The organism is Caballeronia pedi, assembly GCF_001544915.2.
GTDB lineage: Bacteria > Pseudomonadota > Gammaproteobacteria > Burkholderiales > Burkholderiaceae > Caballeronia > Caballeronia pedi.
In genome coordinates this window covers 56,666-155,636 of sequence record NZ_FCOE02000018.1, presented here as the reverse complement: position 1 = coordinate 155,636, position 98,971 = coordinate 56,666, and the positions used below count along the sequence as shown (strand labels likewise).

Below are 98,971 nucleotides of genomic sequence, written 5' to 3'. Positions count from 1 at the left end.
ACACGTCGAACACGTCGAACACGTCGAACACGTCGAACACGTCGAACACGTCGAACACGTCGAACACGTCGAACACGTCGAACACGCCGAACACGCCGAACACGCCGAACACGACCTCCGCCCGCGGCGCGCCGGTCGCGCCTAGTGTCCCCAGCGCCCGCAACGCGTCGAATCCCCTCAGCACGACTCAGACGGCTGCGGGAGCACAAGCGAGCACGCACATGCTATCCGGCGCGACAATAGAGGAGTTCAAGGAACTAAATAAAGAATTTGATACGCGTGACGGCTTTGTTAGCCAGAATGCCGACAGCAATCAGCGCATCGCAAAAAAGATGGAAGGTCAGTTGCCTCAAGCGATGACCGGCTATCCGCCGGAGGTGATTCGGTACGAGCAGAGGCAGGTCGAAGTGCAGGGAATGCTTGCCGATCTCCCCATGAGCGAACGCGAATTTTATAGCGGCGCGCTCGCGGTATTGAACACATCTTACCGACTTGAAAAGGACAGCGAAAATCGCATCGAAATAGAAAAGCAGTTCTCCGGGATGGAACGCGCCATCCGAAATCAACATGCTCGGGTGATCAATGATCCCGTTGACCGAACGCTCGGAATTTTCAATGCTCCGATGGGCGAAGGTTATATGAACAAATTTGATCGGCAGCGCGTCGACACGCTCGAGCGGTATCGCGAAGATTTTCTCGATGCACCCAACGCAACCGAGCGCAAGGCGATACTGTCGAAAGCCGTGGAATTAAAGAGCTCAATACAAGGAAAGATCAATTTCTCATTGAGCATTGTTGGCATGTTGGACGGAGGGCGATGGGAGGAGGCCAATAAAGAAGTCGACCGCATTTTGCAGGAGGCTCGAGCTCAGACCGACCCGGCAAAACGGTATGAACTGGTCGGCCGCCAGCTCTTTCAGATCAACCCGGGGCACGACGATCTTAAAGACAGAACCGTTCTGGCTTTCACGCAGCGCATGCGCGATTCGGAGCCTTTGCGCAACGAACTCTATGCCTGGCATGCTCAGGTGAGCAAGCCGTTGAACGCAGAGGCAGTCAGCGGACCCAAAAAATACACAGACATTCTAAAGGACCCCCCGCTCGTCGGTCCCGATTACGTCCGCGATCTCAGCGATCAGTACACCAATGTACTGCGGGACGCCGGTGAAAAGAATTACTCCATCACACCCGAAGCAAAAGCGAGAAGGCAGGCGACGCAGGTATTGGAGGGCGTCATGCGTGTCCTGTTTGAACTATCGCCTATTGGGCCGCTGGCTGACCTCATACCTTCGACATTGCCCGATAATGTTCGCACGGGAATCGAATTCGGCGGAATGATACTTGGGGCGCTCACTGGCGCTGGCATTGGCAAACTGACGAGCCGTGCGGCAGAAGCGGTGGCGGCATCGGCGAAAGCCGCGGAATTGGATGACGTGGCTGGCGCGGGAGTGCGCGTTGCAGGGAAAGGCCTTGTCGACGATTCGGTTGAACGAATGGTCAAGGAAGCGGCTGACAGTTCGGTCATGAGCACGCAAGCCCAGGCGGCCGCGGAAGCGTTGAAGAAAAAGGCGTTAGCAGAAGCGGGGCCGCTGGCGGATCCCACCAGCGTGCTTGCGCACCAAGCGATAGGCCTCGACTCTCCTCATGGGTCACTTGTCACTTACGCTGATAAAGACGTGAATCTCGCCAGCCTGCATCAGGGTAGCCGTCCCGGCGTCCTGGAGGACGCCAAAGGCGACAGGTTTATCGAGTTGGGAGGCAAGGCGTACCACGTTCGCTTCGACAACGACAACTCCACCTGGCGAGTGTTCGATAAAGAGAATCGTTACAGACCGCAATTTCCGGTTCGGTTAGATGAAGCGACCAACACCTGGGGACTGCACAGCGACGTCGGGCTACGGGGCGGCGTCAGGAAAATTAGTCAAGAAGTGCGACAGAAAGTCATTAATTTGTTAAACGAAGGAAACATGTCGAGGCTAGCTATCGCCGAAGAACTGGGAATATCGCGACCCTCAGTTGTGAAAATCGCAGAAGAAGAAAATATTGGTTTGTCGGCGCCGGGTTCGCTCCGCAGTCTCCCCCTCACCCCTGCATTGAAGGAGGAGGCCGTGGGACTTCTGAGAGAAGGAAACCTGACACGCGCCGAAATAGCGGAAAGACTGGAAATTTCTCGTGCTGCTGTCAGTAAAATCGCGAAAGACAACGATATTACTCCCGCGAGAAAGGCGGTGAGTCGAGCCAAGATCACCCCCGAAATTCGCGCGCAAGTGCAACAACTTTTCGAAGAACGAAAATATTCAGACGTTCAGATTGCAACCCGGGTGGGAATATCGCGCGCCTCGGTGATTAATCTAAGGAGGGAATTGCATTTGTCCCCCGCTGCTACTCTGCGTAGTCGTAAAGTAACGCCCGCGATGGAGACGGACATCATCGCGCAAATACAGGGCGGTGTGCCCGCCCGCGAAGTCGCTCAAGCCAATGGTGTTTCAGCGTCCACCGTATGGCGAATTTCACGGAAAATTGAAGTGCCGGTGTCCAGGCGCCCTGTGACAGAGGAGCAAATGGACCGCATATTCGAATTGAGAAATCAGGGGCTGTCGGCACAGAATGTCGCTGAGACAGTTGGTCTTTCTCAGAAAAAAATCGAGGATATCTACGCCAATGTCAATTTGGATACGTATAAAAGGTCGTGGTGGGACACGACCCCAGTCAAGCGGACGGCCACGCTTTCGCTACTGGATCAGGGGCGGAACGCTCGGGATGTCGCCAGGGAAATGGGTCTGCCTGTAGACACTGTACGTGGACTCGCGAACCAGCAACGGTTCGCAAGAGATTCGTTGGCTGTCGAGCTCTTGAGTCAAGGCGAGGCCCCGGAGACCGTTGCGGATACGCTAGGCATCGGCCGGCCCTATCTCGATCGCCTGAATGAGGGCGTGCCGCGGGGCACGCATGACATTCATACTGGCAGTGAAAATGTGGCCCTTGCCATGGACATGTTCGGAAAGGGCTATACGAGAGAGGAAGTTGCCGAGAAGCTGGGTATCTCGCGCTGGAGGGCGCGTAGCCTTGCGAACGAATTTTCCGCGAAAACCATGGACTCGGTTATGCCGCAACAGTTGCGGGATCTCGTGCGGGCGCTCAGCGATCAGGACCACACTTTCACGACCGGAGAACTGGCGAGAGGCACCGGCTTGCCAGAATCGACGGTGGCGGTCGTTGAGCACGAGTACGAGATGGGCTCTATTGTTACGCGCCAAGGTTCTCCCGTGGCCGGTCCCTCTTCATCAACGGCGAGCCACGGCACGGACTTCGAATGGGTTCGACCGCTCACGTTGGAGCAGGAGAAGCAAGCGATACGCGCAATGGGGGAAGGGCAACCTCTGGAAACTATCGCGCAAAAACTCAATGTCGATCGCGCAGCAATCGAGAGGTTGTCTGAAGACGATCTTCCATATACCTCGCCGACGGATGATACGCCCGTCCCGTCGACTTCAGCGGCACCTGCGCCCGCTGGCAGGCCGTCCACTATTCCGGCGCTCACGCCTCTGACCGATCAGGACAGGGACGAGATCCGAGGGCTTTCGCGACGAGATCAGCTGAGTTCGGGTTTCATCGCCGATCTGTTCGAGATACCAGTGGAAGTCGTGGAATCCGTGCTGCGAAGCCGTTGAACTATGATTGGCTGCCTGAGCGAGGAGGTCGCGAATACCGGCCAACTCGCCGCGTTTGCGGCCGGCCTGCTGACGACTTTCGGCGGATTCATCGTGGCGTCGCGCCATCTGAAAGGGATCTCGCGCGGCGTTTGGCGTCGCGTAATGCCTTCTGCCGGCGGAGCCTATAATGCGAAACGATCCGTAGCCTCTCCAGAAAATGCCTGATTTGCTCGCCAACCTGAATCCCGAACAACTCGCCGCCGTGACGCTGCCGAACGAGCCCGCGCTCATTCTCGCGGGCGCCGGCAGCGGCAAGACCCGCGTGCTCATCACGCGCATCGCGTGGCTGATCCAGCAGGGTTACGCGTCACCGCCGACCGTGCTGGCCGTCACCTTCACGAACAAGGCCGCGCGCGAGATGATGGCGCGTCTCTCCGCGCTCCTGCCTATCGACACGCGCGGCATGTGGATCGGCACCTTTCACGGTCTGTGCAACCGCATGCTGCGCGCGCATTACCGCGACGCGGGCCTGCCGCAGACCTTCCAGATCCTCGATACGGCCGATCAGCTTTCGGCCATCAAGCGTCTGATGAAGGGCCTGAATGTCGACGACGAAAAGTATCCCGCGAAGAACCTGCAGTACTTCATCAACAACGCGAAGGAGCAGGGCCTGCGTCCGAAGGACGTCGACGCCACCGACGCGTTCAACCGCAAGTTCGTCGAGCTGTACGACGCGTACGACCAGCAATGCCAGCGCGAAGGCGTCGTCGATTTTCCGGAACTGCTGCTGCGCTGTCATGAATTGCTCGCGCACAATCCGCCGCTGCGCGCGCATTATCAGGCGCGCTTTCGCAATATTCTCGTCGACGAGTTTCAGGACACCAACAAGCTGCAATACGCGTGGCTCAAGCTGCTCGCGGGCGAGCACAACGCGATCTTCGCGGTCGGCGACGACGACCAGTCGATCTACGCGTTTCGCGGCGCGAACGTCGGCAACATGCACGATTTCGAGCGCGAATTCCGCGTGCGCAATCTCATCAAGCTGGAGCAGAACTACCGCTCGCACGGCCATATTCTCGACACGGCGAACTACCTGATCGCGAACAACTCGCGGCGGCTCGGCAAGAATCTGCGCACCGACGCGGGCCACGGCGAGCCGGTGCGCGTCTACGAGGCCGCGACGGATTCGCAGGAAGCGGGCTGGATCGTCGAGGAAATCAAGGCGCTCATCAATACCGGTCTGTCGCGCGGCGAGGTCGCGGTGCTTTATCGCAGCAACGCGCAGTCGCGGACCATCGAACATACGCTCGTGAACGCGGGCATTCCGTATCGCGTGTATGGCGGGCTGCGCTTCTTCGAGCGGCAGGAAGTGAAGCACGCGCTCGCATATCTGCGCCTGATCGACAACCCGAACGACGACACCGCGTTCGCGCGCGTCGTCAATTTTCCGACGCGCGGCATCGGTGCGCGGTCCATCGAGCAAGTCGCCGACTCGGCGCGTCTCTATAACTGTTCGATGGCAGCGGCCGTGCCGTACGTCACCGGCAAGGCGGGCACGAGCCTCGGCGCGTTCGCGACGCTCATCGCGAAGATGCGCGCTGAAACGCAGCAGATGAGCCTGCCGGAGACGGTCGAATATGTGGTGCGCGCGAGCGGTCTCGCCGCGTTCTACGAGACCGAACGCGAAGGTCAGGATCGTCTGGAGAACTTGCAGGAACTCGTGAACGCGGCGGCGGCGTTCGTGAGCGAGGAAGGCTACGGCCTCGATACGCCCGCGCGCTCGATCCCGCTGCGTCCGGGCGCGACCGCCGCGCCGGAAATCGCGGCGGTGAGCGAGGACGGCGAGATCGAAGTCCTCGACGCGCCCGGTATCGCCGATCCCGCGCAGAATCCCGACACCATGACGCCGCTCGCCGGTTTCCTGTCGCATGCATCGCTTGAAGCGGGCGACAACCAGGCGCAGGCCGGGCAGGACGCCGTGCAGCTGATGACCGTGCACGCGGCGAAGGGGCTCGAATTCACGGCGGTGTTCATCACCGGGCTGGAAGAGGGCCTGTTTCCGCACGAGAACAGCGCGCAGGAAACCGACGGGCTGGAAGAAGAGCGGCGGCTCGCCTATGTGGCGATCACGCGCGCGAAGGAGCGGCTCTATCTGTCGTTCGCGCAAAGCCGCATGCTGCACGGCCAGACGCGCTACAACATCCGCTCGCGCTTCTTCGATGAATTGCCCGAAGGCTCGCTCAAGTGGCTCACGCCGAAGGTCGAGCCGGGCGCGCGCTGGGGCGGACGCGCGGACAACGCCGGCTGGGGCCGCGACTGGTTCGCGCGGCCCGGACAGGAGCGCGGCGGTTCGTCCTTCGCGCGTGATCAGCCGAGCGCGACGCTGCCCGCGTTCGCGAACGAGCAGCGCGCGGCGGAATCCGGCTTCAAGGTCGGCCAGGCCGTGTTCCACACCAAGTTCGGCGAAGGCACCGTGACCGCGCTCGAAGGCTCCGGCGGCGATGCGCGCGCGCAGGTGCGCTTCAAGCGCCACGGCGAGAAGTGGCTCGCGCTGGCGGTCGCGAAGCTGCAGGCCGTCGAATGACGCGGCTCGGCATCATGGCGGCGCTGCCGCAGGAACTGGGCGATCTCATCGCGCAGATGCGGGCGGCGGGCGAGGTTCGCACGGTCACGCTCGGGCGGCGCGAATACTACGTCGGCGACGCGTACGGCCGGCCGGCGGTCGTCACGCTGGCGCGCATCGGCAAGGTGGCGGCGGCCGCGACTGCGAGCGCGCTGATCCACGTGTTCGATGCCGATGCGATCGTCTTCACCGGCGTCGCGGGCGGCGTGCGCGCGGACGTGCAAGTCGGCGATGTCGTCATCGCCGATACCTTGATGCAGCACGATCTCGATGCGTCGCCGCTCTTTCCGCGCTACGAGGTGCCGCTGCTCGACCGCGCGCGTTTCGACGCCGACCGCGCGCTGTCCGACGCACTCGCCGCCGCCGCCGATGCGTTCATCGCGCAGGAAGGCGCCGCGTTGTCGGAGCGTTTCGCCGTGGCCGCGCCGCGCGTGCATCGCGGGATGATCGTGAGCGGCGATCGCTTCATCGCGAGTCACGAAGGACTGTTCGCGTTGCGCGACGCGCTGCCGGACGCGCTCGCGGTCGAAATGGAAGGCGCGGCCATCGCGCAGGTCTGCTACGAACACGACGTGCCGTGCGCGGTCGTTCGCACCATCTCCGATACGGCCGACGCCGCCGCGCCTGCGTCCTTCGCCGAATTCCTCACGTCCATCGCCGCGACTTACTCGTCGGGCATTTTGTCGCGCTTTCTGCGCGCCGCCGGCTGATTCATCCCTGAATCCCGCGCGGGCAGGGCTTTCCCGCAGTGTCTCCGTGTGTCGAAAATCCCGCTTGTAGTTGAGAATGATTCTCAATACAATGACTCGCACAACGTTAAGCACGAATTTTGGGCACAACGGGAGGCCCGACGACATGACCGACGAATTCACCGCCATCGGTACGGCGAGCGCGGAGCGCCCGGTGAGCGGGAAAGCCACGCGGGGTGAGCGTTGCGCTATATCGGCGAACGCCGCGAAGGTGATCGAAACGACACGCCACGCTTGGAGCGAGGCGACCGCGCAGGCGCCGAAGGAGGCGACACGCCGTCCGCCGCGCGCGTTGCAACCGAAAAAACGCGTCGTGCCGCGGCGTTCCCGCTGGCCGTCGCTCGTCGCCGCGCTGAATTACTGGAGCCCGAAACCGCTGTGAATGCCGCCGATTCCACTTCGAAAGCCGTGATGTCTTCCTCGCTCGCGCTCGACGAGCGTTTCTTCGACGTGAGCCGCTTTCCGCTCGTGCGGTTGCGTCCGCGCGCCGTGAAGCCGGGCTACGCGTTTGCGTGGAGTGCGCAGATGCGCCGCCTCGTGTCGCTCGCGACGCCGTTCGTGCTGGTGGCCGAACACGACGAAAACGAAACCGCCGACGACGCGCGTCTGCGCGCCGCGTGGTTGCGCACGCATCGCGCGATGCTCGCTGCGTACTGTCGCGGGCTCATCGTGATCGAGCCGCGCATCGAGGCGCGTGCGACGACGCGCGAAACGCTGCGCGCGCTGACCGAGGGCAGCGGCGTACGCACGGTCGTCGTGTCGAGCATGCGGGTGGCGGGCGAACTCGCGCCGGTGCTGCTGAAGCACACTGGGTCGGATACGCGGCCCGCCGCGCGCACGCAAGCTGTCTGAGTAGGACCGATCAGGGCGCGCCCTGTCTAGCAGGGGCTTCGTGGCTGCTCTATCCTGTGGAGCCAAGCCACGCTGCTTTGCAGAGGACGACGCGCATGCCGACTTACCGAGAAGCGTACCGCCGGTCGATCGAAGAGCCTGAAGCGTTCTGGGCCGAGCAGGCCCGCCGCATCCACTGGCAGACGCCGTTCGATCAGGTGCTCGACCGCAGCAGGCCGCCGTTCGCGCGCTGGTTCACCGGCGGCAGGACCAACCTGTGCCATAACGCGGTGGACCGGCATCTCGCCTCGCGCGCGCAACAGGACGCGCTCGTTTATATATCGACGGAAACGGGCATCGAGCGCCGCTACACCTACGCCGAGCTGCATGCGGAAGTGAACCGCATGGCCGCCGTCATGCGTTCGCTGCATGTGAAGAAGGGCGACCGCGTGCTCATCTATCTGCCGATGATCCCCGAGGCGCTTTTCGCGATGCTCGCGTGCGCGCGCATCGGCGCGATTCATTCGGTCGTGTTCGGCGGCTTCGCGGCGCCGAATCTGGCGGCGCGCATCGATGACGCCGCGCCCGCGCTCATCGTCACCGCCGATGCGGGCGCGCGCGCGGGCAAGGTGATCGACTACACGCCGCTCGTCGACGAAGCGCTGTCGCGCGCCGAATACAAGGTGCCGCAGGTGCTGCTGATCGACCGGCAACTCGCGCCCGAACGTTTGCAGGCGAATTATCTCGTCGCGTACGAGCCGCTGCGCGAGCAGTTTTTCGATGCTCACGTGCCCTGCGAATGGCTCGAATCGAACGAGCCTTCGTACATTCTCTATACCTCTGGCACCACAGGCAGGCCGAAGGGCGTGCAGCGCGACGTCGGCGGTTATGCGGTGGCGCTGGCCGCATCGATGGAGCATATCTTTCAAGGCGCGCCGGGCGATACGATGTTCACCGCGTCGGATGTGGGCTGGGTCGTGGGGCACAGCTACATCATCTACGCGCCGTTGATCGCGGGCCTGACGACCGTGATGTACGAAGGCACGCCGATTCGTCCCGATGGCGGTATCTGGTGGCGGCTCGTCGAGCAATACAAGATCAATCTGATGTTCACCGCGCCGACGGCGATCCGCGTGCTCAAGAAGCAGGACCCGGCGCTGATGGAGAAATACGATCTGTCGAGCCTGCGCACGCTGTTTCTCGCGGGTGAGCCGCTCGACGAGCCGACCGCGCAGTGGATCCAGAGCGCGTTGAGGAAACCCGTCATCGACAATTACTGGCAGACGGAAACCGGCTGGCCGATGATCGCGATTCCGCGCGGCATCGAGGAATTGCCATCGAAGCTCGGTTCGCCTGGCGTGCCGTCGATGGGCTTCGATCTCAGGCTGCGCAACGAGGCGACCGGCGACGAGTGCGCGCCGGGCGAGAAGGGCGTCGTCACGCTCGACTATCCGTTGCCGCCGGGCTGCATGCAGACCGTCTGGGGCGATGACAGCCGCTTCGCCGATACGTACTGGAAGAGCGTGCCGAATCGCACCGTCTATTCGACGTTCGACTGGGGCGTGCAGGATGAAGACGGCTATGTGTCGATTCTCGGCCGCACGGACGATGTGATCAATGTGGCGGGGCATCGGCTCGGGACGCGTGAGATCGAGGAGGCGTTGTCGGCGCATCCGGCGGTGGCGGAGGTGGCGGTAGTCGGTATCGCGGATTCGGTGAAGGGACAGGCCGCAGCGGCGTTCGTGGTGCTAAGGGATGCGGACCGCATCAACGCGCCGGGCGCGCGCGAGGGGATGGTGGCGGAGTTGTGTCACGCGGTGGATTCGCAGCTCGGAGCGATCGCGCGGCCGGCCAGCGTGCATTTCGTGACGATGTTGCCGAAGACCCGTTCGGGGAAGCTGCTGCGACGGGCGATCGCCGCGCTGGCGGAAGGACGCGATCCGGGGGAACTGCCGACGATCGAGGATCCGAGCGCGTTGATGCAGGTGAGGGAGGCGTTGGGAGCGAAGTAGGGTTTCACGGGCTGATGTCGGAGAGACGGCGGTATCGCGGGTGCGATGCCGCCGTTTTTGCGTCTGGGCTTTGAATCATTGACGAATGAGTTTTGTCGGTGACATTGAGCAGAATGTGCGCGTGGATTGGCATTGATTGTTCGCAAGGAGTGGAGGAATTGATTTGCAGGCAAACATTTTGGCAGTAGCGGCCGGAATATGATCTGGATTCCAGATTAATATGAGGATCAATTCATGTCATATCGCTACGCCGATGTCGCCGAGCTCGAAAACGAGACGATGGTCGGATCCCATCAGTGCGTCGATCTCGTCAAACATTATGCCGGCGCTCCGGCAACGTCGAAATGGCGAGAAGGAGAACGTGTTCTGGACGCCGTTCACATTCCGGTCGGTACCGCAATCGCAACGTTCGTCAATGGGAAATACCAAAGTCACGCACACGGCAATCATGCGGCTTTGTTCCTGCGTCGCGATGCGTGTTGCATCTGGGTAATGGATCAATGGGCCAACGATAAGGACAAGCCAAAAATATCGTCGCGACCCATTCCTATGAGAGGAAAGCATAAGAATGGCGAATACGTGAATCCCAGCAACAATGCCGACGCCTTTTCGATCATTGAATGAGACGAGGGAGATGACTCAGTTGACCATCAGTCTGCAACGTATCGCGGCATGTCTTGCGTGCCTGTTGGCCCCTGCGGTGTGCTTGGCAATCGATATTCGCTGTCCCGCGCGCATTAATATGCAGCCGGCTATCGTGACCGATGAGCCCGGAGGCTGGCGCGTCGCAGCGATTGACGCAACTGTCGAACGAAGGCGTGTCGATGTCCTTCGGGCCTCGCGAAGAACTTGGCGATCTAAAGCCGGACATCAGAATCACCAAGAAGCGCAAGACGTTTTCGTGGGACTATGTCCCGGCCGATCACGTGAAGGGTATCTGGCTGTCGTGCGGATACGGAAACTCCATCGCACTCTCTCAGCGTTTGCCCGAGGGAATAACCCGATGCAGTGCCGTTGAAGCGAGTTCTCAGGACGGGCGTTTCAGTTGGGTGACTTCATGTCGATGAATAGACGCATATGATCGATTTTTTGCCACGCACCATACGCATGGCGGTTTGCCTTTGCGCCCTGACTGCTCCATGTCTCGCAATGGCAGTCGAAATTCAATGTCCCGCTCGGATAGACATGGAACCGGTCGTCGTCAAGAACATGCCAGAAGGCTGGCGACCGTCGCAAACGAATACGTCAGTCCCTGTCTGGGGCGTTGGAATAAATGTCGGACCGCCAGAAGAAGGCATGGTCCTTAAGCCGCAAATCTATCGGGTGAAGGGCCGCCAAACCTTCAATTGGCCGTTCATTCCGGCAGACAGCGAAAAGGGAATATGGCTTTCCTGCGTGAACGGAACCGTGCCGGTCGCGCTGGCGCAGGAACTGCCCAAGGGAATATCCAAGTGCATCGCGAAGGAGCCGATTCCCGAAGAAGGCTGGAAGGTCGTCACGGTTTGTCACTGAACCGCCCGCCTGAAAACGAAAACGCCCGCCATGCTTCAGCTTTCATGGCGGGCGGACGAGACGAGTAGGGGGCGATTACCCCTTCACCCCCGCCTCATGCGTCTTCGGCAACAAAACCGCCAGCACGCCCAGCAACGGCAGGAACGCACAAACCTTGTACACATAATCGATGCTGGTCGCATCGGCAACATGACCGAGCACCGCCGCCCCGACGCCGCCCATCCCGAACGCGAAGCCGAAGAACAGTCCCGCGACCATCCCGACCTTGCCCGGAATCAATTCCTGCGCATAAACCAGAATCGCCGAGAACGCCGACGCCAGCACGAGCCCGATGATCACCGACAACACGCCCGTCCAGAACAGATTCGCGTAAGGCATCAGGAGCGTGAATGGCGCGACGCCGAGAATCGACACCCAGATCACCGCCTTGCGCCCAACCTTGTCGCCGACCGGCCCGCCGATGATCGTGCCCGCCGCCACCGCCGCAAGGAACACGAACAGATGAATCTGCGCGGCCTGCACCGACAACCCGAACTTGCTGATCAGATAAAACGTGAAGTAACTCGTGATGCTCGCAAGATAGAAATACTTCGAGAACACGAGCAGCACCAGCACGCTCATCGCCATCATCACCTTGTTGCGCGGCAGCGTCGCGTGCGCGACCTGCGCGCGGCCCTTCTTCGTTGCCGGATGACGCTTGTACCAGCGGCCGATGTTCGCCAGCACGAACATCGCCACGAGCGCCGCCGCCGAAAACCACGCGATGCTCTTCTGCCCGTGCGGAATCACGATCAGCGCGGCGAGCAGCGGCCCGAGCGACGATCCCGCGTTGCCGCCCACCTGAAACAGCGACTGCGCGAGACCATGCTTGCCGCCCGAAGCCATGCGCGCGACCCGCGACGATTCCGGATGAAACACCGACGATCCGCAGCCGACCAGCGCCGCCGCGATGAGCAGCGTGCCGAAGTTGCCCGCGATCGACATCAGCAGGAGACCCGACAACGTGAAGCCCATGCCGACCGGAAGCGAATAAGGCTTCGGATGCTTGTCCGTGTACAACCCGACCAGCGGCTGCAATAGCGACGCCGTGATCTGATACGTCAGCGTAATCAGGCCGATCTGCCCGAACGAGAGCGCGAACTCGCTCTTGAACATCGGATAGATCGCGAGAATCAGCGACTGGATCATGTCGTTCAAAAGGTGCGAGAAACTGATCGCGCCCAGAACGGAATAAACGGTGCGTTGCGTGCCCGTGCTCGCGGGATTCGCGGGATTCGCGGCGGAAGCGCCGGCCGATGCGCCGGAAGGCGACAAAGCGCCCTTGTCGATGCTCGTTTGCATAGTGATGTGCTGTTGAACGCGGAATTTGTCTCGGATTTCTGCTTTTTCAATCCGGCGATTTATGCGTGGACTGAATTTCTGACAAGTTTAGGCTGTCCTCGTTGCGTTGTCATGCCAAGGATCGTCGCGAATCGGACAGGATGCACCGCGCGTGGGCCATCATTTCGTCTGACACGACGATTTTTGGCCGGTTATAAAAAACGCGGTGAGCGAACGTCTGTTCGCTTCCCATTAAAAAGGCTCAAGAAAGCCGCAAATCCTGCCGTACTCCCGGTGGGAACCAGACCAGGGGCGCGCCGCACGACGGCAAAGTCCACAGATCAAATCGGGGATCGATCGATGAAACTGTTTTCGCTACGCGGCGCCAAGGACGCGGGTTTTGTGGCGCATGCCGAAGCCGCGTCGACTGAAGAACACGCGCGCGGGGGCGTAGCCACGAAGCGCACGCTGTCCGTGAAGTCATCGTTGAGACTGGCGTTCGGGCTCGTGCTCGCGGGGACGCTCGTCATCGGCGCGATATCGCTCACGCAGATCAGCCGCCTGAACGGCGCGACCGAATCCATCTACACGCAGGGCTACGTCGCGAGCCGCGCGGCGGAGGAAACGCGCGGCTATCTGCTGCGCGCGAGCCGCTCGCAAAAAATGCTGCTCACCGCGACGACCGCGAAAGAGCGCGACGATCTCGGCGCGCAGGTCGAGCAGGCGCTCGCGGATATCGGCCGCGAACAGGCGCAGCTCGCGCAATACATCGATCACGCGGATCAGGACGCGCTCGCGCAGCAAAAGCGCTTCTCGACCGCGCTCGCGACCTGGAGCGGCAACCTGCGCACCTTCGTGAAGCTCGTGAAGGAGCAGCCGCTCGATCTCTCGCAGATGAACTGGCAAGTCGGCACGCAGGACGTGTCGCTGCTGGTCGAAACCGGCAAGCTGGAAAAGATGGTCGACGAACTCGTCGCGCGACGCGGCGCGGCCGCGAAGGCCACTATCGATTCCGCCGCGTTCATCTTCCAGTCGTCGTTCGTGATGGTGTCGGCGCTGACGCTCGCGTTGTTCGCGCTCGCGATCGTCGTGTCCGAGTGGGTCGTGCGGCGTCTCGCCGGACAGCTCGGCGGCGAGCCGGGCTATGCGAAGGACATCGCGCGCCGCATCGCGTCGGGCGATCTCGCGAACCGCATCAGTCTCAAGCGCCGCGACGACGCCAGCATGCTGCACGCGCTCGCCGAAATGCAGGCGGGCCTGTCGTCGACCGTCGGCGATATCGCGGCGAGCGCGGAGGCGATCGCGTCCGCATCGAGCGAGATTTCGACGGGCAACGTCGACCTGTCGCGCCGTACCGAAGAGCAGGCGGTCGCGCTCGAGAAAACCGCGGCCAGCATGGAGCAGCTCACGTCCACCGTGCGCCAGAATGCCGACAACGCCCAGCAGGCGAGCACGCTCGCCGCGAATGCGTCGGAGATCGCGGAGAAGGGCGGCGCGGTCGTGGGCCGTGTCGTCGAGACGATGCAGCGCATCGATGCGAGCGCGAAAAGCATCGGCGACATCATCGGCGTGATCGAAGGCATCGCGTTCCAGACCAACATTCTCGCGCTCAACGCGGCGGTCGAGGCGGCGCGCGCGGGCGAGCAGGGCCGCGGCTTCGCGGTCGTCGCGGGCGAGGTGCGCAGTCTCGCGCAGCGCTCGTCGGCGGCGGCGAAGGAGATCAAAGGCCTGATCGATACGTCGGTGTCGCGTGTGTCCGACGGCTCGACCTACGCGCAGGAAGCCGGCGCGACGATGGAGGAAGTCGTCAAGGCCGTGCGCCGCGTCACCGACATCATGGGCGAAATCTCGGCGGCGTCGGCGGAGCAGAAGACGGGCATCGAATCGATCGGCGAGGCCGTCACGAAGATGGACGCGAACACGCAGCAGAACGCCGCGCTCGTCGAGGAGGCGGCGGCCGCCGCGCAATCGCTCGACGATCAGGCGCGCGCGCTGAAATCGCTGGTGGGGAAATTCCAGTTGGCCTGACGCGGGACATCGGGATAGAATCGCGGTCGGGCGCGGCAGGGCGCCCGGTCTCGCGAAAGTCTTACGCACCTGCCGCGCATTGCATCATCTCTGGATCGAACCGCAACGTCGAACCTTTATAGCCGCAGCGAGAACGGCACGACAAAGGAACAACGTCATGTGGTCTACATCCTGTCCGATTTCTTCTTCCGTTTCCAATAGCGACTATCTGCGCGAACACGCGCGGCGCCTGCTTCGTCACGCCCGCGACGGCGACACGAGCGCGTCGATGCCCGTCCTGCGCCGTCTGCTCGCGGCGAAAATCACGCGCGCGCAACGTCTCGCCGATCTGCACGCGATCCGCGACGACCTCCAACTGAAGCATCTGCTTGCGATGCTCGCCGCCGAACTCGGCTACGCGAACTGGGACGCCTGCAAGTCCGATATCGATGGAAAGGCGAGCGCGATCATCGACCGTTACCGGCTCGACGCGGGCGCATTCAACGATTTCGAAAAGAACTGGTTTGCGAGCGAGGCGCAAGCGCTCGACTGGCAGCGCGCTCACGGCGGCTATATCGTGCGATACGGCGAGCAGGCCGTGGCGATTCTGAAGCGGGAATAGATAAGGATTGCGCGCAAGAAGGAAGCCGGTCAGATCAGCTCGACTTCCTTCCAGTTCGCGCTAAGAAAAAAACGGCTCAGCTCCTTCGTGAGCTCGTTCAGCGCGCTCATCTCGGCCGCCGAGATCTTGCGCACGTGTTGCGGCGAGGTCCAGTCGCCGTAGATCAGCGCGACGGTCGAATCGTTCGATTTCACCGGCAGCAGCACGAACGCCTGCGCCTCGCCGAGCGTGTCCTTGTACCAGCGCGGCAGGCGTGCGTCGATGCGCGCGTCGCGCGCGTTCTCGATGAAGATGCCGACCGGATTGGTGATCGCGAGATGAAATACGTCCGGGCGGAATTCGGCGGAGAAGCGCAGTTGCTCCAGCATCGGTTCGACGCCCGCGCCGAGGCCGAGACGCGCGTGAAACTCGTTGTTGGCCTGGCGCATGAACACCACGGTGCGCGACAGATGCAGACTGCCGAGAATCGATTCCGAGGCGAGCGCAAGCGCCGGCGCGAGCGCATTCTTCGACGGCAACGCCCGCAGGTCTTCCACGCTCGCGCCGATGCGCGCCTGCGCCGATACATTCGCGCGCGCCATGGCGTCGGCGTTCGCCTGGAGTTCGGAAATCTCGCGGATCACGCCCTCGCTCGATTCCTCGCTGGCGAGCGCGAGGCTCATCGACGCGAGCGTGTCCGCGTCGGTGTTGAGCGCACCGCTGTAGCGATGGGCGATATCGAACAGCATCGACTCGCGGCCGTCCGCTGCCATGTTCTGCGCGGTGAGCGCATCGGCGACTTCGGTCGAATAGTTGGAGATGGCGCGCAGCCAGCGCACGTGCTTCGGCACGGTTTCGTCGACGGGCGCGTTCGGGTCGGTCGCGCGCATGCCTTCGCGAATCGTCTCGGGCAGGCGCCAGCGATCCGCCGCCTCCAGGCCGATTTCATCGAAGGTGACGCCGAGCAGCGCCGCGCACGCGACGCTGTCCGGAATGTTCTCCGACGCCGCCTTGCGCCGCAACTGATCCCATTCGTGCTCCAGATAGAACGCGACCAGCAGCTTGCCGATCTGCCGCATCAGCGTGCAGACGACGGCTTCCTCGGCGGAGCGCAGATCCTTGTGCTCGGTGAGCTGACGCGCGACCGCGCCCGAAAGCAGGGTGCGGTTCAGTTCGAGCTTTGCGTCGATGCGGCGCGGCGCGCTCTGATGGAAGTGATCGACCAGCTTCAGCCCGACCACGAGATGGCCGACTGCATCCATGCCGAGCACCATCAACGCGCGCGTGACGGTGGTGATGTTGCCGCCGAACGCGATGTACATCGCCGAATTGGCGAGACGCAGCACCTTGTGCGTGAGGCCGACATCCGACAGCACGACTTGCACGAGGGACGTGAAGTCGAGGTCGTCATCGCTCATCGCGGACACGGTCGTGCGCAGCGCCTGGGAGAGCATGGGGAAATCCCCGCGCTCGCTCATGCGCGACCACAACTTGTCCAGTAGTTCGGCCTTGGTGCGTGCCATTGCTAAAAGTAGAAACCCTGCTCGTTACGCGACGGCTAACCCGAGGCGGTCCAGCAAATTCAATCCACCCCGCCAACGAAATGTACACGTTATTAGGGAGTTACGGCGCGTTCCTCGATCAGAACACGAACATAATACGAACACAAACCACGGTCCGCGCATCATGTCTCGTGCAGCACGAGCGAGTTCGACTGGAACGAGCGCGCCAGCTCGTCCGAAGGCAATGCATGACTGATGAGCCAGCCCTGAATGTGATCGCAGCCGAGATCGGCGAGCAAGTCGCGCTGCGCCTCGGTTTCGACGCCTTCAGCGACCAGCTCCAGCCCGAGCGACTGCGCGAGCCCGACGACCGCGCTCACGATCGCACGGTTGTTGCGGGACGTAATCAGGTTCTCGACAAAGCTGCGGTCGATCTTGAGCTTCGACAGCGGAAAACGTTGTAAATAAGCGAGGCTCGAATAGCCGGTGCCGAAATCGTCGACGGCGAAGCGGATGCCGATCGACGTCAGCGCTTCGAGCAGGCGCGTGGCTTCTTCCGGATCGTGCATCAGCAGGCTTTCGGTGATCTCGAACACGAGCCGCCGCGCGTCGATGCCAGTCAGCGCGAGCGCTTCCTTGACCGCCGCGGTGAAGCGCTTGTCGCGGAATTGCTGCGGTGAGACGTTGACCGAGATGTAATCGAGCCGGATGCCGATCGCGTCCCACTGCGTGATCTGCATGCACGCCGCCTTCAGCACCCAGTTGCCCAGATAGTTGATGAGACCGATCGACTCCGCGAGCGGAATGAAGGTCGACGGCGGCACCAGGCCGTGCACCGGATGGTTCCAGCGCATCAGCGCTTCCACGCCGACCACCGCGCCCGTGCGGATCTTCGTGATCGGCTGGAAGAAGAGCGAGAACTCGCCGTTGCGCACGGCTTCGTACAGGTCCGCTTCGAGCTTCAGACGCTCGGCGTCGGCGGGATTGTCGTCGATCGTGTGGAAGACGAGCGCGTTGCCGCCCGCTTCCTTCGCCTGCGCGAGCGCGTGATCGGCCATGCGCAGGAGACTCGTGTGCGCGCCGCTCTTGGCGTTCTTGCCGGACTGATCCGGATAGAGCGCGACGCCCACGCTCGCGGACAGATGCGTATGCTGCCCGCGATGCCGGTACGGCTGGGCGATCGCGGTCAAAAGACGCCGCCCGAGACTCTCGGCGAGTTCCGGCGTGCTGCCGGCGGGCAGCAGCACCGCGAACTCGTCGCCGGCCACGCGCGCAACGCGCTCGCCGTGCCCCGCCGTGTGCTGGATGCGGCGCGCGGTTTCGCGCAGCAGTTCGTCGCCGGCGTCGTAGCCGAGCGCGCGGTTGATGCGCTGATAATCGTCGATGTCGAGCAGCACCAGCCCCGCGTGCGTGCGCGTGAGCTCGGCTTCGGCCTGCGCGGCGCTGATCGCGTCCTTGAGCGAGACGAGATTGTCGAGGCCGGTGAGCGCGTCGTGATTGAGCGTGTGCGTGAGCGATGCTTCGCGCTCGCGCCAGTGCATCACGTCGAAGGCCGCGAGCGCGAAGCCGGGCGTGCCGCGCGCGGCGGTCGACACGAGCCTTAGCTCGACGCAGATCGGATAGGTCAGCGACTTCACGACGGTCAGCGTCGCCGATTCGAGCTTGCCGCTCGCGCGCGCCCGGGCGACGAGCGCGTGCAGTTCGTCGGCCTCTTCCGACGCCACGAGATCGTGCAGCGTCAGCATGCTCAGATAGTCGCGGTGATAGCCGATGAACTCGATGCTCGCATCCGACACATACTGAAAGCGCAGCGCGTCGTCGAGCTGCGCGAGAAAGTCGACCGCGCCGAGCATGGCTTCGGGCACGCCGGCGCGAACGGGCGCATCCGGCGCGGGAGCGTCGGGCGGCGCAGAAGGCGCGTCGGCGGCGTCGGGACGCGCGTCGAGCGCGCGCTCGTGCGGCTCGCGCGCGGCGCTTCCGCACGCGCGCGCAAGCGCATCGAGCGCGATGCGCCACGGTGCGCGGCGGGAGACGTTGATCCGATTCGCTTGCATGGTCTCGTAGGGTTCTAGCGGCAGCGCTCGCCGGGTCGGGCAAACGGCGGCGCGCGGAACTCGCAGCTCGCGGGTTCCGGCCGGGACGTGCCGAAACGGTCGCGGCACGCTCTATCAGGCGAGTTATCGGCGTATGGGGCGAATTCTTTAACCAGGCATCCGGGTTACAACGGATCCATCACAGGAATAACGGTGTCCAGGAATTGTCGATAGGAGATGCGTATGATGTCGACTGGCAAATTCGGTTACAGTGGCGCGTTTTCAGCGGAACGGTCCACGCTTTTGCCGAACGATGCATTCGCCGCCCCTCGACCTTCCGATTCCGTCCGACTCGTTCGCCCCATGATCGAATCCATTACGTTGCCGGCCTGCGCCACAGCCAGGGCCCTCGAGCCGGCATACTTGCATCGCCAGGACGCGCCGCGGCGCGCCTCCGACAGGTTCCCGTCATGCCCCACTCCATGAAGCGCGCGGCGCAAGCGAAGCGCGGACCGAGCGTCTACGTCGGGCGCCAGCCGATTCTCGACGGCGACGGCGCGCTCGTCGCCTACGAACTGCTGTTTCGCGACAGCCCCGACAATCGCGCGCGCATCCACGACGACGTGCAGGCGACCGCGCATGTCGTCGCGCGCACGGTGGGAGAGATCGGCGTGCCGGCGGTGCTCGGACCGCACCCGGGCTACGTGAACATGAGCCGCGAGCTGCTGTTCGACGACATCGTCCACATCATGCAGCCCGAGCGTTTCGTGCTGGAGCTGCTGGAAAACATCACCTTCGACGAAGCGCTTTTCAAACGCTGCGCGCAACTGCGCAACGCGGGCTTTCGCTTCGCGCTCGACGACGTCGTGCGCCTCGACGATGCACTGCTCGCCGCGTTGCCCTCGGTGGATATCGTCAAGGTCGATTTTCTCGCGGCGGATCACGACCATCTGCCGGCGCTCGCGGCGGCGGTGAAGCGGCGCGGCAAGTTGCTCGTGGCCGAAAAAGTCGAAACCACCGACGATTTCGCGAAGGCGAAGGATCTCGGCTTCGATCTTTTTCAGGGCTATTTCTTCGCGCGGCCGCAGGTGCTGTCGGCGCGGCGCGCGAGTCCGGCGCGCGGCTCGCTCTTGCGCCTGATGGCCGTGCTCGCGGGCGAGCCGGGCATGCGCGAGCTGGAAGCGGAGCTCAAGCGCAATCCGGATATCGTCGTGCAATTGATGCGCCTCGCCAATTCGAGCGCGCAGACGCGCGGGCGGCGCGTATCGTCGCTGCGCGAGGCGATCGCGGCGACCGGCACGCGCCAGTTGATGCGCTGGGCGCAACTGCTGCTCTACGCGGACGGCAGCGGCCTGCCGTGGCGCTCCGACCCGCTGCTGCAGCTCGTCGGCACGCGCGCGCGCTTTCTGGAGCTTGCGGCCGAAACGCTGCGTCCTGCCGACGAAGCCTTTTCCGATGCAGCGTTCATGACCGGCATCTTCTCGCTCGTGCATGTCGTGCTCGACATGCAGCCGGCGGAAATTCTCGATAAGCTGCATCTGGCGGCGGAAATCCGCACGGCGATCCTCACGGGCGAGGGGCCGCTCGGCGCGCTGCTCGGCATCGCGCGGGCGGCGGAGCGGGGCGATGCGCCGGCCATCGACGCGAGCCGTCACGCGCAGCCGTCGCTCGACGTGCTCACGCCCGCCGTGCTGGCGAAACTGCAGTTCGATGCGGCGGCGTGGTTCGCCCAGCATCGCATGGATCAGAGTGCGGACGACGCGTAACGCGACGGCTGCGCAACGAACGAAGTCATCGAAGAGGAGCGCGCATGAAGAACAGGATTTCGAGCTTGACGGCGGGTGGCGTGCTGGCGATCGCGGCAGCGATACTTCCGCTCACGGCGGGCGCGACGCTCAAGCCCGGCGATGCCGCGCCCGAGTTCACCGCGCAGGCGTCGCTCGGCGGCAACGTGTACGACTACTCGCTCGCGGATGCGTTGAAGAAAGGGCCCGTCGTCCTGTACTTCTATCCGGCGGCGTTCACGAAGGGCTGCACGATCGAGGCGCACGAATTCGCCGAAGCGGTCGATCAGTACAAGGCCGAGGGCGCGACGGTCATCGGCGTGTCGCACGACAACATCGATACGCTGAAGAAGTTCTCCGTGAGCGAGTGCCGCAGCAAGTTCCCGGTCGCGGCCGATCAGGACTCGAAGATCATCCGTTCCTACGACGCCTCCATGCCGATGAAAAGCACGATGGCCAATCGCGTGTCCTACGTGATCGCGCCGGACGGCAAGGTCATCTACGAGTACACGAGCCTGTCGCCGGACCAGCATGTCGCGAACACGCTGCAGGCGCTGCGCGACTGGAACGCGAAGCACAAGGCGCAGTGATGCGCGTCATTTCGATCGGGTGAGGCGGCCATGCCCATCGTCATCGCATTTGTCCTTCTGGCGTTGCTGATCTATGGCGCCGTGTGGTCGTTCAACACGCTTCATGCGCATTTCGGTCTGGGCGTGGCGGTGGGCGCGGCGATCGTGGCGCTGCTCGCGATCGCCGCGGCCGTGATGCGCTGGCTCGCGAGCCGGCGTGAGATCGCGCCGAACCTGCGGCGTGGCGAGAACGGCGACTGGACCCACGAGCTCAGGACCGACTGGGGCGGCGTGCGGGTCGCGGCGGGCAAGCGTCTGTGCGATGTGCGCATCGGCGATGAGCGCGGCAGCTATATTTTTGCGGACCTGCGCGGGGCGCGCGTGCAGGAGCCGGCTGCGGCGGATGGCGCGTGGCAGGTCGTGCTCGATGTGCAGGACGCCAAGCACGGCGAGTGGAAGCTGCCGATGCGCGATCGTGGGGAGGCGCACAAGTGGGCGCGGATTTTGTCGCTGGCGACGCAGCAGAAGCTTTGACGTGCTTCAGGCGTGATAGCCGATATCCCCCCGCACCTTGCCGCGAAACACCCAATACGACCAGATCACATAGATCACGAGCACGGGCAAGAGAAACATCGTGCCGATCAACAGAAACTGATGCGATAGCGGCGCGGCCGACGCATCCCACAGCGTCACCGAGGGCGGCGCGATGAACGGCCAAAGGCTGATCACCAGCCCCGTGAACGCAAGAAAAAACAGCCCGATCGAGCACAGGAACGGCAACACCTCGCGGCCCTTCGCGAGACTCGACCATAGCGTCCACGCGAGCAGCACGGTCAGAACGGGCACCGGCGCAAACAGAAAGCTCTGCGGAAAGCCGAACCAGCGCGCCGCGATGCGCGCATCCTTGAGCGGCGTCCACAGGCTGATGAGCAGAATGAACGCGATCACGCCGAGCAGCGCCAGGCGCGCCATGGTGCGGCTCCATTGCTGCAGTTCGCCTTCGGTCTTGAGCACGAGCCACGTCGTGCCCTGCAGCGCGTAGCCGAAAATCAGGCCCACGCCGACCAGCAGCGGAAACGGCGCGACCCAGTTCCAGCTCGTGCCCACGTAGACACGGCCTTCGATTGGGAAGCCCTGGATGAACATGCCGAGCACGATGCCCTGCGAGAACGTCGCGACGAGCGAGCCGCAGCCGAACGCGGCGTCCCACAGCCACTTGCGCGCACCGATCACCTCGCGAAACTCGAACGCGACGCCGCGAAAAATGAGCCCGAGCAGCATGAAGAGAATCGGGAAGTAAACCGCCGGCACGATGATCGCGAACGCGAGCGGAAACACCGCGAACAGGCCGCCGCCGCCGAGAATGAGCCAGGTCTCGTTGAAGTCCCAGACCGGCGCGACGGAGTTGATCATCAAATTGCGTGAGTCGGCGTCGCGGCGCAGCAGGAACATCATGCCGACGCCGAGATCGAAGCCGTCGAGCAGCACATACATGAACACCGCCAGCGCGAGAATGGCGGCCCACAGCGGCACGAGATCGAGCATCGCGTTCTCCGTTGTCGACGTTGATCGACGTTAAGGGCGCCCGCGCCCCGGGGGCACGATATCGTCCCCGTTCACGGATCGCGTAGCGCTCGCGCCCGCCGATACCGCCGAGAGCGGGCGCGCCGCGCGGGACTTCGTGTCGAGTTCTTCCTGCTCGTGCGCGTGCGCGACTTCGGCCGGCCCGACGCGCACCAGCCGCCGCAGCAGAAAGAAACCCGCGCCGAAGATCACGAGATACGCGAGCACGTAGAGCAGCCACGACAGGCCGACATCGGCGGCGGTGAGCGAGGGCGTCACCGAATCCTTGGTGCGCAGGATGCCGTAGACAGTCCACGGCTGGCGGCCGGCTTCGGTGGTCGTCCAGCCGGCGATCACGGCGATGAAGCCGAGCGGCATCGCCCAGGTGGCCGCGCGCAGCCAGCGCGTGCTCGTCTCGATTCTGCCGCGCGCGAACTGCACGATGCCCCACAGCACGAGCGCGAACATCAGCAGCGCGACGCCGACCATGATGTGGAACGCGAAGAACACGACGGCCACCGGCGGCCGGTCTTCGCGCGGAAAGTCCTTCAGTCCGCGCACGAAGCCGTTCGGATCGTGCGTCAGATACAGGCTGCCGAGCACCGGAATCGAAATCTCGAAGTGGTTGCGCTCTTCGTCCTGATCGGGAATCGAAAAGAGATTGGCCGGGATGCGCGTGCCGGATTCCCACAGGCCTTCCATCGCGGCGAGCTTGGCGGGCTGATGCTTGAGCGTGTTGAGGCCGTGCGCGTCGCCGATCACCATCTGCACCGGCACCATGATGATGAGAAAGATCAGCGACATCTTCACCATCACGCGGCTTTCCTCGAGCGCGCGCCGCTCGCGCAGATACATCGCGCCGATGCCGAGAATGACGAAGCCCGCCGTCACGAGAAACGCACTCACCGTGTGTCCGAGCCGGTAGGGAAACGACGGCGTGAAGATCACGTCGAAGAAGCTCACCACTTCGAAACGGCCGTCGGGCAGCATGCGATGCCCCTGCGGCGTCTGCATCCAGCTATTGACGGCGAGAATCCAGAACGATGAAATCACCGTGCCCGCCGCGACGAAAATCGCGGACATCACGTGCGCCCACTGCGGCACGAGCTTGCGCCCGAACAGCAGCACGCCGAGAAACGCCGATTCGAGGAAGAACGCGGTCAGCACTTCGTAGCCCATCAGCGGGCCGACGACGTTCGCGGTGGCATCGGAGAAGCGGCTCCAGTTGGTGCCGAACTGAAAGGGCATGACGATGCCCGACACCACGCCCATGCCGAACGAAACCGCGAAAATCTTCAGCCAGAACGCGGACAGGCGGCGGTAGACGTCGCGTTTGGTGATCCACCAGTTGAACTCGAGCGTCGCGATGTAGCACGACAGGCCGACCGTGAAAGCCGGCAGCAGAATGTGAAACGCAACGACCCACGCGAACTGGAAGCGGGAGAGCAGGACCGAATCGACATCCATGAACGCTCCTTTGTTCAGGCTTCTTGCAGCGGATATGTCGAAGGGATGCGCCGCGTGCGGGCGCTTTTCTCTTTAATACACGGTTTTCAAAAACGCGGCCACGCGCCACGTGACGCGACGCCGCACTCGCCGGACGTCGATGCACCAATTTGATACAATTTCTCCTCAAGTCATAGGCCATGCGGACGACCGCATGCGCCTCGTTTCATCGGGGACGGCCCCATTTTCATAGGGAGTCGCACGATGTCCTGGATTCTTCTCTTCATCGCCGGTGTGCTGGAAGTGGCATGGGCCGCCGGTCTCAAATCCTCCGAAGGCTTTACCCGGCTCGGTCCGTCGATCTTCACGCTGATCACCGCGATCGGCAGTTTCGTGCTGCTCGCGATGGCCATGCGCCAGTTGCCGCTCGGCACGGCCTACGCCGTGTGGACGGGCATCGGCGCGGTCGGCGCGTTCGTGTTCGGTATCGTGTTCATCGGCGAGGCGCTGTCGGCGGCGCGGATTTTCAGCGCGGTGCTGATCGTCGCGGGCCTCGTCGGACTGAAGATCTCGTCGGGCCACTGAAAGCGTCCGTTGCACCGGCACGCCGGAATCGGCATTCGCTGAATCCGTTGCTGCGCCGCGCGTATTGGCGTGGATATAATGGTCTGAAGTCATCCGGTCTTTGGTCCGATTCCTATATTCAGCGGTTTTCGATGTATCTTCATGGATGTGGGCGGCTTTTCTCGGCATTTTCTGGAAAGACCGCTCTTTTCATCCGGTGAATCGTCCGCAAGCGGCGAAATCCGGCGGCTGGCGCAATAAGGGAGGCGGCAATGCTTGAGTCACTTTCGCTCGCTGCGGGCCTGTCATGGGCGAGCGGGCTGCGCCTGTACCTCACCGTGTTCCTCGCCGGCATGTTCCAGCGCATGGGCGTCGTCCATCTGCCGGATTCGCTCGCGGTGCTCGGCTCGCCGTGGGTGATCGGCGTCGCGGCGGTGCTTGCGGTCGTCGAATTTCTCGCCGACAAGATTCCCGCCGTCGATTCGTTGTGGGACGCGGTCCACACCTTCATCCGCATTCCGGCGGGCGCCGTGCTCGCGGCCGGCTCGCTCGGCCACGCCGATCCCGCCATGCTCACCATCGCCGCGCTCGCGGGCGGCACGCTCGCCGGCGCATCGCACTTCGCGAAGGCGGGCACGCGCGCGCTCATCAATCTGTCGCCGGAACCGGTATCGAACTGGGCGGCGTCGGCGACCGAGGATGTCGGCGTGCTCGCGGGCATCACGCTCGCGCTGTTCGTGCCGCTGCTGTTTCTCGTGCTCGTGCTGGTGTTTCTCGTGCTCGCGGGCTGGGCGTTGCCGCGGCTCGCGCGCGGTGTGCACGGCGGCGTGTCGCGCATGGCCAAGCACATGCTGCCGGGCACTTACGCGCGCATGAACCGGTTGCGGAGCAAGCACGATTGAGCACGGCATTCAGGAACGATCAGGCTGCAATCAAGGCAGGGCATTCGCACCCGACCATCAAACTCGGATTCACGCAGACGGTGCGCCAGGCATGGCGCATGACCGCGCGCGACTGGCGCGCGGGCGAACTCACGATGCTGCTGCTCGCGCTGGTGCTGGCGGTGGCGGCGCTGTCGAGCGTCGGCTTTCTCTCCGATCGCATGCGTCAGGGGCTCGCGCGCGACGGGCGTCAGATGATTGCCGCCGATTTCATCGTGCGCGCCGATCATCCCGTCGATCCGATGTTCGCGAGCGAGGCCAAGTCGCTCGGGCTCGACACGGCGAACACGACGATCTTCCCCAGCATGATCAGCTCGACGTCCGCGCAGCCGGCCTCGCGGCTCGCGGCGATCAAGGGCGTGACGCCGGGCTATCCGTTGCGCGGCGCGCTGCGCATCGCGCCGGGCATCGACGCCGCCGATGCCCCCGCGCACGGCATTCCCGCGCCCGGCACCGTCTGGGTCGATCCCGCCTTGCTCGACGCGCTCAAGACGCAGGTCGGCGGCGCCGTGAAGGTCGGCACGCGCACGTTCACGGTTGCGGGCGTCATCACGCGCGAACTGGATCGCGGCTTCTCGTTCGTCAACTTTTCGCCGCGCCTGATGATGCGCGCCGACGAAATCGCGGGCACGGGCCTCATCGGCTATGGCAGCCGGGTGACGTATCGATTGCTCGTCGCCGGTCCCGCCCGCCAAGTCGAGCAGTTCGCGAAGTTCGCGCGCGAGAAAGCCGATGGCGGCAAGCTGCGCGGCGTCGCGCTGGAGTCGCTGTCCGACGGCCAGCCGCAGGTGCGCCAGACGATCGACCGCGCGGGCCATTTCCTCACGCTCGTGTCGCTCCTGACCGCGCTGCTCGCGGCGGTCGCGGTCGCGATGGCCGCGCATCGCTTCGCGCGGCGGCATCTCGACGGCTGCGCCGCGATGCGTTGTCTCGGCGTCAGCCAGCGCACGCTGCGCGCGCTCTTTCTGCATGAATTCCTGGCGATTGGTCTGATCGGCAGCGCGGTGGGCGTCGTGCTCGGTTTCGGCGGTCATCTGGTGCTGCTGAACTGGCTCGGCTCGCTCGTCGATGTCGAGTTGCCGCAGCCGAGCGTATGGCCGGCGCTGCAAGGCATCGCAATGGGTCTCGTGCTGCTGCTCGGCTTCGCGCTGCCGCCGCTGTTGCCGATCACGCGCGTGCCGCCAGTGCACGTGATTCGCCGCGAACTGGGCGATGCGCAGCGCGTCGCGCATGCGGCGTATGGCGTCGGCGTGCTGCTGTTCGCGGCGCTGCTGATTCTCGCGGCGGGCGAACTGAAGCTCGGCGGCATCGTCGCGGGCGGTTTCGCGGCGGGTCTGCTCGTGTTCGGCGCGATCGCGCGCGCGGCGCTGTGGGCGGCGGCGCGCTTCGTGCGCCGCGAAAAGAGCCGCGCGGGCGTCGGCTGGCGTTATGCGCTCGCGTCGCTGGAGCGGCGCAGCGGATCGAGCGCGCTGCAGATCACCGCGCTCGGCATCGGGCTGATGTGCCTGCTGCTCATCGGCATGACGCGCAACGATCTCATCAAAGGCTGGCGCGACGCGACGCCGCCGGACGCGCCGAATCAGTTTCTCATCGACATTCAGCCGGATCAGCGTCAGGGCGTGCTCGACTATCTGCACACGCACGGCCAGCCCGACGCCGCGCTCTCGCCGATGGTGCGCGCGCGTCTCGTCGCCATCAACAACCATCCGGTGAATCCGGACGACTACGACAAAGCCGACGCGAAGCGCCTCGTCGATCGCGAATTCAACCTGTCCTACACGACCGAACTGCCCGGCGACAATCGCGTGACGCAAGGTGCGTGGTTCGGCCGGGACGCGAAGCCGCAGGTGTCGATCGAAGAGGGCATCGCGAAGACGATCCGCGTGAAGATGGGCGATACGCTGCGTTTCGACGTCGCCGGTCTGCCGGTCGAAGCGCCCGTGACGAGTATCCGCAAGGTCGACTGGAATTCGTTCAAGGTCAACTTCTTCGTGCTGCTGCCGCCCGAAGCGCTCGCCGATCTTCCCTCGACCTTCATCACGAGCTTTCATCTGCCGACGCAGGAGCAGCGCGTGATCGACGGCCTCGTCGCGCGTTATCCGAACGTGACGGCCATCGATATCGCGCCGATTCTCGCGCAGATCCATCGCACGCTCGCGCAGGTGATCGGCGCGGTGCAGTTCCTGTTCCTTTTCACGCTCGCGGCGGGCGTGCTCGTGCTGTACGCGGCGCTCGCCGGCACGCGCGACGAACGCGTGCGCGAGTCCGCGCTGCTGCGCGCGCTCGGCGCGTCGCACAAGCAGGTGCGCGCGGTGCAGGTGGCGGAGTTCGTCGCCGTGGGCGCGCTCTCGGGCCTGATGGCGGCGCTCGGCGCGCAGGGCATCGGCTACGTGCTCGCGGCGCGCGTGTTCGAGTTTCATATCGATTTCAACCCGTGGCTCTTGCCCACGGGCATCGTGGCGGGCATCGCGTGCGCGGCCTTGAGCGGCTGGCTGAGCCTGCGGCGCGTGCTGGCGCGCCCGGCGCTGCAATCCCTGCGCGATGCGTAATTTCTTGTTCGAGCCATGACCGAAGCAACTCAATCGCCTTCCGGCGACGAAGCCCAACAGCCGACCGCTTTCGAACTGATCGGCGGCGAGGAACGCCTGCGCGCGATGGTCGACCGTTTCTACGACCTGATGGATCTCGAGCCCGAGTTCGCGGGTATCCGCGCGCTGCATCCGCCGACGCTCGACAATTCGCGCGACAAGACGTTCTGGTTTCTGTGCGGCTGGATGGGCGGCCCGGATCATTACATCAGCCGCTTCGGGCATCCGCGCTTGCGGGCGCGGCATCTGCCGTTCGCGATCGCGTCGACCGAGCGCGATCAATGGCTGCGCTGCATGGCCTGGGCGATGGAAGATGTCGGCATCGAAGAATCCGTGCGCGAGCGTCTTCTGACATCTTTCTTCGATACGGCCGACTGGATGCGCAACCGTCCCGGTTGAAACGCTGCGTTTTGTATCGGGCGAGCGGGCGGGAAACTGCTGCATCATGTCTGGCTGACGGCGCGTGATCGACGTGATCGAGCGCGCCGCATCCCCGAATACAGCCAGGATTACCGACATGAGTACACGCGCACTCTTTCGCGAGGACGCCTATCTGACGCGTTGCGCCGCGACCGTCACCGCCATCGACGAGCAGGGCATTCACCTCGATCAGACCGTGTTCTATCCGCTCGGCGGCGGGCAGGCCGGCGACGCGGGCACGCTGACGCTGGCGGACGGCACGGTCATCGCGATCGCCGATACGCGCAAGGCGAAGTTCGAAGGCGCGACGCCGGACGACGCGGTGCATGTGCCGGCGCCGGGACAGGACGACGCGCTCGCGAAGCTCGCCCTCGGCGACACGGTGAGCGCGGAGATCGACTGGGCGCGGCGTTATCGGCATATGCGGCTGCATACGGCGAGCCATCTGATCTGCGCGGTGCTGCCGTTTCCAGTCGACGGCTGCAGTATCACCACCGATTACGCGCGCCTCGATCTGGCGACGGTCGAGCCGATCGAACGCGAGGCCGTCGAAGCGAAGCTGAACGCGCTGATCGGCGGCGCGCACGACGTGCAGACCGAATGGATCACCGACGACGAAATGGCCGCGCGCCCCGAACTCGTGCGCACGATGAGCGTGAAACCGCCGATGGGCCTCGGCCGCGTGCGCCTGTTGCGCATCGAGAACGTGGATTTGCAGCCGTGCGGCGGCACGCATGTGCGCAATACGGGGGAGATCGGCACGCTGCGCATCGCGAAGCTGGAGAAGAAGAGCGCGCGCACGCGGCGGCTCGTGCTGGAACTGGTCTGAGCATGGACCCGCGCGCGCAGGCGGTGCTCGATCTCTGGTTCGGCGAGCCGGGTTCTGCGGAGTTCGGGACGGATCGCAAACTGTGGTGGCGGAAGAAGCGCGCTTTCGATTCGCTGCTTGCCGAGCGGTTCGGCGCGCTGCTCGAAGCGGCGCACGCAGGCGGATTGCACGATTGGGAACGCACGCCGCTCGGCACGCTCGCGTTGATCGTGCTGCTCGATCAACTGTCGCGCAACTGCTACCGGAATACGCCGCGCGCATTTGCGGGCGATGCTCGCGCGCTTGCGCTGGCGAAGATGCTGGTCGAGCGGGGCGACGACATGCGTTTGCCGAGCGCGTATCATCGCGCGTTCGCCTACATGCCGTTCGAGCACGATGAGACGCCCGAAAGCCAGCGGGAGTCGTTGCGGCTCTTCGGAAAACTAAAAGACGAGACGGGCGTTACGAGTTTCTACGAATCGGCGCTGGAGCACGCGGAGGTGATCGAACGCTTCGGGCGCTTTCCGCATCGCAACCGGATTCTCGGGCGGGAATTGTTGGCCGATGAGGAAGCGTGGCTGGCGAAGCACGGCGGGTTTTGAGCCCGCCGTCGCGAACGCTATCGCCCGCCCGCCACGTCCAGAACCGCCCCCGACACATACGACGACGCATCCGACAGCAGCCACACGATCGACTCGCCGACTTCATCGGCCGTGCCCGCGCGCCCGATCGGCGTCTGCACGCCGAGCACGTGCGCGCGATCCGGCTTGCCGCCGCTCGCGTGGATGTCGGTATCGATGAGCCCGGGGCGGATCGCGTTCACGCGCACGCCTTCGGGCCCGAGTTCCTTCGACAACCCGATGGTCAGCGTATCGATCGCGCCTTTGGAGCCCGCGTAGTCCACATATTCGCCGGGACCGCCCAGCCGCGCCGCCGCCGACGAAACGTTCACCAGCGACCCACCCTTGCCGCCGCGCGAAGTCGACATGCGCCGTGCCGCCTCGCGCGCGCACAGATACGCGCCGAGCACGTTGATGTCGAAGATGCGCTTCATGCGCGCGATGTCCATATCCGCGAGCTTCGAGCCGGGCGCGACGATGCCCGCGTTGTTCACGACGCCATCGAGCTTGCCGAAGGCTTGTTCGGTCGCGTCGAACATCGCGATGATCGCGGCTTCGTCGCTCACGTCGCCGTGAATGGTGATGGCCTTGCCGCCAGCGGCCTCGACCGCCGCGACGGTTTCATCGGCGGCGGCTGCATTCGACGCATAGTTCACGCCGACGGACCAGCCGCGCCCGCCCGCGAGCACCGCAGCCGAGCGGCCGATGCCGCGGCTCGCACCGGTAATCAGGATGACTTTGGACATGCGCTGTTCCTCAGACGGCGTTGCGTTTTTCGGACCATTTGTCGTGCGTGGGCGGCTCGTAAGCCACGAGCTTCGCGATCATCTCGGCGGGCTCGGCGGCGACCTGAATGAGATCCAGATACGGCTCGCGCATGAATCCTTCCTCGACGGTATGCCGCAGCATCGCCAGGAGCGGATCGAAGTAGCCGTTCACGTCGAGCAGGCCGACCGGCTTCTGGTGATAGCCGAGCTGCGCCCACGTGTAGACCTCGAAAAACTCCTCGAACGTGCCGACGCCGCCAGGCATCGCGACGAACGCATCGGAGAGATCGGCCATCTTCTTCTTGCGCTCGTGCATGTCGGGCACGACGTGCAGTTCGGTGAGATCGGTATGGCCGACTTCCTTCGCGAGCAGCAATTCGGGAATCACGCCGACCGCGCGTCCGCCCGCGGCGAGCACTTCATCGGCGATCAGACCCATCAGGCCGACACGGCCGCCGCCATAGACCAGCGAGAGGTTGTTCTCAACCAGCGCGCGGCCGAACGCCTTGGCCGCTTCCGCATAGACGGGGCGGGCTCCGTTCGAGGAGCCGCAATACACACACACTGCCTTCATTTATCTGGAATCCTTTGTTTCGGTCTTTGCATCGTCGCGCGGAGGCAAAAAGTCCGCATATTCGCGCTTCGGAAGCTTACCCGATACGAGGTCGTCGAACAGTTGACGCGAACGCCCGCGCAGATACGGCGCCATGATCGAGATGATGTGCAGGCTCGCCTGATGCAGCTCCGCCCGGATCGCTTCCTGATCGTTGTACTTGCGCGGATTCATCACGTACTGGTACGAAAGCCAGTACGTGGCGATCACGCCGATGTTGGTCGCGATCACCTTGATCTCGTCGGGCGTCGCGATCATTTCCTGATCGGCGACGAGCGCCTCGCACAACTGGCTCGCAAAATGCACCTTGTGCGTGATGATCTGCTTGAAGTGCGTTTCGAGCGTGCGGTTGCGCGCGAGCAGGTCGTTCAGGTCGCGATACAGGAAGCGGTAAGTCCAGAGGAAATCCGCCATGTATTGCAGATACGACCACATCTCGTCGATCGTCGGGCGATGATCGTCCGGAAAGCGCAGACGCTTCTGAATCTGCTGCTCGAACTGCGCGAAGATGCTGTTGATGATGTCGTCTTTGTTGCGGAAATGGTAGTACAGGTTGCCTGGACTGATTTCCATCTCCTCGGCGATCGTCGTCGTGGTGACGTTCGGCTCGCCGATATCGTTGAACAACTTCAGCGACAGCTCGAGTATCCGTTCGCGGGTGCGGCGGGGTGGTTTGGCTTCCATGTCGTCCGACCTTGGCAGCGGGCTGCGGGGACTCGGGATGAGCGCTCGCGCGGCCGCTTCAGTTGCTATTTTTGAGAATGTCGGACGATTATAAACCGGTCGTTCGGCGGCACGGCTGCGGGCTTTGCGCGCGGCCGTTCTCGTTTATAAGATACGCGCGAGCCAGACGGATGCAAGCGGGGATGCAAGCGGCCACAAAATCAGGCCCCATGTGATCACACAGACGCCGAGCGCGACCATGACCGCGGCGCTGCCGAAATCCTTCGCCCGCTTCGACAGTTCATGACGTTCGAGCGAAATGCGGTCGATGGCCGCCTCGACGCTCGAATTGAGCAGTTCGACGATCAGCACCAGCAGCACCGACCCGATCAGCGCCGCGCGCTCGACCGGCGCGACCGGCACGAACAGGCTGCACGGCAACAGGATCGCAGCGAGCGTCAGCTCCTGGCGAAACGCGCTTTCCTCGCGGATCGCGACGCGAAAGCCGTACAGCGAATTCTTCATCGCGTGCCAGGCGCGCGTGAAGCCCCGGTTGCCCTTGTACGGATTGAAGGGCAGGTCGTCTGGGCCGAGCGGCTCGGCCGGTTGCGCAGGGGTTCCGTCGATATCTTCGGGGTCGTCGTCGAAGGGATCGCGCGCGCGGCCCGCCGCGGACGCTCCGGCGCGCGCATTCGCTTCGGCCCGCTCCTGCGCGACGGCGCGTCGCGTCATGCGGCCGCCCGGTCGGAACTCGCGGCGCGCGGACCGAACTGCCGCAGATGCGACGCGAACTGCTCCGATGCGGCGCGCCACGAGAAACGTTCGGCCCACGCGCGGGCGTCCGCGCGCTCGATCTTTAGCGCGTGCAGGCAGGCTTCGCGCAGATCGTCGTGAAGCGCGCCCGGACCGTTCGCGCCGAGCACGTCGATCGGGCCCGTCACCGGATACGCCGCGACCGGCGTGCCGCAGGCCATCGCTTCGAGCAGCACCAAGCCGAAGGTATCGGTGCGGCTGGGGAACACGAAGACGTCCGCCGCTGCATAGACCTTCGCCAGTTCCGGCTGCGACAGCACGCCGAGATAGTTGACGTTCGTGTAGCGCGACTTCAGCTCCGCCAGCGCCGGACCTTCGCCCGCGACCCACTTCGAGCCGGGCAGATCGAGCTTCAGAAATGCCTCGACGTTCTTCTCGACCGCCACGCGCCCGACATACAGAAAAATCGGCCGCGCGGTGTTGAGCACCTTCGATTCCATCGGATGGAAGATGTCGAGATCGACGCCGCGTGTCCACAGCACGACGTTGGTGAAGCCGTAGCGTTCGAGATCGCTTTTCACGACGGGCGTCGGCGCCATCACCGCTTGCGAGTTCTTGTGGAACCAGTGCAGGAAGCGATACGTCATCGCGAGCGGAATGCCGAAGCGCGCGTTCACGTATTCGGGAAAGCGCGTGTGATACGCGGTCGTGAACGGCAGCTTGTGACGCAGCGCATACGAGCGCGCGGCGAGCCCGAGCGGCCCTTCGGTGGCGATGTGTAGCGCATCCGGCGCGAATGCGTCGATACGCTCGGCGACACGCCGGCCCGGCAGCAGCGACAGCCGAATCTCCGGATAGGTCGGGCAGGGGATGGTTCTGAATTCGAGCGGCGTGAGCAACTCCACGCGATGACCGAGCGCGATGAGTTCCTTGGTGGTTTGCGTGAGCGTACGCACGACGCCGTTGACCTGCGGCTCCCATGCGTCGGTAACGATCATGATTTTCATAGGCTTGCGTCCCGTTCGTGGTGGGGTGGGGCTTGCAGAGCTCAGACAGTCGCGCGCGCTTTGCCGACGCGCGCGTCCTGCGAGCGCATCACGGTCCAGTAGACGATCTTCAGTTCGCCGTCATGGGTCTCGACGAGCGCGGAGAGACTCTCGACCCAGTCGCCGTCGTTGCAGTAGAGAATGCCGTCGATATCGCGGATCTCGGCCTTGTGGATGTGACCGCACACGACGCCGTCGCAGCCGCGGCGGCGCGCTTCGTCGGTCATCACGCGTTCGAACTGCGAGATGAAGTTCACCGCGTTCTTCACCTGATGCTTCAGGTATTGCGACAGCGACCAGTAGTTGAAGCCGAACTTCGTGCGCACGCGATTGAACCAGCGGTTGAGCAGCAGGATCGCGGTGTAGGCGGTGTCGCCGAGATAGGCGAGCCATTTCGCGTGCTGGATGACGCCATCGAAGAGGTCGCCGTGCACGATCCACAGACGCTTGCCCGCGAGCGTCGTGTGGAAGGCTTCGCCGCGCACGTGGATGTCGCCGAACGCGAGATCGCAGAACTGGCGCGCGGCTTCGTCGTGATTGCCGGGGATAAAGACGACCTGCGTGCCCTTGCGCGCCTTGCGCAGGATTTTCTGCACGACGTCGTTGTGCGCCTGCGGCCAGAACCAGCCCTTGCGCAACTGCCATCCGTCGATGATGTCGCCGACGAGATACAGATACTCCGACTCGTGATGACGCAGGAAATCGAGGAGATAGTTCGCCTGGCAGCCGCCCGAGCCGAGATGGATATCCGAGAGCCAGATCGTGCGATAGCGCTGCGGCGCATCGCCGGAATCGGCGAGCTCGTCGCGATGGACGGGCGCGCCGGTGGACGCTGACTCGGAGAACTCCGTGGACTCGGATCGCAGTGCGAAGGGACCGGTGCGTGGTTCGTCGTGGCTAAGGCTGAAAGGAGAGGGCGGGGCTGACGGGTTGAAGGCCATTGGCTCGCGCATCGGGTTTCGGTATGCGCATTGCGCCATGCGGCCGTGACCGAGCCGTGACAGTCACGAGAAGTTCTTATTACTTGACAACAGGTTGCGCGGCGACGATGCGCGTCCCGGCGAGGCGGTCATGAAGAAATTGACGCGCCGGATCGAGCCGCGCGGCGGCGGCCCACAGCGCGACCCATGCCGCGAAGACGGCGAGCGTCTGCGGCACGGCGAGGGAGAAGAGCGGATGCAGCGCGAGCGGTGGCAGGAACCACAGCCACGCGAGGGCGTAACGCGCGAGCGCGCGTCCGGGCCTGAGCGGTTGCCCGTGCGTGTCGACGACCTTGAGGCGCCAGGTTTTCATCGGCAGGGTCTGGCCGCCGTGTGTCCAGAAGTACACGAAGTAGGCCGCGAGCACGATGCCGATCCACGACATCAGCCAGTTGTGATTTGTGAGGCCGTTGCGTTGCTGTGTGAGCGTGCTGAAGAGATAGCCGGCGAGGAACACCACGCCGAACAGGATGACGCCTTCGTAGAGCATCGTTGCGAGGCGGCGGCGCAGCGTGGGCGCGCGCATCGGGTCGACGCTGGGCACTGCCGGCTGCGCGCTCACGAGCCGTTGTACATCGAGGGCGCCTGCTGCGGCGACACCGGAATCGGCGTGGCCGGCACGATGCTCGCGGCGTTGGGAATGGCGGGCTGCATCGGCACGCCGGAAACCGGCGCGGCGGGTGCGGCGGCCGATCCGCCTTCCGCGTGTCCGGAGGCGTGCCCCTGCTCGCGCGCCGCGACGAGGCGGTTGATGTCCTTCACTTCGGTCTTGCCCGTGGGCGGCGCGGAAACGACGGTCGGCCGGCGCACGTGTTCGCTCGCGGCAAGCTTCTTCTTCTGTTCTTCGGAGAGCTTTTGATACGCGTCCCACGCCTTTTCACGCTTTTCCAGCGGAACCGATTTGGAAACCTGATAATTCTCGCGCGCGACCTTGCGCTGGTCGGGCGTGAGGCGCACCCATTCCTCCATGCGCTGATGCAGATGCTTCTGCGCCTCAGGCGACATCCGATGAAAGCGTGACGCGATCTTTAGCCACTTCTGCTTGCGCTCGTCGGAGAAAGAATCCCATTGTGTGGCGAAAGGCGCGAGCGCGGCGTGCTGCGCTTCCGTGAGACGGCTCCAGGCGAGCGGGCTTGCGGAAGACAGCGCGGACAGCGGCGAGGCGTTCGAATCGGCGGCAGCGCCCGAAACGCCGCTGGGCGCAGCGGCGGCCGAAGGCGCTGCGGCGGTTGAATAAAAGCGCGGATAAGTCGCGGCGAACGCAACCAGACCCGCAATCGCGCAACCAAAACCAATCGCGAGACCGCGCTTGTAACTCACCCGAAAATTCCCCCGCTGTATTCAGTGCTTAATGATTGCGCGTCAGGTACGCGTTGAAACCGTGATCGAGATAGGCGTCGATCGGCAGGCTGTCGCTCATCATGGCCGCGTCTATTTCGGCGAGTTCGGCCTTGCGCTGCTGATCTTCCCAGTACGCGATGCCCGCCAGCCCGATGATGAGCGCCGCGAGCGGCCAGGCGAGGCCCAGCCCGCCGAGACGCGCGAGCAGCCCCTTCGGACGATGATCGTCTCCGGGCTCGCCCGCCGTGAGCGTGCCGCCGGCGCCGGCGAACGCCGGCGTGAAGGCGGGCGCGGCCATCGTGACGGCCACTTTCTCCGGCTTCTTGCGCGCGATCGCGACGCGGCGCGCATCGCGCAACCGGTCGACGGCGGCAGCCGGAATATTCGATGTGTTTTCGTCGAGCGCGCGCACGACCTTCAGCGCGAACTCGTTTTCCTTCGTTTCAAGAACGGAACTCATAGCGTGATCCCTTTTGCTTTCAGGGCTTGTGCGAGAGTGTGCGTGGCGCGTGAACAGTGCGTCTTCACGCTGCCCTCGGAGCACCCCATCGCGGCGGCCGTCTCGGCGACATCCATGTCTTCCCAGTAACGCATGAGAAACGCTTCCCGTTGACGCGCAGGCAGTTTCTGGATTTCGGCGTCGATCAGATTCAATACCTGTTCGCGCTCCAGTTTGTTCTCGCTGCTTTCGCTGCCGGCCGCGCCGTCCTCGGATTCGAAGGTTTCGAGCGGGTCGAATTCGTCGTCGTCGGCGTTGCCGAAGGACGAGAAGAGGCTGACCCAGGTGTTGCGCACCTTCTGGCGACGGAAATAATCGTGCGTCGCGTTCTGCAGGATACGCTGGAACAGGAGCGGAAGCTCGGATGACGGGCGGTCGCCGTATTTTTCCGCCAGCTTGATCATCGCGTCTTGCACGATGTCGAGCGCCGCGTCGTCGTCGCGAACGGTGTACACGGTTTGCTTGAACGCGCGTCTTTCGACGCCCGCCAGGAAATCGGCGAGTTCCTTGTCTGATGCCATCCGTTGGGGACCCGGCGCAACGAATTTGCGTCGAAAGGGATCGTGAGGTTCGAGGAAAACCTGCGAATCCTAGCAAAGTTTCGCGGCATCCGGACAAATTGAGAGGTTTTGTTGCCGTTGACGACGTGCGTTCGGTCAAATAGCCATGCCTTCGACAGCTTGCGCTTGCAAGTGGCTTTCAAGCGCGGCGGCACGGAATACCGCGCCATCGGCGCATTCGGAAACTTTTTGCTTGACCCGCCGCGCACGCCACTGTTACATTTTCTGACTCGCATCATCAGTGAAATGTCTGCTTTGAGGCGAGCCCAAGAAGTTTGCCTGCCAAACCTAGACGCGCCGCTTGAACCCGAGCCACAAGCCCGGTAGAGAGCACCCAATCAATTTTTTGCCGAAAATTCGAAAGGTGATGAATGAACATGCCTAGCGCGGAATTCTCCACGTCGGATACCACTCCTCCTCACGAAGCTGACTCCATCGGCGGCACCGTGCTCATGCGCGCGCTCGCTGACGAAAAGGTCGAATTCATCTGGGGTTATCCCGGCGGCTCGGTACTCTACATCTACGACGAGCTGTACAAGCAGGACCAGATCCAGCACATTCTCGTGCGCCACGAACAGGCCGCCGTGCATGCCGCCGACGCCTACGCGCGCTCGACCGGCAACGTGGGCGTGTGCCTCGTGACTTCGGGCCCGGGCGTCACCAATGCCGTCACCGGCATCGCCACGGCCTACATGGATTCGATTCCGCTCGTCGTCATCAGCGGCCAGGTGCCCACCGCGGCCATCGGCCTCGACGCCTTCCAGGAGTGCGACACCGTCGGCATCACGCGTCCGTGCGTGAAGCACAACTTCCTCGTGAAGGACGTGCGCGATCTGGCCGAAACCGTCAAGAAGGCGTTCTATATCGCGCGTACCGGCCGTCCCGGCCCCGTGCTGATCGACATTCCGAAGGACGTGTCGAAGGCGCCGTGCAAGTACGAGCCGGTCAAGAGCGTGTCGCTGCGTTCGTACAACCCCGTCACGAAGGGCCATTCGGGCCAGATCCGCAAGGCGGTGCAACTGCTGCTGTCGGCGAAGCGCCCGTACATCTATACCGGCGGCGGCATCATTCTCGCGGACGCATCGCGCGAGCTGAACCAGTTCGCCGATCTGCTCGGCTATCCCGTCACCAACACGCTGATGGGCCTCGGCGGCTACCGCGCGTCCGACAAGAAGTTCCTCGGCATGCTCGGCATGCACGGCACGTACGAAGCCAACATGGCGATGCAGAACTGCGACGTGCTGATCGCGATCGGCGCGCGCTTCGACGACCGCGTGATCGGCGATCCGAAGCACTTCGCGTCGTCGCCGCGCAAGATCATTCATATCGACGTCGATCCGTCCTCCATTTCCAAGCGCGTGAAGGTCGATATCCCGATCGTCGGCGACGTGAAGGAAGTGCTGAAGGAACTGATCGAGCAGCTTCAGCACGCGGAGCACGGCCCGGACACGCAGGCGCTCAAGACGTGGTGGGACGAGATCGAAGGCTGGCGCTCGAAGGACTGCCTCGCTTACGACCGCAAGAGCGAGATCATCAAGCCGCAGTACGTCGTCGAGAAGCTCTGGGAGCTGACCGACGGCGAGGCGTTCGTGTGTTCCGACGTCGGCCAGCACCAGATGTGGGCGGCGCAGTTCTATCCGTTCAACAAGCCGCGCCGCTGGATCAACTCGGGCGGCCTCGGCACGATGGGCTTCGGCCTGCCGGCGGCGATGGGCGTGAAGATGGCCTTCCCGGACGACGAAGTGGTGTGCATCACGGGCGAAGGCTCCATCCAGATGTGCATTCAGGAACTCTCGACGTGCAAGCAGTACAACACGCCCGTCAAGATCATTTCGCTGAACAACCGCTATCTCGGCATGGTGCGCCAGTGGCAGCAGATCGAATACAAGAAGCGCTATTCCAGCTCGTACATGGACGCGCTGCCCGACTTCGTGAAGCTCGCTGAAGCGTATGGCCATGTCGGCATTCGTGTCGAAAAGACCGCGGACGTCGAGCCGGCGCTGAAGGAAGCGCTGCGTTTGAAGGATCGCACCGTATTTCTCGACTTCCAGACCGATCCCACCGAAAACGTATTCCCGATGGTGCAGGCAGGCAAAGGCATCACGGAAATGCTGCTCGGGTCTGAGGATCTATAACGCGGCTTTGTCTCGCGAGGCTCGCGCGCGCCTGTCTTCACAAAGGACGAGCGTCGCGCGCGGGTTTTTCGAACGAAGGCCACTTCTGGACACATTCGGGAAAAACACATGAAACACATCATCTCCGTTTTGCTGGAAAACGAACCGGGCGCGTTATCGCGCGTCGTCGGGCTCTTTTCGGCACGCGGCTATAACATCGAAACGCTGACGGTGGCGCCGACCGAAGACAGTTCGCTGTCGCGGCTGACCATCGTCTCGATTGGCTCGGACGACGTGATCGAACAGATCACGAAGCACCTGAACCGCCTGATCGAGGTGGTGAAAGTGGTCGACCTGACAGAGGGCGCCCACATCGAGCGCGAGCTGATGCTCATCAAGGTACGGGCGGTCGGCAAGGAACGTGAAGAAATGAAGCGCATGGCGGATATCTTCCGCGGCCGCATCATCGACGTCACCGAGAAGACCTATACGATGGAACTGACCGGCGCGAGCGACAAGCTCGACGCGTTCATTCAGGCGCTCGACGCCACGGCGATCCTCGAAACCGTTCGCACGGGCAGCTCCGGCATTGGCCGGGGCGAGCGGATTCTCAAGGTCTGACGCCTTCCTCATCAAATAGCAGCAAAGTAGCGCAACCATTCAACGCATCAGGACTCAAGGAACCACCATGAAAGTTTTCTACGACAAGGACGCCGACCTCTCCCTCATCAAGGGCAAGCAAGTCACCATCATCGGTTATGGCTCGCAAGGCCATGCACACGCGCTCAACCTGAAGGACAGCGGCGTGAACGTGACGGTGGGTCTGCGCAAGGGCGGCGCATCGTGGAGCAAGGCCGAGAACGCGGGCCTCAAGGTGAAGGAAGTGGCCGAAGCCGTGAAGGGCGCCGACGTCGTCATGATGCTCCTGCCCGACGAGCAGATCGCCGAGGTCTACAAGAACGAAGTGCACGACAACGCCAAGCAAGGCGCTGCGCTCGCATTCGCGCACGGCTTCAACATCCATTACGGCCAGGTGATCCCGCGTGCGGATCTGGACGTCATCATGATCGCGCCGAAAGCGCCGGGCCACACTGTGCGCAACACGTACAGCCAGGGCGGCGGCGTGCCGCACCTGGTCGCCGTTGCACAAGACAAGTCGGGTTCGGCACGCGATGTCGCGTTGTCGTACGCAGTGGCGAACGGCGGCGGCCGCGCGGGCATCATCGAGACGAACTTCCGTGAAGAAACCGAAACCGACCTGTTCGGCGAGCAAGCGGTTCTGTGCGGCGGCACCGTCGACCTGATCAAGGCCGGCTTCGAAACGCTGGTGGAAGCGGGCTACGCGCCGGAAATGGCGTACTTCGAGTGCCTGCACGAACTGAAGCTGATCGTCGACCTGATCTACGAAGGCGGCATCGCCAACATGAACTATTCGATCTCCAACAACGCCGAATACGGCGAGTACGTGACGGGCCCGCGCATCGTCACGGAAGAGACGAAGAAGGCGATGAAGGCCGTGCTGAAGGACATCCAGACCGGCGAATACGCGAAGAGCTTCATCATCGAGAACCGCGCCGGTGCGCCGACGCTGCAATCGCGCCGCCGTCTGACGTCCGAGCATCAGATCGAGCAAGTTGGCGAAAAGCTGCGCGCGATGATGCCGTGGATCGCGAAGAACAAGCTGGTTGACCAGTCGAAGAACTAAGCGTCACGTTTTTTGCTATATCGAAAGCCGTCCGGCAGCCCTGTGCGCCGGGCGGCTTTTGTTATCCTACGGTTTTCAAAAACACAGAACCCGTTCATGAACTATCCTCATCCGATCATTGCCCGCGAAGGCTGGCCGTTCATCGCCATCGCGGCTGTCGTTGCCATCCTCGTGCAAGCGATGGGCGGCTTCGGCTTCGCCTGGATCTTCTGGCTGATCGTGATTTTCGTCGTCCAGTTCTTCCGCGATCCGGCCCGCCCGATTCCGACCCAGTCCAACGCGGTGCTGTGTCCGGCCGATGGGCGCATCGTCGCGGTCGAAACCGCCCACGATCCGTACGTGGGCCGCGAAGCGCTCAAGATCAGCGTGTTCATGAACGTGTTCAACGTGCATTCGCAACGCTCGCCGGTGGACGGCGCCATCACGAAGGTGCAGTACTTTCCGGGCGCATTTCTGAATGCGGCCGTCGATAAAGCCTCGACCGAAAACGAGCGCAACGCGGTCGTGCTGCAGACGGCGGGCGGGCACACCGTGACGTCGGTGCAGATCGCGGGGCTGATTGCGCGACGCATTCTGTGCTACGTGCATGTCGGCGAGCCGCTCACGCGCGGCCAGCGCTACGGCTTCATCCGCTTCGGCTCGCGCGTCGATGTGTATCTGCCTGTCGGCAGCCGCCCGCGCGTGTCGATCGGCGAAAAGGTTTCGGCTTCGTCGACGATCCTCGCCGAGTTCGCGGAATAACGCGGAGGTCTCGATGGCGGCATTCAAACCGCGCCGTAATCGCGCAACCGCGACGCCTCCGCGCGCGTTTCGCCGCAACAAGGCCGCGCAGGACGTCGGCGCCGTGGAAACGCGGCGTGCGAAACGGCAGCAGTTCCTGAGAAAGCGCGGCATTTATCTGTTGCCCAATGCGTTCACCACGGCCGCGCTGTTCTGCGGCTTCTTCGCCGTCGTCCAGGCGATGAACGTGCGCTTCGAGATCGCGGCCATCGCCATTTTCGTCGCGATGGTGCTCGACGGCATGGATGGCCGCGTCGCGCGCATGACGCATACTCAGAGCGCGTTCGGCGAGCAGTTCGATAGCCTCTCGGACATGGTGTCGTTCGGCGTCGCGCCGGCGCTCGTGATGTACGAATGGGTGCTGAAGGATCTCGGACGCTGGGGCTGGCTCGCGGCGTTCGTCTATTGCTCGGGCGCGGCGCTGCGGCTCGCGCGTTTCAATTCGAACATCGGCGTGGTCGACAAGCGTTATTTCCAGGGTTTGCCATCGCCGGCGGCGGCGGCGTTGATCGCGGGCTTCGTGTGGCTCGCGACCGATAACCGCGTGCCGCTCAAGCTCGTATGGCTGCCGTGGGTCGCGTTCGCGCTGACCATCTACGCGGGCGTGACGATGGTGTCGAACGCGCCGTTCTACAGCGGCAAGGCGCTCGACGTGCGTTACCGCGTGCCGTTCGCGGGCGTGCTGCTGATCGTCGTGGCGTTCGTGCTGGTGTCGTCCGATCCGCCGGTCATGCTGTTCTGCCTGTTCGTGCTGTATGGCTTTTCGGGCTATATCTGGTGGGGCTATCTCGCGATGCGCGGCAGGCCGAATCCGGCGCGCAGTTTGCAGCGGGAGCATTGAGGCGAGCGCGTTCACACGAAAGAAAAAGGCGGCAAACCGAAGAGGTTTGCCGCCTTTTTTGCTTCGAGGTTCCGCGAGCGATCAACCCGCGACCAACGTCCCGTTCTGAATATGCACACGCTGACCCTGCGCGAACGGCGGCGGGTTCTTGTACGTGAATGTGCGCGTCTTGCCGTTTTCCATCCGCACGTGCACCGAATAATCGGTTTCGCTGCGCAGATGCTTCTCGACCGAATTGCCCGCGAGACCGCCGCCTAGCGCGCCAAGCAGGGTCATCGCGGTGCGGCCGCCGCCGCGTCCGAACTGATTGCCTACGACACCGCCCGCCACCGCGCCCCCGACCGCGCCGACCCCCGTTCCATGGCCTTCCTGCTTGATGGCCGAGATCGATTCGACGGTGCCGCAGGTCGAGCAATACGCCGGATGTTGCGCCGGCTGCTGCGCATACGACGGCTGCGCGGGTTGCGGCTGCGCCGGAGCCTGCTGCGCTTGCTGCTGGGCGGCTGCTTGCTGTGCGGCTTGTTGTTGGGCCGCCTGCTGCTGCGCGGCCTGTTGCTGAGCCGCCTGCTGCTGGGCCGCGGTCGGCTGCGCCGGACTCGGCGCGGCGGAATCCACCACCGGCTGCTGCGCGACAGCCGCCGTCTGCGTCTGCGGATTCTGCGCGCCATTGCTCGACGCCTTCGGGAACAGTCCCGTCATCGCCGCCGTGGCGACCAGGCTCGCGACGATCACCGCGCCCGCCGCCGTCGCGACGAGCGGATGCAGGCGCCGCTGCTGCGGCTGAGCGTCGCCGGACGAGGGAGACGTGCTGAGTTTGCTGGTTCCGTTATCCATTTTTGAACCTCCATTGCGAGGCAAATTGCGGCTCTATTCATTCTGTGGGAAACCCGGATTTTTCGCTTTTCCGGTTTGTAACAATTTCGGCAGATCGACACTTTTGATTAAAAGCACGACCGGTGCCAGATACCGCCGCCAAGGCTGGCACGCCACGTACGCCACATCGACCTTGAAATATTTACCAGCGGTTACAACAAAATCTTGCAGACGAAAAAAAGCGCGCCGCAGTGGGCGCGCTTTCTCGCTCGTCGCTGAGACGAAAAACTCAGTCTTCCCGACGCAGATGAGGAAACAGAATCACATCGCGGATGCTCGGGCTGTCGGTGAGCAACATCACCAGTCGGTCGATACCGATCCCGCAGCCACCCGTCGGCGGCATGCCGTATTCGAGCGCGCGAATGTAGTCGGCGTCGAAGAACATCGCTTCTTCGTCGCCGGCGTCTTTCTGGTCGACCTGCTTCTGGAAGCGCGCGGCCTGATCTTCCGGATCGTTCAGCTCCGAGAAGCCGTTGGCGATCTCGCGTCCCGTGATGAACAGCTCGAAACGCTCCGTGATGCCCGACACCGAATCCGACGCACGCGCGAGCGGCGACACTTCGATCGGGTAATCGACGATATACGTCGGCTCCCACAGTTGCGACTCTGCCGTCTCTTCGAACAGCGCGAGTTGCAGCGAACCCACACCCGCATTGAGGAAAGCGGGCTGCGTCGTATCGACGCCGAACTTCTTCAGTTCCGTGCGCAGGAACGCGGCGTCCGACAACTGCGCGTCGGTGTACTGCGGCGCGTACTTCTGGATCGCCTGATTGATCGTCAGCCGATGGAACGGCTTGCTCAAATCGAGTTCGCGGCCCTGATACGTGATGGTCGCCGTGCCGAGCGCGTCGATCGCGGCCTGGCGGATCAGTTGCTCGGTGAAGTCCATCAGCCAGCGGTAATCGGTGTACGCGGCGTAGAACTCCATCATCGTGAATTCCGGATTGTGACGCGGCGACACGCCTTCGTTCCGGAAGTTACGGTTGATCTCGAACACACGCTCGAAGCCGCCGACGATCAGCCGTTTCAGATACAGCTCGGGCGCGATACGCAGGAACATCTGCATGTCGAGCGCGTTGTGATGCGTCGTGAAAGGCTTCGCCGCCGCGCCGCCCGGAATCGGGTGCAGCATCGGCGTTTCGACTTCCATGAAGCTCGCCTGCGACATGAAATTGCGGATCGACGTAACCGCCTTGGTGCGCGCCATGAAGGTCTTGCGCGATTCCGGCGTGACGATCAGATCGACGTAGCGCTGGCGATAGCGCGTTTCCTGATCGGCGAGGCCGTGGAACTTGTCCGGCAGCGGACGCAGCGCCTTCGAGAGCAGGCGCAATTCCGTGCAACGCACCGACAATTCGCCCTTGTTGGTACGGAACAGCACGCCCTTCGCGGCGATGATGTCGCCCAGATCCCACTTTTTGAAGGCGTCGTAGGTTTCGGCGCCGACATCGGCGGGCGTCACGAAGAACTGGATCTGGCCGCTGCCGTCCTGAACCGTCGCGAAGCTGGCCTTGCCCATCACGCGCTTGAGCATCATCCGGCCGGCGATCGCGACGGGCAGGGGATTCGCTTCGAGCGCGTCCTTGTCCGTTTCGGCGTATTCGCCTTGCAGCGCCGCGGCCTGATGCGTCGGGCGGAAATCGTTCGGATAGGCGACGCCTTGCTCGCGCAGCGCGCGCAGCTTGTCGCGCCGCTCGGCGATGATCTGGTTCTCTTCCAGTTCGGGAGCGACGCCCGGTTGAGTCGGTTCGGTCATGATGATTCTTGGCTTTGAATGCGGCGAATGCGCGGCGGAATGAAACGAAAGCGCGGATATCGCCGAACGATATCCGCGCCTGAAGACTTAAACGCCCTGTTTCAGGCTCGCGCCGATGAAGTCGTCGAGGTCGCCGTCGAGCACGGCGCGCGTGTTGCTCATTTCCACGTTGGTGCGCAGATCCTTCACGCGGCTCTGGTCGAGCACGTAGGAGCGGATCTGATGGCCCCAGCCCACGTCGGTCTTGCTCGATTCGAGCTTGTCCTGTTCGGCCTGGCGCTTGCGCATCTCGAATTCGTAGAGACGCGCCTTCAGCATCTGCATGGCTTCCGCGCGGTTGCGGTGCTGCGAGCGGTCGTTCTGGCACTGCACGACGATGCCCGTGGGCGCGTGCGTGAGACGCACCGCCGAATCGGTCTTGTTGATGTGCTGGCCGCCCGCGCCCGATGCGCGATACGTGTCCGTGCGGATATCGGCGGGATTGATTTCGATCTCGATCGAATCGTCGATTTCCGGATACACGAACACCGACGAGAACGACGTATGCCGGCCGCCCGACGAATCGAACGGCGACTTGCGCACGAGCCGGTGAATGCCGGTTTCGGTGCGCAGATAGCCGTACGCGTATTCGCCTTCGACCTTGATGGTCGCGCTCTTGATGCCCGCGACGTCGCCTTCGGATTCTTCGAGGACTTCGGTCTTGAAGCCCTTGCGCTCGCAGTAGCGCAGGTACTGGCGCAGCAGCATGGACGCCCAGTCGCACGCTTCGGTGCCGCCCGCGCCCGCCTGAATGTCGATGAAGCAGTTGTTCGGATCGGCCGGGTTCGAGAACATCCGGCGGAATTCCATGTCCTCGACGCGAACGCGCAACGCATCGGCGTCGGATTCGCACGCGACGAGCGTGTCCTCGTCGTTTTCCTCGTGCGCCATCTCGAAGAGATCGCTGGCGTCGCGCAGATCGTTGTCGAGCGCGCTGATGGTCGTGACCACGCCGTCGAGCAGCTTCTTTTCACGACCGAGCGCCTGAGCGTTCTTCGAGTCGTTCCAGACGTTCGGGTCTTCGAGTTCCTTGTTGACTTCGACTAGACGCGCGGACTTGGCGTCGTAGTCAAAGATACCCCCGTAGCTCGCCCGCGCGGCGGCGCAGGTCGGCCAGAAGGCTTTCGATCGCGTTGAGACGTTCCGCTTCCATGTCGATCTTCGGCTTCGTAAAAAGGCGAAATTATAGCCGATTGACAGTGTTTCCCCGCCTTTGCCGCTGCCCGGTGCGCCTGCTCAGCCCGCGTGCTCGACGATCAGTTGCACCCGCGCGACGCCGTTCCACGAATCGCTGACGAGCCGGTACGCGACGGTCGCGCGCGGCGGCAGCGGGTCGACGTGGTTGAACCAGATCGCGTTGAAGCGCTGACGCCCGCGCAACAGCGACAGCTTCAGATGCTTCTCCTTCACGAGCGCCTGCGACGCGACTTCGAACTCGCCGGAAAACGTCGGCGCGGGAAAGCCTTGGCCCCAGACCGCCGCGTCGAGCATTTCGACGAATTGCGGCGTGAAATAGGCGTCTTCCAGTTCGCCATCGGTTTCGACGGTGCGCGACAGCGCCTCCGCCGTCAGCCATTCGCGGCCGATCGCCTCGAACGCGGCGGTGAAGCGCGGAATGTCGGCGGTGGACATCGTCAGGCCCGCGGCCATCGCGTGACCGCCGAACTTGTGGATGAGGCCGGGTTCGCGCTTGCTGATCAGATCGACGGCGTCGCGCAGATGAAAACCGGGAATCGAGCGGCCCGAGCCCTTGCAGAGCGCGCCGCTGTCGTCGGCGTGCGCGAAGGTGAACGAGGGCCGATGAAACCGCTCCTTCAGCCGCCCCGCGACGATTCCGATCACGCCCTGATGCCAGCTCGCATCGTAGAGCGTGAGCGTCGCGCGCTCGCCCGGATCGATCGTCTGCAGTTCGGCGAGTGCCTGCTGCTGCATCCCGGCTTCGATTTCGCGTCGCTCGCGGTTCATCGAGTCGAGTTGCTGCGCGAGTTCCCACGCGCGGCCGACGTCGTCGGTGGTCAGGCATTCGATGCCGAGCGACATGTCCGACAGCCGTCCCGCCGCGTTCAGACGCGGGCCGAGCGCGAAGCCGAGATCGAAACCCGAAGCCGCGCGCGCGTCGCGCCCGGCGGCGCGAAAGAGCGCGGCGATGCCCGGCTGCATGCGCCCCGAGCGAATCCGCTTCAAACCCTGCGCGACGAGAATGCGGTTGTTGCAGTCGAGCTTGACTACGTCGGCGACGGTGCCGAGCGCGACGAGATCGAGCAGGCCGTCCAGTCGTGGTTCGGGCGCGCCATCGGAATAAGCGCCGCGGCGACGCAACTCCGCGCGCAGCGCGAGCAGCACGTAGAACATCACGCCCACGCCCGCGATGCACTTGCTCGGAAACGCGCAGCCCGGCTGGTTCGGATTGACGATCGCGCGCGCGGCGGGCAGTTCGTCGCCGGGCAGGTGATGATCGGTGACGAGCACGTCGATGCCAAGCGCGTTCGCCGCAGCCACGCCATCGACGCTCGCGATGCCGTTATCGACCGTGATGAGCAGCTCGGGCAGGCCGGCCTTCGAGCGCGCGGCCAGTTCGACGATCTCCGGCGTGAGCCCGTAACCATATTCGAAGCGATTCGGCACCAGATAGTCGATGTGCGCGCCGAACATGCGCAGCCCGCGCACGGCCACCGCGCAGGCGGTCGCGCCGTCGCAGTCGTAATCCGCGACGACGAGCATGCGCTTGCCTGCCGCGAGCGCATCGGCGAGCACGGCGGCGGCGTCGTCGCAACCTTTCAGGCCGGCGGGCGCGTGCAGGCGCTTGAATTCGGTTTCGACGTCATCGGGCGACGTGACGCCGCGCGCCGCGTACAGGCGCGCGATGACGGGATGCAGGCCGTGGCGCATCAGCGCTTCGGCGTCGGCGGGGGAGGAGGCGCGCGTAACGATTCGCGTCATTGCAGGAAGTACCTTATTCGATGAAGAGCGCCGCGATCGGACGGCGCCGCCAGAACTTGCGCAGATCGGCGCGCGTGACCGAGAGCGTGACCGAGCCGGTGTCGCCGCAGAGCGTGAGGCTCAGGCGGCCGAGCGAGCCATCGGTGAGCGCGCTTAGCGCGGGGGCGAACCACGCGGTTTCGAGCGCCTTCAGCGCCGCGTTCCAGCGCGCCCAGTCCAGTTCGATGAACGGCGCGGAGAACGGATTCAGCTCGACGAGCGTCGCGCCTTCGCCGCCGTCCGGCAGCGCTGCGAACGATTCCGGCGGCGCCGACGGCTTCACGCCCGCTGCAAGTGCGAGACCGCGGGTCGCGGCGGCGTCGGACATCACGCGCGCGAACGGGCTTTGCACGGGCCGCAGCGCGCCTTGTCCGTGCAGCCAGATCGAGTTGATCGCGGGCAGCCCGCGCGATTCGCGTTCGAGATTCAGCGGATGCTCGAACCACGCCATCTGCACTTCGTTCTGCAGCTTCATCCACGCGCGCGAGCGTTCGCCGGTGCGCGCCTCGTGCGGCAGCCAGATTTCGATGTTGCGGCCCGTCGCGCGCAACGGCGATGCGCCCGCGAGCCCGCCCAGCGCGTCGCCCGACACGTACCAGCGCAGCGGCGTCGGCGCTTGCAGTTTCACGCCGAGATCTTCGATCACCGGCCGCGCGACCTGCAGCAGCGCGCGCGCTTCTTCGGTGTGCACGCCGAGCGTGTCGGGGTCGATCAGCACGAGATGATCATGCGCGATGCGCACGTGAACCGGCTCGATGCAGGCCCACAGCGCATCGCCGGGCGTACCGCCATCGGCGAGCAGCATGAAGGGCGCGAGCGGGGCGTCGTCGGCATAGCGCTGGTCGGTGGGCGTGACGGCGTCGAAGCGCCGCGCGATCCAGCGTTCGTGCGGCAGCGTGCGCTGAAAGTCCTCCCCGACGATGCGCTCTTCGAGCGTGGCGCGGGCGAGCAGCTTGTCGAGCGCCGCGCTCTCCAGTCCGTGCAGGGCGGTGGCGGCGTCCGCGGCCGAGGGCAGGGCGAACGGCAACAGGAGATGGAGATGTTGAACGGGCATGATGCTCGGCATTGTAGGGCAAAGCGGTTGAGGCGACGGGGCGCGGCAGACCGGTTTTGCCTCGCGATCGACGCGTGCTCGTGCGGCGCTTTCCTCATATATGGCAAACTTTCGCAAATTTCACGCTTGGCCGTGGTAGCCGACGCGCCTCGCCGCAGGCGGCACGCATCCGCGAAGACCGCCGCCGCGTATTCATACGATGCACCCGGGGCTCAACAACGCTGAACCAGCAGCAGAAAGGAATCGCTTGAAACTTCCGTACGAATGGCAGATAGGCTGGCGCTACACGCGCGCCAGCAAACGCACCACAGGCAACGGCTTCATCTCCTTCATCGCGCTCGTGTCGATGGCGGGCATCGCGCTCGGCGTCGCCGCGCTGATCGTCGTGCTGTCGGTCATGAACGGCTTCCAGAAGGAAGTGCGCGACCGGATGCTGTCGGTCCTCGCGCACGTCGAAATCTTCTCGCCGACCGGCTCCATGCCCAACTGGCAACTGACGGCGCAGGAAGCGCGCCGCAATCCGGAAGTGATCGGCGCGGCGCCCTATGTCGAAGCGCAGGCGCTGCTCACGCGCCAGGGCGCGGTGAGCGGCGTCGCATTGCGCGGCGTGGAGCCGTCGCTGGAGCCGGAAGTGTCGGACATCGGCCGCGAAATGCGCGCGGGCAAACTCACGGATCTCAAACCGGGCGAATTCGGCATCGTGCTCGGCAAGGATCTGGCCGCCAATCTCGGCGTGATGGACGGCGACAAGATCACCCTCGTCGCGCCCGAAGGCACCATCACGCCGGCTGGGATGATGCCGCGTCTCAAGCAGTTCACCGTGGTCGGCATCTTCGAGTCCGGGCACTACGAATACGATTCGACCCTCGCGCTCATTTCGATCCGCGACGCCGAAGCGCTTTTCCGCCTGCCCGCGCCGACCGGCGTGCGGCTGCGCCTGAAAGACATGCAGCGCGCGCCCGAAGTCGCGCGCCAGCTCGCGCGCACGCTCTCGGGCGATCTCTATATCCGCGACTGGACGCAGCAGAACAAGACCTGGTTCTCCGCCGTGCAGATCGAAAAGCGCATGATGTTCATCATCCTCACGCTGATCATCGCGGTCGCGGCGTTCAATCTCGTTTCTTCGCTCGTCATGACCGTCACCGACAAGCAGGCCGATATCGCGATCCTGCGCACGCTCGGCGCGCAGCCCGGCTCGATCATGAAGATTTTCGTGGTGCAGGGCGTGACGATCGGTTTCATCGGCACGGCGCTCGGCGTGTCGCTCGGCTGTCTCATCGCGTGGAGCATTCCGTGGCTCGTGCCGATGATCGAGCATCTGTTCAACGTGCAGTTCCTGCCGTCTTCGGTGTATTTCATCAGCGAACTGCCGTCGGAGCTGGTGCCGGGCGATGTCGCGAAGATCGGCGTCATCGCGTTCGTGTTGTCGTCTCTCGCGACGCTCTATCCGAGCTGGCGCGGCGCGAAGGTTCGTCCGGCGGAGGCGCTGCGCTATGAGTGATCTGATTCCGGCGAACAATCTGGTGCTGCAGGCGTCCGCGATCTCGAAGACGTTCGTGCAGGGCGGCTTCAACGTGCAGGTGCTCGACAACGCGCAACTCGACGTCTATCGCGGCGAAAAGCTCGCGATCGTCGGCGCGTCGGGTTCGGGCAAGAGTACGCTGCTGCACGTGCTCGGCGGCCTCGACGAGCCGAGCGCGGGCAAGGTTTCGCTGCTCGGCAAGCCGTTCACGCAGCTGAAGGAAAAGGAGCGCAACGAGCTGCGCAATCGCGCGCTCGGCTTCGTGTATCAGTTTCATCATCTGCTGCCGGAATTCACGGCGCTCGACAATGTCGCGATGCCGTTGCGCATCCGCCGCATGTCGGAAGAGGCGTCGCGCAAGGAAGCGCAGGAAATGCTGGAGCGCGTGGGCATCGGGCATCGCGCGAAGCATCGGCCGGGCGAGCTGTCGGGCGGCGAGCGACAGCGCGTGGCGATCGCGCGCGCGCTGGTCACGCGCCCCGCATGCGTGCTCGCCGACGAACCGACCGGCAATCTCGACGGCGGCACCGCCGACACTGTCTTCAACCTGATGCTGGAGTTGTCGCAGACGCTCGAGACGAGCTTCGTGATCGTCACGCACGATCCCGATCTCGCCGCGCGCTGCGACCGCATCATGCGCCTGCGCGACGGCGTGCTGCACGAAGAGCCGTCGGTGCCGGTATAACGCGTTCCGTGCGGGAGACGCCATGTGGATCGATACGCACTGTCATCTCGACGCCGGCGAGTTCGATGCCGACCGCGACGCCGTAGCCGATGCGGCGCTGGGCGCGGGCGTGACTCGCATCGTGATTCCGGGCGTCGATCGCGGCAATATCGCGACGGTGCGCGCGCTTGCGCATCGCATCAGGGGCGGCGCGTACGCGCTCGGCATCCACCCGCTCTTCACGCCGGGCGCGCGTGAAGACGATCTGTGCGTGCTGCGCGACGAGATCGAAGCGAGTCTGGACGATCCGCGTTTCGTCGGCATCGGCGAAATCGGGCTGGATTACTTCGTGCCGACCCTCGACGATGCCCGCCAGCAGTTCTTCTACAACGAACAGCTCAAGCTCGCGCGCGAGTTCGATCTGCCGGTGATCTGCCACGTGCGCAAGTCGCAGGACAAGGTGCTGAAAGGCTTGCGCCTGCATGACATTCATTGCGGCATCGCGCACGCGTTCAACGGCAGCTTTCAGCAGGCCGAAGCGTTCATCGCGCAGGGCATGCGTCTGGGCTTCGGCGGCAATCTCACGTTCGAGCGCGCGCTGCAGATTCGCCGGCTCGCCGCCGATCTGCCGCTCGACGCGATCGTGCTCGAAACCGATGCGCCCGATATCGCGCCGTCGTGGCTTTACAAGCAGCGCAATACGCCGGATCAGGTCGCGCGCATCGCGCAGGTGCTCGCGCAGTTGCGCGGCATCGACGAAAACGCGCTTTCCCTAGGCACAACGGCTAACGCTCACGCCGCGCTCCCACGGCTCGCGCTCGCCTCTTCATAATCGTTTCGTTCGACGTTCGTCTCTCTGAGCGAGCGTCTGCGGCAACGAAAACGAAGAGGAAAGAAGTGCGGGCGATTCTGCTGGGATTTGCGTGTGGCGTCTGGTGGTTGCAGCAGCAGGCTCGCTTGCCGGATGTTCTTGCGTGGCTCGTGTGTTGCGCATTGTTCGCCGGCGCGGCGACGCTCGGCGTGCTCAGGCCGCGTCTGTGCATCGCCAGCTTTGCCGTCGCGGCTTGCGTGCTGGGCTTCGCGTATGCCGCCTTGCGCGCCGATGTCCGCCTGCGCGAACAATTGCCGGTCGCATACGAGCAGCGCGACATCGAACTGACGGGCTTCGTGCGCGGGCTTCCCGAGCGACAGAAGGACGGCACACGCTTTCTCTTCGAAGTCGAAACGAACGGCGCCGGTTTGCGAGACTTCCCGCGCCTCGTGCGATTGTCATGGCTGTCGCCGGATCGCACGGCGCTCCATGCCGGCGAGCGCTGGACGCTGAGCGCGCGTCTGAAGCGCGCGCACGCCAACGCGAACTTCGGCCTGCGCGATGCCGAAGTGTCCTTGCTCGAACGCGGCATTCGCGCGACGGGTTATGTCTCGACCGCGCGCGCGCCGCAGCGCCTCGATCCCGATGCAACAGGCCCGCGTCTGACGATCGATCGCCTGCGTGCACGCGCGCGCGAGCGAATCGAAACCGTGCTCGGGCGTGCGCCGCATCGCGGGATCATCGTCGCGCTCGCGGTGGGCGCGCAGGACGCCGTCAGCGATGCCGACTGGGCCGTCATGCGCGCGACCGGCACGAGTCATCTCGTCGCGATATCGGGATTGCATATCGGTTTCGTCGCGGGACTGGCGGCGCTGATCGCCGGCTTCGTCTGGAAGCGCGTGAGATGGCGCGGCGTGCCCGCGCCGTTGATCGTCGCCGCGCCCAAGGTGGCGGCGCTCGGCGCGGCGCTGTTCGCCGCGTGTTACGCCGCGCTCGCCGGATTCAACGTGCCCGCGCAACGCACGCTCGGCATGCTGCTGATCGTCGCGATCGCGTTTCTGTGCGGGCGGCGGCCCGCGTCGTCGCTCGTGCTGCTGTGGGCGCTCGCGTTCGTTTTGATCGCCGATCCGTGGGCGGTCAGTTCGCCGGGGTTCTGGCTGTCGTTCTGCGCGGTGGCGGCGATCCTGCATGCGATCGCGGCGGCGGGGCGGTTCGAATCGCGCGCGCAGCCGGACGATCACGATGACATCGATCAATGGGATCGCGTCGATCCGAGCGAAGTCGGGCAGCGTCCCGAACGGGCGGTGAGGCGCCGGCCGTTCGCGATCGTGGCGCGGATCGGCGCTCGCGTGCGGCGACACATCGCGTCGGGCGCGCGGGTGCAATACGCGGTGGCGATCGCGCTCGCGCCGCTCACCGTCTACTGGTTCTCGCAGATTCCGCTTCTCGGTCCGATCGCAAATGCGTTCGCGATTCCGTGGATCAGCGTGCTCGTGACGCCCGCGACGCTTGCGGGGCTCATCCTGCCCGCGCCGCTCGACGTGCCGATGCTCCACGTCGCGCATGCCGCGCTGTCGGTGCTCTGCGACCTGCTCGCGCGTCTCGCCGATGCCGTTTCGTCGCCGCTCTGGTATTTGCCGCAGCCCGATGCATTCGCGCTGGCGGCGGCGTGCGTCGGCGTCGCGTGGGCGCTCGCGCCGCGCGGCTGGCCGTTGCGCTTCGCCGCGCCGTTGACGTGGCTGCCGCTCGTCGCGAGCGCGCCGCATCCGCCGGCGCACGGCGCGTTTCGTGTCACCGCGCTCGACATCGGCCAAGGCTCGGCGCTGGTCGTCGAAACGGCGCGGCACACCTTGCTGTTCGACGCCGGTCCCGGTCCCGAATCGACGCACGCGGGCGAGCGCATCGTGGTGCCGTATCTGCGGGCCGCGGGCGTGCGCGCGCTCGATGCGCTCGTCATCAGTCATTCCGATTCGGATCACGCGGGCGGCGCGCCCGCCGTGCTGCAGTCGATCGCCGTGCGCCAGTTGCTCGCGTCGCTGGCCGCCGACGACGCGCTGTGGTCCGGCGCGCGCGCACGCGGCGCGCCGGTTTTGCGCTGCGCCGCCGGGCAGCGCTGGACCTGGGACGGCGTCGAGTTCCGCATGCTGTGGCCCGAGCCGGGGCCGCTTTCGGGCAAGCCGAACCATCAGTCGTGCGTGCTGAAGGTGACGAGCGCGGCGGGGCGCGCGGCGCTGTTCGCGGCGGATATCGAAGCGGACGTCGAACGCACGCTGATCGCGCGCGATGCCGCCGCGTTGCGCGCGGATGTGATGATCGTGCCGCATCACGGCAGCCGCACTTCGTCGACCGAGCCTTTCCTCGATTCCGTCGGGCCGCTCGCGGCGATATTTCAGGTAGGCTATCGCAACCGCTTTCACCATCCGCACCCGAGCGTGTTCGCGCGCTACGGGCTGCGCGAGATCGCGCTCTCGCGCAGCGATGACGACGGCGCCGCGCGCATCGAGATCGGCCCGGAAATCGTGCTCGAGCGCTTCAGGCAAACGCACGCGCGCTACTGGATGGCGCGCTGAAAAAATAGAGACACGCTTGAAAGACATCATCCATTTCTCGCACGCGAACGGTTTTCCGGCGTCGACGTATCGCACGATTTTTGCCGAGCTTTCCGACGATTACGATATTCGCAGCATCGAGCGCATCGGTCACGATGCGCGCTTTCCGGTCACGCGCGACTGGCCGTATCTCGTGGATCAGCTCATCGACGACATGAGCCGTTATCGTCGCAAGGTAGACGAAGAGGACGAAGCGCATCCGAAGGTATGGCTCGTCGGGCATTCGCTCGGCGGCTATGTGTCGCTGATGGCGGCGTTGAAGCGCCCGCAGTGGGTGAAAGGCGTCGTGATGCTCGATTCGCCGGTGATCGCGGGCTGGAAGAGCGGGCTTTTGCGCGTCACGCAATGGACCGGGCTCGACGAGCGTCTCTCTCCCGCCGCCGCGACGAAGAAGCGCCGCACGCAATGGGCGAGCCGCGACGAGGCCTGGCGGCATTTTCTGGCGAAACCCGCGTTCGCGCGCTGGGACGAGCGCATGCTGTCCGACTATATCGACTTCGGCATTCCGCCGGCGCATGCGAACGGCACGCGCGCGCTCGCGTTCGATCGTCACGTCGAATATCTGATTTACCGCACGCTGCCGCACACGCTCGGCGCGCGGCTCGCGCACGGCGCGCCGGTGCCGGTCGGCTTCATCGCGGGGACGCGCTCGCGCGAGGTGCGCCAGGTGGGCCTGAGCATGACGCGGCGCATCGCCGGCGAGCATTTCGAATGGATGGACGGCAGCCATCTCTTTCCGATGGAGCGCCCGATCGACACCGCGCGCGCCGTGCAGCGCCTGCTGGAGGCGATGCGGGCATCGACGTGACGCGGTGCGCAAAAAAGCGCGGGGGACTTGACGCGCGCGCTGCGAAATGATCCGCGCGAATCGCTTCGAAAAGCACGCATTTGCAGGCAATTTCCGGCTCGCGCGCGCTTCGTGGGAACCTGCCTTTACGGTATAATCCGTTTTTCCCGCGAGCATCTAGCGATGACCAAATATGTATTCGTCACCGGCGGCGTAGTTTCGTCCCTTGGCAAGGGTATTGCCGCCGCCTCCCTCGCCGCGATCCTCGAATCGCGCGGTCTGAAAGTCACCCTCCTCAAGCTCGATCCCTACATCAACGTCGACCCCGGCACGATGAGCCCGTTCCAGCACGGGGAAGTGTTCGTGACGGAAGACGGCGCGGAGACCGACCTCGACCTCGGCCACTACGAGCGCTTCATCAGCACGAAGATGCGCAAGGCCAACAACTTCACGACCGGCCAGATCTACGAATCGGTGATCCGCAAGGAACGCCGCGGCGAGTATCTCGGCAAGACGGTGCAGGTCATTCCGCACATCACCAACGAAATCCAGGCGTTCGTGGAGCGCGGCGCCGCAGCGGCGACGTGCGGCCAGCCTGATGTGGCGATCGTGGAAGTCGGCGGCACGGTGGGCGACATCGAATCGCTGCCGTTCCTCGAAGCCGCGCGCCAGATGAGCCTGCGCATGGGTCGCAACAGCGCGTGTTTCGTGCACCTGACGCTGGTGCCGTTCATCGCGACGGCGGGCGAGTTGAAGACGAAACCCACGCAGCACAGCGTGCAGAAGCTGCGCGAAATCGGTATCTATCCGAACGTGCTGCTGTGCCGCGCGGACCGCCCGATTCCGGACGACGAGCGCGCCAAGATCTCGATGTTCTCGAATGTGCCTGAAGACGCCGTGATCTCGGTGTGGGACGCGGACAGCATCTACAAGATTCCGCAGATGCTCAACGACCAGCACCTCGACGACATCATCTGCGAAGCGCTGAAGCTCTCGCCGCCGCCGGCCGATCTGTCGATGTGGGCGAACCTCGTCGAGAAGCTCGAGAATCCGAAGAACGAAGTGACCATCGGCATGGTCGGCAAGTATGTCGAACTCACGGAGTCGTACAAGTCGCTGATCGAGGCGCTGCGTCACGCGGCCATCCATACGTCGACCAAGGTCAACATCGAGTACATCGATTCCGAGCAGATCGACGCCGAAGGCACCGATGCACTGAAGCATCTCGACGCCGTGCTCGTTCCGGGCGGTTTCGGCCGTCGCGGCACGGAAGGCAAGATCAAGGCGATCCGCTATGCGCGTGAATCGAAGACGCCGTATCTCGGCATCTGCCTCGGCATGCAGCTCGCGGTGATCGAGTTCGCGCGCGACGTCGCCGGCCTCGCCGATGCGAACAGCACCGAGTTCGATCAGGACACGACCAACCCGGTCGTCGCGCTCATCACCGAGTGGTATGACCGCGCGGGCCGCATCGAAAAGCGCAACGAAGAGTCCGATCTCGGCGGCACGATGCGCCTCGGCTCGCAGAAGTGCCCGATCAAGCCCGGCACGATGGCCGAGCGCATTTACGGTACGGATGTGAACGAGCGTCATCGTCACCGTTATGAAGTCAATAACCGATTCGTGCCCCAGCTCGAGGCGGGCGGGCTTATCATCAGCGCCCGTACCCCGAGCGAGGATCTGCCTGAAATGATGGAGTTGCCGCAGTCGCTGCACCCGTGGTTCGTCGGCGTGCAGTTCCACCCCGAGTTCACCTCGACGCCGCGTGACGGGCATCCGCTCTTCAGGGCGTTCGTCGAAGCGGCGCGCGCGCACGCCCTGGCTGGCGACGCCAAGGCGCCGGCGCGGGCCGCGGCCACTGCGGGAGCGCAAGCATGAAGCTGTGTCACTTCGAAGCCGGCCTCGACCAGCCGTTCTTTCTGATCGCGGGCACGTGCGTCGTCGAGTCGGAGCAAATGACGATCGACGTCGCCGGACGCCTGAAGGAAATGACCGACAAGCTCGGCGTGCCGTTCATCTACAAGTCGTCGTACGACAAGGCGAACCGCAGCTCGGGCAAGTCGTTTCGCGGCCTCGGCATGGACGAAGGCCTGCGCATTCTGGGCGAAGTGAAGAAGCAGCTCGGCGTGCCGGTACTCACCGACGTCCATTCCGAACATGAAATCGAAGCGGTCGCATCGGTCGTGGACGTGCTGCAGACGCCCGCGTTCCTGTGCCGCCAGACCGACTTCATCCACGCGTGCGCGCGTTCGGGCAAGCCCGTCAACATCAAGAAGGGCCAGTTCCTCGCGCCGCACGACATGAAGAACGTGATCGACAAGGCGCGCGATGCGGCGCGTGAAGCGGGTCTCTCGGAAGACCGCTTCATGGCGTGCGAGCGCGGCGTATCGTTCGGCTATAACAACCTCGTGTCCGACATGCGCTCGCTCGCGATCATGCGCGAAACCCGCGCGCCGGTCGTGTTCGATGCGACCCATTCGGTGCAGTTGCCGGGCGGCCAGGGCACGAGCTCGGGCGGCCAGCGCGAATTCGTGCCGGTGCTCGCGCGCGCGGCGGTCGCGACGGGCGTCGCCGGTCTTTTCATGGAGACGCATCCGGACCCGGCCTGCGCGAAGTCGGACGGCCCGAACGCGGTGCCGCTGCAGCACATGGAAGCGCTGCTGGCGACGCTCATCACCATCGATCGCGCGGTCAAGAGCGGCCCGTTCCTCGAGAACGATTTCAACTGAGCGGCTGCGGCAAAAGGCAAAAAGGCAGTACGGCACGGGCGGCGCATCATCGCCGCCCGCGTCGCGAAAATAGGTCACCTGGAGTGATCAGAGCAACGGAGGAGCGCGCAGCACATCAGGGCGATATCCGCGCCGGCCGGCGGATCCAGCGCCCGCTCCCCACCGAAGCGATACGGATCGGCTTCGATTCGCGATGCGGCGGCGCAGTGTTACGCGCCGCGCCGCGCACGGTCGCAGCGCCGATCCCGGTACGACCGCTCGATAGCGCCGGAACTGAACCCGGCGGTCATCGAAAGGGTCTGAGCGAGGCCAGTGAAGCGCTTACAGGCGTGTATCGAAGTGTAAAAGCACGCCGCGCGCTTCGTTGTGACTGACAGAATTCATCGTCATTTCTTGAGGAAATCATGAGTGCTATCGTAGATATCATCGGCCGCGAGATTCTCGATTCGCGAGGCAACCCGACCGTCGAATGCGACGTGTTGCTCGAATCGGGCACGATGGGCCGCGCGGCGGTGCCCTCGGGCGCGTCCACGGGTTCGCGCGAAGCCATCGAGCTGCGCGACGACGAAGCCGGCCGCTACAACGGCAAGGGCGTGCTGAAGGCCGTCGAACACATCAACACCGAGATTTCCGAAGCCATCATGGGCCTCGACGCCTCGGAACAGGCTTTCCTCGACAAAACCCTGCTCGAACTCGACGGCACGGAAAACAAGTCGCGCCTCGGCGCGAACGCGATGCTGGCCGTGTCGATGGCCGTCGCCAAGGCCGCGGCTGAAGAAGCCGGCCTGCCGCTGTATCGCTACTTCGGCGGCTCGGGCGCGATGCAACTGCCGGTCCCGATGATGAACATCGTCAACGGCGGCGCGCACGCGAACAACAGCCTGGATATCCAGGAATTCATGATCGTGCCGGTCAGCCAGCCGACGTTCCGCGAAGCGCTGCGTTGCGGCGCGGAAGTGTTCCACGCGCTCAAGAAGATTCTCGCCGAGCGCGGCATGAGCACGGCGGTGGGCGACGAAGGCGGCTTTGCGCCGAACTTCGGCAGCAACGACGAATGCCTGTCGACGATTCTGCAAGCCATCGAGAAAGCCGGCTATCGCGCCGGTGAAGACGTGCTGCTCGCGCTCGACTGCGCGGCGAGCGAGTTCTACCACGACGGCAAGTACCAACTGGCCGGCGAAGGCCTGCAACTCTCGTCGGCGGAATTCACCGACTACCTCGCGACGCTGGCCGACAAGTTCCCGATCGTGTCGATCGAGGACGGCATGCACGAAAGCGACTGGGAAGGCTGGAAAATCCTGACCGAGCGCCTCGGCAAGAAGATCCAGCTCGTCGGCGACGACCTGTTCGTCACGAACACGCGCATCCTGAAGGAAGGCATCGAGAAGGGCATCGCCAACTCGATCCTGATCAAGATCAACCAGATCGGCACGCTGACGGAAACTTTCGCGGCGATCGAAATGGCCAAGCGCGCGGGTTACACGGCCGTGATCTCGCACCGCTCGGGCGAGACGGAAGATTCGACGATCGCGGATATCGCCGTCGGGCTGAACGCCGGCCAGATCAAGACCGGTTCGCTGTCGCGCAGCGATCGCATCTCGAAGTACAACCAGTTGCTGCGCATCGAGGAAGATCTCGGCGATATCGCAAGCTATCCGGGCAAGTCGGCGTTCTACAACTTGCGCTAAAGCTTTCGCCGCTTTGGTCGATAAGGACGCTAAGGCGTCTTTGAAGCGTCATCTTTTGAAGCCCGCCGCCCAACGGTTTCCCGCCGCGGGGCGGCGCTTATTTCGGCTACGTGAATGCGGCTCGTAACTGTCGTTCTGGTTCTGTTGCTGGTGCTGATCCAATACCCGCTCTGGTGGGGGCACGGCGGCTGGCTGCGCGTGCATGAATTGCAGCAGCAGCTCGCGCAGCAGACCGACAAGAACACGAACCTGAGATTGCGCAATGAGCGCGTTCAGGGCGAAGTGCAAGACTTGCAAAGCGGCACCGCGGCCGTGGAAGAGCGCGCGCGCTACGAGATGGGCATGGTGAAGGACAGCGAGGTGTTCGTGCAGTTCGTTTCGCCGAATTCCACCGCGCCTGTCAATTCCGCCAACGTGCCGGGCATGAACGGCTCGACGCGCGGGCAGGTCTCGGCGGCGCCGTTGCGCGTGGTGCCGAATCCGGTTTCGCGTTCGAAGCAGGAATTGCGCGATCTGGACAAAAAGGCGCAGAAGGAAAAAGCGGCTGAAGCGAAGAAAAAGCAGGGCGCGCCGCAATAGCGCGGTGGCTTTGTTCGGAACAAAAAAATGGCGCGATCATAGATCGCGCCATTTTTTATCCGGCTTCGCTCACCACCAGGTGCCGACTCCGACGCCTGTGCCCCAGTAAGGCCCGCCCCAGCCGCCGCTCGAATATCCGCCGTAGACCGACACCGGCATGGGCGCAGAGAACTGCGACATCGTCTTGGCGGCATTGCCCGCGGCCGCGGCCTGCTGCGATTCGTTCAGCGCCTGCTTGTCGATGGCGTTGTAGCGTTCCATCTGCTGCTGCGGCGTGAGCGTTTGCTGGACCGCCGGCGGGGTATCGGGCAGGCGGCTATAGATGGGCGAGGGGCCGGGCGGGTCCATCATGCAGCCGGCGACGAGCGCGACACCGGCGAGGCACGGCAGCAATTTCCAGTTGAGCGTTGCGGTTTTCATTTGCGACCTCCAGCGGGTCGGACAACTAAGCAAGACTCCAATCATAGCGCGCGGCAGGGTGGATCGAACACCCGCCGCGGGTGGGCGCGACGACCGCGCGCCGTGCTCCGCCGCCTGGGATGAACACGTCGCAGCGCCCGCTGTAACAGGCCTTGCGGCGCGCTCAGTGCCTTTGATCGGGCGCCGGACTCACGCCTTGTGAGAGTTCTTTTGCGACAAAAAGTTGCGCCACGTCGACGGCGTCGAAGTCGTAGCGCTGATTGCAGAACTCGCAGTGCACCTCGACGTTGCCGCGCTCCTCGAGCACGCTGTCGACTTCCTCGCGGCCGAGCATCTTGAGCATGCCGCCGACCTTGCCGCGCGAGCACGTGCACTGGAAGCGCGCCGGCGCGGGTTCGAAGTGCTGCACGTTCTCTTGCCAGAAGAGGCGCTTGAAAACCGTCTCCGGCTCTTCCTTCAGCAGTTCCGCCGTCGACAGCGTGCTGCCGAGATGGCAGACGCGCTGCCAGGTATCGGCGTCGTGCTCGCCCGGATGCGGCACGATGCCGCCATCGCCCGGTAGCTTCTGCAGCAGCATGCCGACGGCGCGATCGGTATCGGCGGCCAGCCACAGCCGCGTGTCGAGCTGTTCGGAGTGATGCATGTAGTGCTCGAGCACCTCCGCCATCGACGCAAGCGGGCCGTGCTCGCCCGATAGCGGCACGATGCCCTGATAAGGTTGCTGACCCGGCTTTTTGTCAGTGGGATCGAGCGTGATGACGCAGCGGCCGCGCCCATGACGGTTCAGGAGTTCGGCGAGCGAAATCTCGTTGTCGAGCTCGCTCTCCGCGCCTTCGGCGAGCTTCGCGGTGGCGCGCAACGCGAGACTCGAATCGCACTGCACGACCAGCATCTTCACCGGGCCGTCGCCGTAGATCTGCATGACGAGCGTGCCGTCGAACTTGAGGTTCGCCGACAGCAGCGCGCACGCCGCCATCATTTCGCCGAGCACGTTGCGCACGGCCGCCGGATAGGCGCGGCGCGCGAGCACTTCCTGCCACGTGTGGCGCAATGAGACGATCTCGCCGCGCACGGGCGCCGCGTTGAACATGAATTTCTGCAACTGGTCGTTCACAACTCTTCCTTGGGTATTGAGGCTCGCCCGTTCTTCCGGGTTTCAGCCGATGTTTCAGCCTATGCGTACGAGCTGCGCCTTGTAATATTCGCGCCGGTCGGCATAACTCGCCGTGGCCGCGCGCATGCGGGCGATATCCGCCTCGCCGATTTCACGCACCGCCTTCGCGGGCGAGCCGAGAATCAGCGTGTTGTCCGGGAACACCTTGCCTTCGGTGACGACGGCGCCCGCGCCAACCAGACAGTTGCGGCCGATTACCGCACCATTCAAGACCACGGCCTGGATGCCGATGAGCGCGCCTTCCTTGATCGTGCAGCCGTGCAGCATCGCCTGATGGCCGACGGTGACATCGTTCCCTATCGTCAGAGGAAAACCGGGATCGGCATGCAGCACGGCGCCTTCCTGCACGTTGCTGCCGCGCCCGACGACGATCGGCTCGTTATCCCCACGCAGCGCCGCGCCGGGCCAGACGCTCGCGTTTTCCTCGAGCGTCACGCGGCCGATGATGGTCGCGGTATCCGCGAGAAACACGCTTTCGTGGATGGTCGGGGCGTCGTCGCCGAGTTTGTAGATGGCCACTTTGTCTCCTGGGCTTGATGTCGTGAGGGTGGGGCGCTGGCGGCGCTAAAATGCGCGCCTGCCGGTGCGGCTCGACGGTCATGGCCGTCGTCGTTGCGCCGACTGTTGCGCGATGCGTGGCGTTCGCCTGGATTACCATTTTAGCTGTTTGCTGTAAGCGTCCGCTGCGACCGCGATTTTCGACGCCGTTTTTGAGACAGTTCGATGCACGACCCCGTGATTTCCTCCGAAGCCGAAATCTGCGCGCGCCGCGCGGCGCTCGCCATCCTGCGCGAGCGCGAGCCCGCGACCAAGGCGGCGCGCGCTCGCGCCCTGTTCGACGCGGTGCGCGCCGAGCCGACGCGAATCGATCCGCAGGCCACGCTCGAAGAACCCGGCGATCTGCCCGGACGGCCGGCGCGTCCGGAACTTGTCGAGCCGTCGTCGCTGAAGCGGCGCAGCATGCAGTCGGATGCGGGGCGCGCCGTGCTGCTGCACGCGCTCGCGCACATCGAGTTCAACGCGATCAATCTCGCGCTCGACGCAGTCTGGCGCTTTCCGTCGATGTCGCGTGAATTTTATCTCGATTGGTTGAAAGTGGCGGCCGAGGAGGCGTATCACTTTTCGCTGTTGAGCGCGCGTCTCGCGGAATTCGGCCACGCATACGGCGACTTCCCGGCGCACGACGGTCTGTGGGAAATGGCGCAGCGCACGCGCGACGACGTACTCGCGCGCATGGCGCTCGTGCCGCGCACGCTGGAGGCGCGCGGACTCGACGCATCGCCGCCAATCCGCAAGCGTCTCGCGCAGGCGGGCGATCACGCATCGGCGGCGATTCTCGACGTGATTCTGCGCGATGAGATCGGCCACGTGCTGATCGGCAATCACTGGTTCCGTTTTCTGTGCGACGGCGCGAATCTCGACCCGCACGCGACTTACGAACGCCTCGCCGCGCAATACCACGCGCCGAAGCTGCGCGGCCCGTTCAACTTCGAGGCGCGCCGCGAGGCCGGTTTCGACGAAGCGGAACTGCGCGCGCTCGCCGGCCTCGACGACGCCGCGTAGCGCGCGCATCGTCGCTATAATCGAACGATCATCCTTTTTTACATTCGAGATCACACATGAATGAATCGCGCTCCGAATTCGTCGATGCGCGCGGCGTGGGCTTGCATGTGCGCCGCTGGGGCGCGCCCGACGCCCCGATGCTCTTCATGCTGCACGGCTGGATGGACGTCGCCGCGTCGTTCCAGTTCGTCGTCGATGCGCTTGCCGGTAACTGGCAGGTGCTCGCGCCCGACGCGCGCGGCTTCGGATTGTCGGACTGGCCGGTCGCGGAGAAGGGCGGCGGCCATTACTACTTTCCGGACTATCTCGCCGATCTCGACGTGCTGCTCGATCACTACTCGCCCGGCGCGCGAGTGAATCTCGTCGGTCACAGCATGGGCGCGAACGTCGCTCTGCTGTACGCGGGCGTGCGGCCCGAGCGCGTGCGGCGCGTGGTCGACCTGGAAGGCTTCGGATTGCCGGCGGCGCGCGCATCGCAGTCACCGGGGCGCATCGGCCAATGGCTCGACGATCTGCGCGTGCCACCCGAACTGCGCAGCTACGCGAGCCTCGACGAAGTGGCCGATCGGCTGATCCGCACGAATCCGCGCCTGCCGCTCGCCCGCGCGCGCTTCCTCGCGCAGCATTGGTCGCGCGAGGAAGCGGACGGCCGCTTTCATCTGCTCGCCGATCCGGCGCACAAGTTGCGTGGGCCGAACTTGTACCGGCTGGATGAAGTCAGCGCAGCCTGGGCGCGCGTCACGGCGCCGGTGCTGCACGTCGAGGCGAAGGACTCGCCGACGCTCGCGACCTTCGCGGGCCAGACGCCCGTCGCCGAATTCAAGACGCGCTTCGCCGCATTTCCCGACTGGCGCGAGGAAATCGTCGAGGGCGCCGGTCACATGATCCATCACGATCAGCCGGAGCGCGTCGCGGCGCTGATCGAATCGTTCTGCGCGTGAGCGGCGCGGCAGCCGGTACGAAGGAACTACATAACTGGCGTGTCATGCCGTTACAGTTAGAATGTGAGTGATATCCAAAAGCCGATGATGAACGCCGATCTGCATTGCCATTCCACCGTTTCCGACGGCCGGTTCGCGCCCGCCGAGGTTGCGGCGCGCGCGCACGCGAACGGCGTGACGCTGTGGTCGCTCACGGATCACGATCAACTGGGCGGGCAGGACGAAGCGCGCAAGGCCGCCGAGGCGCTCGGCATGGGCTATCTGCCGGGCGTCGAGATTTCGGTGACGTGGGCATCGCGCACGGTGCATATCGTCGGCATGAACGTCGATCCGAACAACGAGGCGCTGCTCAAGGGGCTCGAATGCACTCGCGACGGGCGCGCGGCGCGCGGCGTGGCCATCGGCGAGGCGCTCGCGGCGATCGGCATTCCGGATTGCTACAAGAACGCGCTGCGCTTCACCGACGACCCCGACATGATTTCGCGCACCCACTTCGCGCGGTATCTGGTGGAGGCGGGTTACGCGCAGTCCACTTCGGACGTGTTCTCGCGCTATCTCGGCGACGGCAAGCCCGGTTTCGTCGGGCATCGCTGGGCGAAGCTCGCGGACGCCGTGAAATGGATCAAGGATGCGGGGGGCGAACCGATCATCGCGCATCCGGGCCGCTACGATTACACGCCGGTCGAATTCGCTGCGCTCTTCGACGAGTTCATCCAGCTCGGCGGCCGTGCCATCGAAGTCGTGACGGGCAGCCACACGCCCGACCAGTACCGCGAGTACGCGGATGTCGCGCGCCGTTACGGCTTCGAGGCGTCGCGCGGCTCGGACTTCCACGGCACGGGCGAAGGACGTGTCGATCTCGGCCGGCTTCCGCCGCTGCCCGACGATCTCACGCCCGTCTGGGAGCGCTGGCTGTAGGGCTCTTTCGGCGCGCGTTTTTCTTCCTCGCGCGCACGGTCTTTGCATCACCGGTGATTTTCCGCACGCACATCGCGTCAGGCGCGCTCGCGCGTGGATCCGCGCCGCGCCCGGCCTTCGCGATAACGATCGAAACAATAAGGCGTCGCCATGTCTCAATTTTTTCGCATTCACCCCGACAATCCGCAGCCGCGGCTCATCAATCAGGCCGTGCAGATCATCAAGGACGGCGGTCTCGTCGCGTTGCCGACGGATTCAAGCTACGCGCTCGGATGCCATCTCGACGACAAGGACGCCGTCGAGCGATTGCGGCGCGTTCGCGGTATCGACGACAAGCAACTGCTGTCGCTGCTCGTGCGCGATCTCTCCGAACTGTCGAATTTCGCGATGGTCGACAACCAGCAGTACCGGCTGATCAAGTCGGTGACGCCCGGGCCTTACGTATTCGTGCTGCAGGCGACCAAGGAAGTGCCGCGCCGGCTGTCGCACCCGTCGCGCAAGACCATCGGGCTGCGCGTGCCGGATCATGCGATCACGCTGGCGTTGCTGGAAGCGCTCGGCGAGCCGCTGCTCGCCTCGACGCTGATCCTGCCGCCGGACACCGAGCCGCTCAACGACGCCGAGGAAATCCGCGAACGGCTGGAAAAGCAGGTCGAGCTCGTGATCGATGCCGGCGCGTGCCCGGCGGAGCCGTCGACGGTGATCGATCTTTCATCGGGGGAGCCAGTGCTCGTGCGCGCGGGGAGAGGCAGTCTCGAACCGTTCGGGCTCACGGCGTAAGCGCCGTGCTGTAACGCACACGGGCGTAAGACCCGACTAAGTGTCATCGCACATCATGGGCGAAATAGTGCGCGCCCGGCGCCGTCGCGCGCGTCTGATTCGACCTGCCCGCTTGCTACAATACCGCCCCATGGACTCCTCCCTGATACAAACCATCGCGGTCTACGCGCTCCCGGTGATCTTCGCGATCACGCTGCACGAGGCCGCGCATGGCTACGCCGCGCGACTGCTCGGCGACAACACGGCCTACGTGCTGGGCCGCGTTTCCATGAATCCGATGCGCCACATCGACCCGATCGGCACGATCGTGATTCCGATCGTCCTGTATTTCGTGACGAGCGGGGCCTTCATGTTCGGCTACGCGAAGCCCGTGCCGGTGGCCTTCGGCAATCTGCGCAATCCGCGCTGGGGCAGTCTCTGGGTCGCCGCGGCGGGCCCCGGCAGCAACTTCGTGCAGGCGATCGTCTGGGGCGTGATCGCGGTGCTGCTCGCGGCCTTTCATGTCGACGAACCGTTTTTCACGCGCATGGCGGCGGCGGGCGTCGGCGTGAATCTGGTGCTCGGCGTGCTGAATCTCTTTCCCTTGCCGCCCCTCGACGGCGGCCGCGTCGTCATGGCGCTGTTGCCGGTGCGCGCGTCGATCGCGTTTTCGAAGCTCGAACCGTACGGCTTCTTCATCGTCATGGCGCTCGTCGTGACCGGCGTGCTGACGCGCTTCTGGCTCGGGCCGCTCGTGAACGTCGGCTATACGGCGGTGTCGGCCATTCTGAATCCCCTCGCTTCACTATTCCCATAAGATCATGTTCCCTGACCGTATCTTCTCCGGCATGCGGCCCACCGGGTCGCTGCACCTCGGCCACTACCACGGCGTGCTGAAAAACTGGGTGCGGCTGCAGTCCGAATACCCGTGCTTCTTCGCGGTGGTCGACTGGCACGCGCTCACGACGCACTACGAGACGCCCGAGGTCATCGAGAAAAACGTCTGGGAAGTGCTGATCGACTGGCTGGCATCGGGCATCGATCCGGCGCAGGCGACGCTCTTCATCCAGAGCCGCGTGCCCGAGCACGCCGAGCTTTCGCTGCTGCTCGGCATGGGTACGCCGCTCGGCTGGCTCGAACGCGTGCCGACCTATAAAGAGCAGATCGAAAAGCTGCGCGAGAAGGATCTGTCGACCTACGGCTTTCTCGGTTATCCGGTGCTGATGGCGGCGGACATCCTGCTGTATCGCGCGTCGCTCGTGCCGGTCGGCGAGGATCAGGTGCCGCACGTCGAAATGACGCGCGAGATCGCGCGCCGCTTCAATTATCTGTACGGCAAGGAAGCGGATTTCGAAGAGAAGGCGCTCGACGCGGCGAAAAAACTCGGCGGCAAGCGCGCGAAGCTGTATCACGAACTGCGCGTCGCGTATCAGCAGGAAGGCGACGACGAGGCGCTCGAACAGGCGCGCGCGATGTTGCAGGAGTCGCAAAGCCTGTCGATGAACGATCGCGAGCGGCTGTTCGGCTATCTCGAAGGGGCGCGCAAGCTCATCCTCGTCGAGCCGCAGGTGCTGCTGACCGAAGCGTCGCGCATGCCGGGCCTCGACGGGCAGAAGATGTCGAAGTCCTACGGCAACACCATCGGCCTGCGCGAGGACGCCGCGACGATCGAGCAGAAGGTCCGCAGGATGCCGACCGACCCGGCGCGCGTGCGCCGCACCGATCCGGGCGATCCGGACAAGTGCCCGGTCTGGCAACTGCATCAGGTCTACACCGACGAAAAGACCCACGAATGGGTCCAGAAGGGCTGTCGCAGCGCGGGCATCGGCTGTCTGGAATGCAAGCAGCCGGTGATCGAGGGCATTCTGCGCGAGCAGCAGCCCATGCTGGAACGCGCGCAGAAGTACATGGACGATCCGTCGCTGTTGCGCGCGATCGTCGCGGACGGCTGCGACAAGGCGCGCAAGTTCGCCGTCGAGACCATGCGCGACGTACGCGAGGCCATGGGCCTGTCTTACAACTGATGGAAGGCGTGCCGAGTCAGTGGGTCACGCGCTGGGCGCATCTCGTCGCGCGCGGCGGAGCGGTGCTCGATGTCGCGTCGGGGCGCGGGCGGCACGCGCGCTGGCTCGCGGCGCGCGGTTTTGCCGTGCTGGCCGTGGATCGCGACGCCGAGGCGCTGGCGTCGATGTCGTCGCTCGTGGGCATCGATACGCTGACGGCCGATATCGAAGGCGCGTCATGGCCGCTTCCGGGCGACCGAACGTTCGATGCGGTCGTCGTGACCAATTATCTGCATCGGCCGCTGTTCGGGCACTTGATCGACGCGCTCGCGCCCGGCGGCGTGCTGATCTACGAGACGTTCGCGGCGGGCAACGGCAGTATCGGCAAGCCGTCGAATCCGGCGTTTCTGCTCGAACCGGGCGAACTGCTGGACGCCGTGCGCGGGCAGCTGCGCGTGATCGCCTTCGAAGACGGATTCATCGAGGACCCGCGTCCTGCCTACGTGCAGCGGATTTGCGCGATTCGCGAACCGCAGTCAGCGGAAAACCCGCTCACGATTGGTAACACACCGCCGAGCCCGCCACGTTACGCGCTGACCGGCTAATCCGCTACAATCGCGTAAGATCGCTTTTTGCGATTAAATTTACGATTAAATTCATAGAGTTTCATGACAAACGGAACACACGGCGGCATCCAGATCCGCGGCAGCATTCCTGCCATCGTCACACCGATGCACGAGGACGGTAGTCTTGATCTGCCGGCGTTTCGAAAACTGATCGACTGGCACGTCGAGCAAGGATCGAACGGTCTCGTCGTGGTCGGCACGAGCGGCGAATCGGCCACTCTGTCGGTCGAAGAACACATCCTGATGATCCAGACGGCGGTGGAGCACGCCGCGAAGCGCTTCCCGATCATCGCGGGCGCGGGCGGCAATTCGACCGCCGAGGCCATCGAGCTCTCGAAGCAGGCGAAGAAGGTCGGCGCCGACGCCACGCTGCAAGTCGTCCCGTATTACAACAAGCCGACGCAGGAAGGCATGTACCGCCATTTCCGCACTATCGCGGAAGCGGTCGATCTGCCGGTGATCCTGTACAACGTGCCGGGCCGCACCGTCGCCGACATGAGCAACGAGACCATTCTGCGTCTCGCGGACGTGCCGGGCATCATCGGCGTGAAGGAAGCGACCGGCAACATCGATCGCGCGGCGCATCTGATCAAGCACGCGCCGGCGAACTTCGCAATCTTCAGCGGCGACGATCCCACGGCCATCGCGCTGATGCTTCTCGGCGGCCACGGCAATATCTCGGTGACGGCCAACGTCGCGCCGAAGGAAATGAGCCAGCTCTGCCGCGCCGCGATCGAAGGCGACGCGATCACCGCGCGCCGTATCCATCTGAAGCTTCTGTCGCTGCACAAACAACTTTTCTGCGAATCGAATCCGATTCCGGCCAAATGGGCGCTGCAGGCGCTCGGCCGCATGGAAGGCGGCATCCGTCTGCCGCTCACGCCGCTCGACGCGCGCTATCACGACGTCGTGCGTGACGCGTTGCGCGAGTCCGGGCTGCTCGCCTGATCACCCGTGGCGGCACGGCAAGTCACAAAGAATCGAAAGCCCGCGCCGCCGCACGTGACCGGAATGAAGCCCACGTTCAGTCATCAACCGCCGCTCATTGGCCTCGACTTTTGCGTCGATGATCCGCTCGGCTAGAGCGGCATCGGCGCGAGGCAATGCGTCATCAGCAGCAAAGAAGGACCTCATGAAACGTTCCGCTCTTCTTACTCACGCCAAACGCCTGAGCATGCTGTCGCTCGGCGCCGGCGCGATCTTCGCGCTCGCGGGTTGCGACACGCTCAACGACTGGCTCGCGCCGGATCGCGTCAACTACAAGGCTGCTGAGACCGCACCGTCGCTCAATGTTCCGTCGGATCTGAGCACGGCCGACATCAGCCAGCGCTATGCCGCGCCGCCGAAGATCAACGCGCTGGGCGGCGCCGCGGAACGCGCGGTCACGCCGGCCGGCAACGCGACGCTCGGCGTGCCGAACGCGCAGGACCCGTACGGCATGCACGTCGAGAGCGATGGCGACCGTCGCTGGCTCGTCGTCGATGGCCGCTCGCCCGATCAGATCTGGGGACCGCTGAAGGAGTTCTGGGAAGAGAACGGCTTCACGCTCAAGACCGACGCGCCGCAGACCGGCATCATGGCGACCGACTGGGCGGAGAACCGCGCGAACATTCCGAACGACTGGTTCCGCAATAGCGTGGGCAAGCTGCTCGACTTCGCGTATTCGTCCGGCACGCGCGACATGTTCCGTACGCAGGTGGACCGCGCGTCGGACGGCTCGACCGATATCTCCGTCACGCACAGCGCGATGGAAGAAGTGCTGACGGGGCAGGACAAGACCTCGTCGCGCTGGGAAGCGCGTCCGCGCAACCCGCAGCTCGAAGCCGCGGTGCTCACGAAGCTGATGCAGAAGTTCGGCCTGACCGAAAAGCAGTCGCAGCAGTTGATGGCGCAGGCGCGTCCGTCGGGCGCTAAGGTGGCGGTGGACCAGAGCGCGGGCGGTTCCACGCTCGATCTCGCCGAGCCGTTCGATCGCGCATGGCTGCGCGTGGGCCTCGCGCTCGATCGCACCAATTTCACGGTCGACAATCGCGATCGCGACAAGGGCATTTACTACGTCCATTATTCGGACTCCATGGCGGAGCTGAAGAAGGACGGTCTGTTTGGCAAGTTCTTCTCGGGCAATACGCCGAAGCCGACGCGTCAGTTCCTCGTCAACGTGCGGCCGAAGGCGGACTCGCTCACGCAGGTCGGCGTCGTCGATGCGAACGGTCAGCCGGACACCTCGTCCGATGCGCAGCGCATCGTGTCCTTGCTGCACGCGCAGTTGAACTAAACGACTTCTGAAGACATCGTGAGATTCGCCAGTCTCGGCAGCGGCAGCGAGGGCAATGCATTGCTCGTCGAGGCATCGAGCGGCACGACCACGACGCGCGTGCTGCTCGATTGCGGATTCTCCGGCAAGGAAGTCGAGCGTCGCCTCGCGCGTCTGAACTGCCGCGCCGAGGATCTCGACGCCATCGTCATCACGCACGAGCACACGGATCATATCGGCAGCGCGCTGACGCTCGCGCGCCGATGGTCCATTCCTCTGCACATGAGCTGGGGCACCGCGCGCGCGATCGGCGCCGATGAAGCCGACATCGACCTGCACGTGCTGTGGGGCGATGAGAGTGTGGCCATCGGCGATCTGAGCGTGCTGCCGTATACCGTGCCTCACGATGCGCGCGAGCCGCTGCAATACGTCTTTTCAGACGGCGCGTGCCGCCTCGGTGTGCTGACGGACGTGGGTGTGTCGACGCCGCATATCACGAACGTCCTGAGCGGCTGTGACGCGCTCGTGCTCGAATCCAATCACGATGTCGGCATGCTTGCCGCGAGCCGCTATCCGCCCTCGCTGAAGGCGCGCATCGGCGGGACTCACGGACACCTGAATAACGAAGCGGCGGCGGCCATACTCGCGTCGCTCGATCGTTCCAGGCTGCGTCATCTCGTCGCCGCTCATCTCAGTCAGCAAAACAATCTGCCGCATCTGGCGCAGGCGGCGCTCGCGGCGGCGCTGGGTGCGTCGGCGATCGATGTGGTGGTCGCGACGCAAGCGGAAGGCTTCGACTGGCTAATGCTCTGAATGCGCGGATAACGCGGTAGAAACGCAGAAAGCAGATATGAAAAAACCGGCCCAAAAGCCGGTTTTTTCGTTGGCAGGCCGCATTGAGCGGCGCATGCCTTGGCGCCGAAGCGCCGACAAGCCTTACTGGCTTGCGCCCGATGCCGGAGCAGCAGCCGAAGCGGCAGCGTCCGAAGCTGCGCCAGCAGCCGAAGCTGCGTCGCTTGCAGCGGCCGAAGCGCTCGATGCTGCAGCGTTTGCGTCCGAAGCAGCAGCAGCCGGAGCCGAAGCAGCCGACGTATCGCTTGCAGCGCTCGGAGCAGCCGTTTCGCTAGACTTGTTGCATGCAGCCAGAGCAACAGCAGCCAACAGGGATGCTACGAGGAGGGATTTCTTCATGATCACGTCCTTTTATGGTTAAAGGTAAGCAACAGCGCAAAGTACCGGTAATGTGTGCTCCAACACCGACCTGGGCCGCTGTGGAGACTCACAATTCTTTTTTGTGTGAGACTTCCTACGGCTTGGCCGGAAATTATAGGCACTTTCGTAACGACCGTCGATAAATCAGGGGACGATACGTTGTCTTTCTCATACAAACTTTCATATTGCGGAACAACAAACTCTAGCATTCCGCAGCGTGTCAGGAAGTCTCATGAAGTCAAGCCAGTCAAGGCAAAGCACCCATCCGAAGCCAGCCCGCACAATACCATTCGTGCAGCAGCGCTGTCATTGACGAATCGTCTGTAAGTGTTACAAAGCGTTTCGCCTCCAGATGCCGAGTATCGGCCAATTCAGGGAGCCACTTTTTCAGCTTCGATGACAACACTTGCTCTTCGCCATTTACGAAAAATGACCTTGCGTCGTAGAGCAAAATAGTCTTTCTATCCAGCCTTACGCCCGTTTTCTTCGCACGCTCTACAAATTTTTGCTCATTGAGCGCGCGCTCAGGCGAGTCGAATACGACGTTCGCTTTTGGCTCGCTCAAATAAGTGCCGAGAAATGCCGCGATGTCCTTTTCAGTCCAGTTGACGTTCGCAAGGATCGCGCCAACCCGGTCGACGAGCAGTGCGGGCAGCGCGGCCGGATTCGACACGGGTTCCTGCGCCGGATCGCGATAGCGCGTGCTGGCACGCGCGCCTTCCGGTGCATCGTCCGCGCGCTCGGCGAGATGATAGAGGAACTGCGCCGTGAGCTCGTGCGTGGAGGGCGCGCGAAAGCCGATCGACGCGGTCATGCATTCGCCTTCCGCGATGCCGTCATGCGCGATATGCGGCGGCAGATACAGCATGTCACCGGGCTCCAGCAGCCATTCTTCCTCGGGCTCGAAGTGCTGTAAAACTTTCAACGGCAGTCCGGGATTTAGCGAAAGGTCACGCTGAGCGCTGATACGCCAGCGGCGCTTGCCATGAACCTGAAGCAGAAACACATCATAAGAGTCGAAGTGCGGTCCGACACCGCCGCCGTCGGTCGCATACGAGATCATCAGGTCGTCGAGGCGCGCGTCCGGAATGAAGCGAAAGCGGTTCATCAGCGCGTGCGCGCGATCGTCGTGCAGGTTCGCGCCCTGCACGAGCAGCGTCCACTCGCGTTTCTTCACTGAAGGCAATTCGTCGGGCGCGAACGGGCCGTGCTCCAGACTCCAAGTCTTGCGAAAATGCGTGATGAGACGGGACTCGACGTCGTCGAGATCGGCGAGTTCGAAGAGTTCGTCGCGCGCGAGCGGCGCTGCGATATCGGGGATCGCCTGTCGGATCAGGAGCGGCTTTTTCTGCCAGTAACGCCGCATGAACTGTCGCGGTGTGCGGTTGCCCAACAAGGGTGTGGGTTCATCCGGCGAAGGCGCGCGAGCATGCTCGGGAAGGCCGGAAACAGGGGCTAGTGTTGCGTCTTGGGGCCGCTTGGGCATCGTATAATCGAGGCTTGTATCTTGGAGGATCCAATGAAAATTGCGAAAGACACTGTCGTTTCGGTCGCTTACAAGCTATCGGATGCGCAAGGCAATCTGATCGAGGAGAGCGACGAGCCGATGGTCTATCTGCACGGCGGCTATGATGGCACGTTCCCCAAGATCGAGGAAGCGCTCGACGGTCACGAGGCCGGATATGAAACGCTCATTCAGCTCGAACCGCAGGACGCGTTCGGCGAGTACGATCCCGAGCTCGTGAAGATCGAGGAGCGCAGCCGCTTTCCGGAGCCGCTGGAAGTCGGCATGCAGTTCGAAGGCACGCCCGAAGACGGCGATGACGACATCGACTCGCTCATCTACACCGTGACCGATGTCGCCGAGGACAAGGTCGTGCTCGACGGCAATCATCCGCTCGCGGGCATGGCGCTGCGCTTCTCGCTGTCGGTGCAGGAAGTGCGTACTGCGACCGACGACGAGATCGAACATCAGCACGCGCATGGCGCGGACGGCCTGCAGGTCGTCGACGAAGACGAAGACGACGATGACGACGAACCGCGCAAGGATGCAGGTCCGACGCTGCACTGATCGAGCGCATCGGCTTACTGAAAAACGCAGCTTCGGCTGCGTTTTTTATTGCCCGCTCGTGTCGTTGCGTACGCCCGACGCGGGCACGGGATAGATCGGCGGCAGCGACTGCGGCGGCGTGAGGATCGGCGGCAGGTCGGAGGCCGGCAGCGGCATCGAGGGCGGTGCCGGCAGCGAGTCCGGCAAGCCCGGTGGCGTCGATGCGGGCAAGGTCGGTTGCGTCGCCGGACTGGGCGTTGGGTAGGGCGACGGATAGGGCACATAGGGCGTGCTCGATTGCGCGGGCGCCTCGGGCGGCGTGGCCGGTTCACGCGTGCGCGCCTCCTTCACATCGCGCACGCGCAGTCGAAACGGCGGATGCCATTGCGCATCGCTTTGCACTTCGAGCCATTGCGTTTGCGGCTTCCTGAACGCCACCGCCACGCGCGTGAGATTCGTGACGATCAAACCCTTGTCGTTGCGCAAAGGTTGATCGATATGAAAGCCGTTGGGCTCGGGCGTATCGGTGCCGTGAATCACGATGACCGGCCCGCGAAAGGTTTCGGCCGCCTTCGCGAGGCTGCGCTTGAGTTCGAGGAAGCCGTCGCGCGGCTGGTTCGAGCGCGAGAAGCGCAGCCAGCCGAAGCGCTCGCGCCGCTCGTAGCGCGAAAAATCCGGATCGCCCTGCAGAATGACGACGAGCGCGCGCATCTCGGTGCGCCGCGCCGATTCCGCCGCGTGCTCGATCCAGAAGGTCGTCGCGACGGTGCGGTCTTCGAACTCGCCGTTGCGCCCGCCCGCCGTCAGATAGTGATTGTTCGGACTCGGCACGTTGAGACCGATGAACGCGATGCCCTGCGCCTGCCAGCGCACGATTTCCCGGAACGTGCGAAAGCGCGCGACATCGCTTTCGCGCGCGAGATTGAGGGGGCTTTGTCCGAGCGAACCGGCATCCGCGAAAAAGAGCTGGCGGACGAAATCGAGCCGTTCCACCGGGTCGTAAGCGCCCGCGTGCGCGAGGCCGCAATCGGCCCAGTCGTGCTGGCCGAGCAGCAGCACGAGCGGCGTGCGCGACGCGTCCAGCAGATCATGCCGCGACTGATAGATGCCGTCCCGGCACGGCTCCGCGCCGCCCTTCAGATTGCCGTCATAGACGATGAACGCGATGCTGCCGTCACGCCCGATCGCGTCGAGCATGCGGCGCACCGGGGCTTCGTCGGCGGGACGGGTGAGCGCGTCGGAGATGACGGCGAAGCCGAGCGGCGCGCTGCCTTCGGCGTTTGCCTGCCGGATCGATCCGCAGGTGAGCGCGCCGCACATGAGCGCGACCGCGATCGGCGCAGCGCTCGTCAGGCGCGCGGCGACGCCACGCTCAACGCGCGGCATCCGGCGGACGATTCGCCAGTTCATGCAGTTCGTAGAGCAGATCGAGCGCATCGCGCGGACGCAGCTCGTTCGGGTCGAGTGCGCGCAGCCTGTCCATTACCGGATGTTCGGGCGCGTCGGCCGGCGCCGGTTCATCGTCGCGCGGGTCATCCTCGAAGGGTGCGTAGGGCTGACTCGCGAACAGATCGAATTGCGGCGTCGGCTGGCCGATCGACTGCTGCTCCAGATGCACGAGATGCTTGCGCGCCGCGCGGATCACCGCCGCCGGCACGCCCGCGAGTTGCGCGACCTGCAAGCCGTAGCTCTGATTCGCCGGTCCTTCGCTCACCGCGTGCAGAAACACGATGCCGTGATCGTGCTCGACCGCCGACAGATGCACGTTCGCCGCCTGCGCGAATTCCGCGGGCAATTGCGTGAGCTCGAAGTAGTGCGTGGCGAACAGCGTGTAGCAGCCGTTGTGCGTGAGCAGATGACGCGCGATGGCCCAGGCGAGCGCGAGGCCGTCGAAGGTCGAGGTGCCGCGCCCGATCTCGTCCATCAGCACGAGACTCGATGCGCTCGCGTCGTTGAGAATCGCCGCTGCTTCCGTCATCTCGACCATGAAGGTCGAGCGTCCACCCGCGAGATCGTCCGCCGCGCCGATGCGCGTGAAGATGCGATCGAGCGCGCCGAACCGCGCGCGCTTCGCGGGCACATAGCTGCCGACATACGCCATCAGCGCGATCAGCGCGGTCTGGCGCATGAAGGTCGACTTGCCGCCCATGTTCGGACCGGTGATCAGCAGCAGCTTGCGATCCTGGCCGAGCGCACAGTCATTGGCGATGAACTGCTCGACCTGCGCCTCGACGACCGGATGCCGCCCCTGTTCGATATCGATGCCGGCATCGGCGGTGAATTGCGGCGCGACCCAGTCGAGCGCGCGGGCGCGTTCGGCGAACGCGCACAGGAGATCGAGTTCCGCGAGCGCGCCCGCCACACGCTGGCAATCCGCGATGAAGGGCAGCAGGTTCTGCAGCAGCGCGTCATAGAGTGCGCGTTCACGCGCGAGCGCGCGCTCCTGCGCGGACAGCGCCTTGTCCTCGAACGTTTTCAGCTCGGGCGTGATGTAGCGCTCGGCGTTCTTCAGCGTCTGACGGCGGCGATAGTCGTCCGGCACCTTGTCGGTCTGGCCGCGCGTGACCTCGATATAGAAGCCATGCACCTTGTTGTACTCGACGCGCAGATTCGCAATGCCCGTGCGCGTGCGCTCGCGCGCTTCGAGTTCGATCAGGAACTGATCGCAGTTCTCCGAAATATCGCGCAATTCATCGAGATCGGGATCGTAGCCGCGCGCGATCACGCCGCCATCGCGGATCAGCGCGGCAGGTTCGGGTGCGATGGCACTCTTCAGGAGATCGAGACATTCGTGCGGCGGTTCGAGCGCCACGCTGATGCGCTCCAGCGCCGACGCATGCGCCGCCACGGCAGCGACGAGCGCGCGCAGATCGGGCAGCGTGGCGAAGGTGTCGCGCAGGCTCGACAGATCGCGCGGCCGCGCCGACAGCAACGCGAGACGGCCCGTGATGCGCTCGATGTCCGAGATCTTGCGCAGCGCGCCGCGCAAGGTGTCGAGCCCGCCGTTCACGGGTGCGTCGAGCAATGCGCCGATCGCCTGCTGACGCGCCTGCGCAACCGATGCATCGCGCGGCGGATGATGCAGCCAGTGGCGCAACAGCCGGCTGCCCATCGTCGTGCAGCAGGTGTCGAGCAGCGAGAACAGCGTGGGCGATTCGGTCCCGCGCAGCGTCTCGGTGAGTTCGAGATTGCGGCGCGTGGCGGGATCGAGCCCGATGTATTCCGATTCGTATTCGACCTTCAGGCTGCGCACGTGACGCAACTGCTGGCCTTGCGTCGCGGCGGCGTAAAGCAGGAGCGCGCCGGCCGCGCCGCACGCGCAGGTGAGCGTCTGAGCGCCGAAGCCGTCGAGACTCGCGACATCGAGTTGCTCGCGCAGGCGCTGCGTGCCCGAGCCGACATCGAAATGCCAGGCGGGCACACGCGTCGTGGCGCCTGGATTCATCACGCCGAGCGATGCCTGCGCGTCGGTGATCGAATCGGCGATGAGCGTTTCCGCCGGGCGGATGCGCTCGAGCGCCGCGCTCACTTGCCCGGGCGCGACTTCCGCGAGACGCAGCGCGCCGCTCGCGAGATTGAGCCACGCGAGGCCGACGCTCGTCACCACGCCGCGCCGGTTGTGCGCGGGGCACAGCGCGAGCAGATAGACATCGCTCTTGTCCGAGAGCAGGGCGGCATCGGTCAGCGTGCCGGGCGTGACGACGCGCACCACCTTGCGCTCGACCGGACCTTTCGACGTCGCCGGATCGCCGATCTGTTCGCAGATCGCCACCGACTCGCCGAGCTTGACCAGCTTCGCGAGATATTGCTCGCACGCGTGATGCGGGACGCCCGCCATCTTGATCGGATTGCCGCCCGACGCGCCGCGCTGAGTCAGCGTGAGATCGAGCAGGCGCGCGGCTTTCTCCGCATCGTCGAAGAAAAGCTCGTAGAAATCGCCCATCCGGTAGAAAACGAGCGTGCCGGGATGGTCCGCCTTGATGCGTAGATACTGCTGCATCATCGGCGTGTGCTGCGACAGGTCCGCGAGTGGCGCGCCGCTATCGAGGGAAGTATCGGGAGTTGCCGTGTGATTGCCCATCTTGCGTGCTGTGGAAGCCGGAATGACCAAACGGCCGGGCGCGAAGTTGCGCCGGCGCGAATGAGCCGATAGGCCAAGAGTTTAACCTGTCGCCGGATGAGCGCGAGCCGGCCGAACGGCTAGCGGCGCGCCAGGAACGAAGGCGAATTCAGCAGATGTGAGTGGACAAGCGTGCCCGCTCGCGTGTGGCGAGGACAATGCTCGCCGCCGAAACGAATGTTTCACCGTTCCGGCGGCAATTTTCAGAAACGATCAGAGCGCGTCACGCGCGCCCGGCGAGATAACCGACGAGCAATGCCAACCCCGCCACCGCGCCGAGCGTATGCCACGGCCGGTCATGCACGAAATCGTCGGCGTAGCCGGCGGCATCGCCGAGCCTGCCCGCGATCGCGCCGCTCGCGCCGTTCATCTGCGAGCGGGCAGTTTTGAGCTTCGATTGCAATTCCTTGCGCAGCTTGTCCGCATCGATGTCCTTTGCGTTCAGGATCGAGCTTTCCAGATCGTCTAGCAGACTACGCAATTGGCCGCTGGCCGAATCGACCGCGTCGCTCGCACCTCGCACCGCGCGCTGGCCGAGATCGGCGGCGCCATTGATCTTGCTGTCGAGCGTCGAACGTGTGAACAATCCCATTTCCTTGCTCCTTGATTGACGTTGCCGAGGAATGTCGCCGTACCCCGCAGCCGGGGTATGGACCCAGAATACACCGTTGAGCAAGGTTCATTCCTCGACCAGCGCGCCCAGGTCCGTTTCGCGCTCGTTCTGGCTGTGGCGGCGCATCGCGAGCGCCATCATCAGGCAGACGAACAGGCCGAATACGACGATGATCCACTGCACCGGGACCTTGACGGTCAGAAGCAGCGCGTACGCGCCGAGCATCGCGAGCACGGCGAGGTTCTGGTTGAAATTCTGCACCGCGATGGAATGCCCGGCGGACAGCAGCGTCGCGCCGCGATGTTGCAGGATCGCGTTCATCGGCACGATGAAAAAGCCCGACAGACCGCCCAGCGCGATCATCAGCGGATAGGCCATCAGGATATAGGCCGGCGCGAAGAACGGGCCGATCTGCACGCCCGCGCCCGCCGGAAAGAGATCCTTGTTGTAGAAAGCCATCGCGACCGCCACCGCGCCGATCAGCACGCCCACCGGCAGCACGCGCAGCGACTGCCGCAGCACGATCCACGCGCTTGCCGCCGCGGCGCCGAGCGCGATGCCCAGCCCCGTCACGCCCTGCAGCACGGCGGCCTTCGACAGCGACAGGCCGAGGTTCGCATCGGCCCATTTGAGCACGAGCAGCTGCAATGTGACGGCCGCGCCCCACAGCAGCGTCGTGACCCACAACGCGATCTGCGAGAGCTTGTCCTTCCACAACACCTTGAAGCTGTGGGAGAAATCGTCGACGAGCCGGGTCGGCTCGGTGAGGCGGTTCGGATAGCGTGCGCCGGTGTCCGGAATGAACACGTTGATGAAGGCCGCCGACGCATAGATCACCATCACCGCGAAGAGCGCGGCGTGCGCGGCGGTGCTCACGAGCGGCAGATGCGCATGCGTGACCCAGCGCGCGACGACCTGGCTCACGAGCGCGCCGCCGATCACGGTGCCGAGAATCGTCGAGCCGACGGTCGCGGATTCGAGCCACGCGTTCGCCGCGATCAGCTTTTGCGGCGGCAGCAGTTCGGTGAGAATGCCGTACTTCGCGGGAGAATACGCCGCCGCGCCGAGACCGACGACGCCATACGCGATCATCGGATGCACGCCCGCGATCATCATCGCGCAGCCGCCCGCCTTGAGCGCGTTCGAGATGAACATGACGTGGCGTTTCTGGATCGCATCGGCGAATGCGCCGACGAATGGCGCGAGCACGACATAGGAAATCGTGAAAAAGATCTGCAGAAGCGGCGTGACCCACGGCGCGGATTGCACGACGGCGAGCATGGCGATCGCGGCGATCAGAAGCGCATTATCGGCGAGCGATGAAACGAACTGCGCGGCGATGATCGTGTAGAAGCCTTTCTTCATGGCGGGAGTGACGTGTGGCGCGGCGTGCGACGGGCAGACGGGGAAGGGCGCGACGAAGCGTCGCCTTCGGGCGGCGAGGGCAAAAGATTGCACTGTAACGGAGCCCCGCATTCGTTGCAGAGCAGGGGGCGCGCCCGGGACGCGAGCGGAGGGAGAAAACGAAAGGGCGCAGGGCGCGCCCTTTCCATGCGGCTTATTCGCCAGTCAGACGCGTGCGCGAGTACGGGTCGAGAATCTTGATCATCTGCGCGTACACCTTCGGATTGGCGGCGACAATCTCGTTCTGGAACAGGAAATCCGATTCACCCGTGTAATTGCCGACGAGCCCGCCCGCTTCCGTCACGAGCAGGGCGCCCGCCGCCACGTCCCACGGATGGATGCCTTGTTCGAAGAAACCGTCCAGCCGCCCGGCCGCGACGTTGGCGAGATCGAGCGCCGCTGCGCCCGGACGGCGCAGGCCTGCGCACGACAGCGTCATTTCGCTGAAGAGGCGCATGTAGCCGTTCAGGCCCTGGCCGTCGCGGAACGGGAAACCGGTGCCGATCAGCGCATCGGCGAGGCGGTCCAGCTTGCCGACGCGAATGCGCCGTTCGTTCAGATACGCGCCGCGTCCGCGCGATGCGGTGAAGAGATCGTTGCGGGTCGGATCGTAGATGACGGCCTGCTGGACGATGCCCTTGTGCGCGAGCGCGATCGACACGCAGTAGTACGGGAAGCCGTGAATGAAGTTGGTGGTGCCGTCGAGCGGATCGATGATCCACTGGAATTCCGACTCGCGATCCGTCGCGCCGGACTCTTCGGCGAGGATCGAGTGATCGGGATAGGCGGTGTGCAGCGTCTCGATGATGGCGGCTTCGGACGCCTTGTCGACTTCCGTCACGAAGTCGTTGTGCTGTTTCTTGCTGACCTGGACGCGGTCCAGATCGAGCGACGCGCGGTTGATGATCTGTCCGGCGCGGCGCGCGGCCTTGACAGCGATATTGAGCATCGGATGCATGAGCGAAATCCTCTGGCCGCCGGGCGCGTTCATGAAAATGAACACGCGCTGACGGAAAAATTGGCGACAACGACTATGTCGACGAAAGACGAATTGAATAAGAGCGGGGCGTTCGCGCGAAGATTCGACTGACTGCGACAATCGTTCGCGGCGCGCGAAGGGGCCATTTTACCCGAAAGTGGCTGTGCGTTTCCGGTGGTTCGGCAAAGCGCGTTAACATGGCGGGTTCGCACATTCATTACACATCGCGCCTTGGAACCCAACGATCTCTCCGCGCCTGCCGGCGGCTTCACGTCCACGCGCTTCATCCTCGTCGAGCCGAGTCATCCGGGCAACGTCGGCGCGGCCGCGCGCGCGCTCAAGACGATGGGCTTCGCGCGCCTCGTCCTCGTCGCGCCGCGCGTGCCCGACGTCAAGAACGAGCCAGAAGCCATCGCGATGGCCTCCGGCGCCGACGACGTGCTCGCCTCCGCGCACGTCGTCGACTCGCTCGCCGATGCGCTCGTCGGCGTGCGCTGGTCGGTGGCGCTGACCGCCCGCATGCGCGAGTACGGCCCGCCGCAGATGCCGCCGCGCGCGCTTGCCGAACGCGCGCACGAATTCGTGCGCCACGGCGACATCGCGCTCGTGTTCGGCAACGAGCGCACCGGCCTGTCCAACGCGGATGTCGAGCGCTGCAGCGCGCTCGCGCATATTCCGGCCAATCCCGCCTACAGCTCGCTCAATCTCGCGCAGGCCGTGCAGGTGCTCGCCTACGAGTTGCGGCTCGCGTTCCAGGCGTCCGCGGGCCCGCTTGCCGCCGTCGAGCCGGCGGCGCAGAGCGCGGCGAGCGATGAAATCGAAGGCATGTACGCGCATCTCGAAGAGGCGCTCGTCGCGCTCGATTTTCTCGATCCGGCCAATCCGAAGAAGCTGATGTCGCGTGTGCGGCGGCTCTTCGCGCGCTCGGGACTGGAGCGCGAAGAGGTGAATATCCTGCGCGGGATCGCCAAGCACATCCTGCTTCGCGCCAGGAAAGACTGAACGCGCGTGCGCGCGTTTGTTCCGATGGCAGCGACCGCGTTGCCATCGGGGGCATCGGGCAAAGGCGGCGCGCTCGCCCTACAATCGGCGAAAAACGGCGACCGCCGATATAAGCTTTGCGCGTTCCCTGCTTTAGGCGTCCTCGTGGCGTGGAACGGCGCGCGACCCCTCCCACCATCGAGACATCGCCATGTTCGACCGACTTCGCGAAGACATCGCCGCCATCCGCGAGCGCGATCCCGCCGCCCGCAGCGCCTGGGAAGTCGTCACCTGTTATCCCGGGCTGCATGCGATCGTGCTGCATCGGTTCGCGCACGCGTGCTGGCGCCGCCAATGGCGCTGGCTCGCGCGCTTCGTGTCGCAACTCGCGCGCTTTCTCACCGGCATCGAGATCCATCCGGGCGCGACGCTCGGGCGGCGCGTGTTCATCGATCACGGCATGGGCGTCGTGATCGGCGAAACCGCTGAAATCGGCGATGACTGCACGATCTATCAGGGTGTGACGCTCGGCGGAACGTCGCTCACGCGCGGCGCGAAGCGTCATCCGACGCTCGAACGCGGCGTGATCGTCGGTGCGGGTGCGAAGGTGCTCGGCGGTTTCACCATCGGCGCCGAGGCGAAGATCGGCTCCAACGCGGTCGTCGTGAAGCCGGTGCCGGCGGGCGGCACGGCGGTGGGCAATCCGGCGCGCATCGTGATGCCGGCGGTTTCCAGACCGAAGGAGCCGAAGCACGAAGGTTTCTGCGCCTATGGCATCACGCCGAACGCCGACGATCCCATGTCGCTCGCGATCCACGGCCTGATCGATCACGCCTCGACGCAGACGCAGCGTATCGACGAGATCGTCGCGGCGCTCGAACGGCTCGGCGCGCGCGTGGAAGCGCTCAATGCCGTCGATGGCGCCGCGCTCGTCGATCTCAAACGCCTGTGCACGTCGATGGACGGCAAGACCGAAGAGCGAACGGAATCGCTTGCGCGTTGAAGCGTCAGAGCGGCAGCGGGTGCACGCCGCTGTCGTCGAGGCGCAGATAGCCGCCGCGCGGTTTGCTGACGTCCAGTTCCCAGTCGGGCAGCACCCAGCGCACGCCTTCGACTTCGCGATGCATCGCCGGGCGATGCGTGTGGCCGTGAATCAGCGTATGCGTGCGGCTGTTGATGAAGAGTTGCGAGACGGCTTTCTTCGTGACGTCGTATTTCGCGTCGACGCCCATCGTGCGCGCGCCTTCGCTCTTCGTGCGCATGCGCTGGCCGATGCCCAGCCGCGTGTCGAGCGGCAACGCCAGAAAGAGCCGCTGCGCGAAGCGGTTGCGCGCGAACGCGCGAAAGCGCTGATAGGCGCGGTCTGCCGTGCAGAGGCCGTCGCCGTGAGCGAGCACGACGCGCTTGCCGAACGCGGTGATCACGAACGGATCGGGCAGGGGCAGCGCGCCCGCATCCTTCATGAAGCGTTTGCCCAGCAGGAAATCGCGGTTGCCGTGCATCACGTAGAGGCCGATGCCGCGCTCGGAAAGCGTGTGCATGAGTCGCGTCATGCGGCGCGCAAAGCTGGCGCGCGCGTCCGACTCGGGCGCATCGAGGATATCGTCGCCGACCCAGAATTCGAACAGGTCGCCGAGAATGAAAACGGAGTCCGCCTCGTTCGCGGTCACTTCGATGAAATGCTCGAACGCTTCGACCGTTTTCGGAATCGCTTCGGAGAGGTGCAGATCGGCAATGAAAAACAGCGGGCGCGCGTGGTTCGCTGCGCCCGCTGCCTTGCGATCGAATGAAGTCTTCGTATCGATCATGCAATGAACGGAGATCAGACCACGACGGCCTTCTCGATCACGACGTCGTCGACCGGCACGTCCTGATGGAAACCCTTCGAGCCGGTCTTGACCTTCTTGATCTTCTCGACCACGTCCAGGCCTTCGACCACACGGCCGAACACGGTGTAGCCCCAGCCCTGCGGCGTCGGCGACGAATGGTTCAGGAAGTCGTTGTCCTTCACGTTGATGAAGAACTGCGCCGTCGCCGAATGCGGGTCGTTGGTGCGCGCCATCGCGATCGTGCCGTTGTCGTTCGTGAGGCCGTTGTTGGCTTCGTTGTTGATCGGCGCGTCGGTCGGCTTCTGGTTCATGCCCGGCTCGAAGCCGCCGCCCTGGATCATGAAGCCGTCGATCACGCGGTGGAACACGGTGTTGTCGTAATGACCCTTCTTCACGTAGCTGAGGAAGTTCTCGACCGTCTTCGGCGCTTTTTCGGCGTCCAGTTCAAGCTTGATGACGCCGTGGTTCGTATGCAGTTCGACCATGATGGTGTTCTCTCCAATGTGTTTGATTGAGCTTCGTGTTACTGCGAGACCACGGTGGCCGACTCGATCACGGTCGGCTTCTGCGGCACGTCCTGCATCGGACCGCGCGTGGTGGTCGGGCTGCCTTCGATCTTCTTCACGACATCCATGCCCGCTACGACCTTGCCGAACACGGCATAGCCGTTGCCATCCGGGCTCGGATAGTCGAGACCCGCATTATCGACCGTATTGATGAAGAACTGGGCGGTGGCCGAGTTCGGGTCGCTGGTGCGCGCCATCGCGAGCGTGCCCGTGGCGTTCTTCAGACCGTTCCTGCTTTCCAGCGGGATCGGCGCGCGCGTGGGCTTCTCGGCGAAGCTCGTGCTGTAGCCGCCGCCCTGGATCATGAAGCCCGGAATCACGCGATGGAAGATCGTGCCGCTGTACTGACCGGACTTCACGTAGTCGAGAAAGTTCGCGACCGTCTTCGGCGCCTTCTCGGGATACAACTCGACCTTGATGTCGCCTTGCGTGGTCTTGATGAGCACGGTGGGGCGCGCCGCCTGCGCATTCGGCTGGGCGAACGCCGGCGCGCTCGCGATCAGGGCGGCGCTCGAAAGCGCCAACATCAGGAATTTCATGAAGGATCGATCCTCGTGTGGTTCGTGTGGTGAATACGGACAGTCGAGCGCTTACGGTTGCGCTTTTGGCGCGACGTAGGGCGTGGTCGGCAGCGGGCCGGTCGGGCCGCCGAACGGCGAGTATTCGTCGGGCGAGGGCATCGGCGACGTGCCGGCGCCGGACGCCGGTGTCCATTCGTCGGCGGCCGCATGGGGAGCCGCAGCCGCGCCCGTGCCCGATGCGACATCCGCCGCGCTCGCGCGTTTCTTCGGCGGCGTGTAGATGTTCTGGATCGCCGCGATGCGCTGGCTCGTGAGCGGACTCTTCGAGCCGAGCGACTGCGCGCGCTTGTACGACTCGCTCGCGAGGCGCAGGTAAAGATCGCCGAGGTTGTCGTACGCGAGCGCGTAGCCGGGGTTCGCCTTCACCGCGGTTTCGAGCGCGGCGCGCGCTTCCTCGTAGCGGCCTTTCTTCGCATACAGCGCGGCGAGGTTGTTGTACGGCTCGGGCAATTCGGGGTAGGCCTGCGTGAGCTCGGTGAAGGCGGCGATGGCGTCGTCGTCGCGATTCAGGCGGGCGAGCACGGTCGCGCGCTTGAACTTCGCCTGCACGTCGCGCGGATTGTTTGCGATGCGCGCGTCGAGTTGCGTGAGCGCGGCGCTCCAGTCCTTGCTGGCGATGGCCGAATCGATTTGCGGCGTGTCGTCGCGCGTGGCGGGCGAGGTTTGCGCGAGCGCCGCGCGCGACATGCCGACGCATGCGGCGAAGCCGAACGCCGCGACGGCGAGCGTGTGCGTTACGAACCGGCGGGAGAGTGGCGAAGGCGCGCGCGCTGTGCGATGGGTCACTTGGAATCGAGTCAATGAATGATGCAGCGAAAGATGCCACGAAAGCGGCGAAAGAGACCGCGAGCGCTTCAAGGCGTGAACGATCGCGAGAACCGGAGCGGGAGCAGAAATGCCCGATGCGGCACGCGGTCCGGCAAGGCTTTCAGCCCGGCCCGGAGCGCGGCTTGCAAAGCCCGCCGCGCGGCCGCTTCGACATTTCATAGGCTCAAGTCCCGGTGTTATACTCCGACCCATTCTAACAAAAGGTCTGCACGTCCCGCGCACGTGTCTTGCGCTTGGTGCCCCAAGCGCGCATCCCGCGCCGACGCCAGACTGTCTTTCGCCACTCGTGGCCGTCTCCGTCCTGGTCGCATGACCGTCGTGTTCGCGCTCGCGTGTGGGTCTCTCCGGCTCCCGCGCGTATCGTCCACGCCGACTGCTGCCCGGCACACGGTTGATTCCGGTCCTTGCTTCGCCTTCTATGAACTCGCTGCGCATCTACAACACGCTCGCCCGTGACAAGCAACCCTTCACGCCGCTCAAAGCCGGCGAGGTACGCATGTATGTCTGCGGAATGACGGTGTATGACTATTGTCACATCGGCCATGCGCGCGTGATGGTGGTGTTCGATATCGTGCAACGGTGGCTGCGCACGATCGGCTACAAGGTCACGTACGTGCAGAACATCACGGACATCGACGACAAGATCATCCGCCGCGCGGTCGAGAACAACGAGCCGATCAAGTCGCTCACGCATCGCTTCATCACGGCGATGCGTGAGGACGCGGACGCGCTCGGCGTCGCGCGCCCGGATATCGAGCCGCGCGCGACCGACTTCATCCCGCAGATGCTCGGCATGATCGATGCATTGCACGCGAACGGCTACGCGTATCAGGCGAAGGACGGCGACGTGAACTATGCGGTGCGCAAGTTCGCCGACTACGGCAAGCTGTCGGGCAAGTCGATCGAAGACTTGCGCGCCGGCGAGCGCGTCGCCGCCAACGATGCGAAGGAAGATCCGCTCGACTTCGTCCTGTGGAAGCAGGCGAAAGCTGATGAGCCCGCCGACTCCGGCTGGGACTCGAAGTGGGGCCGCGGGCGTCCGGGCTGGCACATCGAATGTTCCGCGATGGGCTGCACCTTGCTCGGCGAGCACTTCGACATCCACGGCGGCGGGCAGGATCTGCAGTTTCCGCATCACGAGAACGAGATCGCGCAGAGCGAGGGCGCGACCGGCAAGACGTTCGTGAACTACTGGATGCACAACGGCTACGTGCAGATCGACAACGAGAAGATGTCGAAGTCGCTCGGCAACTTCTTCACGATCCGCGAAGTCCTTGAAAAATTTGATGCCGAAGTGGTGCGCTTCTTTATTGCGCGGGCACACTATCGGTCGCCGCTGAATTACAGCGACGTGCATATCGACGACGCGAAGAACGCATTGACGCGCCTATATACGGCGTTGAAGGATGTCGAGCCGGACAATCAGCAACTTGACTGGAGCGAGGCGAACGCGCAGCGTTTCCAGTCAGCGATGAACGACGACTTCAACACGCCGGTGGCCGTATCGGTGCTGTTCGATCTCGCGGGCGAAGTGAACCGCACGCGCGATACCGCGCTCGCGCGCCAGCTGAAGGAACTCGCGGGCGTGCTCGGCCTGCTCGGGCGCGAGCCGCGCGTGTTCCTGCAGCAGGCGAGCGGCACGCTCGCGCAGCAGGGCCTCGCGCCGCAGGAGATCGAAGCGAAGATCGCCGCACGCATCGCCGCGAAGCAGGCGAAGAACTATGCCGAAGCAGACCGGATTCGCGCTGAATTGCTCGAAGCCGGTATTGCGCTTGAAGACAAACCGGGTGGGTCGACCGAATGGCGCCGCGTTTGAACGCGGCCCTTCGTACCCTCTGATCGACTCACCAGGCAGGAGGCAAGATGGCAACGGCCAGGAAGGCGCCGGTCAAGCGACCCGCGTCTGTCAGCGATGCGTCGGGCGCAACGAAGCGCACGCGCAGCGCGCAAACGAAAACGAACACGCAGAAGATCGATGGCGCAAGTGCAACGGTCGGCCGCAAGACCGCGCTCAAGCGTGCGGCCATCGGCGCGAAGCCGACCCGCAGCGCCGCGCTCAAGGCGGCGAAGCCCGAGACGGCGGCGCGCCTGAACGGGGCCGCGCGCGCATCGAAGGCGGGCACGGAAGAAGCGGAAGCGTCGCCCGTGAAGGGCAACGGCCGCGCGGTCGCGGGCGACGGCGCAAGCGCGCAGACGCTCGTCGCGGAACGTGGCGAAGTGGTGCGCAAGTCGCGCGTCGTCACGGCCGATGCAGCGGTGCCGGTGCAGATCGGCGGGCTCACGCGCGAGGTCGTTCGTCCCGACTACTGGGATCGTGCGTGCGCCGATCTCATGAAGCGCGACCGCATCCTCAAGAAGCTGATCCCTACTTTTGGCGAGATCCACCTCGTCAATCTGGGCGATCCGTTCTCGACGCTCGCGCGCTCGGTGGCGGGCCAGCAGATTTCCGTGAAGGCGGCGCAAGCGATCTGGGAACGCGTGAAGAGCGCGTGCCCCGAAGTGCATCCCGCGCATTTCATCCGGCTCGGGCACGAGAAGCTGCAGGCGTGCGGCTTGTCGAAACGCAAGGCCGAATACATTCTGGATCTCGCGCAGCATTTCGAATCGGGCGCGCTGCATGTCGACGCATGGACCTCCATGGACGACGAAGCCGTGATCGCCGAACTCACGCAGATCCGCGGCATCGGCCGATGGACGGCGGAGATGTTCCTCATCTTCAATCTGTCGCGCCCGGACGTTTTGCCGCTCGACGATCTCGGCCTGATCCAGGCGATCAGCGTCAACTACTTCAGCGGCGAGCCGGTCACGCGCAGCGAGGCGCGCGAAGTGGCGGCGAACTGGGAGCCATGGCGCACGGTCGCGACCTGGTACATGTGGCGCAGCCTCAATCCGATCCCGGCAGATCACTGACTTTGGCCAGCGAATTGCGGAACTATCGTTGATTTATAATCCATAGCTTCCGCGCGCATTTATCAGGGACGGACGCGGTTAGAATACGCGCTGCCCGATGGTTCTAGGACTCGAACATATGAAGACCACGTTTCTGGATTTCGAGCAGCCGATCGCTGAACTCGAAGCGAAGATCGAAGAACTCCGCTTCGTGCAGGACGATTCCGCTGTCGATATTTCGGAAGAAATCGAGCGGCTGTCGAAGAAGAGCCAGCAACTCACGAAGGATCTCTACGCGAACCTGTCGCCCTGGCAGGTTTCGCAAATCGCGCGTCACCCGCAGCGTCCGTACACGCTTGACTACGTGAGCGAGCTTTTCACCGATTTTCACGAACTGCACGGCGATCGCTCCTTCGCGGACGACCTCGCGATCGTCGGCGGTTTCGCGCGCTTCAATGGCCAGCCGTGCATGGTGATCGGCCATCAGAAGGGCCGCGACACGAAGGAACGCGCGCTGCGCAACTTCGGCATGCCGCGTCCGGAAGGCTATCGCAAGGCCGAGCGCCTGATGCGCACGGCCGAGAAGTTCAGCTTGCCGATCTTCACCTTCGTCGATACGCCGGGCGCGTATCCGGGCATCGGCGCAGAAGAGCGCGGGCAGTCCGAGGCGATCGGCCGCAACCTGTATGTGATGGCGGAGCTCAAGACGCCGATCATCACGACCATCATTGGCGAAGGCGGCTCGGGCGGCGCGCTCGCGATCGCCGTCGCGGATACCGTGATGATGCTGCAGTTCTCCACTTACTCCGTGATCTCGCCGGAAGGCTGCGCGTCGATTCTGTGGAAGAGCGCGGCGAAGGCGCCGGAAGCGGCCGAGGCGCTCGGTCTCACGGCGCACCGGCTGAAGGCGCTCGGTCTCATCGACAAGATCGTGAACGAGCCGCTCGGCGGCGCGCATCGCGATCCGAAAGGTATGGCCGCGCTCCTGCGCCGGGCGCTCGCGGATTCGCTGCGTCAGTTCCAGGGCATGAGCGTCAACGACTTGCGCGAACGCCGTTTCGACAAGCTGATGGCCTACGGCAAGTTCAAGGAAACGCTGCCGGGCGCGTAACCCGGTCTCTTCGGCATCCTTTCTCTCACGTTTCTCTCGTGACATCCGCTACCGAAACCCCAGCCGGCCGCCTCGTGTTCGAGGCGCTGCGCACGGCGGTTTCGGATGCGGCACTTCCCCCCGATGCGCTTCTCGCCGTCGCACTGAGCGGCGGACTCGACTCGACCGTGTTGCTCGATGCGGCCGTGCACTGCTTCGGCGCGCGTCGCGTCGTCGCACTGCATGTCCATCATGGCCTGAGCCCGAACGCCAACGCGTGGGCCGCGCATTGCGAGCGCTTCGCGGCGTCGCTCGACGTGCCCTATGCGTCGCGTCATGTCGATGTCGCGCGCGCGGGCGGCGAGAGTCTCGAAGCGGCGGCGCGCGATGCGCGTTACGACGCGCTCGACGATCTCTGCGACGAATACGGCGCGAGCGCGCTTCTGATCGCGCATCACGCCGACGATCAGGCCGAAACCGTGCTGTTGCAATTGTTGCGCGGCGCGGGCGTAGCGGGCCTCGCGGCAATGGCTCCGCAGCGGCTCGGCGGCGCGACGCCGCGTTTGCGTCCGCTGCTGCGCCTGCTGCGCGCGCAACTGGAGCAGTACGCGCACGAGCGCGATCTGAGCTGGATCGACGACGAATCCAACGCCGACACGCGCTATTCACGCAATGCGTTGCGACACGACGTGCTGCCGGTGCTCGCGGTGCATTTTCCCGGTTTTCGCGATGCGCTGGCGCGCACGGCCTCGCACGCGGCGTCGGCGCAGCGGCTGCTGGATCAGCTCGCGCGCATCGATCTGGACCGTGCGGAAAGCGCGGACGAGCCAGGCGCGCTCGCGCTCGACGCGTTCCTCGCACTCGACGACGAACGCGCGATCAATCTCATGCGATTCTGGATTCGCTCGCGCGGCTTGCTGGCGGCATCGACGGCGCGCATCGCCGACATGCTGCGCCAGTTGCGCGATGCCGCCGCCGCCCGCGATGGTCACGCGTTGCGCGTCGATCATGCGGGGTATTGCCTGCGCGCGTATCGCAATGCGCTGTTCTGGGAACCGGGCGACAGCGGCGATGCGCCCGATCTCGACGAAGGTGCGCCCGCGGCGAGAGTCCCGGTGGAACTGCGATGGCAGGGCGAGGAAGTCTGGCGTCTGCCGCAATGGCGCGGCTCGTTCGTGTTCGAACCGGTCGACCGTGCCGCCGATGACGCCGTCGGCGAAGGCGTGCTGCGCGCGGCTACGCTCGTCGCGCGTTCGCGTGCCGGCGGCGAGCGCATGCGTGTGGCGGGTGAAGCGCCGAGCCGCACGCTCAAGAACCTGTTTCAGGAGCGCGGCGTGCCGGCCTGGAAGCGCGACGTGCCGCTGCTTTTCGTCGGCGAGGCGCTGCTGTTCGTGCCGCATGTGGGCGTGAACCGGGAAGCGGCGCCGAACGCGGCGCACGGCGCACTGCGCCGCATCTCGTGGCGGCCGGATTTGCTGCTGGCGTGAAGCTTTGGAGACCGTTGCGCCGAAGCCGGTAAAATCGTCGTCTCGGGCGCTCCATCTTGTAATTTCAGCCTCGATCGGGTACGGTAACTCGTTTTCGTCCAAGCGCGTTTTTGCGCGGCATCTCCGTTCAAAAGACTCGATTTCGCCCGCAACCACGCATCCGCGCGCAGCGTTCCATCTCTCATGCGAGCGCGCGACGGGCGAGCGGCAGCGCCCGCTGTTCGTAGGCTTCGATATCCCCTGAAGCAATATCGAGCACGAGTCTCGAGCGCTCTCGCGCCAGCGCGCGTGAAGCGCGGTTTTCCTTCCAGTTCAAGAACGACAATGGCACTCATCGTACACAAATACGGCGGCACTTCGATGGGCTCGGTCGAGCGCATCAAGAACGTCGCCAAGCGCGTCGCCAAATGGCACAAGGCCGGCCACAAGATGGTCGTCGTGCCCTCGGCGATGTCCGGCGAAACCAATCGCCTGCTCGGCCTCGCACGAGACATCAAGGCCGACCCGGACCCGCGCGAACTCGACATGATTGCCTCGACCGGCGAGCAGGTGAGCGTTGGGCTGCTCGCCATCGCGCTGCACGCCGAAGGCCTCGAAGCCGTGAGTTACGCCGGCTGGCAAGTGCCGATCAAGACGGACAGCGCCTTCACGAAGGCGCGCATCAGCGAGATCGACGGCGAGCGCGTGCTCAAGGATCTCGACTCGGGCAAGGTCGTGGTTATCACCGGCTTTCAGGGCGTCGATCCCGAAGGTCATATCGCCACGCTCGGCCGCGGCGGCTCGGACACCTCGGCGGTCGCCATCGCGGCGGCGATGAAAGCGGACGAGTGCCTGATCTACACCGACGTCGACGGCGTCTACACGACCGACCCGCGCGTCGTCGAGGAAGCGCGCCGGCTCGACCGCGTGACCTTCGAGGAAATGCTGGAAATGGCGAGCCTCGGCTCGAAGGTGCTGCAGATCCGCTCGGTGGAATTCGCCGGCAAGTATCAGGTGAAGACGCGCGTGCTCTCCAGCCTGACCGATCCGCTGATGCCGCTCGCCGACGAGATGCACTCCGGCACCCTGATTACTTTTGAAGAAGACGAGAACATGGAAAAAGCAGTGATTTCTGGCATCGCGTTCCAGCGCGACGAAGCGCGCATCGCGGTCATGGGCGTGCCCGACAAGCCGGGCGTCGCGTATCAGATTCTCGGGCCGGTCGCCGATGCGAACATCGACATCGACATGATCATTCAGAACCAGAGCGTGAACGGCAAGACCGACTTCACGTTCACGGTCGGCCGCGGCGACTACCAGCGCGCGCTCGAAATCCTGAACAACCAGGTGAAGGGCCACGTGCAGGCGGAAACCGTGCTGGGCGACCCGAAGGTGTCGAAGGTGTCGGTGGTGGGCGTGGGCATGCGTTCGCACGTGGGCATCGCGAGCACGATGTTCCGCACGCTGTCGGAAGAGGGCATCAACATCCAGATGATCTCCACGTCGGAAATCAAGATCTCGGTGCTGATCGACGAGAAGTACACCGAACTCGCCGTGCGCGCGCTGCACAAGGCGTTCGAACTCGACCGCGCGTAATTGCACCATTGCGGTCCGCGCAGCGGGGCGGTTCGATATTGACGGTTTTGGAAAAAATCGTCATGCGAATTTGACCCGCGCCTGCGAACACGCTATTATCTCGATCTCGTTGCACTGCACTCCCGGTGCAACGAAAAGTTTGGGAGACGTGGCCGAGAGGTCGAAGGCACTCCCCTGCTAAGGGAGCATCTGGCTAAAAACTGGATCGAGGGTTCGAATCCCTCCGTCTCCGCCAGTAGTAGTAGGAAGGCCCCGCAAGCGTAAAAACTTGCGGGGCTTTTTCTTTTTGCGGCGCGATCATCGGCTTTTACGTTCTCGCATTGATTCGTCATCCTGCGCGAATCGGCCGCGCCGAAAAGTCCCTTCTTTAGGACATGTCCGCTTTCGATGATGACCGTCGGTAACTAACCTCGCGGATTGCTTGTCGCTGGGCAAGCAAAATGCAATGTAACGCGCGCGTTCGTTGTCCCGATTCACGGTTAATACTTCTTAAGGTTCATCAGTCAGTCATGGCAGTTTTCAAGAAATTCGTCGCGCCGCTTCTCGTCTCGCTGCTCGCGCTTGCACACGCGCAGGCCAGCGAATTCGCGGGTCCTTATGTCGGCACGAAAGTCGGCGTCAACTGGTCCGATGCAACGGGCCGCAGCTATCAGGAATCCACGCACACCACGTTCTTCCCCGGCCTGATGGCGGGCTATAACTTCGATGTGGATCGCTTCGTGGTCGGTGTCGAAGGATTCGCCGATTTCCACAACGGCTCGACCACCGGCAACGACGGCGGGTTCGACGCACGCATCGGCCTGCCGCTCGACAATCATCTGATGCCGTACGCCCGCATCGGCTTCACGGGCTTCTGGCCGGACACGCGCCTGCACTACGGCGCGGGCGTCGAATACAAGTTCCAGAAGAACTGGAGCGTCTCGGGTGAATACACCGGCGACACCGCGCATTACGACGGCGGCCATCGCCGCAACGACAGCCTGACCGTGGGCGTGCGCTACTACTTCTTCTGACTCTCTTCCCGTCGATGCACGCGCGATCCGACGCGCGTGCGCAACGCTCACACAGGCGTCACTTCCCCGACGCGATCCGGTCTTCGATATGCTTCGCGCGCGCCGGCGAGGCCGGGTGCGAACTCAGCATGCTCGACTTGCCGCCGTCGATGGTCGCGAGCTTCTGGAACGCGGTCACGAGGCCCTTCGGGTCATAGCCCTTCTTCTTCTGCGTGTCGAACGAGTAGTCGTCGGCGGCCGTCTCCTGCGATTGCGAGAACTGCGCGTTGACGAACTTCTCCGACAGATCACCGAGCTGCGACGCCGACAGATTGCCGACGATCCCGCCCGCCGACGACGCCACCGTACGCGCCGCCGTGGTCACGTACGCGACCTGCATCGCCTTCTTCGTGTGACCGAGCGCGACGTGGCCCATTTCGTGGCCGACGACACCGCGCACTTCGTCATCGTTCATCAGGTCCATGAGGCCGCTGTAGACGCGCACGCAGCCGTTGGCCATCGCCCACGCGTTGACGTCCTTCGTCAGATACACCTTGTAGTTGACGGGCACGCCGTTGATGTTGTCGCCGAGCTGCTTCGAAATCTTGTTCAGGCGCTGCGTGTACGGACTGTTGGCCGGCGCAATCTGGTTTTCCTTGTCGAGTTCGGCGCAGGATTTGTCGGATAGCGTGCGGACGTCGGAATCGCTGAGCGACAGCGCCTGCGTCGCCAGCTGGCCGGATTGCATCAGCTGGTTCGGGTCCATGCTGCCCATGCTGCTGCACGACGCGAGCGTGACCACGGCGGATGCCGCCACCGCGATGCGGAAGATCGTCATAGTTTTACCTTTGGAATGTCGTTGTGGTTGTCGCCGCGCAAGGATGCGCGGACGCAGCGAAATGCTAATGAAAGTCGACTCGTAAGCCACCCGAAAATTCCGATTTTGCTGACAGAATCGATGAAAACGCCAGCGCGAAGCGCGAATCAGTCGCGCACGGGAAGCGAATCAATCGTTCGCGCGGTTGCGGGCGATGCGCACGCGCGCGGCGATCGAGTCGACCGGCGACGTGTCCATCGCGTAGGCGGGCGTGCCGGGCAGGGCGTCGGCGAGCAGTGAGGTCAGGGTGCGTCCGGGCGGCATCTCGACGAAAACGGTCGTGCCGAGCTCGGCCAGCGCGATGGTCGAATCGTGCCAGCGCACCGGATAGCGCAAGTTGGTCGCGAGGTCTTCGCGGATTGCGTCGGCGCGGCGCAGCACGCGCGCGCCGCGATTGCCGACATACGCGATGCGTGGCGTCTCGATGCGCACATCGCGCGCCGCGTCGATCAGACGCGCGGCGGCGCTTTCGAGCAGCACGCAATGCGACGGCACGCTGACGGCGAGCCGTTCGGCCTTGCGCGCGCCGCGTGCGAGCGCGATGTCGCGGACCTTCGCGAGCGCGTCATCGCTGCCCGACACGACGATCTGGCGCGGCGCATTCAGATTGCCGATGTAGGCATCGGCGCCGCTGTCGGTTATCGCGAGGGAGAGTTCGCGCTCGTTCAGCCCGAGCACCGCGAGCATGCCGTAGCCGTGCGGACAGGCTTCTTCCATGAAGGTCGCGCGCAGGCGCACGAGTTTGAGCGCATCGGCGAAGGCAATCGCGCCGCTCGCGACCGCCGCGCCGTACGCGCCGACCGACAGACCCGCGACGGCCTCCGGCTCGATGCCTTCCTGCTCAAGCGCGCGCACGGCCGCCACGCCCGCGGCGACGAGCGCGACCTGCACCGCGACGGTCGACGCGAGCGCATCGGCGGTATCGAGCGTGAGCACGTTCTCGCCGAGCACGTCCGATGCTTCGTCGAACGTGCGTGCGATCGCCGGATGCGGCGTGTCGCTGCCCAGCCGATGCAGAAAACCCGGCGTCTGCGCGCCTTGGCCGGGAAACAGAAAGGCGATCACGCGCCCGCCCACGGATCGATGACCAGGCGCGGGCCGTCGGCGTGCCGCAGCATCACGCGCAGATTGGGGCGCGCGAATTCGGCCAGCGAAAAGGCCGCGTCGGGCGTTTCGATCTGCGCGTCGATGCGCGTGCCGGCTTCCTGCGCGGCGTGCGAGAGCGCGTCGAAGAGCGCTGCGGCCTCATCGCGCGGCAAGGCCGTCGGCGCGCGCACGACGATATCGAGATCGCTGTCGCGCGTGAGCGTCGGCATCGCGCTGGCGAGTTCGAAGCCTGCGCTGCCTGTCGGACCCCAGTCGACGCCGTGAGGGTCGATGATCGAAGCCACCGCGCGCAACAACGCAAGCGCGGGCAGGGCCGCTCGCAGCGGATCGGGTTCGCGCGTGCGCAGATCTTCCGGCGTGAGGATCGCATCGATCCAGCGCGGCTCGATCCACGTGCCGAAGCGTTCGTTGCGCGCGACGCCGCGCACGCCGACGGGCATCGCATCGCCGGTGCGAGGCGCGCGACGCACGACCACGAACGGCGCGCGCGCGAGCGCCGGCGCGACCCACGCGGGCGCATCGGCGAACGGCGGCGCGGCGGGCGCGAGCCGCAGCAGATCGTGCGGACGCGGCGTGCGGTTCATCACGCGCTCCACTGCTCGCGCATGCGCCGGCGCACTTCGATCGACGCGGCGCGGGTGCGTTGCGCGTCGGCGGATGCGAGCCGGCTCGACAGATCGCGCGGGCCATCGCGCGCATCCTCCACCGCGGCGGCGAGCGACGCCTTCACGCGCTCGATATCGGCGGAAGAGGGCGCGTCGGCGTCCACGCCTTCGATCAGTTCGTGCAGCAGCCCGAGCTTCGCGTAGGCGCTCATCTTGTACGACATCGGCAAGACGGTGTCGCCGAGCGCGTCGAGGCTCTCGACGCTGCGGCGCGTGACGCGCGCGGCGGCTTCCTTGCCCATCGCGTGCACGGCGGTGCCGGGCGCGTCGAGCGCGACGATGCGGTTCGCCTGATAGCCGTGCGCGAGGTATGCGCCCGACATCGCGGGACCGACGATCAGCGCGATCACCGGATGACCGGCGAGCCGCGCGCTAGCATAGGCATCGACGGCGGCGGCGCACGCGAGATGAACGCCGAGCAGTTCCTCGCGGCGGCCGTACGCCTGGCTCTTGACATCGACCACGGCGACGATCGGGCGCTTCACGTCGGCGGCGCGATCGGCGTCGATCACGGCGCGCACGGCGCGGGCGAGCAGCCAGCCCTGTTCGAGTCCGACGACGTTATCGGTCGCGCGCGGGAAGCGGTTCTGCGGATCGGGCACGACGGCGAAGAAGCTCGCGCGCGCGCCGCCGAGCTGGCCATCGCGGGCGCGGACCGGGCCGCTTTCGGTTTGCGCGGGTGTGGAAGTCAGCGCGTCGAGCCAGCGCGCGCCGCGGGAAAGCGTGTCGGTCATGATGTACCCCACAAGGTGCGCAGTGTGTCGGGATCGATGGCGTCCGGGTTCACTTGCGCGAGCCGCGCGATGAAGCCGTCCACGTCCTCGGTGCGATGCTTTTGCACACCGCGTCTGAACGCGCCGAGGACGGCTTCGCGGACCTGATCCGTATCGTCTTCGACGAGCGTGTCCGCCAGCCCGACCGCGACGCGTTCGTCGCCGCCGATCATCGACCAGATGAGGCGACGATCGCCCGAATCGAGTTCCTCGATGCCCGCTTCCTGCTCGATCACTTCGGGCCCGTTCATGCCGAGCCGCGCCTGACGCGTCATCACGAGATCGGTGCAGAGCGCGGCGGCGAGCGACATGCCGCCGAAGCAGCCGACCATCCCGCCGATCACGCCGACCACTGGCACATGCCGCCTGAGCGCGACGATCGCCGCCTGAATCTCGGCGATCGCGGCGAGTCCGAGATTGGCTTCCTGCAAGCGCACGCCGCCGGTTTCGAACAGCACGACGGGACGAATCGCGCGTCCTGCTTCGAATTCGCTCAGGGCCAGTTCGAGCGCGGCGGCGATTTTCGCGCCCGACACTTCGCCGATGCTGCCACCCTGAAACGCGGGCTCGATTGCGGCGATCACGGCGGGCTCGCCGTCGAGCATGCCGCGCGCGATGACCGCGCCGTCGTCGGCCTGACAGACGATGTTTTGCATCGCGAGCCATGGCGATTCGAGGTGGTCGAACGGGCCCAGCAATTCGCGGAACGTGCCCGGGTCGAGCAGCGTTCGGGCGCGCTCGCGCGCGGTCAGTTCGATGAAGCTGTGCCGCGCGAGGAAAGTGTCGTGGGCGTTCAT

General features: G+C 64.4%; 93 protein-coding genes, 1 tRNA gene and 1 pseudogene (1 of these 95 only partly in view). 54 read left to right on the top strand and 41 right to left on the bottom strand.

Annotated features, from left to right (window positions below; translation table 11 throughout):
* The coding region (locus tag AWB80_RS43470; protein ID WP_160147473.1) for a hypothetical protein at positions 1-184 on the bottom strand (184 nt) is incomplete at its 3' end.
* Positions 185-221: 37 nt separating this feature from the next.
* Between AWB80_RS43470 and AWB80_RS24935 the strand changes: the two genes are divergently transcribed.
* From AWB80_RS24935 to AWB80_RS24895, 9 genes and pseudogenes are all read left to right on the top strand, one after another.
* Positions 222-3,671, top strand: a complete 3,450-nt coding sequence (locus tag AWB80_RS24935) for a COG3415 family protein (protein ID WP_061177324.1) — start codon at positions 222-224, stop codon at positions 3,669-3,671.
* A 199-nt stretch (positions 3,672-3,870) separates the two neighbouring features.
* Entirely contained in the window at positions 3,871-6,237 is a 2,367-nt protein-coding gene (locus AWB80_RS24925) for a UvrD-helicase domain-containing protein (protein ID WP_061177322.1), read from the top strand.
* Complete coding sequence (locus AWB80_RS24920) at positions 6,234-6,986, top strand: 5'-methylthioadenosine/adenosylhomocysteine nucleosidase (RefSeq protein WP_061177321.1); 753 nt, start codon at positions 6,234-6,236, stop codon at positions 6,984-6,986. Before AWB80_RS24925 ends, AWB80_RS24920 begins: the two co-directional genes overlap by 4 nt.
* A 145-nt stretch (positions 6,987-7,131) precedes the next feature.
* Positions 7,132-7,407 (top strand): hypothetical protein, encoded by a 276-nt coding sequence (locus tag AWB80_RS24915; protein WP_061177320.1) that lies wholly within the window; start codon positions 7,132-7,134, stop codon positions 7,405-7,407.
* 29 nt (positions 7,408-7,436) lie between these two features.
* Positions 7,437-7,877, top strand: a complete 441-nt coding sequence (locus AWB80_RS24910; protein ID WP_087131583.1) for a hypothetical protein — start codon at positions 7,437-7,439, stop codon at positions 7,875-7,877.
* Positions 7,811-9,868 (top strand): annotated as a pseudogene (locus AWB80_RS24905) (propionate--CoA ligase); the annotation flags it as partial. The gene AWB80_RS24910 and the pseudogene AWB80_RS24905, both read left to right, overlap by 67 nt.
* 234 nt (positions 9,869-10,102) lie before the next feature.
* Positions 10,103-10,492, top strand: a complete 390-nt coding sequence (locus AWB80_RS24900) for a BPSL0067 family protein (RefSeq protein WP_061177317.1) — start codon at positions 10,103-10,105, stop codon at positions 10,490-10,492.
* 140 nt (positions 10,493-10,632) lie between these two features.
* Positions 10,633-10,935 (top strand): STY0301 family protein, encoded by a 303-nt coding sequence (locus AWB80_RS45600; RefSeq protein WP_425266880.1) that lies wholly within the window; start codon positions 10,633-10,635, stop codon positions 10,933-10,935.
* A gap of 10 nt (positions 10,936-10,945) precedes the next feature.
* Complete coding sequence (locus AWB80_RS24895) at positions 10,946-11,380, top strand: STY0301 family protein (protein ID WP_425266879.1); 435 nt, start codon at positions 10,946-10,948, stop codon at positions 11,378-11,380.
* A 75-nt stretch (positions 11,381-11,455) separates the two neighbouring features.
* On the opposite strand, the gene AWB80_RS24890 is transcribed toward AWB80_RS24895, so the two are convergent.
* Entirely contained in the window at positions 11,456-12,721 is a 1,266-nt protein-coding gene (locus AWB80_RS24890; RefSeq protein ID WP_061177315.1) for an MFS transporter, read from the bottom strand.
* 339 nt (positions 12,722-13,060) lie between these two features.
* Here AWB80_RS24890 and AWB80_RS24885 point away from each other — a divergent pair, with 339 nt between their 5' ends.
* Positions 13,061-14,728, top strand: coding sequence for a methyl-accepting chemotaxis protein (locus tag AWB80_RS24885; protein WP_061177314.1), 1,668 nt, complete (start codon positions 13,061-13,063; stop codon positions 14,726-14,728).
* Positions 14,729-14,885: 157 nt separating this feature from the next.
* Positions 14,886-15,329 carry a hypothetical protein gene (locus AWB80_RS24880; protein WP_061177313.1) on the top strand — a complete coding sequence of 148 codons (444 nt, stop codon included), beginning with the start codon at positions 14,886-14,888 and terminating at the stop codon, positions 15,327-15,329.
* A 29-nt stretch (positions 15,330-15,358) separates the two neighbouring features.
* Here the strand turns inward: AWB80_RS24880 and AWB80_RS24875 are convergent, their stop codons facing one another.
* Together AWB80_RS24875 and AWB80_RS24870 are read right to left on the bottom strand one after the other, a co-directional pair.
* Positions 15,359-16,831 carry an HDOD domain-containing protein gene (locus tag AWB80_RS24875; protein ID WP_061177312.1) on the bottom strand — a complete coding sequence of 491 codons (1,473 nt, stop codon included), beginning with the start codon at positions 16,829-16,831 and terminating at the stop codon, positions 15,359-15,361.
* A 161-nt stretch (positions 16,832-16,992) separates the two neighbouring features.
* Positions 16,993-18,864, bottom strand: a complete 1,872-nt coding sequence (locus AWB80_RS24870; protein ID WP_061177311.1) for a putative bifunctional diguanylate cyclase/phosphodiesterase — start codon at positions 18,862-18,864, stop codon at positions 16,993-16,995.
* Between the two features lie 449 nt (positions 18,865-19,313).
* Between AWB80_RS24870 and AWB80_RS24865 the strand changes: the two genes are divergently transcribed.
* The 3 genes from AWB80_RS24865 to AWB80_RS24855 are packed head-to-tail and all read left to right on the top strand — an operon-like array spanning position 19,314 to position 21,730.
* The gene (locus tag AWB80_RS24865; protein ID WP_061177310.1) at positions 19,314-20,609 is read left to right on the top strand and encodes an EAL and HDOD domain-containing protein; all 1,296 of its coding nucleotides are present in this window, start codon (positions 19,314-19,316) and stop codon (positions 20,607-20,609) included.
* Positions 20,610-20,653: 44 nt separating this feature from the next.
* Complete coding sequence (locus tag AWB80_RS24860; RefSeq protein ID WP_061177309.1) at positions 20,654-21,217, top strand: peroxiredoxin; 564 nt, start codon at positions 20,654-20,656, stop codon at positions 21,215-21,217.
* Between the two features lie 30 nt (positions 21,218-21,247).
* Entirely contained in the window at positions 21,248-21,730 is a 483-nt protein-coding gene (locus AWB80_RS24855; protein WP_061177308.1) for a hypothetical protein, read from the top strand.
* Between the two features lie 6 nt (positions 21,731-21,736).
* On the opposite strand, the gene cydB is transcribed toward AWB80_RS24855, so the two are convergent.
* Together cydB and AWB80_RS24845 are read right to left on the bottom strand one after the other, a co-directional pair.
* Complete coding sequence (gene cydB / locus AWB80_RS24850; RefSeq protein WP_061177307.1) at positions 21,737-22,741, bottom strand: cytochrome d ubiquinol oxidase subunit II; 1,005 nt, start codon at positions 22,739-22,741, stop codon at positions 21,737-21,739.
* A gap of 30 nt (positions 22,742-22,771) precedes the next feature.
* The gene (locus tag AWB80_RS24845; RefSeq protein WP_061177306.1) at positions 22,772-24,226 is read right to left on the bottom strand and encodes a cytochrome ubiquinol oxidase subunit I; all 1,455 of its coding nucleotides are present in this window, start codon (positions 24,224-24,226) and stop codon (positions 22,772-22,774) included.
* Positions 24,227-24,469: 243 nt separating this feature from the next.
* On the opposite strand from AWB80_RS24845, the gene sugE reads away from it, so the two are divergent.
* From sugE to AWB80_RS24815, 6 genes are all read left to right on the top strand, one after another.
* On the top strand, positions 24,470-24,790 hold the full coding sequence (gene sugE / locus AWB80_RS24840; RefSeq protein ID WP_061177305.1) for a quaternary ammonium compound efflux SMR transporter SugE: 321 nt from the start codon (positions 24,470-24,472) through the stop codon (positions 24,788-24,790).
* 251 nt (positions 24,791-25,041) lie between these two features.
* Positions 25,042-25,671, top strand: coding sequence for a DUF4126 domain-containing protein (locus AWB80_RS24835; RefSeq protein ID WP_061177304.1), 630 nt, complete (start codon positions 25,042-25,044; stop codon positions 25,669-25,671).
* Positions 25,672-25,769: 98 nt separating this feature from the next.
* Positions 25,770-28,259, top strand: a complete 2,490-nt coding sequence (locus AWB80_RS24830; protein WP_425266882.1) for an ABC transporter permease — start codon at positions 25,770-25,772, stop codon at positions 28,257-28,259.
* Between the two features lie 15 nt (positions 28,260-28,274).
* Positions 28,275-28,697: a group II truncated hemoglobin gene (locus tag AWB80_RS24825; protein WP_061177302.1), complete on the top strand. Its 423-nt coding sequence runs from the start codon at positions 28,275-28,277 to the stop codon at positions 28,695-28,697.
* Between the two features lie 118 nt (positions 28,698-28,815).
* Entirely contained in the window at positions 28,816-29,547 is a 732-nt protein-coding gene (locus AWB80_RS24820; RefSeq protein WP_061177339.1) for an alanyl-tRNA editing protein, read from the top strand.
* Positions 29,548-29,549: 2 nt separating this feature from the next.
* Positions 29,550-30,128 carry a DUF924 family protein gene (locus AWB80_RS24815; protein WP_061177301.1) on the top strand — a complete coding sequence of 193 codons (579 nt, stop codon included), beginning with the start codon at positions 29,550-29,552 and terminating at the stop codon, positions 30,126-30,128.
* 17 nt (positions 30,129-30,145) lie between these two features.
* On the opposite strand, the gene AWB80_RS24810 is transcribed toward AWB80_RS24815, so the two are convergent.
* The 10 genes from AWB80_RS24810 to AWB80_RS24765 form a co-directional block, all read right to left on the bottom strand.
* On the bottom strand, positions 30,146-30,892 hold the full coding sequence (locus tag AWB80_RS24810; RefSeq protein ID WP_061177300.1) for an SDR family oxidoreductase: 747 nt from the start codon (positions 30,890-30,892) through the stop codon (positions 30,146-30,148).
* 10 nt (positions 30,893-30,902) lie between these two features.
* Positions 30,903-31,487 (bottom strand): LOG family protein, encoded by a 585-nt coding sequence (locus tag AWB80_RS24805; protein ID WP_061177299.1) that lies wholly within the window; start codon positions 31,485-31,487, stop codon positions 30,903-30,905.
* Entirely contained in the window at positions 31,488-32,210 is a 723-nt protein-coding gene (locus AWB80_RS24800) for a TetR/AcrR family transcriptional regulator (protein WP_061177298.1), read from the bottom strand.
* 144 nt (positions 32,211-32,354) lie between these two features.
* Complete coding sequence (locus AWB80_RS24795) at positions 32,355-32,921, bottom strand: diacylglycerol kinase (protein WP_061177297.1); 567 nt, start codon at positions 32,919-32,921, stop codon at positions 32,355-32,357.
* A complete protein-coding gene (locus AWB80_RS24790; RefSeq protein ID WP_061177296.1) occupies positions 32,918-33,949 on the bottom strand; it encodes a glycosyltransferase family 4 protein in 1,032 nt (343 codons plus the stop codon). Before AWB80_RS24790 ends, AWB80_RS24795 begins: the two co-directional genes overlap by 4 nt.
* A 41-nt stretch (positions 33,950-33,990) precedes the next feature.
* Positions 33,991-34,941 (bottom strand): UDP-2,3-diacylglucosamine diphosphatase, encoded by a 951-nt coding sequence (locus AWB80_RS24785; protein WP_096031989.1) that lies wholly within the window; start codon positions 34,939-34,941, stop codon positions 33,991-33,993.
* Between the two features lie 67 nt (positions 34,942-35,008).
* Positions 35,009-35,494, bottom strand: coding sequence for an RDD family protein (locus AWB80_RS24780; protein WP_061177338.1), 486 nt, complete (start codon positions 35,492-35,494; stop codon positions 35,009-35,011).
* A gap of 32 nt (positions 35,495-35,526) precedes the next feature.
* A complete protein-coding gene (locus AWB80_RS24775) occupies positions 35,527-36,288 on the bottom strand; it encodes a DUF3106 domain-containing protein (protein ID WP_061177294.1) in 762 nt (253 codons plus the stop codon).
* A 28-nt stretch (positions 36,289-36,316) separates the two neighbouring features.
* The gene (locus AWB80_RS24770; RefSeq protein ID WP_061177293.1) at positions 36,317-36,769 is read right to left on the bottom strand and encodes a DUF3619 family protein; all 453 of its coding nucleotides are present in this window, start codon (positions 36,767-36,769) and stop codon (positions 36,317-36,319) included.
* On the bottom strand, positions 36,766-37,329 hold the full coding sequence (locus AWB80_RS24765; protein ID WP_061177292.1) for an RNA polymerase sigma factor: 564 nt from the start codon (positions 37,327-37,329) through the stop codon (positions 36,766-36,768). Before AWB80_RS24765 ends, AWB80_RS24770 begins: the two co-directional genes overlap by 4 nt.
* A gap of 410 nt (positions 37,330-37,739) precedes the next feature.
* Here AWB80_RS24765 and AWB80_RS24760 point away from each other — a divergent pair, with 410 nt between their 5' ends.
* The 5 genes from AWB80_RS24760 (at position 37,740) to pssA (ending at position 42,808) form a co-directional block, all read left to right on the top strand.
* On the top strand, positions 37,740-39,503 hold the full coding sequence (locus AWB80_RS24760; RefSeq protein ID WP_061177291.1) for an acetolactate synthase 3 catalytic subunit: 1,764 nt from the start codon (positions 37,740-37,742) through the stop codon (positions 39,501-39,503).
* A 108-nt stretch (positions 39,504-39,611) separates the two neighbouring features.
* Positions 39,612-40,103: an acetolactate synthase small subunit gene (gene ilvN / locus AWB80_RS24755; RefSeq protein WP_008341906.1), complete on the top strand. Its 492-nt coding sequence runs from the start codon at positions 39,612-39,614 to the stop codon at positions 40,101-40,103.
* Between the two features lie 67 nt (positions 40,104-40,170).
* Positions 40,171-41,187 (top strand): ketol-acid reductoisomerase, encoded by a 1,017-nt coding sequence (gene ilvC, locus AWB80_RS24750; protein WP_035510019.1) that lies wholly within the window; start codon positions 40,171-40,173, stop codon positions 41,185-41,187.
* A gap of 96 nt (positions 41,188-41,283) precedes the next feature.
* Positions 41,284-41,928 (top strand): phosphatidylserine decarboxylase, encoded by a 645-nt coding sequence (locus AWB80_RS24745; RefSeq protein WP_061177290.1) that lies wholly within the window; start codon positions 41,284-41,286, stop codon positions 41,926-41,928.
* 13 nt (positions 41,929-41,941) lie between these two features.
* A complete protein-coding gene (pssA, locus tag AWB80_RS24740) occupies positions 41,942-42,808 on the top strand; it encodes a CDP-diacylglycerol--serine O-phosphatidyltransferase (protein WP_061177289.1) in 867 nt (288 codons plus the stop codon).
* Positions 42,809-42,889: 81 nt separating this feature from the next.
* Here pssA and AWB80_RS24735 read toward each other — a convergent pair whose 3' ends face one another.
* The 5 genes from AWB80_RS24735 to AWB80_RS24715 form a co-directional block, all read right to left on the bottom strand.
* Positions 42,890-43,642 carry a glycine zipper 2TM domain-containing protein gene (locus AWB80_RS24735; protein WP_061177288.1) on the bottom strand — a complete coding sequence of 251 codons (753 nt, stop codon included), beginning with the start codon at positions 43,640-43,642 and terminating at the stop codon, positions 42,890-42,892.
* Between the two features lie 268 nt (positions 43,643-43,910).
* Complete coding sequence (lysS, locus tag AWB80_RS24730; protein ID WP_061177287.1) at positions 43,911-45,437, bottom strand: lysine--tRNA ligase; 1,527 nt, start codon at positions 45,435-45,437, stop codon at positions 43,911-43,913.
* A gap of 87 nt (positions 45,438-45,524) precedes the next feature.
* Positions 45,525-46,629, bottom strand: a protein-coding gene (prfB, locus tag AWB80_RS24725) for a peptide chain release factor 2 (protein WP_096031987.1) whose coding sequence is annotated in 2 segments (ribosomal slippage) — positions 45,525-46,547 and positions 46,549-46,629 — 1,104 coding nt in all. Because the reading frame shifts where the segments join, the coding sequence is not laid out codon by codon here.
* 83 nt (positions 46,630-46,712) lie between these two features.
* Positions 46,713-48,416: a single-stranded-DNA-specific exonuclease RecJ gene (gene recJ / locus AWB80_RS24720; protein WP_061177285.1), complete on the bottom strand. Its 1,704-nt coding sequence runs from the start codon at positions 48,414-48,416 to the stop codon at positions 46,713-46,715.
* Positions 48,417-48,429: 13 nt separating this feature from the next.
* On the bottom strand, positions 48,430-49,521 hold the full coding sequence (locus AWB80_RS24715; RefSeq protein ID WP_061177284.1) for a hypothetical protein: 1,092 nt from the start codon (positions 49,519-49,521) through the stop codon (positions 48,430-48,432).
* A 235-nt stretch (positions 49,522-49,756) separates the two neighbouring features.
* Between AWB80_RS24715 and AWB80_RS24710 the strand changes: the two genes are divergently transcribed.
* The 9 genes from AWB80_RS24710 to ftsB all read left to right on the top strand — a co-directional run bounded on the left by AWB80_RS24710 (position 49,757) and on the right by ftsB (position 60,898).
* Positions 49,757-51,010 carry a lipoprotein-releasing ABC transporter permease subunit gene (locus AWB80_RS24710; protein WP_061177283.1) on the top strand — a complete coding sequence of 418 codons (1,254 nt, stop codon included), beginning with the start codon at positions 49,757-49,759 and terminating at the stop codon, positions 51,008-51,010.
* Positions 51,003-51,716, top strand: a complete 714-nt coding sequence (lolD, locus tag AWB80_RS24705; RefSeq protein ID WP_061177282.1) for a lipoprotein-releasing ABC transporter ATP-binding protein LolD — start codon at positions 51,003-51,005, stop codon at positions 51,714-51,716. Before AWB80_RS24710 ends, lolD begins: the two co-directional genes overlap by 8 nt.
* A 22-nt stretch (positions 51,717-51,738) precedes the next feature.
* Positions 51,739-52,527 (top strand): TatD family hydrolase, encoded by a 789-nt coding sequence (locus tag AWB80_RS24700; protein WP_061177281.1) that lies wholly within the window; start codon positions 51,739-51,741, stop codon positions 52,525-52,527.
* 65 nt (positions 52,528-52,592) lie between these two features.
* A complete protein-coding gene (locus AWB80_RS24695; protein ID WP_061177280.1) occupies positions 52,593-55,076 on the top strand; it encodes a ComEC/Rec2 family competence protein in 2,484 nt (827 codons plus the stop codon).
* 16 nt (positions 55,077-55,092) lie between these two features.
* Positions 55,093-55,923 carry an alpha/beta fold hydrolase gene (locus tag AWB80_RS24690; protein WP_061177279.1) on the top strand — a complete coding sequence of 277 codons (831 nt, stop codon included), beginning with the start codon at positions 55,093-55,095 and terminating at the stop codon, positions 55,921-55,923.
* Positions 55,924-56,085: 162 nt separating this feature from the next.
* Positions 56,086-57,780 (top strand): CTP synthase, encoded by a 1,695-nt coding sequence (locus AWB80_RS24685; protein WP_061177278.1) that lies wholly within the window; start codon positions 56,086-56,088, stop codon positions 57,778-57,780.
* Positions 57,777-58,631, top strand: a complete 855-nt coding sequence (kdsA, locus tag AWB80_RS24680; protein WP_061177277.1) for a 3-deoxy-8-phosphooctulonate synthase — start codon at positions 57,777-57,779, stop codon at positions 58,629-58,631. The genes AWB80_RS24685 and kdsA overlap by 4 nt, the downstream gene beginning before the upstream one ends.
* Before the next feature lie 404 nt (positions 58,632-59,035).
* A complete protein-coding gene (eno, locus tag AWB80_RS24675) occupies positions 59,036-60,319 on the top strand; it encodes a phosphopyruvate hydratase (RefSeq protein ID WP_061177276.1) in 1,284 nt (427 codons plus the stop codon).
* A 114-nt stretch (positions 60,320-60,433) separates the two neighbouring features.
* Positions 60,434-60,898, top strand: coding sequence for a cell division protein FtsB (gene ftsB, locus AWB80_RS24670; protein WP_061177275.1), 465 nt, complete (start codon positions 60,434-60,436; stop codon positions 60,896-60,898).
* Between the two features lie 69 nt (positions 60,899-60,967).
* On the opposite strand, the gene AWB80_RS24665 is transcribed toward ftsB, so the two are convergent.
* The 3 genes from AWB80_RS24665 to AWB80_RS24655 form a co-directional block, all read right to left on the bottom strand.
* Complete coding sequence (locus AWB80_RS24665; protein ID WP_061177274.1) at positions 60,968-61,318, bottom strand: hypothetical protein; 351 nt, start codon at positions 61,316-61,318, stop codon at positions 60,968-60,970.
* Positions 61,319-61,481: 163 nt separating this feature from the next.
* Positions 61,482-62,432, bottom strand: coding sequence for an Hsp33 family molecular chaperone HslO (hslO, locus tag AWB80_RS24660; RefSeq protein ID WP_061177273.1), 951 nt, complete (start codon positions 62,430-62,432; stop codon positions 61,482-61,484).
* Between the two features lie 54 nt (positions 62,433-62,486).
* Entirely contained in the window at positions 62,487-63,011 is a 525-nt protein-coding gene (locus tag AWB80_RS24655; protein WP_061177272.1) for a gamma carbonic anhydrase family protein, read from the bottom strand.
* Positions 63,012-63,215: 204 nt separating this feature from the next.
* On the opposite strand from AWB80_RS24655, the gene AWB80_RS24650 reads away from it, so the two are divergent.
* From AWB80_RS24650 to AWB80_RS24605, 10 genes are all read left to right on the top strand, one after another.
* Entirely contained in the window at positions 63,216-64,055 is an 840-nt protein-coding gene (locus tag AWB80_RS24650; RefSeq protein WP_061177271.1) for a ferritin-like domain-containing protein, read from the top strand.
* Positions 64,056-64,111: 56 nt separating this feature from the next.
* On the top strand, positions 64,112-64,996 hold the full coding sequence (locus AWB80_RS24645; protein ID WP_061177270.1) for an alpha/beta fold hydrolase: 885 nt from the start codon (positions 64,112-64,114) through the stop codon (positions 64,994-64,996).
* A gap of 87 nt (positions 64,997-65,083) precedes the next feature.
* The gene (locus tag AWB80_RS24640) at positions 65,084-65,914 is read left to right on the top strand and encodes a 3',5'-nucleoside bisphosphate phosphatase (protein WP_061177337.1); all 831 of its coding nucleotides are present in this window, start codon (positions 65,084-65,086) and stop codon (positions 65,912-65,914) included.
* Between the two features lie 150 nt (positions 65,915-66,064).
* Entirely contained in the window at positions 66,065-66,694 is a 630-nt protein-coding gene (locus AWB80_RS24635; protein WP_061162189.1) for an L-threonylcarbamoyladenylate synthase, read from the top strand.
* Positions 66,695-66,824: 130 nt separating this feature from the next.
* On the top strand, positions 66,825-67,490 hold the full coding sequence (locus tag AWB80_RS24630) for a site-2 protease family protein (RefSeq protein WP_061177269.1): 666 nt from the start codon (positions 66,825-66,827) through the stop codon (positions 67,488-67,490).
* Positions 67,491-67,494: 4 nt separating this feature from the next.
* The gene (locus tag AWB80_RS24625) at positions 67,495-68,697 is read left to right on the top strand and encodes a tryptophan--tRNA ligase (RefSeq protein WP_061177268.1); all 1,203 of its coding nucleotides are present in this window, start codon (positions 67,495-67,497) and stop codon (positions 68,695-68,697) included.
* Positions 68,697-69,281: a class I SAM-dependent methyltransferase gene (locus AWB80_RS24620; protein WP_061177267.1), complete on the top strand. Its 585-nt coding sequence runs from the start codon at positions 68,697-68,699 to the stop codon at positions 69,279-69,281. Before AWB80_RS24625 ends, AWB80_RS24620 begins: the two co-directional genes overlap by 1 nt.
* A gap of 63 nt (positions 69,282-69,344) precedes the next feature.
* On the top strand, positions 69,345-70,250 hold the full coding sequence (gene dapA / locus AWB80_RS24615; protein WP_061177266.1) for a 4-hydroxy-tetrahydrodipicolinate synthase: 906 nt from the start codon (positions 69,345-69,347) through the stop codon (positions 70,248-70,250).
* A 184-nt stretch (positions 70,251-70,434) separates the two neighbouring features.
* A complete protein-coding gene (bamC, locus tag AWB80_RS24610) occupies positions 70,435-71,577 on the top strand; it encodes an outer membrane protein assembly factor BamC (protein ID WP_061177265.1) in 1,143 nt (380 codons plus the stop codon).
* Positions 71,578-71,595: 18 nt separating this feature from the next.
* Positions 71,596-72,369 carry an MBL fold metallo-hydrolase gene (locus AWB80_RS24605; RefSeq protein WP_061177264.1) on the top strand — a complete coding sequence of 258 codons (774 nt, stop codon included), beginning with the start codon at positions 71,596-71,598 and terminating at the stop codon, positions 72,367-72,369.
* Positions 72,370-72,492: 123 nt separating this feature from the next.
* Here AWB80_RS24605 and AWB80_RS44990 read toward each other — a convergent pair whose 3' ends face one another.
* The gene (locus tag AWB80_RS44990) at positions 72,493-72,747 is read right to left on the bottom strand and encodes a hypothetical protein (protein WP_074168913.1); all 255 of its coding nucleotides are present in this window, start codon (positions 72,745-72,747) and stop codon (positions 72,493-72,495) included.
* A gap of 268 nt (positions 72,748-73,015) precedes the next feature.
* Positions 73,016-74,254, bottom strand: coding sequence for a JmjC domain-containing protein (locus tag AWB80_RS24590; RefSeq protein WP_061177263.1), 1,239 nt, complete (start codon positions 74,252-74,254; stop codon positions 73,016-73,018).
* 33 nt (positions 74,255-74,287) lie between these two features.
* Here AWB80_RS24590 and AWB80_RS24585 point away from each other — a divergent pair, with 33 nt between their 5' ends.
* Positions 74,288-74,839 (top strand): FKBP-type peptidyl-prolyl cis-trans isomerase, encoded by a 552-nt coding sequence (locus AWB80_RS24585; RefSeq protein WP_061177262.1) that lies wholly within the window; start codon positions 74,288-74,290, stop codon positions 74,837-74,839.
* Between the two features lie 45 nt (positions 74,840-74,884).
* Here the strand turns inward: AWB80_RS24585 and AWB80_RS24580 are convergent, their stop codons facing one another.
* The 5 genes from AWB80_RS24580 to AWB80_RS24560 form a co-directional block, all read right to left on the bottom strand.
* Complete coding sequence (locus tag AWB80_RS24580) at positions 74,885-76,228, bottom strand: hypothetical protein (RefSeq protein ID WP_061177261.1); 1,344 nt, start codon at positions 76,226-76,228, stop codon at positions 74,885-74,887.
* Entirely contained in the window at positions 76,191-78,821 is a 2,631-nt protein-coding gene (mutS, locus tag AWB80_RS24575; RefSeq protein ID WP_425266881.1) for a DNA mismatch repair protein MutS, read from the bottom strand. The genes AWB80_RS24580 and mutS overlap by 38 nt, the downstream gene beginning before the upstream one ends.
* 340 nt (positions 78,822-79,161) lie before the next feature.
* Positions 79,162-79,530 (bottom strand): ElaB/YgaM/YqjD family protein, encoded by a 369-nt coding sequence (locus tag AWB80_RS24570; RefSeq protein ID WP_061177259.1) that lies wholly within the window; start codon positions 79,528-79,530, stop codon positions 79,162-79,164.
* Between the two features lie 87 nt (positions 79,531-79,617).
* On the bottom strand, positions 79,618-80,916 hold the full coding sequence (gene lplT / locus AWB80_RS24565) for a lysophospholipid transporter LplT (RefSeq protein ID WP_061177258.1): 1,299 nt from the start codon (positions 80,914-80,916) through the stop codon (positions 79,618-79,620).
* Positions 80,917-81,109: 193 nt separating this feature from the next.
* Positions 81,110-81,913, bottom strand: coding sequence for an inositol monophosphatase family protein (locus AWB80_RS24560; RefSeq protein WP_061177336.1), 804 nt, complete (start codon positions 81,911-81,913; stop codon positions 81,110-81,112).
* A 252-nt stretch (positions 81,914-82,165) separates the two neighbouring features.
* On the opposite strand from AWB80_RS24560, the gene AWB80_RS24555 reads away from it, so the two are divergent.
* Together AWB80_RS24555 and cysE are read left to right on the top strand one after the other, a co-directional pair.
* A complete protein-coding gene (locus AWB80_RS24555; RefSeq protein WP_061177257.1) occupies positions 82,166-82,936 on the top strand; it encodes an RNA methyltransferase in 771 nt (256 codons plus the stop codon).
* Positions 82,937-83,126: 190 nt separating this feature from the next.
* A complete protein-coding gene (gene cysE / locus AWB80_RS24550; RefSeq protein ID WP_061177256.1) occupies positions 83,127-83,918 on the top strand; it encodes a serine O-acetyltransferase in 792 nt (263 codons plus the stop codon).
* Positions 83,919-83,922: 4 nt separating this feature from the next.
* Here cysE and AWB80_RS24545 read toward each other — a convergent pair whose 3' ends face one another.
* From AWB80_RS24545 to AWB80_RS24530, 4 genes are read right to left on the bottom strand one after another with little or no spacing between them, the layout of a single operon-like run.
* Positions 83,923-84,723, bottom strand: coding sequence for a UDP-2,3-diacylglucosamine diphosphatase (locus tag AWB80_RS24545; RefSeq protein ID WP_061177255.1), 801 nt, complete (start codon positions 84,721-84,723; stop codon positions 83,923-83,925).
* Between the two features lie 14 nt (positions 84,724-84,737).
* Positions 84,738-85,229: a peptidylprolyl isomerase gene (locus tag AWB80_RS24540; RefSeq protein WP_061177254.1), complete on the bottom strand. Its 492-nt coding sequence runs from the start codon at positions 85,227-85,229 to the stop codon at positions 84,738-84,740.
* 38 nt (positions 85,230-85,267) lie between these two features.
* Positions 85,268-85,849, bottom strand: a complete 582-nt coding sequence (locus AWB80_RS24535; RefSeq protein ID WP_061177253.1) for a peptidylprolyl isomerase — start codon at positions 85,847-85,849, stop codon at positions 85,268-85,270.
* A 51-nt stretch (positions 85,850-85,900) separates the two neighbouring features.
* Complete coding sequence (locus AWB80_RS24530; protein WP_087131571.1) at positions 85,901-86,677, bottom strand: tetratricopeptide repeat protein; 777 nt, start codon at positions 86,675-86,677, stop codon at positions 85,901-85,903.
* A 460-nt stretch (positions 86,678-87,137) separates the two neighbouring features.
* Here AWB80_RS24530 and cysS point away from each other — a divergent pair, with 460 nt between their 5' ends.
* The 7 genes from cysS to AWB80_RS24495 all read left to right on the top strand — a co-directional run bounded on the left by cysS (position 87,138) and on the right by AWB80_RS24495 (position 94,773).
* Positions 87,138-88,535 carry a cysteine--tRNA ligase gene (gene cysS / locus AWB80_RS24525; RefSeq protein WP_061177252.1) on the top strand — a complete coding sequence of 466 codons (1,398 nt, stop codon included), beginning with the start codon at positions 87,138-87,140 and terminating at the stop codon, positions 88,533-88,535.
* Positions 88,536-88,582: 47 nt separating this feature from the next.
* Complete coding sequence (locus AWB80_RS24520; RefSeq protein WP_061177251.1) at positions 88,583-89,629, top strand: endonuclease III domain-containing protein; 1,047 nt, start codon at positions 88,583-88,585, stop codon at positions 89,627-89,629.
* 118 nt (positions 89,630-89,747) lie between these two features.
* On the top strand, positions 89,748-90,719 hold the full coding sequence (locus AWB80_RS24515) for an acetyl-CoA carboxylase carboxyltransferase subunit alpha (RefSeq protein WP_061177250.1): 972 nt from the start codon (positions 89,748-89,750) through the stop codon (positions 90,717-90,719).
* 38 nt (positions 90,720-90,757) lie between these two features.
* Positions 90,758-92,185, top strand: coding sequence for a tRNA lysidine(34) synthetase TilS (tilS, locus tag AWB80_RS24510; RefSeq protein WP_061177249.1), 1,428 nt, complete (start codon positions 90,758-90,760; stop codon positions 92,183-92,185).
* 324 nt (positions 92,186-92,509) lie between these two features.
* Positions 92,510-93,760, top strand: a complete 1,251-nt coding sequence (locus AWB80_RS24505) for an aspartate kinase (protein ID WP_061177248.1) — start codon at positions 92,510-92,512, stop codon at positions 93,758-93,760.
* A 142-nt stretch (positions 93,761-93,902) separates the two neighbouring features.
* Positions 93,903-93,995 (top strand) — tRNA-Ser (locus AWB80_RS24500).
* Between the two features lie 274 nt (positions 93,996-94,269).
* Positions 94,270-94,773 carry a porin family protein gene (locus AWB80_RS24495; RefSeq protein ID WP_061177247.1) on the top strand — a complete coding sequence of 168 codons (504 nt, stop codon included), beginning with the start codon at positions 94,270-94,272 and terminating at the stop codon, positions 94,771-94,773.
* A 58-nt stretch (positions 94,774-94,831) separates the two neighbouring features.
* Here AWB80_RS24495 and loiP read toward each other — a convergent pair whose 3' ends face one another.
* Positions 94,832-95,590 (bottom strand): metalloprotease LoiP, encoded by a 759-nt coding sequence (gene loiP, locus AWB80_RS24490; RefSeq protein WP_061177246.1) that lies wholly within the window; start codon positions 95,588-95,590, stop codon positions 94,832-94,834.
* A gap of 168 nt (positions 95,591-95,758) precedes the next feature.
* Positions 95,759-96,694 (bottom strand): malonate decarboxylase subunit epsilon, encoded by a 936-nt coding sequence (mdcH, locus tag AWB80_RS24485; protein ID WP_061177334.1) that lies wholly within the window; start codon positions 96,692-96,694, stop codon positions 95,759-95,761.
* A complete protein-coding gene (locus tag AWB80_RS24480; protein WP_244206702.1) occupies positions 96,691-97,320 on the bottom strand; it encodes a malonate decarboxylase holo-ACP synthase in 630 nt (209 codons plus the stop codon). The genes mdcH and AWB80_RS24480 overlap by 4 nt, the downstream gene beginning before the upstream one ends.
* Positions 97,320-98,135, bottom strand: a complete 816-nt coding sequence (mdcE, locus tag AWB80_RS24475) for a biotin-independent malonate decarboxylase subunit gamma (protein WP_061177244.1) — start codon at positions 98,133-98,135, stop codon at positions 97,320-97,322. The genes AWB80_RS24480 and mdcE overlap by 1 nt, the downstream gene beginning before the upstream one ends.
* A complete protein-coding gene (locus AWB80_RS24470; RefSeq protein WP_061177243.1) occupies positions 98,132-98,971 on the bottom strand; it encodes a biotin-independent malonate decarboxylase subunit beta in 840 nt (279 codons plus the stop codon). Before AWB80_RS24470 ends, mdcE begins: the two co-directional genes overlap by 4 nt.
* Positions 98,968-98,971 carry the end of a malonate decarboxylase subunit delta gene (locus AWB80_RS24465; RefSeq protein ID WP_061177242.1) on the bottom strand. It continues 299 nt past the right edge of the window, so only the last 4 of its 303 coding nucleotides appear in the window; its start codon lies off the right edge, out of view — the gene reads right to left on this strand; it ends in the stop codon at positions 98,968-98,970. Before AWB80_RS24465 ends, AWB80_RS24470 begins: the two co-directional genes overlap by 4 nt.

What these genes read in the sequence shown, in the direction of transcription:
- AWB80_RS24935 (WP_061177324.1), top strand. Translation starts at nt 222, where the DNA reads ATGCTATCCGGCGCGACAATAGAGGAGTTCAAGGAACTAAATAAAGAA.
- AWB80_RS24925 (WP_061177322.1), top strand. Translation starts at nt 3,871, where the DNA reads ATGCCTGATTTGCTCGCCAACCTGAATCCCGAACAACTCGCCGCCGTG.
- AWB80_RS24920 (WP_061177321.1), top strand. Translation starts at nt 6,234, where the DNA reads ATGACGCGGCTCGGCATCATGGCGGCGCTGCCGCAGGAACTGGGCGAT.
- AWB80_RS24915 (WP_061177320.1), top strand. Translation starts at nt 7,132, where the DNA reads ATGACCGACGAATTCACCGCCATCGGTACGGCGAGCGCGGAGCGCCCG.
- AWB80_RS24910 (WP_087131583.1), top strand. Translation starts at nt 7,437, where the DNA reads ATGTCTTCCTCGCTCGCGCTCGACGAGCGTTTCTTCGACGTGAGCCGC.
- AWB80_RS24900 (WP_061177317.1), top strand. Translation starts at nt 10,103, where the DNA reads ATGTCATATCGCTACGCCGATGTCGCCGAGCTCGAAAACGAGACGATG.
- AWB80_RS45600 (WP_425266880.1), top strand. Translation starts at nt 10,633, where the DNA reads ATGAGCCCGGAGGCTGGCGCGTCGCAGCGATTGACGCAACTGTCGAAC.
- AWB80_RS24895 (WP_425266879.1), top strand. Translation starts at nt 10,946, where the DNA reads ATGATCGATTTTTTGCCACGCACCATACGCATGGCGGTTTGCCTTTGC.
- AWB80_RS24890 (WP_061177315.1), bottom strand. Translation starts at nt 12,721, where the DNA reads ATGCAAACGAGCATCGACAAGGGCGCTTTGTCGCCTTCCGGCGCATCG.
- AWB80_RS24885 (WP_061177314.1), top strand. Translation starts at nt 13,061, where the DNA reads ATGAAACTGTTTTCGCTACGCGGCGCCAAGGACGCGGGTTTTGTGGCG.
- AWB80_RS24880 (WP_061177313.1), top strand. Translation starts at nt 14,886, where the DNA reads ATGTGGTCTACATCCTGTCCGATTTCTTCTTCCGTTTCCAATAGCGAC.
- AWB80_RS24875 (WP_061177312.1), bottom strand. Translation starts at nt 16,831, where the DNA reads ATGGCACGCACCAAGGCCGAACTACTGGACAAGTTGTGGTCGCGCATG.
- AWB80_RS24870 (WP_061177311.1), bottom strand. Translation starts at nt 18,864, where the DNA reads ATGCAAGCGAATCGGATCAACGTCTCCCGCCGCGCACCGTGGCGCATC.
- AWB80_RS24865 (WP_061177310.1), top strand. Translation starts at nt 19,314, where the DNA reads ATGCCCCACTCCATGAAGCGCGCGGCGCAAGCGAAGCGCGGACCGAGC.
- AWB80_RS24860 (WP_061177309.1), top strand. Translation starts at nt 20,654, where the DNA reads ATGAAGAACAGGATTTCGAGCTTGACGGCGGGTGGCGTGCTGGCGATC.
- AWB80_RS24855 (WP_061177308.1), top strand. Translation starts at nt 21,248, where the DNA reads ATGCCCATCGTCATCGCATTTGTCCTTCTGGCGTTGCTGATCTATGGC.
- cydB (WP_061177307.1), bottom strand. Translation starts at nt 22,741, where the DNA reads ATGCTCGATCTCGTGCCGCTGTGGGCCGCCATTCTCGCGCTGGCGGTG.
- AWB80_RS24845 (WP_061177306.1), bottom strand. Translation starts at nt 24,226, where the DNA reads ATGGATGTCGATTCGGTCCTGCTCTCCCGCTTCCAGTTCGCGTGGGTC.
- sugE (WP_061177305.1), top strand. Translation starts at nt 24,470, where the DNA reads ATGTCCTGGATTCTTCTCTTCATCGCCGGTGTGCTGGAAGTGGCATGG.
- AWB80_RS24835 (WP_061177304.1), top strand. Translation starts at nt 25,042, where the DNA reads ATGCTTGAGTCACTTTCGCTCGCTGCGGGCCTGTCATGGGCGAGCGGG.
- AWB80_RS24830 (WP_425266882.1), top strand. Translation starts at nt 25,770, where the DNA reads ATGACCGCGCGCGACTGGCGCGCGGGCGAACTCACGATGCTGCTGCTC.
- AWB80_RS24825 (WP_061177302.1), top strand. Translation starts at nt 28,275, where the DNA reads ATGACCGAAGCAACTCAATCGCCTTCCGGCGACGAAGCCCAACAGCCG.
- AWB80_RS24820 (WP_061177339.1), top strand. Translation starts at nt 28,816, where the DNA reads ATGAGTACACGCGCACTCTTTCGCGAGGACGCCTATCTGACGCGTTGC.
- AWB80_RS24815 (WP_061177301.1), top strand. Translation starts at nt 29,550, where the DNA reads ATGGACCCGCGCGCGCAGGCGGTGCTCGATCTCTGGTTCGGCGAGCCG.
- AWB80_RS24810 (WP_061177300.1), bottom strand. Translation starts at nt 30,892, where the DNA reads ATGTCCAAAGTCATCCTGATTACCGGTGCGAGCCGCGGCATCGGCCGC.
- AWB80_RS24805 (WP_061177299.1), bottom strand. Translation starts at nt 31,487, where the DNA reads ATGAAGGCAGTGTGTGTGTATTGCGGCTCCTCGAACGGAGCCCGCCCC.
- AWB80_RS24800 (WP_061177298.1), bottom strand. Translation starts at nt 32,210, where the DNA reads ATGGAAGCCAAACCACCCCGCCGCACCCGCGAACGGATACTCGAGCTG.
- AWB80_RS24795 (WP_061177297.1), bottom strand. Translation starts at nt 32,921, where the DNA reads ATGACGCGACGCGCCGTCGCGCAGGAGCGGGCCGAAGCGAATGCGCGC.
- AWB80_RS24790 (WP_061177296.1), bottom strand. Translation starts at nt 33,949, where the DNA reads ATGAAAATCATGATCGTTACCGACGCATGGGAGCCGCAGGTCAACGGC.
- AWB80_RS24785 (WP_096031989.1), bottom strand. Translation starts at nt 34,941, where the DNA reads ATGCGCGAGCCAATGGCCTTCAACCCGTCAGCCCCGCCCTCTCCTTTC.
- AWB80_RS24780 (WP_061177338.1), bottom strand. Translation starts at nt 35,494, where the DNA reads ATGCGCGCGCCCACGCTGCGCCGCCGCCTCGCAACGATGCTCTACGAA.
- AWB80_RS24770 (WP_061177293.1), bottom strand. Translation starts at nt 36,769, where the DNA reads ATGAGTTCCGTTCTTGAAACGAAGGAAAACGAGTTCGCGCTGAAGGTC.
- AWB80_RS24765 (WP_061177292.1), bottom strand. Translation starts at nt 37,329, where the DNA reads ATGGCATCAGACAAGGAACTCGCCGATTTCCTGGCGGGCGTCGAAAGA.
- AWB80_RS24760 (WP_061177291.1), top strand. Translation starts at nt 37,740, where the DNA reads ATGAACATGCCTAGCGCGGAATTCTCCACGTCGGATACCACTCCTCCT.
- ilvN (WP_008341906.1), top strand. Translation starts at nt 39,612, where the DNA reads ATGAAACACATCATCTCCGTTTTGCTGGAAAACGAACCGGGCGCGTTA.
- ilvC (WP_035510019.1), top strand. Translation starts at nt 40,171, where the DNA reads ATGAAAGTTTTCTACGACAAGGACGCCGACCTCTCCCTCATCAAGGGC.
- AWB80_RS24745 (WP_061177290.1), top strand. Translation starts at nt 41,284, where the DNA reads ATGAACTATCCTCATCCGATCATTGCCCGCGAAGGCTGGCCGTTCATC.
- pssA (WP_061177289.1), top strand. Translation starts at nt 41,942, where the DNA reads ATGGCGGCATTCAAACCGCGCCGTAATCGCGCAACCGCGACGCCTCCG.
- AWB80_RS24735 (WP_061177288.1), bottom strand. Translation starts at nt 43,642, where the DNA reads ATGGATAACGGAACCAGCAAACTCAGCACGTCTCCCTCGTCCGGCGAC.
- lysS (WP_061177287.1), bottom strand. Translation starts at nt 45,437, where the DNA reads ATGACCGAACCGACTCAACCGGGCGTCGCTCCCGAACTGGAAGAGAAC.
- recJ (WP_061177285.1), bottom strand. Translation starts at nt 48,416, where the DNA reads ATGACGCGAATCGTTACGCGCGCCTCCTCCCCCGCCGACGCCGAAGCG.
- AWB80_RS24715 (WP_061177284.1), bottom strand. Translation starts at nt 49,521, where the DNA reads ATGCCGAGCATCATGCCCGTTCAACATCTCCATCTCCTGTTGCCGTTC.
- lolD (WP_061177282.1), top strand. Translation starts at nt 51,003, where the DNA reads ATGAGTGATCTGATTCCGGCGAACAATCTGGTGCTGCAGGCGTCCGCG.
- AWB80_RS24700 (WP_061177281.1), top strand. Translation starts at nt 51,739, where the DNA reads ATGTGGATCGATACGCACTGTCATCTCGACGCCGGCGAGTTCGATGCC.
- AWB80_RS24685 (WP_061177278.1), top strand. Translation starts at nt 56,086, where the DNA reads ATGACCAAATATGTATTCGTCACCGGCGGCGTAGTTTCGTCCCTTGGC.
- kdsA (WP_061177277.1), top strand. Translation starts at nt 57,777, where the DNA reads ATGAAGCTGTGTCACTTCGAAGCCGGCCTCGACCAGCCGTTCTTTCTG.
- eno (WP_061177276.1), top strand. Translation starts at nt 59,036, where the DNA reads ATGAGTGCTATCGTAGATATCATCGGCCGCGAGATTCTCGATTCGCGA.
- ftsB (WP_061177275.1), top strand. Translation starts at nt 60,434, where the DNA reads ATGCGGCTCGTAACTGTCGTTCTGGTTCTGTTGCTGGTGCTGATCCAA.
- AWB80_RS24665 (WP_061177274.1), bottom strand. Translation starts at nt 61,318, where the DNA reads ATGAAAACCGCAACGCTCAACTGGAAATTGCTGCCGTGCCTCGCCGGT.
- AWB80_RS24650 (WP_061177271.1), top strand. Translation starts at nt 63,216, where the DNA reads ATGCACGACCCCGTGATTTCCTCCGAAGCCGAAATCTGCGCGCGCCGC.
- AWB80_RS24645 (WP_061177270.1), top strand. Translation starts at nt 64,112, where the DNA reads ATGAATGAATCGCGCTCCGAATTCGTCGATGCGCGCGGCGTGGGCTTG.
- AWB80_RS24640 (WP_061177337.1), top strand. Translation starts at nt 65,084, where the DNA reads ATGAACGCCGATCTGCATTGCCATTCCACCGTTTCCGACGGCCGGTTC.
- AWB80_RS24635 (WP_061162189.1), top strand. Translation starts at nt 66,065, where the DNA reads ATGTCTCAATTTTTTCGCATTCACCCCGACAATCCGCAGCCGCGGCTC.
- AWB80_RS24630 (WP_061177269.1), top strand. Translation starts at nt 66,825, where the DNA reads ATGGACTCCTCCCTGATACAAACCATCGCGGTCTACGCGCTCCCGGTG.
- AWB80_RS24625 (WP_061177268.1), top strand. Translation starts at nt 67,495, where the DNA reads ATGTTCCCTGACCGTATCTTCTCCGGCATGCGGCCCACCGGGTCGCTG.
- AWB80_RS24620 (WP_061177267.1), top strand. Translation starts at nt 68,697, where the DNA reads ATGGAAGGCGTGCCGAGTCAGTGGGTCACGCGCTGGGCGCATCTCGTC.
- dapA (WP_061177266.1), top strand. Translation starts at nt 69,345, where the DNA reads ATGACAAACGGAACACACGGCGGCATCCAGATCCGCGGCAGCATTCCT.
- bamC (WP_061177265.1), top strand. Translation starts at nt 70,435, where the DNA reads ATGAAACGTTCCGCTCTTCTTACTCACGCCAAACGCCTGAGCATGCTG.
- AWB80_RS44990 (WP_074168913.1), bottom strand. Translation starts at nt 72,747, where the DNA reads ATGAAGAAATCCCTCCTCGTAGCATCCCTGTTGGCTGCTGTTGCTCTG.
- AWB80_RS24590 (WP_061177263.1), bottom strand. Translation starts at nt 74,254, where the DNA reads ATGCCCAAGCGGCCCCAAGACGCAACACTAGCCCCTGTTTCCGGCCTT.
- AWB80_RS24585 (WP_061177262.1), top strand. Translation starts at nt 74,288, where the DNA reads ATGAAAATTGCGAAAGACACTGTCGTTTCGGTCGCTTACAAGCTATCG.
- AWB80_RS24580 (WP_061177261.1), bottom strand. Translation starts at nt 76,228, where the DNA reads ATGAACTGGCGAATCGTCCGCCGGATGCCGCGCGTTGAGCGTGGCGTC.
- mutS (WP_425266881.1), bottom strand. Translation starts at nt 78,821, where the DNA reads ATGATGCAGCAGTATCTACGCATCAAGGCGGACCATCCCGGCACGCTC.
- AWB80_RS24570 (WP_061177259.1), bottom strand. Translation starts at nt 79,530, where the DNA reads ATGGGATTGTTCACACGTTCGACGCTCGACAGCAAGATCAATGGCGCC.
- lplT (WP_061177258.1), bottom strand. Translation starts at nt 80,916, where the DNA reads ATGAAGAAAGGCTTCTACACGATCATCGCCGCGCAGTTCGTTTCATCG.
- AWB80_RS24560 (WP_061177336.1), bottom strand. Translation starts at nt 81,913, where the DNA reads ATGCATCCGATGCTCAATATCGCTGTCAAGGCCGCGCGCCGCGCCGGA.
- cysE (WP_061177256.1), top strand. Translation starts at nt 83,127, where the DNA reads ATGTTCGACCGACTTCGCGAAGACATCGCCGCCATCCGCGAGCGCGAT.
- AWB80_RS24545 (WP_061177255.1), bottom strand. Translation starts at nt 84,723, where the DNA reads ATGATCGATACGAAGACTTCATTCGATCGCAAGGCAGCGGGCGCAGCG.
- AWB80_RS24540 (WP_061177254.1), bottom strand. Translation starts at nt 85,229, where the DNA reads ATGGTCGAACTGCATACGAACCACGGCGTCATCAAGCTTGAACTGGAC.
- AWB80_RS24535 (WP_061177253.1), bottom strand. Translation starts at nt 85,849, where the DNA reads ATGAAATTCCTGATGTTGGCGCTTTCGAGCGCCGCCCTGATCGCGAGC.
- cysS (WP_061177252.1), top strand. Translation starts at nt 87,138, where the DNA reads ATGAACTCGCTGCGCATCTACAACACGCTCGCCCGTGACAAGCAACCC.
- AWB80_RS24520 (WP_061177251.1), top strand. Translation starts at nt 88,583, where the DNA reads ATGGCAACGGCCAGGAAGGCGCCGGTCAAGCGACCCGCGTCTGTCAGC.
- AWB80_RS24515 (WP_061177250.1), top strand. Translation starts at nt 89,748, where the DNA reads ATGAAGACCACGTTTCTGGATTTCGAGCAGCCGATCGCTGAACTCGAA.
- AWB80_RS24505 (WP_061177248.1), top strand. Translation starts at nt 92,510, where the DNA reads ATGGCACTCATCGTACACAAATACGGCGGCACTTCGATGGGCTCGGTC.
- AWB80_RS24495 (WP_061177247.1), top strand. Translation starts at nt 94,270, where the DNA reads ATGGCAGTTTTCAAGAAATTCGTCGCGCCGCTTCTCGTCTCGCTGCTC.
- loiP (WP_061177246.1), bottom strand. Translation starts at nt 95,590, where the DNA reads ATGACGATCTTCCGCATCGCGGTGGCGGCATCCGCCGTGGTCACGCTC.
- AWB80_RS24480 (WP_244206702.1), bottom strand. Translation starts at nt 97,320, where the DNA reads ATGAACCGCACGCCGCGTCCGCACGATCTGCTGCGGCTCGCGCCCGCC.
- mdcE (WP_061177244.1), bottom strand. Translation starts at nt 98,135, where the DNA reads ATGACCGACACGCTTTCCCGCGGCGCGCGCTGGCTCGACGCGCTGACT.
- AWB80_RS24470 (WP_061177243.1), bottom strand. Translation starts at nt 98,971, where the DNA reads ATGAACGCCCACGACACTTTCCTCGCGCGGCACAGCTTCATCGAACTG.